This window comes from Tissierella sp. P1, from assembly GCF_002266425.1.
GTDB classification, from domain to species: Bacteria; Bacillota; Clostridia; order Tissierellales; family Tissierellaceae; genus Tissierella; species Tissierella carlieri.
Genome location: NZ_NPMN01000011.1, coordinates 1 through 111,188, shown reverse-complemented (window position 1 = coordinate 111,188; position 111,188 = coordinate 1). Strand labels below are relative to the sequence as shown.

Here is a 111,188-nt window from a genome sequence, read left to right as displayed (position 1 = left end):
CTTTATATATAAAACTAGAGATTTAGAGTTGTATGCAAGTTTTACTATTATAAAAGATATTACTATTTTCATATAAAAGTTTGCAAGAAAACTTAAAGACGGAAAAAATAAAGCAAAAGGATATAAAGCAGTTATAGTAGAAGTAATAAAAATTCTGCCTTTAGTCGTTTTGGTCCTAGTAATTATCTTTGTACTTTGTAATATAGCGTAATTTATTATGAAATTTTCGATAAATAGATACTCTGCTATTATATACAAAGGAATACCTCCTTTGATTTATTTTATTCTCTAATTAAGATTATAGGACATAAAATGTAAAATTTTTGTCACTTTATGAGCAAATAAAAAAACGTATCTCGTCAATAAGATACGTTTTTCTTGCTTTTATTATAATTCTTTTTTATCTCTTCTCCTAAGAAAAATTGGAATATCTAATTCTTCATTATCAAGAGTAGGTGCTGCCTCATTTCCCGCAGCTCTATTAGCATTAATATCATTTACTCCTGATTTTGTAGTATTTATATCTTTGGATAACATGTCAAATCCTGTAGCAATAACAGTTATTTTAATTTCATCCTTTAGGCTTTCATCTATTCCTGCACCAAATATTATATTTGCATCTTTATCTACAGATGCCCTAATTAGATCTGCAGCTTCATTAACTTCAAAAATACCTAAATCTTCCCCACCTGTAATATTCAATAATACAGATTTTGCCCCTTCTATAGAAGTTTCTAACAGAGGAGATTTTATTGCTTGCTTCGCAGCCTCTGTAGCTCTGTTATCACCTGAAGCCATGCCTATACCCATATGCGCAATACCTTTATCCTGCATTATTGTTTTAACATCTGCAAAGTCCAAATTTATAAGATTTGGAACTGCTATCAAATCTGATATCCCTTGGATACCTTCTTTAAGTACCTCGTCTGCCATCACAAATGCTTCAACCATAGTAGTCTTTTTATCTGAAACCTGAAGCAATCTATCATTTGGTATTGTAACTAAAGTATCTACTTTAGACTTTAATTCTTCTATTCCTTGCTCGGCATGTTTTAATCTTCTAGGCCCTTCAAATGTAAAGGGCTTTGTAACTACACCTACAGTAAGAATGCCTAATTCCTTAGCTATTTCTGCTACAATAGGCGCTGCTCCTGTTCCAGTCCCACCACCCATTCCTGCAGTTATAAATATCATATCAGCACCTTTAATAGCTTCCATTATATCATTTCTATTTTCTTCCGCAGCCTTTGCCCCAATATCTGGATTAGCACCAGCACCTAATCCTCTAGTCAATTTCTCTCCTAATTGAAGCTTTACCTCTGCCTTTGAAGAATATAAAGCTTGTCTATCTGTATTTAAAGCTATAAAATCAATACCTCTAACTCCATGTTCAACCATTCTATTAACTGCATTGTTTCCACCACCACCAACGCCAATAACTTTTATTTTAGCAAATTGATCTACATCAACATCAAAATCAAACATATTTTTTCCCCCTTATCTTATTGTAGATAATCCTATATTTAATATAGTTTCAATACATCAATTAATTAGATTCCTTCCTTTTGAATAGCAGAATCCTTCTAATTTGTGCAAAGTTTTCAAATAGTCGTCCTCCAAAAGTAAATATAGCTGCATAATATAGAGGAACTCCAAGTCTATCACCTAAATAAGCAAGAAACGCTGCTAAAGCTGCATTTCCAAAAAAACCTGAAATAAATATATTTATATTAAAGTTTTTTTCCAAATTAGACCTTATACCGCCAAACACCGAATCTAAACAAGCTAATATCGCTACTGATATATAAAGTGAGTAGGATGTATTATAAGTATATGGCAACACAAAGCCTATTATAGCCCCTATTAAAATTCCAATTAGTGCAAAAAACAAATTAATCACCCTCCCCTAATTTTTTGGCGTATTTAAAATTAAATGCTCTCGTAAAACCAGGAATTGTTATTGAATCCTGTATTTCTGGTTCAAAACCTATTTGATATACATTTTTTAGTATATCACCATAAGTTCCAGGTGCATTGACAGCAGCATATAGTAGCTTTGGATCACCAATAGCTTTAATAACAAAAGGAGTCGCTGAACTTCTGCCATTTATTCTAATAGTAGGACCACCACATTTTATTTCTGATGTAGCAAGTACCATTTCGCCATTGATGCTTATAGCCTCTGCTCCTGCTATTCTCAAATCATTTATTATATTTAATATGTCTACATCATGAATAACATCATCATTAATATCAAATCCTACAACCGTTTCCTCTGGATTATCATACATAGTAATAACAACTCCTGGACCCTTCAGATCCGTTCGACCAGAATGTATTTTATTGTATTTAATTTGTTCTAATAGAATATCTATTATATTATCGTCACCTTTTGCAATGTTTTCCAGCAGCTCTAATTCCTCTTCTTTCATCTTAATTAATTTATTTAATTCAGAAATTTCATTATTGATTGAGATGATTTCAGCTTTTGTTGCTTGTAATGATTTAAGAGTTACTGGAGCATACGTCTCAAGTTTCATTTTTATTTGAGTAGCTATAAAAATACCTATTATAATACTAAATAAGGTTAGGATGACTCTAGGATTATTGTTTTTCATAATAATCACCCCTATTGATTTATATTTTCTTCAACTGGACTTGAATATATAAATTCCTTGATTTTTCTATATTTGGGTATAGTAATATTAGATTCTTGGTTTACTTGAACAAGATAATCATAAGATCTTAAATGTGTAACTATTCCACCTTTAAGATTTAATGCTGATTCCAATGTCTCTGGCTTTCCAATGGCTTTAATAACAATTGGAACACTAGTAGATACTCCATTTATTTCAATATGATTTCCTGCCTTTTCTATTTCTGTAAAAGCTGTATATCTTTGATCATTAATAGATATAGCTTCAGCATCAGCTGCATTTAAAACTGATATTACTTGAAGTACTAATTCTAATTCATCTATAATACTATATCCTTCACCAAATTCAAGATCTACAGGCGGATCATTTATCTCCATTACAATTCCAGGTCCTTCTAAGTCTAAATATCCTGCAAGCATTCTATATTTCATTGTATCATTATATAGATTTTCTGCATACACATTTTTATCTACTTCACTCATTTCATATTGCTTTATTTTAGTTTCCAGTTCTTCAATTCTTTTGGCTTGGGATTCTCTTTCGTTTTGAGCCTTCTTAAGTTCCACAGCTAATTGCTGCGCCCTCTGTGTAGGTAAAACTCCTTCACCAACAGTTTTATTTATGGTTTTAAACTGGATGGATAAAATAACCCCCAAAAAAATCGATACTAATGTTAATGCAATATATTCCTTAGCTTTTTTCATTTTACCCCTCCCCTTCTTCATCAAGTACAACTATAGGATTATCTCCTCTGTCCATTAAAATCATCTTACATGGTATTTGGTCTTTCTCAATATTCTTTAATATTTCATTTAAGTAGTTCAATTTATATTTTACATTATCAAGGGTACCAAAGGCAACAGAAATACCATCAATTAGTCTTATATTAACATTGTTATTATCTACCATGTTAATTTCTTTCATTTTTGGCAATAATCCAATAGCATGTCCTTCAGATATAAACTCAATATTATCCTTAATTTCTGATTCTAAAAATATATTATCTCCTGGTTTCTTATCTTCTATTTTCACACCTAACAATAGTGGTAATTTTTCATTTTGAATATCTACAATATCTAGTATATACCCCTCAATATCAAGCAATATAAAAGAGGAAATTTCTTTTATCTGTATTATTTCTTTACGTTCTATAATATCAATAATAATTCCTTTTGGAAACTTTCTTTTTATCTTTACTTCCTTTATATATGGTAAATTCATTAAACCTCGTTTTCCCGACTTAGTGCTTACTTTAAATATATTTTCTCCAATATTTATAGATGATGCACTAATTATATTATCTTTTGGGATTTTATTATTCCCTATTACTTTTATATTATCTATAACAAAAAAATCAGAATTAAGAGCTAGTGCAAATACTAATAAAATTAAAGATATTAATAATACAAATCGAAAAAAGAACCTTCTTCTTCTCATTTTTCTTTCCACACGGGAAATCTTTTTCATTGTCTTCACCCCTAGGCCTGTCCTTCTAAATAACTAGCAGCAAAAGCTGCTAATTACTCTTGATAATATCTGCACCTAATTTTTGTAACATTAAATGAAGATCTTCATATCCTCTCTCTATGTGATGAATATTATAAACTTCTGTAGTTCCTCTTGCAACAAGTCCTGCCAAAGTTAAAGCAGCTCCCCCCCTTAAATCCTTAGCTGTTGTCTTAGCACCTGTTAGTTCCTTTACTCCACTGATAACTGCAACTCTCCCAAAGGTTTTTATATTTGCCCCCATTCTAGTAAGCTCTTCAGCATGCTTAAATCTATTCTCAAATACTGTTTCAGAGATTATACTAGTTCCATTAGCTATTGATAAAAGAGCCATCATTTGAGCTTGCATATCGGTTGGAAATCCAGGATAAGGAAGGGTTTGTAACATTTCAATGGGGTTTATTCTCCTCGGTCCTGTCACCTTCATAGAAGTACCATTACTATATATCATAACACCTGCTTCCTTCATCTTTGCTATAATTCCAATAACATGGTCTACAATAACATTATTAATTATTATATCTCCTCCAGTTATTGCTGCCGCAGTCATAATTGTTCCCGTTACAATCCTATCAGATATTATGCTATGTGTTACATCTCTGAGATCTTTTACACCTTCTATTGTAATAACAGATGTCCCTGCTCCAGAAATTCTTGCCCCAGATTTATTTAAGTAATTCTGCAAATCAATTATTTCTGGCTCTCTAGCTGCATTTCTAATTATTGTTGTACCTTCTGCCGTCACTCCAGCTAAAATTATATTTTCCGTAGCTCCTACAGAAGGATAATCTAGTTGTATATCTGCACCTTTAAGCCCCTCTGTCTTACAGTACAAATGTCCATGAGACTCTTCGATTTCTGCCCCCATATTTCTTAAAGCTTTAAGGTGTAAATCTATAGGTCTCGGACCAATTTCACAACCACCTGGATAAGAAATAATAACCTCACCAGTTCTCGCCAACATAGCACCCATAAAGATAATGGATGATCTCATTTCTCTAACTAACTCTTCCGGAACTATTATTTGATTCAGTGGCTTAGAATCAATTACCATTGTACTCCCTGTTCCATCAACAGCACAACCTAATGCTATCAGTATCTCTTTCATTATTTCAACATCTCTAAGATTAGGGATATTCGATATAATACTCTTATTTCCGCCTATAACTGTTGCTGCTAATATTGGTAACACAGCATTTTTAGCACCCGAAATTGAAATTTCACCTGTTAATCTATTCCCACCATTAATAATATACTTTTCCACCAAATCACCTCCATGTATGCTCATAATTAAGTATATATGACCATATTATGCATGGATGAAAATGGGGTTACATATTATTATTTGACAATTGTATTTATGAGTTCAACTATTCTTTCTGATGCATCAATTTTCCCAAGCTTTTTACTTTTACTTGCCATTTGTGCTAATCTTTCTTTATCTTGAATTACACTATATATAATATCATTTAATGTATTCTCTTTTATATCCTTCTCAAGAACTAATATAGAAGCCCCCTTATTTTCAAAGGCTCTAGCATTAAATTCTTGATGATTCTCAGCGGTATATGATTTTGGTATCAAAATACTTGGAACTCCCACAGCGGAAATTTCAGCCAAAGTAATAGCTCCTGAGCTAGTAACCACAAGTGTTGCAATATTAATGGCTTCAGGTATTTGATATAAATAGGGAAATACTCTAATATTCTTATTTAAATTAATATTATCCTTTTTTAATCTGTCTATGAATTCATCATAAAATCTTTTACCTGTTACATGTATTATCTGTATATCTCCCTTTCCCATAGATTCCTTTATGAAATAATACATTGCGTCATTTAAAGTTTTTTGTCCTCCACTACCTCCGAAAGATAAAACAAAAGGAATATTTTTATCTATATCTAACACTTTATATGCTTCTTCTTTATTTATTTCAAGAATTTCTTTGCGAATTGGGTTTCCAGTATTTAAAACTCTATCAGGATATTTAAAATATTTTTTTGCTTCGTCAAAAGTTACAGCAACTTTATCAACATATCTTGATAATATTTTATTTGTAATACCAGGAAAAGCATTTTGTTCATGTATTAATGCAGGTATTTTTTTCTTTTTTGCCATATATACCACTGGTCCACATACATATCCGCCAGTACCTATTACTACATTTGGTCTAAAATCTTTTATTATTTTTTTTGCGTCATTGATTCCATGAATTAATTCCTTAATAGCTATAAGTGATTCTTTGTTTATTTTTCTAGGCATTCCCTTCACTCTTATAGTTCTAAATTGAAATCCTTCCTTTGGAACTAGCTCTGATTCTAAACCTTTTTCTGTTCCAACATAAAGAATTTCTGCATTTTTATCTTTACGTTTTATTTCTTTTGCAATGGCTAAAGCAGGATAGATATGCCCTCCAGTGCCTCCACCTGTAATCAAATACTTCATAATCTTCAGCTCCTATCTAAATTTGCATGCCTTGAAATGTTCAGTAATATTCCTATGGCAGACATATAAATCATCAAGGAAGTACCTCCATAAGAAACGAAAGGTAGCGTAATTCCTGTAGTAGGTATAGACGATGTTACTACTGCTATATGAATTAAAGATTGAACTGTCACTAAAGCTGTAATTCCTGATGCTAAGAAGCATCCAAAACTATCATCTATACTAAGTGCGATACGTATTCCCCTCCAAATAATTAACATCAATATTAGAATAACAGTTAAAGTACCTAGAAAACCTAATTCTTCCCCTATAATTGAAAATATAAAATCATTGTAGGACTCAGGTATATATGAAAATTTTTGTCTGCTTTTCCCTAATCCTAAACCAAATAATCCACCTGAACCTAGAGCATATAAAGATTGTACCGCTTGCCAGCCAATATCAAGTTTATAAGCAAAAGGATCTCTAAATGCAGTTATTCTATTTCGTCTATATGCATTATCTGGTCCTGATAATACTAAAAATCCCAGACCTACTGCCCCTACGCCCATAAAAATCAAATGATATAAATTCATCCCAGCTATAAAGAACATACTCATTAAAGTACCTGCTAAGGTAATAGTAGTGCCTAAATCTTTTTGCACATATATAAAACCACAGGATATACCTATAATGATTAAAGCAGGTATTGTTCCTTGTTTTAAAGTTCTTATATGTTCCTTCTTATTTGAAAGAAAGTTTGCAAAATAGATAATAGAACCAATTTTTATAGCATCAGAAGGCATAAAAGTTGTAAATCCCAAATTAATCCATCTTCTAGCACCTTTTGCTTCTTTTCCTAGTGGTGAAAATATTAAAGCACCAGAAATCAAAGCTAGTAAGTATACCCAAAATGAATACTTCTTCCAAATTTTATAATCAATATTCATACAAATTATCATTCCCACTAGGCCTACAGATGCAGCTATTATTTGTTTCTTTAAAAAGTGATAACCATCTCCAAAGTCCTGCATAGCCTCTGGCCAGGATGAACTAAATACCATGATTATACCAATAAATACTAAAATTAAAGCTCCCATAAGCAAACTAAAATCAACAGCTTTTTTCTTTTTCACTGATTTCCCTTTTGCCATTTTAATCCTCCTTTAGACCATAAACGGCATCCTTAAAATCTTGACCTCTTTCTTCAAAGTTACTGTACATATCCCAAGATGCACAAGCAGGAGATAATAAAATATTATCCTTCCTTTGACCAAGGTCATAGGCTAATTTAACTGCTTCATGCATATTTTCTACTAAATGTATATTATTAAATCCGCAAGTTAAAGCAGTTTCTTTAATTTTTTCCTTAGTTTCTCCTAAAAGTATTAGATCTTTAACCTTTCCATTAAAAGATTTAATTAATTCATCGAATTCAGATCCCTTATCATACCCACCTGCTATTAATATTATTGGACTATTTATAGCTTCTATTGCTTTAATAGTTGAATCAGGATTTGTTCCTTTAGAATCATTATAAAAAGACATTTCATCTATAGTCTCTACATATTCTATTCTATGTTCTAATCCTTTAAACTCTGATAAAACTTTTGCTATTATTTCTACGTCTATGCCCATAGCCCATCCTACTGCAATACTTGCTAGTGCATTTTCTAATATTATTTTAAGGTCTTTGTGTGGTAGGGCTTTTATAATGGTTTCTCCATCTTTTATAACTATATAGTCACCATCAATATATACACCATTATCTAATTTATGATTTACACTAAACCAAATAATATTTGAATTAACTTCCTCTTCCATTTCTCTAAGAGTCTTATCATCATAATTTAATACTGTATAATCAGATTCATCTTGATTTTTAAATATCTTTTTCTTAGCACTAATATAATTATTTAATGAACCATGCCAATTTAAGTGGTCTGGTGTAATATTAGTTATAAGGCTTACTCTTGGTTTAAAATATATAGTATTTTCTAATTGAAAGCTACTGGCTTCTATTACAAAAACATCTTCTTTTTCTGCATTCACCATATTCCATAGAATACCAACACCGATATTCCCTGCAACATATGTATTGTAATCAGCCTTCTTAAAAATTTCACCTATTAAAGCCGTAGTAGTTGTTTTTCCATTAGTACCTGTTATGGTTATTATCCTATCTGTAGGAGAAATCCTATATGCAAGTTCAATATCTGTTGTTATTTCAATATTTCTTAGCTGAGCCTTTAGTAAAATAGGAGCTGTTGGTGGAATACCAGGACTTTTAACTATTAAATCAATATCCTCTAAAGGTATATCATTAGTATTTAAATGTTTTTCAACATATATATCTTTATATTATCAAAAAAATCCTTCAATTCCTCTTTAGTTTTAGAATCAGATACTACAATATTTGCTCCCAATCTATGAAGAGCTTTTACAGTAGACAATCCAGAGACACCAAGTCCAAGAACTAAAACCCTTTTATTTTTCAAGTACATAAAACCAGCTCACTTTCCTTAAATTAAACTTAAAATTCCAATCAAACAAAGAATTACTGTGGCAGTCCAAAACACTGCTACTACTTTAGTTTCTTTCCAGCCTTTTTGCTCATAATGGTGATGTAGCGGTGCCATCAAAAATACTCTTTTCCCAGTTAATTTAAAAGATGCTACTTGTATAATTACCGATAAAGTCTCTATAAAATAAACTCCACCTACTATTGGTATTACAAGGGGAATATTTAATAGTATGGCTATGGCTGACGACTGCCAACCTCCTAAGGCTAATGATCCAGTATCTCCCATAAATACCTTCGCCGGATGTGCATTATGTATCAAAAATCCCAGACATGCTCCTGCCAATGCAGTTGAAAATATGGAGATGCTTCCCATACCCCAATTTAATGCAATAAGTCCAAAAAAGGATAATATTATTAATGTGACACCAGATGCTAATCCATCTAAGCCATCAGTTAAGTTTACTGCATTTACAGTAGCTACTACTACAAAAGCAATAAATGGAATATAAAGAGGACCTAAATCTAAATATTGATTGTTCAAGAAAGGTACAATCAGTTTAGTGCCTAAAATAGATGTAGATGATTGATAAACTGCCAGTACAGTAGCTAACATTACTTGCCCTATTAATTTTTGATAAGCTCGAAGTCCTAATGATCTTCTTTTAACTACTTTTATGTAGTCATCAATAAATCCAATTAAACCAAAACCAAAAGTAGATATTAACAGAATATACATATCCTTATTCATCATACCTGATGTCAATACTGTAATGACTAAAGCTATAAAAATAATAATTCCACCCATAGTAGGGGTTCCAGATTTTTTTAAATGGGTTTGTGGTCCATCATCTCTAACACTTTGCCCTATTTTCAGTCTTCTTAATAATGGAATCATTATTGGACCCAGAATAAGAGTAATCAAAAAAGAAATGGAAATTGTTCTAAAAATATCTATATATTCAATCATTTATTTTCTCCTCTCAAGTATCTAATCCAAGTCTTAATTATTCTTTGAATGTAAATAATCAAGAACAATTTGTCTTTCATCACAGGGATTAAGTTTTTCCCTTAATAAGGTATAAGTTTCATGCCCCTTTCCAGCTAGCAATATTATATCTTTAGGTCTAGCATTATCTATCGCATATTTTATGGCTTCTATTCTATCAACTATTTTTATATATTTTCCATTTGCTTTTCTTGTACCAACCAAAACATCTTCAATTATCATCTCTGGGTCCTCATACCTTGGATTATCTGATGTAACTATAAATAAATCTGCATGACGTCCTACAGTTTCTCCCATTTCTGGCCTTTTAGTCTTGTCTCTATTGCCACCTGCCCCGAATACAACTATTTTTCTACCTTCTGCAAATTCATCAATGACAGTAAGTACCTTATCTAGAGCATCTGCAGTATGGGCAAAATCAATAATAACCGTATAATCAGTATTTGTAGGCACAACCTCGAATCTTCCCTTTATCTCTTCAACTGCTTCTAGCCCCTTTTTAATAATTTCTAAAGGAATTTCATATGAATATGCACAAGCTGCTGCTGCCAATGCATTATATACACTAAACTCTCCTGGTACATTCAGAAGTACATTAGTTTTACCCTTAGGAGTATTTAAAGTAAATCTGACTTTAGATAATGTAAATTCTATATCAGATGCAAAAACATCTGACTTTTCCTTTATTCCATATGTTAGTAAAGGCACCCTTTCCCCTACTATTTCAACAATCTTCTTTCCATAATCGTCATCTATATTTATTATATTAGCTTTATCTGTTTTATAGAAAAGCTTTAATTTACTATTAAAATATTTTTCCATTGTTTCATGATAATCTAAATGATCTTTAGTAAGATTAGTAAATAATCCTATTTGAAAATCCATATACTCTACTCTTTTAAGTTCTAAAGAATGAGATGAAACTTCCATAATACAAGTATCTGTTTCTATATCTGCCATTTTCTTTAATAAATCATGAATAATTAAGGCATTTGGCGTAGTATTATCAATTTTTATATTTTCATCTCCAATAACTGCTCCAATAGTTCCAATAATCCCTACTTTTTTATTGTTTTCCTCTAATATGCTTTTAATAAAATAAGTGATAGATGTCTTGCCATTAGTTCCCGTTATACCTATCATCTGCAGATTCTTCCATGGCTCTTCATGAAAGATACCAGAAAATTTTGCCAGTGCATCTATTGAATTTTCCACCTTAATTACTGTAATATCCTCATCAATAGATACTTGCTTCTCTACTACTACTCCTACAGCTCCATTTTCTATTGCCTTGTCAATGTAATCATGTCCATCTACAGTAAATCCTTTTTCTGCAATAAATAGGTTCCCTTTTTGTATTTTCCTTGAATCATTTTCAACTCCAGTTATATTTATGTCTAGTTTTCCTTTAATTAACTCAAATTCATAGTCTCTTGTAATATACTTTAGATTCATAATGCACCTACTTTCTTTTATCCTATATGAAAATATTAACTAAAAGGCAACTTCATTTAAGTTGCCTCTAATTATATTACTCTTATGTCTCACCAAATTCAACCTCTATTTTTGTATTGATAGGTATCTCTTCACCAGGTATTGGATTTTGAGTCTTGGCTTTTCCTTCTCCCTTTAGCTCATAATTTAGATTTAACTCATCAAGAATTTTAATTACATCTTCCTTATCTTTTCCAATAAGATAAGGCATTATGATTCGTTTTCCTGCTTTTTCATTTACATATAAATCTACTATTGAGCCTTTTTGAACTTCTGTATTTGGTAATGGAAATTGATCTATTACAACTGAATCAGAGGTTAAGTTTAAATATTCAGTTGTATACTTTAGTCCTTTCTCAGTGAAAATCTTTCCTGCATCACCAATCTTCATATTTCTCGCATCTGGTACTATTACCTTTTCAATAATTTGCCCTTTCTCATCTTCTGTAAAAACTGGTGTAACTTCGAGATAGTTCAAAGTCTCTTCTAACACAGTCTTAGCTATAGGTGCTGCTATAGTTCCCCCATAATATTGCCCAACAGGTTCATCTACTACAACCAATATTGCCACTTGAGGGTTATCTGCTGGAGCTACACCAACAAAAGAGCCAATATACTTACCTGGTGCATATCTACCATCAATAATCTTCTGAGCAGTACCTGTTTTTCCACCTACTCTAAATCCTGGAATATATGCCTTAGTTCCTGTACCTTCACTAACTACATTTTCTAACATTTCCATTATAGTCTTAGAAGTTGATTCTGATATAACCTTTCTTTTTATTTCTGGCTCAAATGTTTCAACAATTTTTCCTTCATCATCTATTAACTCTTTTACAAGTCTAGGCTTCATTAAATTACCACCATTAGCAATGGAAGATACTGCATTAATTAACTGTAAAGGAGTAACTGCTATACCATGACCATAGGACATTGTAGCCAAATTTACTTCCTTTATGCTATCTGTACTAGCTGGTATAATGCCTCCCTGTTCTCCATTTAAATCTATATCTGTGGTTTCACCAAATCCAAAAGCTTTTATGTATTTATATAATAATTCTTTCCCTACTTTTCTACCTAAATCAACAAAAGCTACGTTACAGGAATTGTTCATTGCCTCTATAAATGTCTGATCTCCATGAGGATTATACCATCTAGCACATCTTAATAATACACCTTTTATATCTCTAACAAACCCATTACAATAAAAGTGAGAATTCAGGTTAGCAATATTCTCTTCAATGGCAGCAGCTGCAGTGATTACCTTGAATGTAGATCCTGGTTCATAGGCATCATTGATAGCAAAATTTCTCCACATATCATACCAACGTTTTTGGAGCTCTTCCTGTGGCAATGCTTCCCATTCCTTTTTAGTTTCTTCATTTAATGGTATTCTTGGATTATTAGGATCATAATCCGGCTTAGAAGACATTGCTAAAACATCTCCTGTTTTTGGTTCCATCAATATGATAGAAACATTCTTAGCACCTGTAACTATTACAGCTTCTTCAGCTGCCTTATCTGCAAAATGTTGTATTGTCTCATCTATAGTTAAAACAACTGACAGTCCATCTGATGCTTCATATATCTTTTCACCATCAAAAGGTAATTGTCTACTTGCTGCATCTGTAGTTTTTACCCATTTTCCTGGTGTACCAGTCAAGTATTTGTCATAAGTCCTTTCAATTCCATATAATCCATTATTGTCAATATCAGTAAAACCTAATACAAAAGAAGCAAAATTTCCATATGGATAATATCTTCTATTATCATCAACTATTTCTATACCAGGTAATTTTAACTTTCTCAACTCTGCGGCTTCTTCTCTAGTTATCCACTGCTTTAGTTTTTCAGTTCCTATCTTTTTAGTAATCTTAGTATATACAACTTCCTCATCTAGGCCTAAAACTCTCGCCACTTCTTTTGCGGTTTTATGAGCATCTTTTATATCAGGCGGACTAGCCCATACTGTAGATGCTGTTATACTTACTGCTAACTTTTTGCCTTTCCTATCATAAATAACTCCACGTTTTGATTTTATAGTTATTCCTTTGGTCCACTGTTCTAATGCACCTTTCTTCAGTTCTTCACCTTTTACTATCTGTAAGTAACCTAATCTTCCAATCAAAAGTATAGAAACCATAACTACTACACCAAAAACAAATAATAATCTTTTCTTAGATGAATAACTGGGTTTTGCCAAAGCAACTACCTCCTAAAACAAGTTTGTAACCATGCTAAATACCTTTCTTATTTGCTTTCCAATACTATTTTTTTCCACATGTTCCGCTTTATTGTCATTTATTGAAACGTATACTATCTGTCCCTCAGTTGGATAATTCATGCCTAATTTTGTAACTGCATCCTCTGCAATTTTTACTGAGGATTTTATTCCTTCAAGATCAGCTACTAAATCTAATTTTACCTTCTCAAGCTCTACTTTCTGCCTTTCTAAATTAGTTATTTCTTGTCTCACTGCTGTTATATTTGCATATCGAAATAATATAGATAAAGCTATCCCTAAGATTACCATAGGTATACTCATAATTGTCAGCTTTGCAAGGCTATTATTTTTCTTCTTCTTTTTTTCTTGTATTTTCCTTGTTTTCTTTCTTGGTTTCTCTTTGACTTCTAGTGCTTCTGTAGGGTAATAACTAAGCTCTTTCGCTACTAACAATTTATTCTCCCCCTTTTCTATTTAGAACATTAAGTTTCTCAGCTATCCTAAGCTTAGCTGATCTAGACCTAGGATTTATAGTTATTTCTTCTTCGCTTGGTATTATTGGTTTTCTAGTAATAATTTCTATCTCTCTAGTTTTCTGACATACACATTTTGGTAAATGTGGTGGACAAATACAGTCAAGATATAATTCCTTAAATCCTTCTTTTACAATTCTATCTTCTAAAGAATGAAAAGTAATAATAGCTAATCTACCATTTGGATTTAAAAGGTTCACCATCTTAGGAATTGATTCTATTAAAACATCTAGCTCTCTATTTACTTCTATGCGAATAGCTTGAAATGTTTTCTTAGCTGGGTGATGTCCATCTTTCCTTACTTCCTTTGGTATTGCTTTCTTAATAGCTGACACTAGCTGAAGTGTTGTGTCAATAGATTTTTCTTTCCTTTCTTCAACAATAAACTTGGCTATCCTTCTAGCCCATCTATCTTCACCGTAATTCCAGATGATTTTTTCCAATTCTTCTTCAGAATACTTATTTACTACATCCCAAGCAGAAAAAGAACTTGTCTCATCCATTCTCATATCTAATGGTGCATCTTTATTATGGGAAAACCCTCTGCTTTCTTCATCTAACTGATGTGATGACACACCTAAGTCTAAAAGAATTCCATCTACTTTTTCAATCCCTAAATCACTTAATACTTCATATATATTTTCATAGTTATTGTGAATTAATATTACCTTGTCACTATATTCTTTAAGTACTTTACTTGCTTTTTTTAATGCATTTAAATCTTGATCTATTCCTATTAACTTTCCTGTAGTTAATCTCTTCACAATCTCAGCTGAATGACCAGCGCCTCCTAAAGTTCCATCTACATATATTCCATCTTCTTTTATATTTAATCCATCTAATACTTCATTCAATAAAACTGATATATGCTCGAATTTCATACAATCTCCCCCAGTTATATCCCTAACTCAGCCATCTTCTCTGCTATACTATCATAAGATAAATTATCATCATCATTGTAAGCATCCCATTCTTCCTTGCTCCAAATCTCTATCCTAGTAGATACACCTATAACTACAGCATCTTTATCTAATCTGGAATGTTCCCTAAGATTAGCTGGTATAAGAACTCTCCCTTGCTTATCTAAAGCACCTTCACTAGCTCCTGCAAAGAAGAACCTAATGAATGCTCTCGCATCACGGTTGGTAAGTGGTAATGTTTTAAGTTTTTCTTCTAAAACAGCCCATTCATTTTTAGGATATACAAAGAGGCAATTATCAAGTCCTTTAGTCATAACAAATTCTTCTCCTAATTCTTCTCTGAATTTAGAAGGCATTATTATTCTTCCTTTAGTATCTAAAGTATGTTGATATTCACCAATAAACATACCAATCACTCACTTACTGTATATTTCTTACCACTTTCCACCACTTTCTACCACTATATATACTATTCTACACTAAATTAAAAAATCCTTCCACCCTTTTTTGAAAAAAAACAATTTAGTACTTTAGTCATAGTTCTCTATTTTTCGACATTACAGAGTAAAATGACATAAAAAAACTGCTGGCATTTTTTACCAACAGTTAAAATTTATTCTTTATATTTTTTCTTATTCTATAAAATATATACATTGGAATAACAATTCCTATTACACTTACAAGCTGCGCAACTCTAATTGGTCCAAACATTAGGCTATCCGTTCTAAGTCCTTCTATAAAAAATCTAATAAATGAATATAAGGATAAATATAATAGAAAAACTTCTCCTTTAACTTTTTGTTTATTCTTTCCATACCATAGAAGGAACAAAAAAACTAAGAAATTCCAAATGGATTCATAAAGGAAAGTAGGATGTACCTTTACTCCATTTACCATAATTCCCCAAGGTAAATTTGTAGGACCACCATGGGCTTCTTGATTTATAAAATTTCCCCATCGCCCTATTGCCTGAGCTAGTATTAAGCTAGGAGCACATACATCTGCAATTGTCCAAAAATCTATTTTGCGAATTCTGGTAAAAATAATGGCTACAATAATAGCAGTGATTATGGCTCCATGTATTGCCAATCCCCCATTTCTAATATTTAATGCTTCTATAGGATTATACTTATACATATCCCAACTAAATACTACATAATACAATCTCGCACCTACTAAACATAAAGGAACTTCCCATATTAGGAAATCCAGTAAAGTTTCTTCATCAAGTCCAACTCTTTTAGCTTCTCGAATAGCAAGTATAGTACCTATTAGTACCCCTGTAGCAATTAAAATACCATACCATCTAATTTCAAGTCCAAAAATCTGAAATGCAATTGGATCCATAATAAAACCACCTTTCAAAATACTTCATTGGACTAGTATATCACAAATTAAGATTGATTTCTATTATCTCAAGGGATTTATTATGGACAAGACAGAATTATCTTTTGTAAAATGATTGTTAAATCTCTCAACTATATCTTTATATTCAATAGACTCCAAGATATCTAAATAATCTATTAATAAGAAATCATCGAAATACAAAGAGATAAATGTATTTGCAATAAATTCAACAGAATTCAGCCCCATTAGGAACTCTCCCATACTTTTCTTCTTTATACGATTGAAATCCTCTTCTAATAAAATTGAAGTTATTTCTTTTTCAAAGAACAACATGATTCTATTATATACCTCTTTGGGATCCTTTGATTCACCTACAATCATAGAATGTCCATAGGATTTTTTCCCTGTATAATATGCTCCAAAACTACTATCAATAAGCCCTTCTTCATACATATCATTATAAAATACAGAGCTAGATCCAAATAACATATCAAGTATAAAATTTGTAATAAAATCTTTTCTAACTCGCTTTTCTCCCTCTAGCTCATTATTTGTATCCTTAAATCCAATATAAAACAAAGGGCTAGACGTCATCATGCTTTCTTCAATAAACTTTTCTCTTACTTCTTTAGGTTCCTCTGGAAAAACTCTATTGATTTTTTCTACTTCCTTATAATCCTTTCTCTCTGATTCATCTATTACTTTGATTATCTCATCAAAGGATAGATCGCCTACGATAAATATAACCATATTGGTTGGACTATAGAATGTGTCATAGCATTTATAAAGTAGTTCCTTGTTTATATTTTGGATACTTTCCACAGTTCCAGCTATATCTATTTTTACTGGATTCTCATTATACATTGCACCTAGGCAATTAAAAAATACCCTCCAACTTGGATTATCTCTATACATATTTATTTCTTGGGCAATAATTCCCTTTTCTTTTTCTACATTTTCATCAGTAAAATATGGATGCTGTACAAACTCTACTAATAGGGCCAGATTATCATAAAAGTTTTCAGTAGATGAAAACAAATATGCTGTTTGAGTAAAATTAGTATAAGCGTTAACATTTGCTCCTAATCTGGAGAATTTATCAAAAATATTTTGTTCAGGCTCTTCAAAAAGTTTATGTTCTAAAAAATGTGCAATGCCTTCAGGCACTTCTACTGTTTCTTTTTCTCCTATTGGTGTAAATACATTATCAATGCTACCATAATCAGTGGCAAATATTGCATATTGTTTTGTATATCCTTCCTTTGGCATAAAATAAACTTTTAAGCCAGATTTCATCTTTTTATAATAAAGTTTTTCTCTTATTTTTTCGTTTTCGTATATTTTGATATCCAACTTATATACCTCCTTCTATTTTTAGGCTGTTTTAGTATCTATGTCATTTCTAAGCTTTTGAATTTTTCATGAAGTATATAGTATCAAGAACAACCTTCGACATAGCTTCTGTTATCTCTTCTCTACTAACACTATCAATATCTCTTAAGATTTCTTCCAAAGATCTACTATCTTCAGATAATATTTGACTAAAGAAATATTCCGATATAAGAAAAATACTATCTCTAATAGATTCCGTTGAAGATTTTATGGATTTTTTTGATACCTCTATATCTTCGTCAGTAAAGTTTCCATGTTTCATTTCTTCTAACTGCTCTTTTACAATATCTATTGTTTTTTCAAAATTATTAAATTCAATACCACCATCTATTAACATAATGGATTTATATTTATAAATAGTAGAAGTAATATAATAAGCTAAACTTTCCTTTTCTCTTACATTTCTAAATAATTTAGAATTTGGCCCCCCACCTAGAATATCACTTGCTACTATAAGGCCATTATATAATCTATCCTCATAGGGAATTCCCGTTCTGTAACCCAGTACTAATTTCCCTTGAGTTACATCTAAATCTTCATGCACCATATTTTTAGTTTGAACTCCTGATATAATTTGTTCCCTTGGTATAGTGATAACGCTATCTCTTTCTACTTTTTCTATATTTTTAATATACTCTATTAATTTTTCATCATATTCCCCAACATAAAATATTTCTATAGGAGATGTATTAATTACATTTTGATAATGCTTATACAATATGCCTTCGTCTATATTTTCCAAATCATCTATATTACCTAACGGAAAAATACTAAACTTTTCATTTCTGCACATTTCTTCTATACATCTATCTAGGGCATAAGATCTTTTATCATTTATTCTTCCTTCAATTTTATGTCTCAAATTTTCTTTTTCTTGTTCAACATAATCTCTTCTAAAATATCCTTTTTCCAAAGCTGGATTATAAATAATAGATTTCAAGAGATTAATTACTTCATAAATATAATCTCCATCACCTACATAATCACCATTAACAGTCTCTACAGTAAATCTAAGAACATGCTTCTCGCCTCTTTTATTAATAGCTATACTTAGGCTTGCTCCATAGGTTTCTTCTAGCTTTCTTTGTATCTTTAAGTTTGTATCATATTCAGCTGTACCTCTCTTAAGGACTAAGGGCAGTAAAGCATTTTTGGTAACCTCCTCCTTAGACAAGGGTCTTAAAAAATAATAACTAAGTAAATTAGATTTAAATTTATCTGTTCTTATTAAGTTTAGATATATCCCATTTCCAATTTTGATTCTTTCTGATTTTAGTGTCAAATTGATTCCTCCTTCTCATATATTATTTTACTATACCCAAAATTAAATTTGTTACTTATATTAATATTATGTATTTAATAAAAAAATACAAAAAACCCAATCTTTCCAATTGGGTTTCAGATTTATTATTTGTTTTTTTCAATCATTTTACTAATTTCACCAACATGTTTATCATAGGGTGAACCATTCAATAGATCACTTATAATCTGTACAATCTGAAAAAAAGTCTTTTCATCATTAGATATTAATACTTCTTTAATCCCTGCATCCTTTTCCATGACTAAGCTATTAATTAAGTCTTTAGTATCTTCTGTAAGCACTGTATCATGTGCCATGATTACAGAAACCAGCGCTGTATCGTTGAAGATAATAGTTGCTGCATCATCTATACCAAAAAGTTCAACTACATAATCCGCCAAATCTTCTGACCTATCTATTATTATCTTATCTTCGATTGATACTTCTACTGCTGTATCCTCCGGCTCCTCTATCTCAACTATTTCTTCGTCTTTAACAGCCTTACAGCCAATTTGTAAAAACAACATTAAAGCTAATATAAATAATAAATATCTTTTCAATTTATCCCTCCTCTTATTATAGTTTTTCATAATTTTCAAATTTTATAACAAGAAAAGGAAAATATTTATTTTTTTAGATTTCTTTTGCTATTTTAACACCAGAGCTAGTTCCCAATCTAGTAGCACCTGCTTCTATCATTTTCTTTGCGGACTCCAAATCTCTAACTCCTCCAGATGCCTTAACTTCTAATTTATCTCCTACTACAGATTTCATCAACCTTACATCTTCTACAGTTGCACCGCCTGTGGAGAATCCCGTTGATGTTTTCACAAAATCAGCTCCTGCTTCCATAGAAAATTCACAGGCCTTAATTTTTTCTTCATCAGTAAGAAGGCATGTCTCTATTATTACTTTTACTATTGCTTTACCTCTAGATGATTCCACCACAGCTTTTATATCATCTTTAACAGTTTTATAATCTTTTATCTTTAAAGCTCCTATATTAATTACCATATCTATTTCATCAGCACCATTGTTTATTGCATCTATAGCTTCAAAAGCTTTAACCTCTTTTGTATTGGCACCTAATGGAAATCCTACAACAGTCGCCACTTTTACATTTGAATTCTTTAAAATATCCTTACAAAATTTTACATAATAAGGATTTACACATACAGCAGCAAAATTATTTTCCATTGCTTCTTTACATAAAGTTTCAATCATATCTTTTGTGGCTTCTGGCTTCAATACAGTATGATCTATCATTCCTAATATATTTACCATTATGTCACCTCCAAAGTTATTTGACTAACTCCACCAAATCCCCATTCTTTATTCCTGATGCATTTCCTTCTTCTACATCAACATGCATTTCAAGAGCAAAATCTTCAGATACTCTAACTAATACATTATTAAATACTAAACCTCTTTCTCCACCTACTTTTATACTTACTATATCTTTATCTGCTACCCCAAATTCTTCTCCATCACTTGTGTGCATATGAATATGCCTTGCTGCTACTATGATGCCTTCTGATATTTCGACCTCACCTTTTGGACCAATAAGTTTTGCCCCTGGAGTACCTTTAATATCACCAGAATTTCTAACCATTGGTTTTACACCTAATGCAAAGGCATCTGATATTGATAACTCAAATTGAGTGTTTGATCTAACTGGTCCTAATATTCTTACGCCCTTTAATATGCCTTTCGGTCCTACAACGTCAACCTTTTCATCACAGGCATATTGCCCTGGTTGAGATAAGTCTTTCATCTTTGTCAATTGATATCCTTCTCCAAATAAAATATCTAAATCTTTCTGACTTAAATGTATATGTTTATTTGATAAAGCTATTGGTAATTGTGTTCTCATTTTTCTTCATCCTCCTATAAATTATGTATCCTAGATTTATTATAAAACTTTGTCCCAAAAAAATCAAAGACTATTCCAATATCTCCCACATGGTCTCATAGAAATTAGGATATGATATATTTACACATTGAGTATCTATAATCTTCGATTCTCCTATTATATTTAAGGCTGCTATAGATAGAGCCATTGCAATTCTATGATCATTATAAGTATTCACATTGGTCGGATTTAAAGATTTTTTCCCATTTACTATTAATCCATCTGACAACGCTTCAATGTCAGCACCCATTTTCCTCAGCTCATTAACCATAGCCTTTATCCTATCAGTTTCTTTATATTTAAGCTCTTCTGCATTTCTAATTATTGTAGTACCTTCTGCAAAGGCAGCAGCTACAACTATTATAGGAATCTCATCAATTAACCTTCCTATAATGTTTCCATCTAATTCAATTCCTTTCAATGGAGAGTAGGAAACATGTATATCTCCAATAGGCTCATTATTTATAGTTCTTATATTTTCTATCCTGAGATTTCCTCCCATGGCCTTTATTACATCAATAATCCCTGATCTCGTAGGATTAATTCCCACATCTTTAATGACAATAGAGGAATCTTTAATTATACTAGCTCCTACTATAAAAAATGATGCAGAGGAAATATCTCCAGGAACATAAATTTCCTTGCCTTTAAACTCCTCTTGCCCAAAATATTCAAGCATTCTTTCAGTATGATCTCTAGTTGTTTTTTTCTCTATAACTTTAGTCTTTCCTTTGCTGTAAATAGAAGCAAGGAGAATAGAAGACTTCACTTGAGCACTGGCAATAGGTAACTCATATTCAATTCCCTGCAATTCATCTGAAGGATAGATCCTAAGTGGGGGATATTTATTTTCTTCCCCTTTAATATTTACCCCCATTTTGGTTAAGGGAATAATAATTCTATCCATTGGTCGTTTACTTAAAGAATCATCTCCTATAAGAGTTGAAGAAAATTTTTGCCCCCCTAGTATTCCAGCTAACAACCTCATTGTAGTACCTGAATTGCCACAATCTAGAGGTTTATTAGGTTTTTCCAGGCTATATATCCCCTTGCCTTGAATTCTCACCCTATTCCTTTTTCCATCGATATCTATTTTAATACCCATTTCTCTAAAACATTCAATTGTTCTTAAAGTATCTTCAGATAATAAAACATTTTCAATAGTCGTTTCTCCTTTAGAAATGGAGCCAAGCATTACCGCCCTATGAGAAATAGATTTATCACCTGGTATTTTTATTTCACCTCTTAAAGCTTTTATTCCTTCTATCTTCAAAATCTACACCCTTTCAACTATAAAAAATTTATTTTCAACTGGTTTTATAACTCATAGGAAAATTCTCATAAATTATTCCTTTTTATAATCATTTAATATTGCTTTTATAATAAGTTCTTCTTCTACATCATAAAATATATTTACTTTACCCCTTCCTACAGGTAAAATAAAGGAAATCTTCCCATATTTATTTTTCTTATCGTTCTTCATATATTCTAAAAGAATATTTATTTCATCATTACTAAAAATTATTTGTTCCACTAAAGGACTCAATACTTTTATGATTTCATTATAATATTCTTTATCTATAAGATTTCTTTTATAGGCAATATTGCTTTCATACATCATACCAAGTATAACTGCCTCACCATGATTATATTTTGTATATCCAAAAAAAGATTCTATACTATGACCAACAGTATGTCCAAAGTTTAGGTTTTGCCTAATAGCAGCATCTAATTTATCTTTCTCTACCATAGACAATTTTATTTTTATAGATTTTTCTATAATAAATGAGAGTACCTTCATATCTCTACTATAAACCTTATTCATATTTCTCTCTATATATTTAAAAAAATTATAATCCTGGATTAAGCCATATTTAATTATTTCTCCAAGTCCACAGGTGATTTCTTTTTCTGGCAATGTATGAATAAAGGAAGTACAAATTAAAGTTATTAAAGGAAAATGGAAAGAACCTATTATATTTTTATGGCCAGAAAAATCTATTCCCGTCTTACCTCCTATACTGCTATCAACTTGAGATAATAAAGTTGTAGGAATCTGAACATATTCAATCCCTCTTTTGTATGTCGCAGCAGCAAAACCTGCTAAATCCCCTACCACTCCGCCACCTAGACAAAGAATCCTACCTTTTCTATCAATATTCCTTTGGATTAATAAACTATATATATTGGATAATTCCTCTAGGTTTTTGCTGGCTTCCCCTGAAGGAATTATATATATTTCTTCTCTCCCCTTTAATAAATTCTCTAATTCTTCTTTATATATATTATATACATTCTTATCAGTTACAAGAATAAAATTATCATCAATCAAATATTGATATAATTCTTCCCATATATTATCTACCTGTTTCCACACCATCTCATTACCTGCTTTCTAAATATTTAAGATAATTATTATAATTAATCTTAATCTCCTCTAAAAAATCTCCTCCAAATTTTTTAATTAATTCGTCTGCTAATATATATGCTACCATGGACTCGGCAACTATACTAGCAGAAGGAACTGCACATGTATCTGACCTTTCAAATTGTGCAATTGCTTTCTCTTTAGTCAGCATATCCACAGTCTCTAAAGGTCTCTTAAGAGTAGGTATTGGCTTCATAGCTACCCTTATAACTATATCTTCTCCATTTGATATACCAGCTTCTATTCCCCCCGCATTATTTGTTCTTCTCTTATACCTATTATCATCGTAGAGAATCTCATCATGAAATTTGGACCCTAAGGCTGATGCTGTAATACCCCCTAATCCAAATTCAATACCTTTTATCCCCTGTATACTTATACATGCTGCTGCCAGTCTTCCATCTAGTTTTGTATCCCAATTAGCATGACTACCTAATCCTATGGGAATATTACTGGCTATAATTTCTATAATCCCACCTAAGGTATCTCCATCTTCTTTTGCTTCTTGGATTTTATTTATCATTTTCTTCTCAGAACATTTATCAATTACTCTAATACTTGACTGATCAACTCCAGTAAGCTCTCTAATTTCCAAGCCATTGTAATAATCAATATTTGAATTTACACCACCTATATTTATAACATGACTGTAAATATTTATATTAAATTCTTCTAATAGGAGTTTACAGATACTGCCTAAGGCTACACGCATAGCTGTTTCTCTTGCCGATGCTCTCTCTAGAATATTCCTGCCACCTTTTTGATTATATTTTAATGCACCTGCTAAATCTCCATGACCTGGCCTTGGTTTGGTAACCTCTACCAACTCAATATTTGTACCTCTATTTTTAATGGATATAGTAATAGGACTTCCCGTGGTAAAATTTTTACTTACACCTGATAATATATTTACTTCATCACTCTCTATTTGCATTCTAGCTGATCTACCAAACCCCATCTGCCTCCTTTTCAAGTCTTTATTTATATAATCTATATTCAGATATAGATTAGCAGGTATTCCATCAATTATGCCTACGAGAGATTCACCATGGGATTCGCCAGCCGTTAAAAATCTTATCATTTTTTACACCTCCTTATATAAGAAAAGCTTTTAATGTCATATTAGAGAATGCTTTTATTGACCAATGCATGAGCGATTTGCCCGGAATCAAAAATTTAAGTAATCTGCTTAAAATTCATTATGGTCAAGTTCTTGATATGAAACATTAAAGTAGAACTTTCCTATTCGTTATAAAAGACTTCTACCTGTGAAGGTAGAAGTCTTTTATGTTCCAAATATTTTTGCCTATTTCATATAATTCTTCCTTAACATCTAATCTTTTATCTACAGGATCCTCATCTGTATTAGATATAAAATAGTTTCCTTTGTAATTAGCATTTATAGCCTTAAAAAAATAATCCATCACAGCTATAGATCCATTAAACTGATTATATGCAAAGGGAGCTCCGCCTGTAGCTAAAAACACACCTGTCCTCTCTTCATTTCGCTTGTACTGCTTACCTAAAGAGTATTTTAAGGACCAATATTTTTGGCATCTATCTATCATATTTTTTGTCACCCCATTTACTGAGTTAAAATAAATAGGTGCTGCTAATATTATTATATCACTATTATCAAAGCCTTCATAAATAGAACTCATATCGTCTTTACTTACACAGGCTTCTATCTTTCCGCAATAATCGCATCCAGTACAAGGATTTATTTTTTTATCAATTAAATATATTTTGTTAATTTCATAATCATTTTCTCTAATTCCATCTAATAAAAATTCTAATAAGTTATCTGTATTTTTTCCTTTCCTAGGACTACCAACTAAAGCTAATACTTTTTTCATTTAAACCTCCTAGAATGCTACAATGTTTTTAAGATATTTTATCAAGTAAGTGATAATCATACTTTGAATTGGTATATTAACTAAAGCTGTTAGAATTCTACTTGGTAGTATTGCAATAATACCTTTGTTATATAACTGAGATAGCCAGTAAGTATTTAAACCCAAAGATATTATTATATAACATGTGCTAACCATAGCAAAAACCCTTAGTATCGAGAATGGATTGCTCTTTGTATCTTTTCTTCTGAAATAGAGAACATAAAGCCCTGGTATTATACCCCATAACATAGAACTTAAAGTGAATCCAAAATGAGGTGGTCCTTGAGGATTAACCATAATACCTATTAGATCTGCAGCTGCTCCAGATATTCCTCCAACTATTGGTCCAAATAACATTCCACTCAACATTATTGGTAACTCTCCAAAGCCTATTCTCAAAGTCGGAAGCACCATAATAGATGCAAATCTTGTCAATGCAATTGACAACGCCACTAGAAAAGCTGATTGTGTTAGTATCCTTGTGTCTATTCTTTTACCATTTTTCATTTGTATCCTCCTTTCTCTTGTTAGTGACAGCAACTGTCACACTAAAGATGAGAGGATTCTTTAATGGTCCAGCGGACGCGGTAAAGAATCGCAGAATTTAATCCTTCGTTTAAGGGCAACTTCCCATCCCTTAACACTTAACGCTCTTTACCTACTCTGTCTTACTAACTACACATTATTATACATCATTATCTCTGCTAAGTAAATCTTTATTGTCCTTCTTCCTAATATACTCAGTTAAATTATAAGATCCTATAAAACTTGCCATAAGAAAAGAAATTACACCCATTATTTTATAATATGTTGGGTAAGTAGAAAAATAAGCAGTGATATAAAACACAATAAATAAAAAATATAATTTAAATATTTTATCTTTACTTAGAAAATTGAAGCTTGATTTTAACTCTGATTTTTTTTCATAATATCTATTTATAATATAGTCCTCTATATCCTCGTCAGCTGACAATACTTTTTCTTCTTCAAGTTTTATTTTATACTCATTTTTAAATTCTTCTATTTTTTTACGCCTAATTTCTAGGCTTATTTTTTTTATATATATACCCATAAACATTGCAATAACAAATGATAATATTAAAGAAATGATAAAATTATTTATTAATCTATTTAGTATTAAAACTAAAAGGATTAAAATGCCTATTCCTAAAGATATTTTATCCATAATGTCTGCCCGAGTAGTTTTACCTTTTTTTATCTGCTTAGTATAAAAATTATTTAGTACTCTCTGTTCTTCCTTATCTTTACGATTCTCTTTTAAATAACTTAAATCCTTTTTCATTTTTCTCTCTCCCTTTCTTAGTTGCAGCATATCCTATACCTTGTATTGTTGCCACAAAACCTAAAAAAGATAACCCTATACTAGTTGCTATAGAACTAAAAAATTCTTCAGGTAACATTTGTATTAGCAAATCAGTTTGAGGATCTAATAACCAAAGATCATTCGTAAAAAATATATAATGAAAATAAGTAAAGTACTTAGTGAAATCAAAGTATATCATGATCCCGAGAATACCAATAAAAATCAGATTAACAAAAAGACCTTTATAAATCCACTTTCCTACTAATTTTGTCTCTCCTATCAATACAAAATAAATTATTAGTCCAATGGATAATATAATAGCTATATATTTTAATATAAATCCATATTTAAATAAGGCTTGCACATCTCTCATATGTAGTATTTCTCGTTGATTAAAATTAGGCTCTAGGATTTCATCTCCAGCCTTTCCCCTTAAATAAATGAATATATCATTAGTTATACTTTCAAGTTCAAAATATTCTTTTCCGGTAACTTGTAGAATATCATGTGCAAAATAAGCCCTCCTATAATGTTTTATATCAAATATATGCTGCTCTGCTGCTATTAAAAGACATGATAAAGATAGAGAAATAACTAATAAAATCAGTAGTATCTTTTTCAATTCCATTCCTCCTGCATAATATGTTTTATATATAATATCATATTTTTATTACAAATAAAAAGGATTGAAGAAAATATAATCCCTCAATCCTCCTAAAATTATGACATCGCCTTTTCCAATTTATCTAAATATTTTATTGGAAAAACCCTGAGTAGCTCTTTATATTGTTCCACTGATAAGCCTTGAACAGTTGTATATATTTCAATTTTTGTATCCAAGTCTGCAGCTATAAACCTTTCTTTTATCTCTTGGAAAGTTTCATTTGTTTCCATACATTTACCTCCTTTTCATAATTCTATGCTTATATAGTTCTATACTTATTATGTTTAATACTTATTCTTTTATACGAATATCTAGTTATTCAATTGCATTTTTTATAACCCATTAGGAAAGCTTCAACTTGTCTCTGATTCTTTGAAAAGAGCTTAACCTCAATAAATTTAAAAGAAGTTACTAAATTAATGTTTTAATAAAAACTTTTTATTTTCAAGGGTAGTTGAAATCATAGACTTTTGAATACTTTAACTTTACATGGCAATAATATTTTAGTAATAATAATTTTACATAAGTAGGAGGAAAGTTCTATGCCCAATATGAAAAGGATTGGCGTCAGCACCATACGAAAAGAAGCTTGGGATAAAGTTACAGGTACTGGAAAGTACAATGGCGACACCTTAACTCCTGAAACTTTACATGGAAGAATATTAACGAGCACTCATGTCCATGCCATTATAAAATCCATCGATATTGAAGAAGCTTTAAAGTTAAAAGGTGTTCAAGCCATAATTACTGGTGATTATACACCTGTATTGGTTGGATCTATTATCAATGATAGACCACCTATTGCAAAGGATAAAGTTAGATATTTTGGTGAGCCTGTGGCAATAGTTGTAGCAAATAGCGAACAAGAAGCTGCGAAAGCTCTAAAACTTATTAAAATAGAATATGAACCACTACCTATAGTTAATTCCATATCTGATGCCTTAAAGCCAAATGCTCCTCTTGTACATGAAAATCTAGGATATTATTATTGTCCTGATACTCGAGTATATCCTGTATCTCATACAAATATAGCAGATCATGTGAAGATAAGAAAAGGCAATATGGAGGTTGCTTGGGGAGAGTCTGATATTGTTATTGAATCTGAATTTTTCCTTCCACAGTCAGACCACTTAGCTATGGAAACTAGAAATTCTAATGCTCAGATATTACCAAATGGAAATACAATTATACACACATCAACACAAGGTCCCTTTGCAGTTAAAGAAGAAATAAGTACTCAATATCAAAGCTCTGAGGGCAATGTTATAGTTCGTGTTCCATTAGTAGGAGGTGGATTTGGCGGGAAGGCTAGTGTACAAATGGAATTTCTTGCATATCTTGCCTCTTCCGCAGTTGGCGGTAGAATGGTTAGAATGGCAAGCCCTAGGGAAGAAGATATATCCACTTGGCCATCTAATATCGGAACTAAAGCTAAGCTTAAATTAGGGGCAACAAATGATGGTAAAATTAAGGCATTAGAATGTCTATACTATGTTGATTGTGGGGCATATACTGGGACTGGTCCTCGTATGGCAAAATCAATGGCCACTAACTGTTCTGGTCCATACAATATTGAAAATATTCATTGTGATTCTTATAGTATCTATACTAACCACTGTTATGTTACATCATATCGTGGCTTCGGCCATGTACAGCTTACTTTTCCCATTGAAAGAATCATTGATAAACTAGCATTAGCATTGAACATGGATCCCTTTGATATCAGAATGAAAAATGCAATAACAGAAGGAGATACCTCACCTACACAAGCCAAGATAACACTTAGCAATGTGGGAAATCTCAAAGCTTGCCTTAACAAATTAAAAGAGAGTATTAATTGGGAAGAAGGTCAATTGATAAAAACTAAAAAAAATACCATTATAGCTAAAGGTATTTCATGCTTCTGGAAATCTCCTAATTCTCCTACTAATGCTACTTCTGGTGCCGTGATTACATTGAATGCCGACGGTAGTATTAATCTAAACTTTGGGGCTACCGAAATTGGACCTGGTATGAAGACGACTTTAGCTCAAATACTTGCAGAGAAAATGAAAATGGACATAAATGATATTCACGTCTATATGGATGTAGATACTCAGATAAGCCCTAAGCATTGGAAAACTGTTGCAAGCATGACAACATTTATGGTTGGAAATGCTGTTATAAATGCCGCAGATGATTTGATAAGACAATTGAAGGAAGTAGGTGCTGCGGCTTTAAAATGCTCTCCTGATGATTTAGACATAGAGGAACAAAAAGTATATTCAAAAGATGATCCTACTAAATTCATTGGATTTAAGAATTTAGTACATGGCTACAAATATCCTAATGGTGAATCCATATATGGTCAGATGATTGGAAAAGGCAATTATATTATGAAACAGTTAACCAAATTAGATAAAGAAACTGGCATAGGTAAACCAGCTGTCTCTTGGTCTGTAGGTGCTCAAGCAGTGGAAATAGAATACAATCCTAAAAATTATTCCTATAGATTGCGAAAGGCTGCTACAGTCATAGATATAGGTAAGGCAATCAATCCTAAGGCTGCAAAGGGAGTAATCATGGGTGGCATGAGTATGGGATTAGGTTTAGCAACTAGAGAGGAGTTTGTCTACAATTCTATGGGCATATTAGAAAATACTTCCTTAAGAACTTATAAACTATTAAGATTTGGAGAAAATCCAGAATATATAGTTGATTTCGTGGAGACACCCGATACAAATGCTCCTTTCGGTATAAGAGGCATAGCAGAACATGGCATACTTGGAATGCCTTCTGCTTTTGCCAATGCACTATCCTTAGCAGCAGAAGCTGAATTTGATACTTTACCTATCTCACCAGAATCCATATGGAAGACTAAGACTGGAGGTAAATATGATACCATTTGATTTTGAATATTATAAGCCAACTACAGTTGAAGAGGCCATAGAACTATTTAATAATCTTATATCCCTTGGCAAAAAGCCATATATTATGGAGGCGGAACAGAATTTATATCTATGGCGAGGATGTTTAATAGATATGCTGATGCAGTGATAGATATTAAAGGTATTCCAGAATGTAATACATTTGAATTCAAAAACGGTAATTTAATAATTGGCTCTGCTGTAACCTTGACCAATATTGCAGAAAAGAATTATTTTCCGCTTCTTAGCTTAGCAGTTAAAAGAATAGCAGACCATACAATACAGGACAAAATTACATTAGGTGGAAATTTACTGGGCACCATTATATACAAGGAGGCTATTTTACCTCTCTTACTATCTAATAGTAGAGTAGTCATTCAAGGAAATGTATGTAAAAAGACTGTTCAAATAATGGATTTGTTCGATAAAAAACTTCAGCTTTCAGAAGATGAAATTCTAGTTGAAGTAATAATAGATGCAAGATTCCTTTCTCTGCCTTATAGTCATGTGAAAAGAACTAAAAACGAAAAAATAGATTATCCATTAATCACAATGTCCGCATTAAATGATAATGGTAAGGTTCTCGTTGCCTTTAGTGGCTTATGCGAATACCCTGTTAGATCATTGGAAATTGAACGAATCCTAAATGATACTTCAATATCTAGGGATGAAAAAATTAAAAAGTCAATTGAAAATATACCTGGTAAGATACTGAATGATATTAGTGGTTCTTCAGAATATGGAAAATTCATACTGCATGACATGCTATCTGAGTTATTTGATAAATTTAAGGAGGTAGGCTAAATGCTAGAGATACTGAATCCTACTGTTTTAACTTTAAATATAAATGGAGAGGATAGAGAGGTGCTTACGAAGCCTTCTGATACCTTACTGTATACTCTTAGAGCTAAACTAGGTCTTACAGGAACAAAGCCTGGATGTGAAAATGGAGATTGTGGAGCATGTACAGTTCTAGTAGATGATTGGCCTATAAAGTCCTGTCTAATGCTCACAGTAGAGGCTATAGGAAAAAGAGTCCTAACTATAGAGGGATTAAAGGATGCGCCAATCCAAAAAGCTTTCGTCGAAAACTTTGCTTTTCAGTGTGGCTATTGCACTTCTGGATTTTTAATGGTTTGTCATTCACTATCTAAAATCCACCCTGATGCTAATGATACAGTAATACAAGAATGGCTTCAATCAAACTTATGTAGATGTACAGGATATGCAGAAATTGAAGATGCTATAAAATCTATACTAACTGGTAGAGTTTAGTAATAAAGGAGATAAATATGAATGTTGAAGGAATAGTACTAGCAGCTGGATTATCATCAAGGTTGGTATAAATAAATTACTATTGGATATTGATGGGAAAACTGTAATAGAACAATGCATTCTTGGAATGTATGATGTATGTTCAAGGATCATAGTTATAGGTGGCCATAAAGTAGAAGATATAAAAAAAATATTATCCAAATATCCCAAGGTTGAGCTAATATATAATCTAGATTATCTAGATGGAATGTTTAGTTCAGTAAAAAAAGGAATATATAATATCAAAGGAGAAAAGTTTTTTCTAACTCCTGGTGATTATCCTATTATTAATAAAAAAACATATAAGGATATGCTAAATATAGATGAGGATATAGTCATTCCAGTCTATAATGGAAAAAGAGGTCATCCATTACTAATGAAATCTTATTTAGTCAATAAACTGCTTAGTAATAATTCCTATAAGACTTTACGAGACTTCATTTCTATTAATAAAACCGCTTTTCTTAATGTTAATGATCTTGGAATATTAATGGATATCGATACCATTGAAGATTATAATGAAATTAGTAAATTATACATGGTAGGTGATTAAAATAGATTTCATAGAAACAACATATGATTATATTTTGAAAACAGTTTTTGGTATTGCGAATCCCATAAAAAAATCAATTATGAAAACTCATTGTAAAGTTCATAAGTTTATTAATATCCATGCTTTAAATATTCTCAAAAATGACAAATACTTAGCAGAGTATAACTTCTTTAGCAGCTTTATTCTGGACATGAATCAAGGTGCTGTATGGGCAGATCAAGATTTCAAAAGCTCTAACCATTTCTACAATCCTTATAAAAAAAGAGGATTATATGGAAGAAGGTCTGCCATGGACTTAGGTATAGACTATTATCAAGAAGCCCTATCTTTATGGGCTAAGGGAGAATTTAATAAATCATTATTTTATCTAGGGGCTACTTTGCATATTATTCAAGATATGACCATCCCTCAGCACGCTAATATTCGTTTATTAGATGATCACCATCAGTATGAATCATATGTTAAACATACCTATGAATATATTAAAGAATTTCAAGTTGATAAGGGAACATATCTTCTAGATTCTATTGAAGATTACATAAGATTTAATTCAAGAGTAGCTCTTAAAATCTATAGAAGATTTAAAAAAATTCCCGATGATGAAAGTCGCTTCTATCGAATTAGTAGATGTGGTCTTCCATTAGCAGAAAGAACTACTGCTGGAGCGATGATTATATTTTATAACGATATTTTCTCAAATGAAAAATTTAAAAATTAAAAAGTAGAAATAAAAGAAGTTTAATTTACTATCTCGTTCACATGGAGATAAGAAATGTTTTAAAACTTCAAAATATTTATTAAGGTAAAAATATAAGATGCAAAATGCTAGCCATTTTGCATCTTATATTAATCTTAGTATCTGTTGTATAATAACATTAACTATCCCATATTCTACTATTGTTACTATAATACAAATAGCAATAAAAAAGCCTAATTTAAATTCTCCAAATTGATCTTTCCAATATTCTCTCCTAAATAATGATATAATATCTGGCGTAAATGAATATCTTAAAGATTCATTAAAATCATCAAGATCAGTAAAAATAAACTTAAATATAAATTTATATACAGTAAAAATATTAATTAATATTAAGGCAACTATGATAATTTCCATGATTCCACCTCTCTTTATTATCCCTCTCTAAATTATATTCTGTGTTTCATTAAAGACCCCTTCTATTTTACAGAAAATTCAAAGAAATTCTCTTCATTGCATTTATTTTCCTCTAGTATTTTCCATGTATAATATTCCTTATGTAATATTGTTAATAGAGATTATAACAGATTTTATCATTAAATAAAATTTATACTCTGCTTTTATTTTTATTCATTATTAACTCTGTTATATTAGGTCTGCTCGTAGATGTTAACTAATATTATCGAATATTTAAAACAATTATGAATAGGTTAAATTGCATAAAAGATCCCTCAAATTTAAATCTGAGGGAAATTAAAACTCAATCAATATCTATTTCTTATTTATCATATCCTTACACTTCACATAGCTTCAGAGAATAAAATATATGCCATTATTAGATAAAATGCTTATAATATAAAGCTATCCCAATTTAGATAATTCTTCTCTTAAATATGCAATTACCTCGTCTTTATTCTGTGGTTCATCATGTCCTAAAACATAGGTATCAAAATCAATTTCTTCTAATAAAGCAATCAATTTAACAAGTTTTTTCTTATCATATTTTCCATTATTATTGTAGTAATCCGCACAATCAGCATCTCCAATAAAAACTGTTTTTTCCTCAGGTACATATGCTAAAACAGAATCACTGGAATGGGTTGCTTCAATTTCCCTCAATTCACAATGGACACCACCTAAATCCAGAATAATCTGACCATGGAATTCTATATCTGCCTTAACTACTTTTATTTCATTTCTATCATAATATTCCAATCTAATGCAGCGATCACACGTTTCAATATCATCACCACTTTGCAGACGCCTTGCCATATCTTCATCTGCCCATTTCCATTTTTCTACTTCGCCCAGTTTTAAGTTTGTCAAAGAACCAGCTATCGTTTTTCCTGCTACTACATGCATTCCAAAAGTATGATCCCAGTGCCAATGTGTAATTGCAGTGTAATCTGGTAGCTTTAATCCTGCTTCTTCAATTGCACAATAAAATTTCTTAACATGCTTCTCTGAATTGCCTGCATCTACTACTAAGGAATATTTATCTCCTTTTACATATCCAAGTACGGGCCTGTCAGTTTCCTGTTCAGAAGGTAAATAGTAAATTCTATCTGATATTTTCTTTAATACCATCATTAACTCCACCTTTGCGACAATAATTCTTCATTTGATACATTATTATAGCATAAAGGCATAATTATAACCATTATAGGTGGCTATGTTACCTTGAGACGCTTAGAGAGGCTCGAAATCCCAGAAACTTGGTTGGGAGTTATGAAAATTAAAGATTAAGATTCTGAACTATAAAAGCATTTTCTAAGGCCTTTATAGCCGATTTGGTATCCATATTTTTGAATATAAAGTATCTATAGAAGCTAGGCAACACAGATTATCTTTAATTATATGAATATAGTTAAATATGTTTTCTAGTCAACTTTTCTAACTATGTAATGCTAAATCCGTATTTAAGAAACTTAAATAGACTTAAGTTACTATTTCTATAACCCTTGATGGTTCTAGGAGATAACCCTCTCATTTTACAATCATAAATAAACTCTTTTAATACATCTTCTAACAACATAAAAATACCCTCTTTATATGTTGTTATCCATATAAAAAGGGCATTTGGAATGTCGGTAATTCAATTATGGCTTTTTAAGTCGTATATCACAACCCAAAGGGTTTTCTACTGACTTTTCATAAGTTCAAGCCCTACAACCATTAAGATTACTCTTCCTCTGGCATCTCCCAGTTATGGTATACTTCTTGAACATTTGGGGTTATATTATAGTATATTTTAGCATATTTTACGATGGTTTAAGAATGGCTAAAATTACACATATAAAAGACAATATTTATTTTAATATATCTTTTCATATTTTCTTTTATTTGAATATAACTTACCCATTGTTGGCAAATCGTAGGCAATAAAAGACTCTAGATCATCCTAGAGTCTTAATTTCCTCTCTATATATTCTTTGCCATATCTTGAATGCAGTTCTGTGAAATTCATCCAGTATTCTTTCCTTTTCTTCTTCTGACATTGGCGGTGGTGCTACCACATGGACTGTGGTATTTCCAAATTTATATGTTGCATCATATTTCTTTTCCATACGATTCACCTCGATATATTTTAGTTATAATAAGAGCTTCTACATTTATATGTTTACTTTTCATAATATCCTTATAAAAAATTAAAAAATAAAATAATTTCTTCCTATATGCATGTACTAATATATATGTACCAAAAGACTCTAGATTATCCTAGAGTCTTAATTTTTCTTCTGCACTTAGATTTTTCCAAATCTCATAGCCCGCTTGGTGAAATTCGCTAAGTATTCTCTCATTTTCTTCTTCTGTCATTGGTGGTGGAGCTACTACATGAACAATCGCATCTCCCAGTTTATACGTTGCATCGTACTTTTTCTTCATTTAATTCACCTCTTTTATTAAATTAATAACCTTGCTACTTTCTGCTAAAATGTTACTTAATATTTCTTTTAGCTCTTCATTTTGTAATTTTAGTTCCTCTAACTCCCTTTCCAGCTTTTGATACATCAATGGAGATACCTTTTCCAATTTAACTCCTTCCAATTCTAAAATGTGCTGCTCTGTGAACCTTATGGAAGGAATGCCTTTGCACGGAATTAATATTCCATCTTTTCTCCAATTTGTTATAGTAGTTACATCTACTTGCCATCTTTCTGCTAAGTCTCGTTGAGTAAACAATTTAGTCACGATTGCCCCCCATTCATCTTCATCACTTAAAAATAGCATCAAGTGAAACTTCTAATGCTTTGCACATAAAGAAATATTCTTCTGCCAATAAGTTTCTTTTACCCTTAAGTACTAGATTTAAGATGTTTAATAAAATTTTTGTTATACTCATAGATAAAATTATTTGACGTTTTTTTGAAAGCAAAAGGAATAGGACCTTACTTGGTCCTTAATCTATTTATTATATTATATAATGAAGAAAAATTTAGTTATTCAATATTAATATAATTCAGAAGTCGAAAAGTTTTGTAAAATACCATATAATTCTTCTTCATTTAAATCAATTCCTTTAAAATACTCATTGTAGTTTTTGTCTATATAACCATGAACCCAAGGCTGCATCATAAATGGGAATCTAGGATTATTTAAATTCCCAGTAATTATAGAGTTGGTTGTAGGAGTAATAATAAAAAAACTTCTTAACTTAGCAACTAAACCATCATTATATGGCAAATATAATGTATTAGTTTCGCTTTTATAGAATAGATACAAAATAGCTTTTTCATTAGGATTTAAGCCTTCCAAAACCTTATCTTTATTTCTATTAAATTTGTAATTCGAGTATTTATTTTTAATTAATATAAAGATCTTACCTATAATAGAAAATACTACTATTGAAAAAAGAATGATAAATGCAAAGCCTACATAAATACCATACTTATTTAAAAATTCATCAAGATATAGCTTGCCTATTATTCCAGAAGGTAAAAATAATAACAATCCTAATCCAACTAGCACAGAGAAATATATTCTAAATGGTAAAGAAAAAACTTCTTTTAAATTTATTTTATCAAACAAATTACTTTCCTCCTTATGGAATAGATATTAGCTTTACAATTCCAGAAAACATATTTTGTATCATTTGTCCAATTTTTTGCCTTTGTACTGGATTTGAAATTATATTGATTCCAATATCAATCATTACACCAATAAATATATTTTTCCAGTCTGTTCTTCCCATTCTTTTAACTGCATCTGTCAAATAATCTAACTTTTGATTAATAATTTTAATCTCTTCATCATTTCCATTAGAAGTTTCAACTAAATAATTTCTAATATCATTGATACCTTGTTCTATTTGCATTACTTCTCTATAAGAAAACTCTTCTCTTTCATATTTATCTTCAAACTCAAGTCCATCTAATTCTGGTATTAAATCATCCATTTTGATTTTCTCTAACTCTTCCCATAAATCTGGTTGAGATATTTCTCTTTTTAGGCAACTTAACCAATTTCTGAAATAGTATAAAATCTCTTCCCATTCATCATACTCAGTTCTTTCATATAACATGTTTTCTCCTGGAGTGTAGCCAACCCTAAAAATATCATCATCCACTACTATGGCAAAATAATATTCGGTTCCCTTATATTTTAATACTTCTAATAGCAAATCTGTATTCTCATCTATCTCGTTATCCCAATCAAAATTAAAAGGATTTAGTGCCGATTCTTTAATTTCTTCTAATAGTGAATTCTTTTGACTTCTCATTAAGCTCATATTTATCCCCCTTGTTTTATATACCCATCATATCTATTATACATAATTTTCTATTTTACTGCATGATATTATATTTTTCATCCTAATTTTAATATTTCTGTAATCTAGGTACAATTAAAAACCCTAGATTTTACTCTAGGATTTTGTTGATACTCTCTTCTGATAGATTATGTTAATTTGCTATAGTGCTTATCTTCTATAATACTTTTGTCTTAATTCTTCCTGCTCTTCCTTTTTACCTATATTATTGTATTTGTAATCTGTCTTTTAACGCTTCTTGTAACAATTGTGAGAAGTTAATCTCTTCTCTCTCTGCCATCGTATTCAACCATGACGGAATCGTTAATGTTTTCTTTACAGCTTTATTATCATAGAACTTACGATATTCTAGAGTATCACAACTCACTAATGTGACAAATTCATTATTTTCAACTTTGATTTTTAATGGGTCTGATGGAGTTGGAATCTCCTTTTTATTTTCTTCCATATCATATAGAGTTAAGCATAGTACATCATTCGCCATAAATAACCCATCTTGAATATCGTCACCTTGAGTAAAACATGCCTCAAAATCAGGAAAGACTATTGAATACAATCCATTTTCCTCTTTTGAGAAAATAGCAGGATATACGTATTTAGCCATATTATTCATCTCCTTATATTTTATCTTTATATATTTGTAATAGCAAGAAGGACTCTATTCAAGTCCTGCCTGCTTTAATATTGCTTTAAGAGTGCCAGATGCTACTTCCTTTGAATTATGTCGCCCGACTGGGAATTCTTTGTTCGTCTTTTCACTGTACCAAATTTCATGATTTGCTCCATTACGAACAAAATTACAACCATTTTTCTTTAAGTATTTCTTTAATTCGCTATATTTCATCTATCGCCACCTCTTTTATATCTATAACTTATTATAGCACGTATTTATACGTATGTCAATAGATTTGTTCAATTATTTTATATCTTTTATTCTCCGTAACCATTGTAATTACTATGTTATATAAATTATTTTAATATTAATTAGTTTGCTTTATCTATCATTATTAATCTATTTGAGTATATCTATAGTGTATTGTGTATGTACTTCTGCTATACGTCTATATATGTTTAATTTAATACTGTAATTATATTGTTATGTTTGTTATACCTCATATATAACAGTATCATCGCCCCTAAATAAACCCTTTTCATGTAATATATATTCCAATACTTTCCATATATCCTATACTATACCTTATCACTTTAACCTTCTATTCCCCATCAATTACTATACTTAAAGATTAGTCATAAAATTACTGTTTTGTGACTAATAATTGATGAATTAATCAAATATATTAGCGAATTTATGCATTTTAAGCATTATATTCTATACATCACTGTTTCCAATGCTTGCACAAACCTTTTTCATGTGCATTTTACTCTCTTTTTATGCTATATCTGCCCTATTTGATATATTTTCGCCGACCCGTGGGGGGACCATTGCACCTCGGCCCGGAGAGTTACCTCTAGAAAAAATATTCCCTTCCTATAAGGCCAGAAAAGTTCAAAACATCATAGAAAAATCATAAAAAATTCATCATAAAAAACATCAAAATTCACATCATGTTACTTATAATGTTACATGAAAATATTCTATGAATATTTTATTATCATCATTTGAATCCTATATATATCATAAAACTGTAGCCAAAAGTAGTAAAATGCACAATGCTCTATTCGTGATATGCGATTGTCCAGCGTACACGTATGCGTATAAGCTAACGAATATGCAGTTTATGCTTTTTCAATACGTTTTTAATACATTTCTTATACATTTTCAGGCGATTTTGATACCATTTTGATACTATATGAGTTTCTGAACTGTGATATAATTAAAATGAATATATCTGTATATTGATAAATATTTTAAAACATCTCTTGAAAAAGGGGTGTTTTTGTTTTATCAGCTCATTACATTATATAAAAGGGCCAAAGTCGCATTGGAATAGTAGTTCTAATTGAAATTTCAACGATTTCAGAGTTTTTACACGTGGAAAATTTTTTCCATAGCTTTAAAGAGGTGATTTGCTTGGAGAATACTCAACAACCTATTAGTTATATAGTTCATGCTGAAACTGGAGAAATTGAAAAAGAATTATTTGAAGGCGATAGAATTATAAGGAAAAAGCAAATTTCATTCTCTAAACAACATGGAGCAGATCTAGAGGAAGATAAAATCTATAATTTTGGTCAAGATAAAAAGTTCTCTATGCTAAGTGAATTTGCATCTAAGCAACTAGCTAACGAAAAACTTACTGCATCAGAATATAGAATATTGTTACTTATGATTTCAAATACACACTATAAAAGTGGCTTAATAGCATTTGGAAATAACCAACCAATAAATAAAGAATGGATTTCCATAAATTTAGGATTAACCCAAAAGACCACTGACAATTCTATAAAGACATTAATAGATAGAGGAATTATAGCTCAAAACATTACTAACCATAAAACTAAGTACTTCTTCAATCCCTACATTCAATATAGAGGTAGATGGATCAATAAGACACTATATGAAATGTTTAAAAATACTAGATGGGCTAAATATGATAATAAATAAAAACATGGAGAAGTGACCGAGCTAGGCTGATGGTACTTCCCTGCTAAGGAAGATATCTCTTATGAGATACGAGAGTTCAAATCTCTCCTTCTCCGCCATTGGCATTATTTTTAATGCTGTCATTTGTATTTCCCTCCTACCCTTTTATCGGCTCATGGAGTGCCTTAGTTATGATTAGCTAAAAACTTCATATAAATTATAATAGGTGGCTAATGAAAAGTTTATACCGTCGGTGAGGATATATAATCCTAAATACCTAAGGTGCCAATAAGTGAACGTGCAGATAGTTCTACCTATACACAATACATTAAGACCAGGACTAATTCTTGGTCTTTTTTACATATCAAATCGGAGTTGATATTATGGGCAAATTAGCTTATACACATGGACCATATATAGTAATTGAAGACGATTACAAAGACGGCCATATTATTATAAATACCCTTGGGAAATATAAAAACCATGGTCATGTTAAGTACCTTGGAACCTGTAAGAATCTATTAAAAATGATGGATAGGCAGATAGTACCTGATTCAGATTATTTACGTGGTACCGTTCTAAGGATCTCTTTAGATAAAAAATACATAGAAAAAGTTAAGCATAAAATTGAAAAAGATAAATACAAGCAACAATATTTTAATCCTCAAAAGGGTGTGAGAAAATGAAACTTTCAAAAAAAGCTCAAAGGCTACTAGATTATTTAGCTGAATATGAAGAAAAAAACAATGGTGAAATGCCTACTTTAGGTGAGATTGTAAAGAATTGCATTACTACGGTAAAAACACTTTTAAGCAAAACGTGGCCTGAATTAGAAAACTTTGCAAAGTTTTGTGTAGGTGATAAAAAATGAAATGTGAAGAATGCAAATATTATTTTGAAAAACTAGATGGAAATTTTGAATGCAGATTAGCGAAATGTCTATTCAAAATCAAAGAAGAACAACGCAAAGGTCATAAATGCGAAGGTTGCCCTTGGGGTACATGGACTGGACTAAGTTATAAATGTGCTTTGCCTAGATGTATGCCTAAATTAGGTAATAATATAAGGTAACTTCACATCTGATATGCTATACTTTTATTAAGTAAATTTTATAAAGGGGTGTATCAGATGAATACAGAGGAAAAATTGGTTAAGGGTTTAAAGTTGGTAGTTGAAGCATTTGCTGAAATGATAAATGAAGACAAATTCAATAATAGACAGACTTTAATTTCTAAAAATATCCCTTCTGAAACCACTAATCAATCAGTCTTAAATAAAAATAAATATCTTCTAACGGTAAATGAAACTGCTGAAAAATATGGAGTAGGTAGAGGAAAGTTGTATGAACTTATAAGAAGTGAGCCTGATTTTCCAATAATTAAAATTGGAAATACGAACAAAATTAATGCACCTCTTTTTGAAGAGTGGTTAAATAAATCTACTGAAGAAAAAAGAGAGATTTAAATATAATTAATTCACAAGGATAGTCAAAATTGGCTGTCCTTTTTTAATACATAAAATAAAACTTAGGCGGTGATTAAATGCAGGACATTAGATGTCAAAAGTGTAACAAGAAGCTCCTCGAAGCTGACGGGGAAGGTAAAAAAATATGCCCTAAATGTAAAGAGATAACGCACTATGTATCTACTACAGAGGGTGTTTTTTATTTTAAAGAAGGAGTATTAGAAAAACAAGCACACCAAAAATAAAAAGGAGAGTGTCAAAGTGGATAGAATAATTGATTTAACAGGACAGAAATTTGGAAGATTAACAATTTTAAAAAAGAATAGGCGTAATAAGTGGGGACAGATTCTTTGGCTGTGCAAGTGTGACTGTGGGAATACTTGCGAAGTAATTTCCTCTAGCTTAAGAAATGGTGCAACAAAAAGTTGCGGGTGTTTGCAAAAGGAAAAAGCGAGAATAAATGGCAATAAAATAGGCGGAAAGAATCGTCATTATTTAGAAGGCAAGAAATTTGGCAAGCTCACAGCAATAAAAGAAGTGGGTCGTGGTAACGGAGGCAATATTATATATGAATGTGAGTGTGAGTGTGGTAACACTATCGAAATAGAGTCTCGGAATTTAAGAAATGGTGCAACAAAAAGTTGCGGATGTTTGCAAAGGGAAAAAGCGGAAATGAATATTTCCAATCTATTTGAACATAATTCAGTTAATGAGTTTAAAGAAGGAACAGGACTATGTTTCCTTAATTCAAAATTATCAAAAAGAAATACAAGCGGTGTTAAAGGTGTTTCGTGGAATAGAAATAGAAATAAGTGGGTAGCCCAAATTTATTTTAAAGGAATAAGACATTATTTAGGGAGTTTTACCGATTTAGAAGAAGCAGCACAAGTACGAAAAGAAGCCGAAGAAAAATACTTCCACCCTATGCTTGAAAAATATGATAGAGAAATTAAATAAAAGCGTCTCATGCAGACCTGTTTACCTTAATCGGTAGGCAGGTCTTTTTTTATTGTCTAAAAATGGAGTTGATAAAAATGGACAGACCAAGAAAAATTCATAATAAGCGACTTCCTAAAAACTACTATAACTATTTTGATATATGTAAAATGGAAGGAATTCCTGATACTAGAGCTAAAAATGCTGTTAGTGAAAAAAAGGTTGAAGGAATTAAATATCTGGAAGAACTGACTCCTATAGAACACTTATTTGAAGTCTTTGAAAAACCTATTAAAGGTGGAATGGTCAATCAATATGGCATACTTAGAAGGCATTATGATTATTGGAAAGAAAATGGCGAAGTTCCAAAGATTAGTCCTGGTAGGCCTAAAAAGCATACCGATGATAATCTAGTCAATGTCAACATAAGAAATTTTCCTAAGGACCTATATGAGGAATTCAAAACAATAGTAGATAATGCAAATTCTATGTCAGTTATGAAGGTAGGATACCATGATATGATAGCCGTAGCCGTGAAAGAATTTGTGGATCGTCGTCCCAATTTTAAGTAGGTGATAAATATGTCTAAAAATAAAAAGACAACTGAAGATATAGAAGTTTTAGAAGGTGAAATTGTAGAAGAAAATTTACTTCCATTCAATCCCCTTATGTCCTCCCCTACTATATCTGTAGATGATGAAAATAATATGAAGGGCAAACTTATAGAAAAAACAGAAACTCTCACAAAATTAAGCGATCAATATCTAAAAGCCGAACAACAGAAAGCAAAACTTGAGATTGAACTTAAAAAGATAACTACATCAAAAAGTATTACTGATATTATGCTTAATCTTGTAGATTTAGGGCTAAGTAAAGATGTTTTATCAGGAGTTGTAGATAACATAAAAAAACCACTTGACTTTAAACTTTTTACGGAAGCACTTAAAAATCTAAATGATATCCGTGATAAAAATGCAAATTCAATTACTAGAGATGAAAATGGCGGAAGAAAGAAAATGAAAGTATTTGCTCAATTCGAAACTCCTTCTGGAGAAAGAACTTCTGTTGGTGTTTCAATAGATAATGACGATTAGGTGATAAATATGATAAGACAATATCGATATACCGAAAAGGAACTAAATGAATTGTTGAAAAGCATTACTATCGTAGTCGATACTAGGGAAAATGCCAATGAACATATAATTAAATATTTTGATGATAAGAAGGTTCCCCATATCAGTAGAAAACTTGATTATGGGGACTATTCATGCTATCTCCCTGCTAATCCTGAACTTGGCATTATAAGAGATACTTACTTTGATTGCACTATTGAAAGAAAAGGATCTTTAGAGGAACTTAGTGGAAATTTAACAAATGATAGAACTAGGTTAGAAAGTGAATTTATAAGGGCCAAGGATAGTCGCTTTATTATGATGGTAGAAGAATCTGCTGGGTTTGAGAAAATTATTAATCATAAATATAGTACTCAATACAACGAAAAGTCCTTTACAGCCTCCCTCCTTGCCTTTGGTCATAGATACAGCATTGATATACATTTTATTGATAAAAAATATGCTGGATTATTTATCTATCATCAATTGTACTATTTTGTGAGGGAGTATTTGAGATGATTGAACTTAAATTTTGCAAAGAATTTGATTGGAACAATATTGAAATAATTGAATTGAACTCATTTGAAGAGTTCTTTTATTTTTATGTTGGAAACCATGACAAAGGGTATATCTATGATATGAAATTAATTAAGGAGGGAATGTAAATGAAAGAAGTAATTAAAGGATTATTTGTTGGAAATGAATATGATGTTCCTGAAGCATTGAACAATAACTTTGCTATTTGTCACGCATGTAAAGAGCCGTTCCATAGACAATTATTGGGCTATGCTACTAAAGGTGCTCCTAAGGACCATCCAGAATACCTATGGGCTAAACGTGGAAATAGACTTTACATGAATATAGTTGATGCTCCAAAGTCAATATTCTTTGACAAAGGCATGATTGACAAGGCATTAGATTTTATTCATGAGAAACTTAATCAAGGATTGAAAGTTCTAATCCACTGCAACGAAGGATTTAGTCGCTCCCCTTCCCTTGCCCTACTCTATCTAGTAAAGCATAGATTAATTGAAGGTGAAACTTTGGAAGATGTTGAAGCTGAATTCTTAAAGTTATATCCTGAGTATAATCCTGGTACTGGTATAAGGGGATTTGTTAAGGAAAATTGGAGTTATTATACAAAATAACCTTTTATTAAGCAAGACTACTGTATTTGTTGTATAATAATATATATTAAAATTATTTAGAAATGAGGTATTATTATGATACAACAAGGTGATATCTTTTTTGTGAATCAATACAACGATCAAAGTAAAGCTCCAGAATCTAAGAGGCCCTTTATTGTTTTATCAAATAAATTTATGAATAATTATTATAATAGGGTTTTATGTGTTCCATTAACTTCAAATTCTAGATTTAACAAATATAAGACTACTTTTGAAATTCCTGAGAATCTATCCAAATTACCTATTAAATCTTATGCATTAATCTTGGATAGTATATTCCTAGATGTTAACCTACTTACCGATAGAATAAGTACCCTACCACAAAGCATTATAGACTCTTTAGTAAATATTTGGATAAAGTATGTAATATCTTCAAATGCAACATCAATAAAATCAACAGATTATTCTTTTGAAATTAATGACTCATTGGTATATGATTGCAAATATCCAAAAGAAGAAAATATAAATTATGAATTCAAAGAAATTAGATCTGAAGATAATTATCATGATATAATAAAAAAATCCATTCTAAAATATATATGTTCATTTCTTAATTCTAAAGGTGGACGAATATTATATGGTATTACAGATAAAAGAATAATTAAAGGGATTGAATTAAGTAGTGAACAAAAAGATAATATTCGCCAACTAATATTTAGTAAAATTTATGATATTAAGCCTAAAGTTATAGCAGATGATTTTATTATAGAATTTATTCCCGTAATCAAAAATAATCAAACTCATAATAATCTTTTTGTAATTGAAATTTCTATACCCGCAGCATTTGATAAAACAATTATATACCTGTCAAATGATAATAAACTTTATGTAAGGTATGATGGCACAAGTCAAGAATTAGATATAATAGAAATGCAAACTATAGTCAAAAAACGCCTAATAGATTCATTAAATAACAAATAATTGTTATAGTACTCTTATAAGGTTTCTTTTTCTATGCGAAATTAAATTCTAAACCCGTCGAATATGACGGGTTTTATTATGGGTAGTTATACCGTAGAGGTAGCGGTGCTGACTGTAAATCAGTTGTCTTAGACTCGGGGCGTTCGACTCACCCACTTCTCACCAAATATAGGTGCCCATGTTCCAAGGTGGCGAGTTGGACTCCAAATCCGACTGTGTAGGGTTCAATTCCCTAGGTGCCTGCCAAAATTATATATTACTACTCAAGCCCATGTTCCTTACGAGGACTGGGCTATTTTTATACTTGAAAGTTGGTGATTATATGGAAATAACAGAAGAAACTATACCTTTGATTGAAAAAGTTTTAAATATGAAACTTTATCCATGGCAGAAAGAGTGGCTAATTAATAGAACTCCATTTCCTGATATATGCCCTTGCTTATTATTCTCTTATAAAGAAAGTGTCGTTAAATCTTGTATATCTCATTTTGACGGCAAAAAATGTCGTGCTAGAAACAGGAGTACTGGGAAGACAACTGTACATTGTATATACCTCGCTTTATCTGACAATAGTGAGCCGATAGATATAGGGTTTATGGAACGATACAGCGATTGGGGAGATGGTTCTCGCAGATATGCCAATGGCTTCTATAAAAGAATGTTTCTTGATATATGGCACTCTCTAAAAGATGCAGGGCTTCCAGTAAGAGATTTGAGGTCTTAACATGACTAAGGAATGGTACCTCTGCCCTCACTGTGGTAAAAAACTATGCAGGGTTGAAAAAGAAAGTAAAGCTAAAAAGATATTTATATGGTGCAAACAATGTAAAAAAGAAATAGAAATAAATATTTGAGCCTTGAGCCTACTTTGGAAGGTGATATTATGCCTAGAAAAGGTGGCTCAATTGGTCGAATTGACCGTATAAATGAAAAATATATACAGCATTCCTCTGCTGAAAGAATTGGAATATGTGAAGAATGTGGAAAGCATTTTGAAAGAGTTTGGGTTCCTTCACAAAATAGATACAATAATCAAAAGACTTGTGGCTCTTGTCGAATGGCAAAAGCCAATGGATTTAAGAAAGTCACTATCCCCTACTCTCCCCATGCTGCACAACAGAAGATTCATGATAGTGAAGCCAGATTTAAGATACTTGTCTGTGGGAACCGTTTTGGAAAAGACTTAGGATCTATTGGCGAAGGTGTAATGAGATTTATAGAAATGGAAAATGAGGAACGTTCCATTGATGTAAATCCTCCTGTACTTTGGTGGATAGTTGCTCCTAATATGAGATTAGCAAGGCAAAATTGGCGTGATTTAAAGAAGTTACTACCTAAGGAACTAGTTTATGACATCTCACTATCTAATCTAACTATAGAAACTATCAATGGTGGAATCATAGAAGTCCACTCAGCTGATGACCCTGAAACTTTAGTCGGAGTTGGTCTTGATATTGTAACTATAACCGAGGCTGCTAGAGTTAAAGAACTTGATACAGTTTGGGCTAACCTTAGACAAAGACTTGACTCACCTGGTAGAGGTCCAGGTGGCAAAGGCGGAATCGCATTAATCAACAGTACTCCTAGAGGTCGGACTTATTTCTATAAGTTATCTTTAATGGGAGATAAAGATTCTTCTCTCTACTCTCCTTCTTACGAAACATTTCATTTTTCAACATGGGATAACCCTCATATGGCAGCTAAAAGATACACTATTGTTGGCGAAGATTCAATGGGTAATCCTATCACCTTTGAAGATGAGATTAAGATGGGAATGACTAATGATAGATACAGGCAAGACTATCTAGCTGAATTCATCATGGAGATTAACTCCGTATTCCCTCACTATGACAGAGTTCTCGTTAGGCCTCCACTCGATTGTCGTTCAGATGAAGCTATGGCTGAATTTTGGTCTGAATGGGAAAAAGTTGACCCATTCGAAACATATACTATAGGCTATGACCCTGCATCTAAGGGCGATGGTAAGCCTTGTGTTATTAGAGATAGTAAAGGAAAAGTTGTTAAAATTGACCTTATGAGTAGACTTGGATGGGATGCTCAATGGGATAAATTAGCTATGTATTCAAGATTATATAATGGTGCTACTGTAAACTTTGGTCAAACTGGACTTGGTGAAACCATTGGTTCACAACTTACTAAAAGAGGAATACCTAATGTACCTATAAATGAACAAGGTAATAATAAGGCTAAATTAGTTGAAGATTTTGCAGTAGTAGTAGAACAACAATGGTGTCAAATACCTTGGAGTGCTGAAACTGAAAAGCAATTACAAGACTATGTATCTGTGGATAGAGAAGGAAGAACAACTCAATATCACAATGCTACCGACAGTGGCCATGATGATATTGTAAGTGCCTTGTATTTCTGTTTTAGTGACTTCCAGTCCCCTGCCCTACTATTACCTTGGATGGGCAAAGTTAGTGGAATCAGTAAAACAGATTAATAATTGATATATCAAGCAATCTCTAATGAGGTTGTTTTTTATATACCACACTGTCAATAACCAAGGAACTTATATAGGATTTGGTCTGCCTCCGACCGTCCTTCCTTGGTGCAGTGACTTACATATAAATTGGAGGTGGTTATATGAAAAAATGTTTTTGGATATTTAGACATAAAATCAAATATTATGAAGAATTAGGCTATAGGTGTTGTAGATGTGGCAAACCTAAAAGTCAGTGTCAATAATTTAAAAATGGAGGAGATATTATGAATGAAAAACAAGAAAAACAGTTTGAAACAAAATTTTCTACTGCTGTAATATTATTTGCCCAACAATTTCAGGACATTATGGAAAGTTGCATAGATGACTTATCTGAATCAGTAGTCGAGAAATTTAAAGCTAACCCTAACATGAGCATTGAAGAAATGACAAAAGAAATTGCAGAACATACTGTTAAAGGACTAATTAAAGAATTTGAATTGCAGGTGACACAAAATGAAGTTAAATCTTGATAAAAATCTTATTAATCTCAATGGCTCACCTTTTAATGAAAAACTAAGTGATATATTAGCTAATATTTTAGCTATGTCAACTGTTGGGAAGCCTGCCAAAATGATGACTTGGGCAGTGAATCTTACGAATGATGGAGAAATTGAGATAGATGATAATGAAGCCGATTTTATTTCCGAACTAATTGAAAATAGCCCTAACATAGCTAATATAGCTAAAGCACAAATAATTAATGAAATAGAAAAGCTTAAAAAGTGAAGGTGATATAAATGAAATTTTGGAACAATCTCTTAAAAGAAATTGGATTGATTACTAATTGGATAATAAAGACTGGTGCTGAACTTTTAGAACCTCTTAAATCCATAGATGGTAAGCTTTCTAAAGAAGAAAATTATATAGCCAATGAAAATCCAATTAAAAAAATTAATTCATCTGTTACATTTGTGTTAGGTTGCAATGAAAGTAGAACAAAACTTATAATTCAAAATATAGGGCTAGAACCTTGTTACCTTAAGTTAGATAGTAGAATCTCTAAGGAGGACTTTCATTTTGTATTAGCTCCTGATACTTCTCCTAACTATGGCAATGGTGGCAGTATTTCATTAGATAATTGGCATGGTAAAATCTATGCTATATGTGAAAAAGAAACTAAACTTTCCGTATTAGAATACTAGGGGGTTATAACCTATGAAATCGTTACTTGTTATAATATTTATACCTGTTATTTTGGTAATGGCGATAGATTTATCGTGGAAAATACAAAGAAGCAAAATTGATGAAAAAATCCGAATGGATAAACTCAAAGCTGAAAGAGATTACTTAGATATGAAACAAGCAACAAAGCTTTCATATGGCGAAAGACAAAGATTAAACTTTGCACTAGGAAAGCATTGGAAAAGGTAAGGTGATGTAAATGGGACTTTCTAATAGACAATTTGCAAGAGCAAGAGCTGAACCTCGGCATATTCCTACTGGTAGACAAACTCAAATAAATAATGGTTATACCTCTACCCTCTCCCCTTTTCGTTCAAGGACTGGTGATGTGCTTAAAACTTTAAGAAGTATTCCAGAGGAAGCTGCAGCTATAGAATATTTAAAAAGAGTTAATCCTGACATTAGTATGGCAGTGTGGAATTTTGTAAGATTAGCTAATCAAGGAAACGAGATGCACTTCTATGCTATTGATGGCAAGACTAGAAGAACTGATTTAGAAGATAGATGGAGAGATTTTGCTTCAAGGATAAACGAAATATCCAATAGTGGGCTTGATGGATTGATAGATCAATTACATCACAGCTCTTTTTTATTAGGTGCTATGGGTGTTGAAGTGAGGTTACTCCTAATAGAAAAGATATATATGACGTCTATCCTGTCAAACCGCAAACTATTGAGTGGGAACTTAAAGAAATCAAAGGTCGTAAAATATGGGTACCGTTCCAGTATGATATGCATAAGAAAATTTACCTTGATAAAGAACATGCTAACTTCTTTTGGGTACCTACTGACCCTGATATTGGCGACCCTAGAGGAACATTAACAATGACTCCTGTATTACAGGCTATAGATTTTCAAATGCAGATACTCCAAGACCTTCAAGCCGTACTCCATCATCAAGGCTATCCTAGAAATGATATTGAGATTGTCTTGGAGAGACTTATGACCTACTGCCCTCCACATATAAAAAACAATCCCAAAGAACTTCAAAATTGGCTCAATGAACAACATAATAATATTGTTAATATGATGGAAAACATTGCTCCTGATAGTGATTATATTCATTTTGATGATGTGAAAATTAATATGACTAATGGAGCTAATGGCGGAAGAAGTCTTGATGTTAGAGCAATAACTGAAATGCTTGATACTCAAACGCTATCTGGATTAAAACAGATGGCTATTTTTATGAATAGAAATCAGGGTGTGACTGAATCTTGGGGAACCGTTCAATTTAAGATATTTGTTAGTGGTATTAACTCTTGTCAAAGAGGTTCTAAGCGAATTATTGAAGAAATAGCTAGACTATGGTTAAGGGTTAATGGCGAACAGGCTATTGCTAAGTTTAAGCATGATATCGTTGATTGGGAATCCGAAGAACAAAGACTTAATGTTAATCTGATGAAACAACAATTCTATGTAATAGCTCAATTGATGGATTGGATAGATGCAGATAAAGCGGCTCAAGAAGTCATGGGAGTTGAAAAAGCTATAGGCAACAAGCCAAGTGAAAATATTAGGATTAGCTTGAGTAATGGAGGTGTTAGCGTTGATAATGACAAACATTCGAGGGAAGAAAAACCTTTATCCATTGAAGGTACCATTTGATGAACCTCCAAAGGAATTAAAAGATTGTTTTGATTGTGAAGGTTGCTTATGTGAAGAATTATGCAAGGAAGAAGGTGACTCCTTTGAAGGTAAAGATAGGAAATAAAATTTACGACTCCAATGATGAACCTATTATGATTATCCTTGATAAACAAGATATGGAATATATATCTGATATGCCTAAACACTACACAAAATATTGCTCATATCCTGAAACAGGCTATACAAAGGATGAAATAAGAGAATTTATGAAACAGAAAGAAGGTGAATAAATGAGTAATTTTGGAGTACCAACAGATGAACAGTTGACTAAAATTAATAAATTAGCTAAAAGAACCTTATCTAAAGATGAAGTTTTTGTTTTTAGTGGCAAATCTGCTGGTGATTTATTGATACCCAATAGATATACAAAATTAAGTCCTGAACTGCTACAAGTTATGATTGAAGATGCTAAAAAAGGTGTTTCATTTATGCTAAATCATAATTGGAGTAACTGGGGTGGCATTCAAGGAATTCCTTATGGAAAGGTGTTTGATGGAAGGATTATTCCTAGTAGTGCCGAAGGTGAAACTGTAGAAATGCACTTAGATAAATTCATTGTAAGAGATGATGAAATCATTGACGGTGTATCTGCTAATGCTCTCATAAAGAGGATTGAAACTGGAATACTTTCTGACACATCAATAGGGTTTAGCACTGATAGAATGACTTGTTCTATTTGCGGAATGAACTACTATAGTAGAGATTGTAACCATTACAGAGGTGGTACTTATACTATGGAAGATGGAAGTAAAAAGGTATGTACATTAACTGCCATGCCCCCTTCTATTATAATTCCTTATAATAACAATTCCCTCTTTGAAGAAAGTATTGTCTGGGATGGTGCTTATCCTGGTGCTGTAGTAACTCAATCTAAACATGGGGATATTATAGAAACTACTTCAGGTAAATTTAGTATTTTGGAAGATAAAGAAGAATTACCAGAAAACACTCCCCTACTTGGTCATTATCATAATGGGGATATTGTTACTATGGTTAAGAAATCAGAGCATAAAAAAATATTCAAGGGTGCAAAAATTCAAGATGATAATTTGGAAGGAAGTGAAAAATCAATGGATGAAAAATTATTAAATGCATTAATTGGAATTGGATTTACTAACGAAGAAGCTGAGGCTCTTAATGCTGGTGAAGTAACTACTGCCTTGAATGCAATGATTGAGAAATGGGAGAACTCAATAAAGGTAGCAGAACCTCAAGAAGGTGTATTTATGGCTCAAGACCAAGTTACTGAAAAACTAGGTACTGAACTATCCGCTGATGAAGTTTTAAAGTTGGCTAAAGAAGGTCAAGAATATCGTAAGAATTTATCAGATGAAGCTATAGCTATGGGTGTCCGTGCTATGGGTAATGATTTCACTAAGGAAACTTGGGAGAAAAGTTTTACTACTATGAGTACGAATGATATTAAAAATATCATGAAAACATGGGAACTACAAGCTAATGTGAGTATTCCTGCTGGAAGAAAAACAGATCCTGCTGCTGGGCAAGTGCAAACCAAAGACTTACCAGATGAGGCTTTTAAAGTAGGAAAATAAAAAATATAGGAGGCATTAATATGCAAGAGATTACTAAAAAAATGTTAGAAGATAGACTTTCTTGTGAAAGAAGAAATCTGCTTGATGTTGATTTCCAAATTAATCGACTTGAAAACAGTCTGTCCGAAGAAAAACAAAGAAAAAATGAGATAGTCAAAACAATTGAAGCATTAGAAAAAGATTTAAACAACAAATAGGCAAGCCACTTAAACAGTGGTTATTTTTATGCCCAAATTTAAGAAAGGAAGTGTAATTTATGAGAGGTGGAATTAGTTTTGAAGGTATAGGTTTTCAAGCTGCTACATTTAAGGCTGGTGCTGGAATTAAAGCATTAGTTAAAGAGAAAGGCAGAGATGCAGTTGTTGGTGTACCTGTTGTTGTAAGTGGTGCTGGAACAGTTGATTTAGGAACTGATAGTGACACTGTATTTGGATTTATTGATGTTTATGAAATGGACGGTCATTGCACTGTTCAATTCAGAGGATTTAGGACTGATGTTCCTATAGGTGCTATTGCTCCTACCATTGGTAAAATTGCAGCTGTAGACGGAACAGGAAAGATTAAAGATAGTTCTTCTACTGCAAAATTAAGAAATCCTATCTTTATTGAAGTTGATGAAACTGAAGAATTAGCAACTGTATTTTTAGGTTAATTTGAAAGGAGATGAATATAGTATGAAATTTACTTTAAACAATTTAAAGCCTGAAATGTATCAGGAGGCTTTTAAACAAAACATGACATTATCAATGTATCTTGAAACATTAAATCCTAGTTCTGAAACAGATCAATTAGATGCTTTTGAAAGATTGATGAAAGAAGCTGGGATATTAACTAAATCTGTTCCATCTAGAAATATGATGGCTTCAACTGTTGAAGCATTCTATAGAACCAATGAAAATAAAGTTCTATTCCCTGAGTATGTAGCAAGAACCCTTGTAAGAAGCATGACAGAATATCCTCTTTATAAACATTTAGTAGGAGTTAGGACTGGTATTGAGGGTAGTGTTTATGAAGCTTCATATCTTGATTTGAATGATGCTAAGAATAAGAAAGCATTAGAAATGAGAAGAGTTGCAGAAGGTGCTGACTTGCCAAAGGCGGTATTAAAACTTGGTGAGTCTGTAATTAAGCTTTATAAATATGGTAGAGCTGTAGGTATATCTTACGAAGCTTTAAGAAGAACTAGTCTTGAAATCTTCCAAAGACATATTAACTTAATTGGAATATATGCAGCAATGAATAAAACAAATGAAATTCTAGATGTAATCAAGAATGGTGATGGTAACAACAATGCAGCTCAAGTAATAAAATCTAGTGACATATCTACAGGTACAACTAATCTTACTAGAGATGTATTTATTGACTTCATGTTAAGCTTTGAAGATGTTGGTGGTGCTAATACTGTTATAGCTAATAAGAAAGCATTTATGCAAATTTTAGATATACTCTATCCAACAATGGAAAATGCAGGACAAATAGACCAAATGATTAAGCAAGGCTTAGGAATATCAGTCAATATGCCACAAAACTTAATATCAGACTTTACTTTATTGTATAGCCCAAGGATAGATAAGGTCAATAATGCTGAGGCTATTTATGCTTTAAATAAAGAAAACACTATTGAAGAGGTTTATGAGCTTAACTCAACAATCAAAGAATCTGATATCAACATAATTAACCAAACTAAGGAAATGACTGTTTCTGAAAATAGTGGATTTAGAAAGATCTTTAAAGAGAGTGCTAAGATACTTACTCTCAATTAATGGGGGTGATTCCCTATGGAAAATAGGATTTTAAAAGATAATTGGCAACAAAGAATTAGGGATAAGATGGGTGTTGATGATGCCTATCTTCCCGATTCTGTTATTGAACAACCAGACTGTATAGATGTAGCTGAAGCTAATATAATATCCATGATACCTGACTACTCTACCTAGACGGTGATAGCAAAACTTATCTTGAATATGCGGTTGTATTGGAATGTTGTATACTTCTCTCCCCTTCTATGGCTGCTAGATTACCCAAGAAAGAGTCTGGTCCTCATGCAAGTCATGAATTATGGATTGATTGGTCTAAAAAGAAAGCTGAATTTCAAGAGGAAAGAGATAATTATATCGGCAAGATTATAGAACTAGAATTTCCTGATGCTCTCCCCTCTTCTATTCCCCACTTTACTGTTACTTTCCCTAGCAGGAAGTGGCTAATATGAGTTATGCTGAAAAATTTCTAAACTCTAAAGGACAGGACTGTATCATTGATAGGGTCCCTCCTATTAGCACCAAAGTGTCAATTAAGCGTTCCACAAAAGCAAGTAGAGATTTAGGTATTCGTGAAAGTTACTGGGAAGGATTAATTCTTGCTGACTCTAACCTTAAAAGTGGCGAAATCATTACTATTAGAGATAATAAGTATCTAGTACAATCTACTAACTATGATCCTGCATCTATGGAATATGCTTTCTTCTCTGCTAAGTGTAATGCTACTATCCAACACAAAAGAGATGTTGAAGAAATAGACGATAGCAATAATATTATTCAAGTATGGGAAACTATCAATCCTGATGTGGCTTGTTATGGCGAGATTGTTACATCTAGAATCAGACAAGAAGAACCAGGATTATTGGATAATACAATATATATCTTTCAAGTTCCTAAAACTCTAGGAGTAATAATGCTTGATAGATTTGTTCATAGTGGAAAGAATTATGAAGTTGTCTCTATAGATAATGTCGGTCTTGAAGGTGTCGATAGAATACAATTAGCTGTAGATATAAGGACTGATTAAAAATAAAATTATGGAGGTAATTTTATGTATAAAGAATATCTAGGTGAAGGATATCATGATAAAGTTAGAAAAATGCTAAGTTTAAATGAAGAAATTCTTCCAAATAGTGTTATAGATGCAGATGCCAATATTGGTGGGATGAAAATGTTACTTGCTCCTGCTATGGATAAACTAACTGCAACAGGCAAAAAGATTGATACTGAACAGAAATATAATCAACTTCAACAAGCAGGCATTTATTATTTGGCTGGTATTTTATGTATGGCTATGAAAAGTCGCACCTCTGCCCCACCATTTAATATTCCAAAGTATAAGAAAAATTGGGATAAGAAACAAAAGGGATATATGCAGAAAGGTAATACGTTAATGCAAGAATTGATGATGGGAGGTGTTTTATAATGACTAAGCAACGTATTGATAGATTTCCACAGTATGAAACTGGAATGTTTCCTGTCAATAGTCTAAGTGAAAGACGTGTTGAGTTATTTGAATCACTATCATCTGGTGATTTGATAAATGAGGACAAAGTAATGACCAAAAGAACTGGCTCATTTGTTCAATCTAATATAGATAAAGTATTAGAAATAGCAAGAAAAATGAATCTTACCTATTCTGAATTAGAAGATTTTCTTGAATTAATAAAACTAACTGCTTTTGACTATAGGGTTAGGTGATTGATATGTCAATTAGATTTGATAGTCAAGGCTGTATTACTGCCTTTAGAAAAAGTTTAATTGATGCTATGAAGGATTTACAACAAGAATTGCTCAATGAAGCTAAACAAGGTATGCAAACTCCTGAAGGTAAAGAAAGTTTACATGATGAAGAAATAACTGATATTGCTAATGTTATCACTGCTAGTATTGCTGGTGGTGCTTGGGCTATACTCGACGAATTTGGAAGTGGTTCATTAATGGATACTTCCAACCCTGCTTTGGAAGCCTACAAGAATAGTCCTGCTTGGAACCCTGCTAGGCATGATAACAAGATTAGGACTAGACCAGATGTTGCAGGGCAAGTAGATATATTTGGTAATCCTGTTCGTGGTCGTGGCAAAGGTGGATTTGACCTTGAAGAAGCTGGAAAAGTCTCCCCCACTCCACCCTCTCATGCTCTGCAGACTGCCATGAGGTGGATGAAAAACGGTAGGTTTAAAGAAAAAATCAAAGAAACAATTAAGGATTTTCCGTTTCAAAGGTTTATCATAACTTATAATAAGTGAGGTTTGAGAAATGAACATTATTGGCAAGAAGGTAAAAATCATTGATAGTAATCACCCTCACTATAGGGAAACTGGTGTTATAGAGGATGTCACAAGAACTGCATTTGGAAGTGTTGGATGATTATTAAACTTGATGACTGCCCTTTAAAGGTAGAATCATGTTTTGTATTTAACCCAAAAGAAATCAAATTTATTTAATCCCCAACCTTGGGGATATTTTTATGCCCAAAGGTGGTGATTTTTTATGGCTTTTACTCCTGAGAAAGATTTGACGGCCATACAAAATATTATTATGGCTGATAAGGAAATTTTAAAGTTACTTGATCTAGAAGGTAAATCCAGAATAGAGATTGCTAAAAGAATTATTAAAAGAAGTCAATGGAATGATTTGGCTACTAACGAAAAAAGACTTTGTATTTTCTTTGTTCCTGATAGAAGAGCTAGGAATGAAAGTTTCATTCAGTCTGTAATTGAGATTGATGTTCATGTCCCTGCCGTTGAAGATTATAAATCTTGGAGAATACAAGAAAGAGTTGAAAAGCTTTTACACAAGAAAAGAATAAATAAAAGATATACCTATTTTGGTGGCCAGCTTGGTGAACTCCCAACCATGCAAGGCTTTTTTTGTTGTGGGAGTAGATTTGAATTTCATAGAACAATTTGAAAGGATGTGCTTATATGCAACCGATATTTTTTAACAAAGCTGGAAGCCTTTTATTAGAAAGATACAGATGTGGAAAGCCTTCTAGGGCTAAAGGTGACGCAGTATTCCATCATGGGGCAGTTGTTTCCATTACTCCAAATGTTACCACTAATACACAAGCCCTACCAGACGGAAACTCTGACTGGCCTGCTGCTCAACCTGTAACTGGTAGAGAAGGTTCTATCGCTGTTGAGTTATCTTTTATGTCCCCTGAACTTTATGCATTTTTAATGGGAACTGAGGTTGAAAAACTAACCAATACAACTATGACTATGTCTGATTATGAAGCCATCATTCCTGAAAAAGCTCCTTATGAAGTTAAATTACTTCATGAACCTGTCGCAGGAAGCGTACTGATTGTAGATTATGAAGGTACTCATTTTGAAATTATAAAACCCACAGAGGAAGTACCTGATCCACCATTAGCGAAAGGCAAAGTAACAATTAAAGATAATGTCGTCACTTTCCACGAAGATGATGCTGGAAAAGCTGCATACTTTGCTTATGACTGGTTGGCTCTAGAAGCTGTAGGCTTTAACTTCCCTAAATCTGGTACTCCTTATGCCTTTAGAGCAATTGTATCTGGTGAGGCTATGGGTGATGATGAAGCTACTGCTTATGATGCAAATATCATCATAGATAGAGCTAAAGCTGTTGGAACAATAAATCCTCCACCATTAAGCAAAACTCCTGCACCTCAAACTATCACTTTACAGGTATTAAAACCTCGTGGTGATAAGGCTGTAGACTTTAAGTTTGCTAAAAGAAATGGAGAATGCAATTAAATTTAGGTCAAGGAGGTAATTTAGATGAGTAAAGATGATAATACCCCTACTTCCCTAGAAGCTATGCTTGGGAGTGGGGTTGAGTTTGAAGCTAAAGGAAAACAGTATACTATGTTACCTATTGCATCTGCTCATATAGAAATGTTTAGAAAAGAGCAACTTTTCATGGGCGAAAATCAGATCTTCAATTTATCTGATGAAAAGTCTAAAAAGGCTATGAACAAATGGCTTGGTGGCGAAAAAGTCACTGCTAAGATTTTAGGTAAAGACATAACTATTGTGTATTTATTTGATGAAAACAACGAACCTATGTCACTTGAAAAGACTATGGCTGATGGCTGGGATGTTGTTGATTATAAGAGATATTTCAAGAAACTGTGTGACTTGTCGGGCTAACCTCGCCCTCTCCTGATGATAAAAAAGATGGGGAGGGCGACAATACCTCCCCTGATTGGGGAGAAATCTTTGGGGATTTAGTTTGCCATACAAGTATTTCTCATAGTGAAATCCCCTACTTAACGCTCCCACAAATAAATAATTATCGTAAAAGTATTGGAAGAAATATTCCAATTAAAATAGGTGTTCCAAATATATTTGGCTCCTCTACCCTATCTCATACTGTAACTAGTGAGCCAAGGGCAGACTCTCCACCTAAATTAAGTCAATTTATGTCTTTTGCAAATGCTTTTAATTAAGTATACGATAAGATTATTCTATTATATTGATATTCCTCTGCTCTTAATGTAAAATTATGGGAAAGGGGGAGATTTTATGAAGAAGATATTATCTATGATCTTAGTTTTAATTGTGTCAATGAGTTTGTTTGGTTGTAGCGATAAAAAAGAAACTATAGCATACGAATTTGATTATAAATTTAAAGAGGAATACTCAGAAATAGACAGTATGATAGCAGCAGTTTTCTTAAACTTGGTAGATGGATTAATAAAAGTACATTCCACTGTACTAGAAGCCGAAAATCAAACCATTGATAGTGAATTTAATGCATATGTAGAGAATAAAGTTGCACCCTTACGAGATGAATTCATGAACTCTCCAACAAGCTACACCGTTGAAGAAGTGAATGTATTGAAGCATATGATGGAAATAGCAATAGCATCTGGTAAATTACAAATTATTAAATCAGAATATGACCTCGATAAAACTAATGAAGAAATGGGATTAAAAAGAAAAAATACAGCAGAATATTATACTGAACAATTAGAAGATTTTAAAGATAAAATAGAAACATTATTAGAGGAAACTAATAATTTCATTAATTAGAAGTGTTATAAGACACTTCTTTTCTATTACTTAAAAATAATGCTGAAAAATTACATTAAAGCCACTCAAATTCAAATGAGTGGTTTTTTTATACCCGAAAGTTGGTGACTGCATGAATGATGATAGCTTTTTAAAAATAATAGCTAGTCTTGGATTGGACTATAATCCTGCCATAGAGTCTATTCAAGAGTTTCAAAAGAGAATTCAAGAACTTAACAAAGATTTAGATAATCAAAAGAACAAGGCAATAGAAAATGCCAAGAGTATTAAAATGAGTCAAGATGCTTTCTGGAAACAACATTTTCAAGATACAAATAAATTCCAACCTTCTGATGAAATAAAAAAACTTAGCCAACATTATAAAGAACTAGAAAAGTCTTCTATTCAAGCCATGAAAAAAGCTCATACTGAAGCTTTAAAATTGAATAAAGAATATGACAAGCAAGTATCTAGTATAAAAGAAAGCACTCTTGAACAGATGAAGGCTCAGGCTGCATTTATTCACCAAAGAGCTACTACTAAAGGGTTAAATGAAGAATATTCTAAGCAATCTGGTACCCTAAGAGAACAACTATCTGTAATTCAAGCTAGACTACAAGCTGAAGGCAAATTATCTGCCGAGGAAGTCAAGCAGACTCAACAATTAAAAGAACAGCTTGATATATTAAAAGCTCAAACAAACTCTGCTATATATGATAAACAAATAGAAAATTTCAATACCCCTAGTAAAGATTTACAGAACCATACTTCATGGCTTGCTGATGCTGCCATGTATTATACCATTAAAAAAGCTGGAGAAGAAGTTTTAACTACCATCAAAGATGTTGAAATGGGCATGGTTGAGATTTCAAGAGTTATGGATGACAGCTCCTTTGTGTTTAAAGATTATAGGGATGAATTATTTAAACTAGCTGTTAACTATGGTCAAACTTTTGAGAATGTCCAGAGCATCGCTCTAAGATGGTCTCAATCTGGATATAATGTAGCTGATTCTTTAGAATTAACTAAGACTTCCCTACTCGCTCTTAATACTGCTGAACTTAATGCAACTCAAGCTACTGAGTCTATGATTGGTATCATGGCTCAATGGCAACTTCAAGCCGAGGATATGGCTCTTGTAATGGACAAAATTAATCTAGTAGCGGATAGCAACTCAGTAACATCTCAAGACCTCGTGGATGGTCTACTCCGTTCTTCTAGTGCTGCTAAGAATATGAATATGTCTATTGAGGAAACTATTGGACTATTAACTGTTATGCGTGAGGCTTCAGGAAGAGCTGGAAGTGAAATCGGAAATGCTTTGAATTCTATAATTTCATTTATGCAAAGACCGAAGTCAATAGACACTCTCGAATCTATGGGTATTCAAATGTTTTCGGATACGGCTAAAACACAATTTAGAAATATTATGGATATTTTTAAAGATATTGCTTCACAATGGAATTCATCTGGTGAAGTATTTCAAGATGGTTTTGTTAAAGCTGCTGATGACACCGAATTATTTAGTGAAGAATTAGCCATTGCTTTAGGAATGCAAGAAAAATATAACCTTGCTAGAGAAGAATATAATGACCTTGAAAAACGTGACATTGCTCAATCTAGTGCTGGTGTTTATCGTAGAAATTATTTTATTGGTATGATTGAGAGACTTGCTAACGTTCAAGGTATTCTTAATGACATGATGGATGCAGAAGGTTACTCCATGAGAGAAAATGCTAAGACTATGGAAACCTTGGAGAAGAAAACTGAGTCTTTAAAAGCATCTGTTGAACAATTAGCTATTTCTATTGGTGATGCTGGATTAAATAATGTCCTGAAATTACTCGTTGACGGTGGCACTGGTGTATTAAATGTTATAAATAATCTAGATGATGAGTTAAAGGATTTTATACTTTCCTCATTAACTACTATAACAACTGTAAAAACCTTCCAAACAGTAATGACACGTTTGGGAGTTGAAGTTCCTAATATATCTCAAACAATTAATTTATTAAAAAACAAGATATATGAATTGGGTGACGCATTAAATGGTGGTACTGCTGGCATGATAGCTTTTGCACAGGCTAATCCCCTAATCGCTTTATCTGCTACTGTAGGAGTTGTTGTTGCTATTACTAATGCAATCAAGAAACAAAGAGAGGAACAGGAAAGAGCTATTGAGGTATTTAATCAACAGAAAGAAATCTATAGTGATCTGAAGAGTTTGTTATCCACTTACGAAGAATTAGCAAATAAAAGTTCATTGGCTACTGACGAACAAGAGAAATTAGCAACAGCAAAGCAGAAAATAATTGATTTACTTCCTCAAAGCAAAAGTGTCATTGAAAACGAAAGCATGTCTTTATCAGAACAAGTTAGTATAATAGAAAAATTAAATGAAGAAGAACTAAAAAGACTTGAATTAAAAGCTCAAAGTATTATCAGTGGTGGAGAGTATAATTATCAAAAGGATTTAGAGGAATTAGAAAGACAAAAAGATATGCTAAAAGAACTTGAGGTCTTGGCGAAAGAATTGACATTGAAAAGTTTAAAAACACCTTTGGGATCTTTTGAGTCAAAAGAGTTAGAAAGATATACAAAAGCAATAGAAAAAGCAAAAGAAACTATTTCTACTCTTACGATGAATACAGATTCATTTCAAGAAGCTAAAAAGATACTAACTGCCATTTATGAAGGAAATACAGAATCACTAATCGATAACTCCAACAAAGCTAATAAAAATAATGAAATCTTGCAAGCTAGTAAAGAAATCACAGATGCACTGGCAAAATCTTTTGAAGATGTTACCTCTAAAATCCAAAGGTATAATTCATTTTTAGCAGAATTAAATTCTAAAGAAGGTCTATCTGCTAAATCTAAGCAAGAGATAATTTCTAAGCATCAAGAACTACTCCCCTACCTAGATGATGAAAAAGAACTCCATAAGCAGTTGACAGCTATAATTCGGCAGGAGGAAAAGGTTCAGAAACAAGCTTATGCCGATATATTGATGATTAATGAAGAATTTTTCAATGCCAAGGTCAAGGGTAATAAAGAATTAGTTGATAAGTTAGGTGAATTTTATAATAAAGACTTAGAAAATGTTAAATCACTAGCACATGCTAAGGAAATAGTTGAAAGTAACTTAATTAAAAACTTATCTGGTAAATGGGCTGAATATTATAATGTGCTGACTACAAGTAATGATGAAATGGAAAAACACTTAGTCAAAGGTAGATTAGCACAAGATATGGTAAGCGGCAATATAGATGCAATAAATACACTATCTGCTGCAAAAAAATATAAAGAAATTGAAGAACGATTCAGAAATATCGCTTTAGATATTAGCTCTGTTGATTTTAAAGGCATAAACCTTGCTAACGTTAGAGATTCTAAAGATGGTAAATATGAAAATAAACAGTTACAAGAAGCATTGAAACTTTTGGAGCATAGAAAGAAAATATCAGAAGAAACTCAAGCTAGTATTAAAACTGAAATAGCAGAACTTAATAGAATTAATTTCTTATATGTCAAAACTGCTGATGAAAGAATGGATATGGCTGAACGTATCTACTCTGCTGAAAAACGATTAAGAGATAGAACCTTACAAGATTCAATTAACTGGATTAATCAAAAGAAGAACCTTAACGAACTTTCAGTTGAAGATGAGATTGCAGCTTGGGAAAGGGTTAGAAAAAATCAAAGCAATAATATCGAAGCCGTAAAACAAGCTACTCTTAATCTATATAAGTTAAGAAATCAAGTTATGACAGACTCATTTTCTAGGGAAGAAAACTCAATTAAACATTTGACTAAACTTGGTCTTTTAAGTGTTGATGAACAAATTAAAAAATATCGTGAGTTATATGAGGTTAAAGCCTCCACTCTATCTGAAGAACAATCTAGGATTGAAAATCTATTTGACCTATACAAGAAACAAATTTCTGACCAGCAGAAAACTATTAAAGAAGCTCATGATAAGAGGATTGAACAAATCGAGGAAGAAGCTAAAAAGAAGAAATCTATACATGAAGATGAAATTAAAGCTATTGAAAAAGAGTTAGAACTTCTTAGTAGACAGGAAGATGAATATGACCACGATAAAAAAATGGCTGACCTTAAAGAACAATTAGCCTACTGGCAAGTTAGAACATCTGAAGATGCTAGAAAGAAAGTTACTGAACTCTTAAAACAGATTGATGAAGCTGAACACAAAAGAGAAGTTGACCTTAAAAAGCAATCTCTTGAAGATAAGAAAAAGGTACTACAAGATGAAGTTAAATCTGTTGAGGATACTGCTAGGGAGGAACGAGAAAAACTTGATAAATCCTATAAACAAATAGAGATAGCTTTTGATGAACATAGTATTAATCTTATTGCCTTAGCTTCCACTATGTCTAAAGGTATGTTTGAGGAATTTCAGAAAAATTATCTTATACCTTTAGAAAATGCTTTAAGAGATGGAGATTATAACTCTATTGGCAGCATTGTAGATGGAATTAATGATTATGGTAATAGTCTTTCTGATTATGGCGATAGATACTCTCAAGATAAATACTCTAAGCATGATTGGGGCATGACAGATGCTGATTATTTGAGATTTCAATCTAACGGTGAAAAATGGAAAGAACTTCAAAGACAAGGATTTAGTCATTCTAATAATGCAGAGATGCAAAGGTTACAGGCTGAAAATGATAGACTTAGAATTAAGTATGGCCGTGACCCTAATCTTGGAGAATATCCTGAATTCCATACTGGAGCTAAAACCTTATCATATGGAGTTGCAATGTTTAAACCAGGAGAATTAGTATTCCCTCCTGATTTATCTACTAGACTAGAAACTCTAATTGATGTACTTTATCAAAGACCTATGAGTCAATCTTCTAGCTCATTAACTGATAATCGTAAAGAAATTAAGATTGATAAATTATTAAACATCGAAAGAAATTATATGGAAGATGATATTGATAGTGAAATTCTTGTAAGGCAACTCCAACGTTCACTTACTTCCTTATAAATTAACTACATTCAGGGGGTATGGCATGGATGAAAATTTAAGTATTTTTAATGATATGGTAGAATATTTGTCAAAAGCATTTTCAGGAACAAAACCAATATGGGGGGCTATATTCGGAATTATAGGTTATGTCCTATTCCCTGTCCCCTTTTATCGTATGTCTTTTATTGCTGTATTAGCTGCTGCCGGTTGTGATGTTTTAACTAAAATGTACTCACTATGTAAGCAATATGACGGATATAAAAATGCAGTCAAGTTGAAAAAAATATTTAGTAAAACTCTATGGAAAGGTACTGAGGTAAAAATTGTATCTTATCTTATGATATCAATTTTAACTGGACTATCTTATAGAGTTGTATATTTAGAACAGTTAGGGATATTTATCGCATCTTTTGTTTATTCTGTAATGTTTATGAGAGAATTTCAATCTAATATAGAAAATTTAATTGAAGCAGGAGCTGACTTAGATTGGCTCCTTTTATTTTCAAAGAAGAAAAATAAAGAATTAATGAAACCTTATGAGGAAGAAGAAACTCCTAAAAAAGAGGTGAATGATTATGAGCAAAGAATTTAATATAGTAAAAAAGCTCTCTCCTAATATTACTAAAGGTCGAAATGGCTGGAAACCTGATATGATAGTCTCTCATATCACAGAAGGTGGATTTAACGGAGCAGTTAGCTGGTTATGTAATCCAAACTCGGGGGTGTCTGCCCACTTTGTAGTTGCTAAAGATGGAAAAATAACTCAACTAGTAGAACTTACAGATACAGCTAAAGCAAATGGAACTTCTGTAGATTTAAAAGGTAAAAATCCAAAAATGCACTATAGTTTATCTACTCTATCTAAAGTAAAAGATAGAAAAACCAATGCTAATTATTACACTATATCAATTGAGCATGAAGGTTTTTCATCTGAAGCTAATGGAAGGTTAGAGCCTAAACAACTAGAAGCTAGTATATGGCTACACAAATATATAATCCAAGAAGTTAAACGTATCTATGGAATTGACATACCTCTAGATAGAAATCATATAGTCGGACATTATCAGATTAATCCTGTCACCAAACCGTTTTGTCCTGGTAAGAATTTTCAGTTTGACGAAATCTTGAATTCATTAAAAAATGATAAAGTTGGGGAGTTGATTAAAATGGAACTAGCTAAATGGCAAGAAGAAATGGGAATTAAATCATTAGATTCTTTAAGCAAGAAAAAAGATAATAATAGAAATCCAATTGTAAATAGCCCAGACACTTGGAAAGAAACTCTAGCGGAAAATGTTCCTCAATGGTTGTTTTGGTCTATTATAGATAGAATTTCTAAATAAGAAAGGTGGTAAATGATTATGAACGGTGATGCTGTTGTAAGTATAGGTACTGCTTTAATTACTTTTATTGGTGCTATTATAACATATATAATAGTACCATTTTTAAAATCTAAAACTACTAAAGAACAAAGAGATAACACAATATTTTGGGTTCAGATAGCTGTTAATGCAGCAGAACAAATCTACAAAGAAAAAGGTAAAGGCAAAGATAAAAAAGAATATGTATTAGAGTTCCTGAACTCCAAGGGCATTAAAGTTACTGATGAACAACTAGATGCTCTGATTGAAGCTACTGTTTATGAACTAAATAAAAATAAATAATTATAAGCCATTCTTAATTGAGTGGCTTTTTTATTTTACTAATTTTAAAGGAGTTGATTATATGCTTGAAAAAGGCTTTGGAATAGATACTATAGCTGTTGGTGCTGGACTTGGAATTGCTGAACATGCTAAATGGCAACCTAAATGGACTATTGAAAAATACGATAAAAATATGAAGCTATATGAAATAGAAGAAATCAAAGGAAACCTACTTTTAAGTGAGGGTATCACTTCCCTACTCACTCTATTGATTGGTGGCTCTGAAACTCCATTCAACAACAGTAACGCTTACATTGGTGTTGGTGATGGAACTACTGCTGCTAGTGCCAGTCAAACTGGATTATTAGGTGCTAATAAAAGCTATGCTCCTATGGATTCTACTTACCCTCAAGTTTCTAATAATATTGTAACCTTCCGCTCTACTTTTGGACCTGATGAAGGTAATCATAATTGGCGTGAGTTTACAGTTGCAAACGGACTTTCCGACTCCGCCAAGAACTTGAATCGCAAGGTCGAATCTGCACTCAGGACAAAGGCTAATCCCGACACATGGGTAATTCAATTACAAATTACTATATCGTAATGGTGGTGATATAAATGGCTAAAACAAATTGGCAAGATCCTAAAACTGGGGAAATTATCTCCCCTCATATTTCTGGACTACAGGAAGCTGTTGGAAAAATTGAAGAATCCATTGGTATGAATACTATTTCTGAAACTGATATACCTTTATCCGAAGTGTTTATATCTAATGATGATAGGTGTAGAATTTATCAAGCACCAGAAGGAAAAAGAAACTGGCTCCTCTCCCCTACCCCATCAATCAAGAAAAATGGTGTAATTATCACTGATGATTTTGAAATTGACTATGGTGGCGGTGCTATTATATTCACTACTCCTATTTTAGAATCTGATATATTAACTGCCGATGCTACTTATACTGTTAAGATTGATGGAAATCAATTATCTGAACTCGGCAATAAAATAAACCAAGCAGAACAAAAAGCCAAGGACTATACAGATGAACAAATAACCTTAGTGACCGAAACTGGAATACCAAAATTGAACGTGTATGAGTATAAATTTCATAATGTCGATATTGGTACTACGGAAATAACCATACCTCTGGAAAGTTTTGATAAGGCTACAGATATAGTCAAATTATATATAAATGCCATACCTAGAGATAGTGACTTTTACACAATAGATGAAAAAAAGATAAAGCTAAATAAGGCTTTAGAAGTAGAATCAAAGGTGACTATAGAAGTGTGGAAAAACATACCCGTAGGTGAAGATGGTAGTGTCAGCGGGAGTGTGATTTCGATAGATTCTATACCACAAAATAGAGTTCAAGGATTGACAGGTAAACTTAGTGATATTCAAGATGATGTTTCAAATGTACAGCAAAATGTGACCGACATAAATTCAAAAGTTGATTCAGTACAAAATCAAATAGGAGACATAAACGACCCTACCTTACCTGAAGAGTTAAAAGGCAAAGCTTTAACAGAGCAAACTAAATATGTTCTAGCAAATGCAGGTAAAGTCAAAAGTGTAAATTCTAAGACTGGTGAAGTACAGTTGACAGGGGATGATATACCAATTGCAAATGGAGTTCAATCAAGCATTTCTACAAATATATCAGATTTGTATAATTCTAGGATACGTAAATCAGGAGATACTCTTACAGGAATTTTAAATTTACAAGCTAACACTAGTTGGATAAATGCTACACTCATAAATGGATGGACGGGTACTATAAAGTACAGAAAGGATGCTTGTGGGGTAGTTCATGTAACGGGGAATTGCTCTCATAATACACCTGCAGGTGCTGTATTTCAGCTTCCTGTAGGTTATAGGCCTCAATATGATGTTATGGAAACAGCATTTACTCTAATCAGCGAATATATATTATGCACCGCAGAACTTTATCCAACAGGTGATTTGTATATTGGGAGGGGTCAACCTCATAAAACTATATATTTTAACTTTAGTTTTATAGCTACTTAAAGGAGGAGAATATATGATAAAAGAAGTATTTAAAATAGATGAAAATGGCTATATAATAGAAAAACATGTAGTTGAATTTGATAAGGAAGGTAATCCTCTTGAGGAATTAGAAAAGGATATAATAACTGTAACCCCTCCAAATGGCTTATATCGTGCAAAATGGACAGATATAGAATGGATTGAAGATATGAGTCAAGAAGAAATTGACGAGTTAAACAAACAACCTGAAAAAGAGCCAAGCGAAATAGAAATATTAGGACAAGAAATTACAATGCTAAAATTGTCTAATATATCTAAAGACAACATCATAGACACTTTAGGTCAAGAACTTACAAGCATAAAATTACAACTATTACAAGGAGGAATCTAGAATGGCATTTTGGAAATTAGCATTTAATATGAAATGGGTATCAGCAGAGCAATTAAGATTGGCGGTAAAAACAGAAAGTAATCCTTTTGGAGAAATAACAGAAGCACAATATAAAGAAATTACTGAATTAGATTTTTAACTAATAACACCTAGAAAGGTGTATTTTTTATGCCTTTCTAGCAAAGTTGCATAAATAATGAGAGAAGGTGATTTTATGAGTGATGGATTAATCACACGACAGGAATTGTCACAAACACTAAAAGATGAACTTGACAATAAATTGGATAATTCAATGATAGTTAATAATCTTGATGAAACTGAGATAGGAAAAGCATTAGATGCCACTCAAGGTAAAGTATTGAATGGGAAAATAAATAACTTATTCTCTAAGGGTAATCTAGGTTCCGTTGACTTTAATATGTTAACTGGTGAGGGTTACTTGGGAATAGCATTAGGCACTTCTGAAAACAACGCTCCAACTAACGGAAGCTATTATTATATTGTAAATTTAAAATATAATCGTGGTGGTGGAGATAATGATAATATAAAACAGATAGCTTGGGGTTATTCAGATAATGTCTTGTTCACTAGACATAGGTATAATAACAACTGGACATCTTGGACAGAACAAATATCATCACTAGGTGGGAATTTTACTGGAGAAGTTAATCATGGATATAATTTAGTAACAAACCCATCTTTAAAAGCATACAGAGAAAATGCAATTGTATTAGATGGTATTTCCCCTATAATAAATATACTGCAAGGCAATATGTTTATTCATACTATCACTGGCAACACAGAATATATGATACCGAGTAATCAGGATATTAGTTATGTAGATTCTTTCACGTTAACAATCATTCAAGAAAGTACTCCTAAGTCAATAGCATTTCCATCTAATGTTGTTTGGGTAAATGGGATACCAGACTTAACAAAAGCCAACACAGAGTATATAATTACTTTTATATCTTCTTCAAAAGTTGCTAATAGGTGGATAGCAATGTTTGGAGGTGGTGTGAGTGTTAGCTGATAGAGTCAGATTAGGTGTTGAAAAAAAGGGTGGAATGGTTTGTGAATTAATTGATAGAACTACCCCAACTACAGTAGTAAATCAAGCTTATACAACTAAGGGGAATGGAGGTAGAAAGTCAGTAAGATTGTCAGATGGAACATTAATAGCAAGTGCTAGAAATGCATCAACTACTTTGTATATTTATAGGAGTTTAGATAAGGGTGAAACTTTTACTTCTCCTACAAATATTAATACGAGTGGAATACCTAATGATTGGGCAATCGTAAATAATAAAGATTATATTTTTATTATTTTGGGGGTAGGTAGTAGTACAATTCAAGTAGTCACTCATAGAAGTAGAGACTTTGCGTTTATTAGGAGAGATAACATAAGTGTAACTTCTACTTCATTAGGTAATATATCAGCAACAATAAACAAGGAAGGTACTGAAATTCATGTTTGTTGGTCTGATAAAAACTCATTATATCCTAATACTACTAATATCAGATATTGTAAGGGTGTTATAGGTAGTGATGGAAAGGGTATATGGGACACTCCAACACAAGTTACTATTGCTACTAGTAATGGCTATTCTTTTGAATCCCCAAGTATAGTATTAGATAGTAATGACTATCCACTGATAATTGTAGCATATAAACAATCAAGTTATTACCAAATTAGAGCAATTGGTAAAAATCCAAACCTTCCTAGTACACATGCGGGGGTAATTAACAGTTCATGGAAATTATCTATAATCTATCCTACTTCATTTACTGACCCATACCCTCAAACAGAACCATCCGTTTGCAAGGATAACGATGGAATAATTCATGTATCTTGGCATGGAACAGATAATGTAGATACAGTGGCATTAAATACGAGATATATATACTCAATCGACGATGGGGTTACATGGATTAATTCTGTTAAGATAACCTCTGGAAATAGCTGGAATAGGGGATATCCAAGTATAACAGTTGATAAAAATAATAGAGTGTTTATTGCTATAGATTATAAAGGAGGTCAAGGGAGTTTTAGCCAGATAAGTCTATGGGATGTTAGTGAAAAAAAGTTCATAGCAGTAACTAATTATAATTCAGGTATGCCATCAACTTTAATTGACAATACGTTAGAATTTGAAAGACCCTTAATGATTTTTACGGACAATTTAAGTGGCTCAATTAAGTTCTATGGTAAGTGGTATGAATAAATAAAGAAAGGATGATGTAAATATGAGAATGGCACAAGTAATTGATGGTGAAATAGTTCAGTATGGGTTACCTACTACTGGTGAATTAAAAGATGGTAGTTCTGTAAGTGGCTATCATCTACAAGATATTGAAATTCTACTAGCTGAAGGATGGCTACCATTGGAAGATGTAATTCCAGAGCATGATGTGGAAAATCAATATATTTTAGATGATGGTTACGAGATTTTGGAAGATAAGGTAATTAAAAAATATAAAATTGAAGATAAGATCATACCAGAGCCTGAAATTATAGATGAATATGTTGACGATGAAAAAGTTGCAATGGCTGAAGCATTATTGATTTAGAAATGAGATTATCGGAATTAGAAGGAGGTAATGTATAATGTTAAAGAGATATTTAATAGTTAGTTATGGAATATTAGTCAAAGCTAAAATGTGGAATTTAGAGGAAGTTGAAGGAGAAAATAAACCTTTAGTGCCACAGGAATATCAAATTGCAGTAGCTGAATATTTAGTAGGACAAAATTAATGCCTAGAAGGCTTTTTTTATTGCCCTTCTTTTCTAATGAGGTGATAAAATGACAAGTTATAACTCAGGAAAAGTATACAACAAGAAATTACCAGATGGCGGAGCAAATTATAATTCAGGGCCTTTTGCTATTATCATACTAGACAGTGGGTATGGACTTGATAGTATTAAAGATATATTCGCCAATATTCCTATTTCAGATAATGCTATTGCCGATGAAAGCATAGCCTTAATTGCTAGTGTAGAAGTTTTAGACAAATCCATATCATCAGATGACAATATTTCTATAATTTTAGATGTAAACATATCAGACTCCGCAGTTGCAAATGATTCTTTATCATTAACTGCAAACTTGAATATTTCGGATGCTGGATTTATCACTGACTCTGACGTTAGTGTTGCTGGTGCATTCTTCGTTATCGACTCAAATAATATCTTACATCCACTAGGTGTTTTAGTTACTGGCGATAGCGATATGAACTCCTTCCTGCTACTAGAGATTACACAGACGAAATACCTGGTAGGCATGGTGAATTTGACTTTGGTACTGAATTTAAGTCTAAGATGATGGAATTACACGTTGCTACTGATGAAGGTAATTCTCCCCTTGAAAAGGCTCATTTACAAAGGCTATTTGCTAAATATCTTAATCCTACTAAAGGATATAAAACTTTGATATTTAGTGATGATGTGGAAAAAACTTATATGGTTAAGTATTCTGGTAAGATTGATATTACTAATTATGCTAGTTGGTTCCAATTTGTATTACCATTTAAAATGAGTGACCCATTTATCATTGGCTCATTCGAAAAAACTTTAACTGGTAGTGGTAATCTTGTAAATGAAGGTACTTTTGAAACTGGATTAATAGTTGAAATTTCTGGACCTGTTACGAATCCTTCCCTTACTATAGGTGGAGAAACATTAACCTATACTGGAACTATTCCTAGCGGACAAAAACTTATTATCGATACTGAAAAAGAAACTGCAAAGATCGGTTCTAATAATACTATGGCTAACTATAACGGTGTCTTTCCCCTACTATATCCTGGAAGTACTAACGTAGTATCTAATAGTAATGTAATTGTAAAATGGCATGATAAATGGATTTAAAGAAGGTGATTTTATGCAAATACCTAAAAATATACAAATAAAAGTTAATGGTAAAACTACTGCCTACCTCTCCCCTTCTGCTGATGGCTTAAAAGAGTGTTGGCAGATGCTCGACTTAATGGAGAATCTATCCTAGAGCTTATGCTCCCTGCTACTTCTGAAAAAATAAGTGAACTCACTCCTGAATGTGAAATATGGGCTGGTGGTAGAGTCTATATTCTTCGCAAAGATGAAGCTATAGATACTATTAGAGATGATAAAAATGTACTATGGACTAAGGTTATGGCAGTTGAGAAATGGTATGAACTAGATACTAGTTATGTAGAGCCTTCTATATCCAATGACCCTACTGCCCGACCTCCTGCCGACCTTGCTGTTATCATTGTTGGTGGTGGTTCTAATTTAAGTGGCAATAGATATTCTACTGGTACCGCTGCCCATGCTCTATATGCTATTCTTCAAGGCTCTGACTGGACTATGGGTACTGTTGATGTAACTGGTATTCGTGACCTTGAAGCTGAAAAAGTTAGTAGACTTGAACTTATTAAGATGATTCAAGACATTTGGGGTGGCTATCTTGTATTCGATAGTATCAATAAGATTATTCACTTAAGGGATGCTGGAAAATGGCAACCTTATAATGGATTCCAAGTTAGGTATAGAAAAAACTTAAAACATATCACTAGAACTCAATCCAATAAAATTGTAACTAAATTATATGCTTTCGGCCATGATGATTTAGATATAGCTGCAGTAAATGGTGGTAAGAAATATATTACTAACAATAGCTATACTTCTAGGGAATATGTAGGAATTTATAAGAACCAAGATATCTATAGTCAATCAGAGTTAAAAGAAAAAGCTATAGCTGAATTAGAATTAATCTGTAGGCCTAGATATTTATATAAAGTAAAGTTAGTTGATGTTCGTGTTCTTCCTGAATATGAACATGAAGATTATTCTCTAGGTGATATGGTAGATATTATAGATCCTGATATTGCACCTGATAGTCCACGGCCAAGAATTATTAGGCATAAATATAATTTGTTTCAACCTTGGCAATGTGAATTAGATATTGGCGACCCAGAAGAAAGATTAATTGAGCAATTGAAAGCTTCTTTTAATACTACTGGATTTATTGATGGAAAGTTCAATGGAAATGGGCAAATGAGTGGTAATTATTTGGAGGATATGACTGTAACTGATGCTAAGATAAAGAATTTAACTGCTGATAAAATAACAGCTGGAACCATTGATGCAAATCTAATAAATGTTATTAATCTAAATGCTAGTAATATAACTACTGGCTATTTATCTGCTGATAGGATTAAGGCTGGTAGTATCACTATAGGAAAGGTTGATAATGATTTCGTGAAGGGTCTTGACTTGATTAAAAATCCTACATTTCTGTCCTATGCAAATGAGACTAATAGGCTGGGCAATGTTATAGTTAATCAAGGTACTTTAATACAACAAAACGCTGAACAAATTTCTTTGCAGGCCGCTAGGGTGACTAGTGTTGATAACAGGGTTACGAGTGAAGCTGCTAGGCTTGATGTGAGAGCTGATAGGATTCAATCTACTGTTGAGAGGGTAGATGACGATGTTAATGGTAGATATGGTATCAAGTCCGAGATAAGGCAAATGGCAGATGAGATTACTTTGAAGGTTGGCGATGATGAGGTAATTTCTGCAATTAATATGTCAAGAGAACAGATAACTATAGATGCTGATAGGATTGATTTAAGAGGGGTTACTTCTATATATGGAGACAATAGGTCTGAAGCTACATTTGATAGATATGGAGATTTTTCTATATACCATGATAGAAATACAGTGTTTTATATCTACAATGGATTTGACTATGTTGATTTAGGAAGTCTTATAGGGGTATTCCTTAGAGTATCTGGTGCTACAAGAAGTTTTGTACCTCAAGGTACTTGGGATTTTTCCAATGCTAGAGTAATCGGATTATAATGTTTTATTATTTAAGGGAGTGATTTTATGAATAAAAAGGTATTAAATAAAGATATAACTATTCAGGATGACCTAGTAATTATCACTGAAGAAATTGAGACTAAGTTAGATAAGATTCAGCTTGAAATGAAATTAAGAGATATTCAAATGCAAAAGAATAGATTGCAAGAACAAAATTCAAGATTAGTTGGTGAGTATAATCAGTTAGTTACAGAGGAAGCTGAAATTAATAATTTAATTATACAACTTAATTCTAATGAAGGAATAAAAGAAATTTAGGGGCTATATGCCCCTTTCCTACTTAATAAGAGGTAATATATTTTCTTTAAAATAATTATACTCTATATAGCTTTTATTCTGAAAAATATGTGTTTCAATATTTCTTAATAGAATTTCCTCATCGCCATTTCTTAGGTTATTTGTATGATAAAAATAAAGTTCCTTTGTTTCAGGTATAAATCTGAAGTCGTATCCTTGGTCTATGTGCTTTTCAAAAATTTCTCTAGGTAATATATATTCTACTCCATCAACAACAAATAATTTATATCCATCTTTTTCGATATCAATCATATCCTTGACCTTCGTTTCTTTTATAGTCATAGATCTATTTGTATTTATCTGTATCTCGTTTTTCTCCCCTACCCACTCAAATCCTACTCCTATTGTATCACATATTTCCCTAAATGTTGCTGCTGGGATGTAATTGTAACCTTTGTAAATTAGCACTGGTAATTCTTTATTGGCGAATTCTTTTCCGTCTACCATAAGTTTAGTTTCAGATTTCTTTAGAATGTAATCTTGCACTACTGCACCTACTGGAATAATACCAAATATCAACGCTCCTAAAACAAAACCTATTATCAGTTGTTTATTCTTTTTAAGCACAACGTTTCCTCCTTAGATTTTTATTATTTATTCATGGCAACAAAAGATTGCTCCTTCTCTGGAAGATTTTCCAAAAGATAATTATACAGATCTGCTCCATCAAAAAATATGAAACTATTTTTTCCGTCTACGATGGCATTTATTATAGTTTTTCTTTCATCAATTGTCTTAATATTTTGTACTACTTGATTTTTCTTCATAGCTGCAGCTGTACCAAGCATTCCTTCTGCAATTACAGTCCCCCCTACTGACATATTCCCTCCTTTAGTTTCCATTTCTTGCTTCATATCTCCTTTGACGGAATAAAAGTTTATGTTATCAATAGGAACTTGATACTTCTGGATATCTTCTCCATTGATTAATAAATTTAGACTATTCTCCCCTACCCATATATTTACTGATGCTTTATTGGATATACTGCTATATCCATTTAGATATTGAAATGATGGACAATCTATTGGTAAACCATATGTTTCTAGTAGAGATTGCTTAATACTGTTTTCTTTTTCCTTCTTATGATTTTCTTCTCTTATTTTCTCTCCCGCATTTCTTCTTTCTATGTGTACACCCCAAATAGTAAATATTATGCCTATAAAAAATGCTACAGTCCAAAAGAATCCATCACCTACATTTCTTAAATGGAAAATATCTGGAATTACTGTTGCTAATGTATAAGAAACTATACCCCATAAAAATACTAACATAAACCAATGCATAAAATCCCCTCCCCTTGCCATAATTTTACCCTAACAATAATATTTTATCAATAAATTATGCCAAATATTTCCATTGGTATAGGTAAAGAAAAAACCAGTATAAAACTGGCTTTTATTTTGGCTTGTATTGGATTTTATTTAGTATATTCATACAAAATATATACAAATGGTATAAAGTTCTTATATGGTGCTATAAGTAACTATGGTGGGATAATAAATTTTTAGTAAATTTTAAATCTAATTATTAGTACTCTTAAGCAATCAATAATAGTACTAAACAAATAATAATTAAGACAATAAATCCTTTAGTAACAAATTTTTGATTCTTATTATTTTTTTCTATCTTTTCATCCAATTCTTTTAAATTATTATTTACTAAATTCTCTAAAGGCATTAAGAGTTCTTTTAGTTCTTTGCATTCAGAGATTATTGTATCTATACACATTTTAAACACTCTTAATATATTTCCAGTTGCAATATTATCCCTTTCCAAATCATCAGAATTAAATCCAATTATTATATATGTTAATTCCCTATAATAATCTAGCTTATCATTAATCCTATTTATTCTTCTATTTATATCCTCGTAGGAAATAATAAATATATTACTTTCCACTAAGAAGCTCTCTTTGTCTTTTGTTGAACTTTGTAATAATCTCAATAATTCTTCTTCGTTACCTTTAAACTCTTTATTAGTAATATTAAATTTTTCAACTAAATAATTATTTAATGGTGGTAAGTAAGATATTCTGTCATATATTATGAACTCACTAACAGTCTTAATTTCTTCTTGTTCTATTTCTTTTTGGTCTAATACATCACCAAAGAACTTACGATATTTTGCACCGTCAAGTCTACTTATTCTATTCACAGATTCATTAATTGAATTTAACACAAACACTAATTTTGTTAAATCTATTGATAAATTTTTTAATGATTCTTTTTTATCTAATAAATAAGTTAAACCTAATATAGTTAATCCTATTATCGCAGAATAGAAAAACCCTATTACTAAATCTATTGCAATTTGATTTCCCATTATATCAGAAATCCATTTATACATCTTAAATCCTCCCTTTAAAGATATATTCTACAAATGTTTTGAAAATCCTTTTTATTTTATTAAATTAACACTGCTAAATTGCTGGCTGTATTCCCTCTAGTTTTTTTAAGAAAATAATGTTTTCGTCCCCTATCTCTTCCTTCCATTTATCAAAATTAACCATGATGCCATGCAAATATTGAGTATAATAAATTATATTCTTAATATCTTTAGGCATATCTTTAAAGGTTTTGTACAGATAATTTCTCTCAAGAATGCGATTAGCTCTTTCCGATTCGCTAGTGGATTCTATATATTTTAAATCATTCAATGTTTTACAGCTATTTACCATACTATTGCCTTCTCGATTATATTCCTTTTTAAGATATTCCAATATACTTCTAAAATAATTTGGATTGTTATTGGATAACCCACACTCATCCCATCGTTGAGCAGATAAATCTAGTATATATAGGGACATAGCTTCGCATAAGGTTTCTTCAAACCATTTGATAGTGATATTTTTATCTATCTTGCCTTGTCTAATAGCATAATGCGTTAATTCATGAGATAACTGATATATGTATTGACAGTAGTAACTTGCACTTTCTACTGAAGTACATAACCTAATCGGATTTCTATTAATTATAAGCATCGGACATGATGAAATTGGTTCATTAATAAGTATACATTTTTCTGCTGCCATTACATCTTGTCCAAAGATTTCGCAGAAAAATTTGTATGTAAAAATAAATAAGCTATATGTTATATTTTCTTCATTTTGGCTTGGAGTTAAAATCATCCAATTATTATGTATTAAAGTTCTCAGATCACTACCCCCTTTCTATATTTCTCCTGACCTAATACCCAAATTATACCATACTCGTCCACGATATGTAATATAAAAAGGCTCACCTATTACTTCTAAGCGAACCTTATACTTGAAATGTGTCTATTTAACTATGATAAAATTGATGTAATATACCTGAACAACCTTCTATGAATCCCTCTAGTTGATCATATTCTCCATCTGTCCAATATTCTGTAAAATCATCAATGTCTGTATATCTTGTGCCATGCCCTGTACTTTCTAATTTTACTTTGTTGACTTCTCCGTTATGTTCAACCTCGAATTCAATTGTTCCGATATTACTGTCATGTTTAAAATTTTTAATTTTCATGCTTATTCTCCTTTCAAATTTTATCTATCACACATAAATTACATTATTCGTCTTACGCATAATATACCGTACAAGTATATCCATATCTTTTCGCCCATTTCTTATTTATTCTATGTTTTCTATGAGTCTTATTTTGACTATAAAGCAATCCTAAAATCCTCACTTTTGGCATTAACTGTTCTATCGCTTCTATTGATACCTGAGATACATCCATTGAAAAAGATATCTCTCTAGGAGTTCTAATTGGCTCAATTTCCTCTATTCTATCTGTAGTAATGTTAATATCTGCTATTTCATTTAACTCCATTTCTTCGCCTGTATTTAGGTCTTTGATGAATATCTTTCCTATATCTAATTTATCTGGTGGCATTAGTTTACCTCCTTATACAGTTCAGGTAATGGCTTCCATGCTATAACATATTTGTTGTAATCATCTGCCCCATATTTCCAGCCAAATACTTCAGATAAGAATAAGACCCTTATTTGTGGCTCATAGTCTGCAATCTTAATTGTACATAGAAATTTTCTATGGTTTGGATGCATATCATCAAATTCATTACATTCAGTGTCATTAGGCAATCTTTCGCTTACTGGTATCCATTTATCCTTTAGTTGTTTTTCAAGTATGTTTATTGCTAATTCTAAACTCCCTTTATCTACATGAAAATATTCTTTTATATATCGAAGTTCATCTATTGTCTTTTCAATATCCATTAATCATTCCCCCTTCTCTAATTGCAAATCACAATCCCACTTCTCATTAAATTCCTGAATCTTATCTTGTAACAACTTCATATAACCTTCTAATTCTTCTTTACTACCTATTCGGCTATAAGTTACTGTAGTCCTTTTTTTAGTTGTCTTATTGACTCTTTTGGCTTTATAACCTTTCTTTAATTCCTCTAGATATATTAAGATCATTATATAGTCGTATCCTTTAGCATCTTTCTCTTGAAAATCTAAATTTACTGATGCATAATTCTTTTGAAATTCAGTACATATGGCATCCATATAGATCCTCCTATAGTAGTTTTATTTGCCCCTCTACTTGCTTAACGTTCCTTTTCTTATATTGCCTTTGTTCGGTCTTATCCTTAAATTTATTACAGGTATATCCTTGTCCGTCTTTATAATAGAGATTATTATAAGGAAAAGTATCTGGTTCAAACATAGCTGTAGCTATTTCCTTTTCTATACTGCAACTATTATTACTTGGGATTCCTTCTTTATCTGATTTATATTTTGAGCATCTAAAACAATATCTTTCCATAAAAACATGATATTCTGTTCCATTAGAAAACATATAATCACCCCTAACAAATATCTTTTTTATATTGGGTATTCCCTAATAACTGCTCTGCATAGGTTTGAAGTGTTCTATTTAGTAGTCTTATATTTCCTCTATTAGCCTTCTTAATAGCTTCATTTGCTTCAACTTCTGCTTTTTTAACCTCTATCTCTTCCTGAAGGTTTTTAATTTCTAATTCTAGAAGTTTTATTGAAGTATTTATGTCTAAATCTTTCTCTTGTAGTAACTTATTTTCTTCCTCCACTTCCTCTTGTAATCTTCTTATTTCATTTTTAAGGTCATTGATAACCATTAATCGTGTCGGTTCTGGAAACGCAAAATTTATGCGATATATGGTCCTTATACAATCATTATCTACTACTAGGCATATATCATTATTTAACATAAAATCCTTAGTAGTTTTATCTCCACCTATTTGACCTCTATATATTAACTCTGAATATTGATATAGTTTATTTATTTCTTTTACTATCTTTTCATCTTCGGTTGATAAATATCTTTTAATTTCCTGCTTATCTATAATTCCTTTAATTCTCTCTACATATCTTTCTTTAGCATGATTGGTTATATCTATGTTAATCCTCGCTTTATCCAATGTCCTCACCTTCCTTAATTTGAGTTTGCTTTTAGCTTTTCCGTCATATCTAGTATTGTCTTTGCACTTTGACTAAGCCTTTGTATGTCATATGTTGATAATCCATCATTAATAGGAATCTCATCAAAATTAATATAGTTAGTTCCGAATTTTTCTTTCCATTGTTTCTGTAATTCTTCGTATCTTTCTTTATAATAACTCCTATCTAAATCATCTAATTGTCTTTCTAAATCCCATATCTTATCTGCTATCTCACGGCCTATACTTCTTAACTCCTTCTTAGCCTTATAGTCTTCTAACATCTCCGCTCTTGTTCTATATCCAAAGTATCTATCCATCTTCCAGAACATAATATGCAAGAGTATGTCTGGATTAATTGGTTGTTTTCTATAAGGAGCTTTCTTAGATGTTCTCAATTTATCGGTTTCAGGATTATAAATCATATGCCCTACTCCTACTGGCAATTCCCCATCTTTTATAATGCCTTTAGGGGTAACAAAATAAAAAATATTACAATTTTCCATATATACAGGGTGCTTTTGGTCACTAAGAAAATCTTGTCTGGATATTTTTATCTCATAGCCTATAACAGTTCTAGGTGACCATGTTTTCTTAATAGCTACTGCATCCATTATTTTACTTCCAGCTGGACCTATTTTTACTTGAGATGCAAATATATCTTCTAAGTTTTCATGTTTATCTTTTAGTGCTTTTGTAATAACACCTTCGCTTAAATTCATCTATAATCTCCCCTTTATCACTTTCTCAATCTGCTTTCTAGTCAATCCTTGTTCTTCCAAATATTTGGCTTTCTTCTCGCAATCTTTACATCCGTACACTTCCATTGGACTTGTTCTTTTAAGGTATAGGTTTTTACCTTTGCAATATGGACATTTTGGTCTGAACATCTATTCTTCACCCTCTATTTCATATATTGGTTTTCCTATAGTCAATAAATATCTTTTAAATCCAAGGAAATTAAATTTTGGAGTAAAGGTAATAGTCATAGAATAACCACTATACAGAAGTTTGAATTTCTGCATTGTTTCTGTTATTTTGACATCTCTATTCTCAGCATTTCTAATATTTTCTTTAAGAGAAATTTTAAAATCATATTTTATTAGAAACTCTTCTTTATCAGGAGTTACAAAGGATATTATCTCGTCATTTTCTAGATTTGTTATTGATTTTACCATCACTCTTCCCCCTCTGACCACTTCTTTATTTTCTCTATCTCCTTGTCCAATTCTTCATCTGTCAATTTCTCGACTCTTTCCCATTCGCTGTCCATTTCATGAACTGTTGGGTGCTTTTTACTCATCACTATATAAGACACTTTCTCATCTCTGGATTTCTTTCTTTTATAATCGCAATAATCCTTATTTGTATAACGATCTATTTCTGTTGGGTCGAATGGCTTACTACAATGAGGACAATGTGGCATTAATCCCTCAATATAGCTACCCTGTAAAGTCCTAAATACATTCATCCTAAATCTTTTAGTGTGTAGTGCATTTATCTCCTTTATATATTCATTCTTTTTCTCTATTAGCTCGTTTCGTTCTTTATTTAATCGAATTTTTTCTTCGTTGTACCATTCTATATTTTCACTTAGACCTACTAGGGCATCGAATGGATGAATATAAGCATTACATTTAGTACATTGAACTAATTTATTCGTTGTATCTATCTCATATTGCGGTGGTTTGCATTTGCATATTTTCTGTGCGTTTCTATTTATTTTCATTATTTGAAAATCAATTATTTTATTTTTCAATATAAATCACCCCTAACCTATTTCCTCTAATGGCTCTATATCCTCACATAACTCAGGTAAATTTGCCCTAACCATAGCTTCAGGCAATACTGGAGATACAGAATTTCCAACATTGTGTACTTGAGCTGTCTTTGGATAACGCTTCCCGGTATAATCATGGTCTATAATATAATCTTCTGGAAATCCTTGAGCCTTAAACAGCTCATGGGGTTGTAGCATTCTCATTCCTATATCTATTATTCTGTAATCTTCACCTTTGATAGTCACTAATCCAAATCTATCTTTAGTAGTAATAGTATGAAGTGGTTCATCCAGCCTTTGCCCTATATCAGATCCATAGTATTTCATTAAAAAAGCCGTAACTAGGTTTGATTTATCGACTGTTGTAATAGTAGCTAATGGCTCATCTATTTTATGTCCTGTCGAACTTTTAAATTGTCTTGCAATAAAAGCTGTTACTAATCCAAATCTATTCGCTGTAGGTATTGTAGCTATAGGTTCATCTAAAGTCTGCCCTCTCACTTCATTATCTGTGGTTTCTGTATAATAAGTTGTTAAATATGGAGTAACTAGGCAATGTTCAGCCTTAGTTGTAATTGTAGTTAGAGGTGTATCTAGTTCATATTGAAGGGCATCTTTAGCGAACCCAGTTTGTCCTATTCTAACTATGAAAGGACTTGGATTATCTATTACAAACTTCTGAAATCCTCTTGCTATTCTTCTAAGTGTATTCTCTGCTAGTGGCTTTTTCCTAGTGAATATACTAGGGCAAGGAATACTCCAATCAATACATTCTGCTGCTGTTCTCCAAGGTTTTAACATTCCCATTCTTGCTTCAATCTGCTCTGGGTCACCATGGGTTGGCTCTGGCCATACTATAGGCTTTCCGTCACACCTTGCAATCATGAATAATCTTTTTCTAGTAGTTGGTGCTCCATAATCACAGGCTCTAAGTTCTCTAAAGTCAACTTTATAACCTTGCTTTTCTAAGGCTTTGATGAATAATTCAAATGTATGCCCTTTTTTATCCAGGTCTGGTTCCATTACAAGATATTCTTTAGGTACAACTTCTCCTGGTTCAGCAACTCTTGTCCATTCTTTGTACTTAGGTTTATTGTGACCTAATGTAGTTTTAACGATATATCTGCCAGTCTTAGAATCTACTTTAGGTCGTAGAGGTCCCCATGTCTTAAATTCTTCTACATTCTCAAGCATGATGACCCTTGGTTTAACCATCTTAGCCCATTTTACTACCACCCATGCAAGCCCTCTCACATTCTTGTCGACTGGCTTTCCACCTTTCGCTTTTGAAAAATGACGACAGTCTGGCGATGCCACATCAAGCAACTGGCTTTCCCTGCGTTGCTTCTAAAGGGTCAACTTCCCATATATCCTCAATGTAATGCTTAGTGTTAGGGTGATTGGTCTTGTGCATCTCTATTGCCACTTCATCGTGATTTATTGCTATATCTACACTTCTGCCAGTGGCTAATTCAATACCTGTACTGGCTCCACCGCCTCCTGCAAACGAATCTACTATTAATTCTCTCAATTTTTATCAACTCCATTAAAGTAATTTCAATTGCTCTTGTCCGTCTTTAACTTCACTTATAATTCCATCTTCATAGACTTTATAAGGAACGTCTATATATTCCAGTACCTCGCCCATGCCTAAATCTTTAATGCAATATTTGTACAATTGTGGGTGAGTTTCTGCCATCTTTTGAAATCTGTTAGGTAAATCCTCTAGATGAACTCCGAAGGCACAAAACATGCATCCTGTTCTTTGCACTCCTGTAGTTCTATAGATGCCATTTTCATTTACCACTTCTCCATATACACTTGCTATATTTAGGTTGTTTTCAACAACATATCTTAATATATCTTGCTTAGTCCAAAATCCTAAAGGCTGGCTTTTAGGTGCATTGGCTTCATATACGTTACATCCAGTTTTACTATATTGTCTTTGTCTTTGAAATCCTTCGTCTTGAGTAATACCGATAAATGGGTATCTTCCAGTTTCTCTATGATATTTCTTAAATGGATTTTTCTTCATCACATCACAACATTTTTCTGATGTTATCAAATGGAGCATCTAAAAGGATCTTCCAACACTCTGATAGCTTTCCTAACTTCCCTCGATCATCTCCATACAGTAAATAATTTCTATATTTATCTGATAAATTTCCATGTCTTAGTTTTCTTACCTTTGCAGCTGTTTCTTTCGATACTACTGGATATCCATATTCTTTTATTACCTGTCTAAATGATTTATTTGGTCTTATAACTTCTATATTTTTAAATGATTTTACATGTTCAACTAATTCAGGGTATTCAAGCCCAGTATTTGAAAATACCGCTGGAACGTTACCTCCTAAAATTGACCTTACCATGTGTAATAATACTGTACTGTCTAATCCACCACTAAAACTTATATAAACTTTTCCTTCCCAATAGTTGTACCAATCCTCAATTCTTTGTTCTGAAAGTTTTAGTTTCAATTCATAAGGAAGGTGTTTTCTTTGACTAAAAGCCCAATCTTTGAGTTTTAAATCTATATCTTGTATATACAAATTTCTTCACACTCCCTACTTCAAAAATGTTATACTCTAACTGTGTGTGCTTGTGGAGAAGTCGCCTCGGTCGCCAAACTTTAGTGACTTCCCCTTGCACATGCCCATTACTGTTTTTCTAATACATCAAATATTGATACTTGATTACTTTCTTGAACTGCCATTATGATATTTTTATAGGAATCTTCAAAATATTTTTCTTTTAATTCAATTCCTATTCCTTTTCTTCCCATCTTGACGGCCATATATATTTCACTACCAATTCCTAAAAATGGACTGAATACTATATCTCCTGGATTGGTCCATAGGTCAATCGCTCTTTCTATTACATCTAGTTGTAAAGGACATATATGTTTCTCATCTTTATCTTCTTTGGCCTGCTGTACATTTAATACATTAGTCCTCTGAATGTCCATCCATACTGGACTTGCATATCTTTGCCATATAGGAAGTGGAAAATCTTCTTTCGTATGCTCTACTGGCTCAATTAAATCTTCTTCATCTTCCTCTGCCCATTTTCTAAATATTACTAAGTAGTCAGCTAATCCTTGTCGGCTAAAACTTGCATCTTTCCTTACTTGTTTATAAAGTAGACCATGGGCTTTAGTCTTTTGCATTTCTAATACTGGGTCTGTCCAAATACAAACTTCACTATGATATTGCCAGTTAGACCTTTCAAAGTGTTCAATTATTTTTCCTCTAAAATCTGTTAATCCTGCTCGGCCATCCCTACCTTTATACTTCACTAGCTGTTTACAATGTACAGCACACAATCTACCTGGTTTTGTTATTCTATAAAGTTCAGGAATAAGGAAGTCGAATTGTTCAAAGAATTCATCTATATCCTTGCAATTTCCCATATCTGCTAGATCATCACTGTAGATATAAAGATTAGCAAATGGAGGACTAAATATCGGGAAATGCACTGAGTTATCTGGTATTTCTTTGATTATCCTTACACAATCGCCATTGTATATTGAGAAATTCTCTCCTTGGTATTGTTTTGTCACTCTATCACTCTCCTACTGCCCATTTAGGCAATTCTATATTTATATCATCTAGGTTCAATTGAAATTTTGTACCTTTAATACTATGGCCTTGGATTTCTTTGATGCTATTGAACATATTTTCATTCATTTCATTGTGAAGTTCTTTTTTTCTGTTAATAACATTTAAGATATTCATTTCAGTACTTCCGATTACTATATTGCTGTATACTTCTTCCTTTTGACCAAATCTGTGAAATCTCTTTAATGCTTGATAGTAGTCTTCATAGCTATAGCTAAGTCCACAGTGAGTAGTGTTTGAACAATTTTGAAGGTTTAAACCATAACCAAATATAGTAGGTTTACTTATTAGGATTTGAATATCTCCATCTATAAATCCCATTATGGATTCTTCTTTTTTCTCTACCTTGTCACTTCCCCTAACCTCTATGGCCTGAGGAATATATTTTCTTAATAAGTCTGCCTCATAGTTAGTGTCACACCATACTACATGTTGTTTATCTGGTTTCATTGCCACTATCTCGGCCGTCCTTATTGCTCTCTTTTCAGCTGTAAATCTTTTCTCTTTATGATAGGCCGTTGCATTAGTTTTAATTTCCCTTATGAACCCATCTTCTAGAGTTTTATCTAATAGACTTATATCTACTATCTCTGTATGTTCATGTAGTTTTGGAAGTATATAACCTTCATCACTATAAGGACCTATATCTGATGGCTTACTAATACTAACTGCCCAAGTCGATACCCACTCCCAAAACGGTTTTATTGCATGTTTCTTTAGTCTGTATGTTCCCATGTTCTGAGTGTCATTTATAAACCACATTGCTAAAGCTTCACTACTACTCATTATCCCTAAGAATTCAGCTTGGTTTAATATCTCCATATGGTCATTGGGTGCTGGTGTAGCTGTACAACTTAACCTATAAGGTGTCTTTTCAAATGCTTGTACTAACATTCTCTTTGTTTTTCCCATAAAAGACTTTAAGATACTGCTTTCATCTAAGACAACCCCCACGAATTTATCTAGGTCAAAGTGATCTAACATTTCATAGTTGGTAATATTGATTCCTCGTTTCACATCTTTCTGTTTCCTCGCTATATGTGTTTCTATACCGAACTTTTCACCTTCTCTTTGAGTTTGTCTACTTACGGCCAATGGTGCCACTATGAGTACATCTTTATTTGTATGCCTATGGACATTATCTGCCCAATCTAACTGCATTATGGTTTTCCCAAGTCCACATTCGGCGAACAATGCACTTCTTCCTTTTCTTAAATTCCATGATGTTATTTCAGCTTGCCAATCAAAAGAGTGCTTATTTAGCTTTTCTGGACTAACTTTTATTCCTGCTGTTTCTTCTATCTTTTTCTTTCTTAGTAGAAAATCTATATAATCCATTTTCGCCCCCTTAATATTGTCTTTATCTAGTCATCTTTTCCATCTATTCTACCTCAACCCTTTCAAATTCGATTACCCATACCCAAGGATTAGCTTCCCATCCGTAACTATTAAGGTCTTGTTTATTTATTGTAGAATTCCATAAATCTATAAATTTGTTTGCTGGGATACTCTCTCCTTTAATCCACATACCTTCTTTAATCAAATCTGTTAAAGTCATTTCTTTTAATCTCTCTACTCTTATATCAGTAACTTTTAAAAATATCCTTGCTGTTTCTTTTGTTAACCAATAAGGAGGTAACCACCTTTTAATTAATTCCCATTTAGATAATCTTTCGTATTCTTCATCTGATACACTAAATTCTACAAGTGAGTTATCAGCTTTAAATAGCATTTTGACCTTCTTTCCAATGTTCTTCATTGATTGAATCATTCCTGTTTCTCTAACATAGAGAATATCTCCAATCTTGTAAGGTGGATTAGATAGTGTCCACATGTTTCCTTGGTCATTATCTACTACCCTTGGAATACCAATCTCGGATGCTGTTAACTTACCTTCTCTTGAAGGTTGTGGCTTGATTACTCTCCTAGTAGTTGTTTTTCTATTATCAAGAATTGCCTGTGTCATAGGTGTATTAAAAAGTATAGGTTTGGCTATCTTTAGCAACTCAATTCTATTCATCACTTTATCACCTCGTTTCCCTCTAAAGGTATATACGTTGCCATATATCCAAATCCTTTAATTTCAATTGCTTTGTGTGTCTGCAATAAAAATGCTAAATGCAACATCTTATCTTCTTCTAACTCATGATAGTCCAATACTTCTTTTATATTTGAATCTTTTGTCACTATCATTTAACCCACCCCATCTTTCATATATTTCCTGCAATATCTACCATGTTGAATATCTGAAGGTATTCTTTTGTATTGATGGCATATAGTTGAAAGTCCTAGTTTTCGATACTTACATGTATTACACATTGGTTTTCTCCTAAATTTATTAGGAAATAGATTGAGGAAATCATACATGTTGTCCATCTACTCCACCTCCACCAGCTTCATTACTTGCAAGTACGACTCTACTGTGATTTTAGATATGCTCTGTACCTTATAAATTCCATTTCTTCTTTGAAACTGTGCTTGTTGCTTACTAAGAAAATATTTCTCTACCTTTAGTTCTTCCAGTACCTCAGCCCATGTTTTATTGTCTAAGTAGAAAAGTTTTAAAATCTTTTGTTGCATCTGAGATAATCTTCTAAATGCAATATTTAACTTATCATCTATTAAATCTATACAGAATTTTTCTTCTAACAAGCTGTTCTTAATGCTTTTCATATCTTTATCCCACATATTTTCAATATTTACTGCTGTATCTCCTGTTGTATCTGATATTTTGCCCGATGGAGGTATATCACTTATTACCTTATTGCCTATGACTTTGGTATAAATATAACTATTTGCACTTCCTATTTTATTGGTATATTCATATAGGCTTAATTCTCTGTCTAGACTTTCCTTTATGCCTTGGATAGTCGGCCACACTTTTATTAAGTTCTCTGTTTGAATATAGCTAATGTATTCTACTGCCATTGAGTCACCCCTTTGTATTACTTTCGCTACTCTGTCCTATGAATTGATTTTTCTTTTTCAAAACCTTTTGGATATCTTTTTCTCAATTTATCTATATTGTGAATTGCTACTTCTTCTATAGTAATTCCTAACCCAACACAAGCTTCAGCTATATACCAAAGTACATCTCCTAATTCATCTATCAGCTTTTCTTTATCCAATTCATGTCCTTGAAAATAAAACTTCTTTAAAACATCTATGCACTCTCCAGCTTCTCCATTTAAGCCCATTAAACCGTTTTCAATTTTATCTGATTTGCATTTTGTATCACTCGTTCTTTGTGCTAAGCTTTGATATTCGTTAAAATTCACTTATTATTCCCCTTTCCTTTCTCTCTATATAAACATGCCTTTCATCTATCACAATTTTCCCTTTTCCTAAGTGTTTTTTTGTTATATTGATTTTTTCCTTGAAAGTCCTAAATGGTATATATTCAACTACTGTTAATTCTTCAAATAGTTCTTCCAGCTCCAATTCTCTCCCCTCCTTTGATTTCCTTGGAAATTACAATAGTTTTACATTTCTCTACTAGGTACATCAAATTTCTATCTATTAAGCTACTTGTTGACTCTGTATTGTCAAATTTAAGTCTTTGAATCCTAATACCTTCATTGCCTTTAAAATATCCTCTAATTGAGCTGTAGCATCTTCTACTGTTAACTTAAATGTCATTGTCATGAAACCATCTTGTTGTTTTAATTCAGGTTGACTTATTACTTCTTCTGGAATGTCTAATCTATGTTCTACTGGTGCAGGCGAATCCGCAGTTTTTTCTACTAGGTTTTCTTTCTGGCTTTCCTTGGCAACCCTATAATATTCTATATAGTTACGAGCTGTTGTATAGGATACTCCTGTTTGCTTGCTTATTTGGTTTGCATTTAATTCAGTTTCCTCTGATAATTTCTTTGCTAAGTTATAATTTGGAGTTTTTACTGGTTCAATTGATTCATGTTCATTTTTTCTATATTCCTTAATATATTTTTTGGCTGTTCCATAGGATACACCTGTTTGCTTTTGAATTTGAGTTGGAGTAAGGTCCGTTTCTTTTGCCAACTTTACTGCTTCTGCAATAGCATCTTTAACAATGATAATGTTGTTCTTCTCAGCCACTTTATTTCCCCCTTTTAATCTATTTTGTAATTTCATTAAAATCCTGCTTACATGGACTTGGCTAATACCTAGGATTTGTCCTATTTCTACTTGAGTTTTTTCCTGCAATCTAAGCTCTACTATTTTTCTAGAACGTTCATCTAATTTATTTAAGAATAATTCGATTTCTAAATTTGAGTCGAAGTCTACCTCAGTGCCTAATGTATCTGCCAGTATAGTTGGACTTCCTTCATCTTCATATACTTCTCTATCTAGTGAGTCTATAGACTTGCATCTGTAATAATCTAATGCATTCTTAACTCTCTGTATTGGCATCTCTAATATTTCTGCTATTATTTCTGGATTCTCATTTACAAGGTCAACTTCTGATATTGCATAATAATCTATTTTAGATTGCCTTGTAAATCTGACCGTATCTAAATTGTCTCTAAAATATCTCTTGATTTCTCCCTCTATCATGGTACTGCATAAGTTGAAAATTGCACCTCATAAGATGGGTCAAATCTGTCATATGCTTTTATCAGACCTATAGCTCCAATGTTTGTTAAATCTTCTCTGTCTATGAATGGATTATCTGTTATTCTATAGGCAAGTTTGTTTACCACCATTCCTACCAATCCCATATTTTGCTGTATGAAAGTATCTCTATCCACTCCCTTCATGACTTCCTCCTTATTTAGCTATATATTGTTTTCTTTTGCCCATTTCTCGTATGCTTCTTGAAATTTATCTGGTGTAAAGGTACTAGATAACCCTGTCTTGCAGTCTGTTATGATAACTTCACAATCTTTAGTTATTGCAAAACCCATTTCTAAGGCTCCTAAGTTCGTAAAGAACATTTCTAAAAAAAATGATATTCTTCCTGAAGCTTCTTTCTTTTTTTCAACTTCACTCACACTCTAACCCCCCTTCATTCTTTTGGTAGCATGGTATAAATAATCTCCGAACGCTCTATCAACCTCTAGGAATGCTTTTTTCTCTTTTAGCTTTTCTTTATAACAAAGGTACTTGTCGCAATCACTGTGACAACCTATTTCTCTATCTGGGCAATCGTAACAAGGTTTATTCATTGACTCACTTCCTTAATCTTGTATTCCTTTATTTTAAAATTCACTTTTGAGAAGCTTTCACGGTATCCCGATTTGGTTTGAAATATGATGTGGTTGTCCGTTTCTTCAATAAATTTCCCTACAAAACAACTATCTAACTTCTCATTTCCAGAACGTGGAACAAATACCTCATACTGTTTTCCTGCTATAAGACCGCTATACTTTTTTATTTCTTCTACTGTTAGTGCATCCTTCGGAGTTACTAATTTCATTTCTCTTGGCATCGGGTCTATTTTGTGCTTAGAATTAATGTCTTCTTGTTTTTTTAGTTGATCTAGTCTAACTACTATCTTTGCTATAGTACAATTTAATTCTTCTGCTAATTCTTTATGAGTAAGAACATCCTTGAATTTAAAGAGATATTCATCCTCATTCTCTGAATATTTGTAGTTGCAGAATCCAAGCTTTTCTTGACTCTTTAAATCAAATATTCTATTTCTAATTGCTGAATAAGTTCCACCAAGATACTCCGCCATTTTCTCTACAGACAGATATCCATAGGTCCCTATAATGAAATTTTCTTGAAACTCTAATACTTCAGCTGTGATGTTAGACTTTTGCAACATTCTTTTTCTTCTAACAATTGCTTGTATGCTTCTTTCTAGCTTTTTAGCAATTACTTTATTTGACTCATTTGATTTCAAAATGTATTTATCTTCTTCAAAGGTCCAATCTTTATATTTCACCCCTATAGTCAAATTTCACACCTCTCACTAAAATGGAATATCATCCGAGTCCGTTGGATGGAAACCTTCTATTCCACTAAAATCAAAGGAAGAATCATTATTGCTTTGAGATTTATTTGAATCTCCCCATTCTAAAAACTCCACATTTGTAGCTACTACTTCCGTTGTATATACTCTAACTCCATCTTTTTCATATGAACCTGTTTGAATCCTTCCTTGGATGCCTACCAATCTACCCTTTACTAAGAAATTAGCTGCTGATTCTGCTGTCTTTCCCCATACAGTGATATTGATAAAGTCTGCTGTAGGTTGACCTTTTGACTCCATTTCTTCCTTCTTGGCCTTTGATAAATCTCTATTTACTGCAAGTCCAAACTTTGCAACTGCTGTACCATTACCTGGTAAATATCTTAGTTCTGGATCTCTTGTTAATCTTCCTATAAGCACCACATTATTCATTTACAACACTCTCCTCTACAAGTTCATCTCCACAGAATGGACAATAATCAGTCATAAGGTACTCTGTTTTTTTAACCTTAACTTCTTTTCCTTTCTTACTCAATTTAGTGCCTTCTATATTAATTGGTATTAAAAATCTAACTTTACCGTCTTTGAGTCCTATCATTTTATTTTCAAAATTTGCATATTGAATTTTTATATCTTTGTAGTTTTCATTTTTTAATGATAATTCCTCTTTAAATCTCTTTTCTGTGGTTAATATACAATTACACATTCTCAACACTCCCCTTTTTCTTTATAATTTCATCTATTTTGGTATTGTATTGCTTGTTAAAGGTGTTTCTGTCCTTTGATAAATCCAAAATTCCATGTAACATAACAAATTCTTCACCGTTTAACTTGGAATCCCTTATACTTTCTATCAGTAAGTCTAATCTTTCTTCATAAATCATTGATTATCCCTCCTATTTAACTATTTTTAAATGTTTAGGTCTTGGCTTTGACACTTTAGTTGTAGTACCTGTTTCCTTATCTAGTAGGAATTGATTTCCCTTACTGTCTGTATGCATTACATATGTCTTAATTCCATTTTCTGTTGCCCATTCTTCCAACAACGAAGAGTAACCCTCTAATTTCCTCAAATCACTTGCACAAATCATACTTTCAACGCAAAACATTAAAATATCACGATTATAATATTTCCATAGAAAATCTAATATCTTATCACCTGTACCTATAGGCACGTTAGAATCTAGCGTATTAATATAATTAATGGTATAAAAGTAATCTTTCATTTCCCATTTATAACCGTCATATTCCTTGGCTATAGGGAATATATTCATGAACTCTTTTGGAGTTAAAAGCCCTATGCAATCTTGTATTATATTTATAGTCTGAAATCTGTGAGTTACTTCTTCTCTGGTTATATATTCTAATCTTGGTCTTGTAATAATTGCTTTTACTCCATAAAAGATTGTTTTTTTGATATGCTCCGATACTTTATTTTCTTCCTCCAATACTGCTAACAATGATTTAAAGTATGCCCTCATGTAAATCTCATGTTTGTTTTGTTTAGTTATATTAGTCATCATTCATTCCTCCAATTTCCTCTGCCACCATTACTGCTGTTTCCCAAAATGCCTGTAATAAATCTTCATTTAAGACTTCTATATCAGGTTCAAATTGCATCATACTTTTAAATAGCTTTACACTCCATTCATAAATTCCTTTATCAGATGATGTTCTAATGGTCTTTGTCATCTTTTCATATGGAATAAAATTATTTACTCCAATATGTTTATATTTAATTTGAATAAATTCTATTAGCTGATCTATCCTAAATAAGGGAATCTCTATATATTCACCTTCATCAGGCGATTTACTGAACAGCATTAGATTATCTGCATCATAATCGTAATACCAATAATCTCCTTCTCCTCTGAACTCTTCATCTACTCTTGCTACTGTAAATTCCTTATCTTCATCTACAGAATAAATTAAGTCACCTTCTTCGATTTCCCACCAATCAATAAATACTTTCTGAACTTCCTTAGGTAATTCTAAAAACTGCTCTGCTGTAATGTAATTCATCCAATTCCTCCTTTCTTAATCCATGCACTCACAAGGTATATTAAAATCATCATCTAAGAATGTTAATTGATTTTTATTGGCTTGAACCTCATCCCACAAATCCTTTAAGGTGCAATCTTTAAAAACTGTATGTCCTATTTTTTCTTCCATTTCTACAGCTTTTTTAAAATCATCAGGGTAATACTTAGCTACTTGCTTAAAATGTCCCTTACCACCCTTGAAACAAGGTATACAGTTATTATGCTTTAGGTACTTGTATGCTCTTGGCAACTCTATCTTCCATTCTTCTTTGATAATTCTTTTTATTTCCTTGTCATCAATTCTTTTCTCAAATATTAGATATTTGCTTTTAATTTCTTCTTTTTCAAATCTTATTGATTGTTTCTGGACTCTTCTCCACTCGTCAGCCCCATATCCAAAATGAACTGTAAAATCAATTCCTCGGTTTTTCAATCTATTCCAAAACTTTCTACTCTGTTTTATTTTTAAATCCGTTGTACAAAATGGTATATGAAAACTTGGTAAACAGTTGTTATCTTCTATTAGTTGCCATAGGCTTCGACCATCTTCTTCAACTGTGATTGGTAATCCTAGACATTCAGCTACTTCTGCTCTAAATCTATCTGCATCTGGATCTTCTGCATAAGTTGGTGTGTGAAGGAAGATAGTATTTTCTTTACCATATTTCTCTACAACCAACTTAGCTAAATAACTACTACTTGCTCCACCACTAAACATTACTATTTGTTTCAACCTTTCCACCTACTTGAAATTTATTTCATCTTCAAGTAGGAACTTGCAAAGCCTTCCCATGCTCGTACTGGCTAAATACTCACGCTACAATATGCAAGTTTTATACTTCGTTTCTACAGCAAACACGCCTTTTAATAAGTCGCCAACTTAATTGATTATGATGATACTAATCTCAGGCTCGTAACCTGCTCTAGCAGGATTTTCGGAAAAGGTTTTCAGTTGAAAATATTACTTTTGCAAATTCTACTTCACCATCTTCATTTTGGTACTCTCTCCAAACCATAAATAGTGGCAACTGATATTTGCTCTTAAATCCAAACCTTATTTTAGTTTTCAAATAATCCCTCCTATTCTCTCAACATCTCATGCTTTTTCTTTGTAGCCAATCCACCCCTAAGATATCTCTCTTCCCAGTTTGTAGCTAAGACTTCTTTTACATTTTCATACAAAGAGTGATTTATATCCTTGAGCCTAATTACTAAATCCTTATGAACGGTTGTCTTAGACACTCCCATATGCTTAGCTGTTTCCCTTATAGTCGAATTATTTTCTATAAGATAATTTGCCGTATCAATTGCTCTTTGCTCGATATAATCTTCATTCCTACTTCCCACAAAGTCACCTCCTAATCCTTCAACAATCTCTCTAATACTTCTTTCTGTTTCTTCCTAGCCGATATAACCCTTCTTGATGGTCCTTCTATTTGAATTGGCGTACACATTTCTATCAATCTGTCATAAGTTCTTGGGACTCCATCATCATAAGTTAATTTATCTTTTAGCTGTAATAAAGTTAAATTTGTAGTTACTATCATCGGTTTTCCGTTTCTAATTCTAGTATCTATGACTGAATAAAGTATCTGTTTCTCTTTTCCTCCATGACTCTCATGCTCTGACCCTAAATCGTCTATTATGAGTAAATCTGCATTGTTAAAAGTATTTATTATCTCATATTCTCCTTCAGTTCCATATTTCCTATAGCTGTCATAAATCTTTCCAATCAGACCAATAGAACTTATAGCAATCACTGGAGTTAAATTCTTCATAAGTTCATTCGCTATACAAAATGATGTATGAGATTTACCAGTACCAGGAGTCCCCCAAAACATTAAACCGATTCCCTCTTTTTTCATATCTGGCCATTGTTTACAGTAGTTAAGTGCAATCTTGTATAAATTAGAGTTCTGCTTGTCTATGTCATAAGTTTCAAAGGTGCAATCAAAGAATTTACTGTTCATTAGGGAATATTTTCTTAATTTATCTAATTTCTTTTGCATTTCTTTTTTAGCTTCATCTTCTTTTCTTTTTTTATATTCTGATTGCTGGCATTTGCATGAGATTGGCACTATCTTCTTTTCGCCTAATATATTTACTTCCATAACCAGCTTTTCTCCACATTTACGGCAAGTCATTAAGTTTAATTCCGATTCCTTCGTATTGGTCATGTTCTTGATTGCTTGGCTTATTTGCTCCACTTGAGTCACCTCCATCTGTTTTATCATCATATTTTCCTTCTAATATCTTCACAAAATTAGTCGGTTTCATTATCCATTCAAAGTCTGCCTTTCCTCCAGTATTCCAACCCTTTCTTAGAAAGCTACTATTTTGCACTTTATTAAATACAGTTCTAAAAACTTCTACATTACAACCATTTTCCCTATAACGTGCATTCATATTGCCTTTGCGGTTATTAGTTATCTGTTTTACTGGATTGAATGAAATACATATAGCATTATAAAGTTCAGCTATTTCTTTATGTGGTGCTATTGAAGGTTTTTCTATAGTAGTATCTTTATCTATTTCTATATCTATATCTTCTTCTCTATCTTCTTCTCTATCTTCTTCTATATCTAGGGAGCTAACATTAGCTTTACTGTTAGGTACATTGTTAGATTTACTGTTAACTTTACATTCTTCACCACTAGCTAACATCCTTTGCCTTTCTCTATACTCCCTCATATAATGTTTCATATATTCTTTTCTTTCCTCTAGCTGGTCTAAGGTCTGATGTTTACTCCAATTTGGAATAGTTATTGTATCGTTAATTATTTCTACCATTTCAAAATCTTCAAATGTCCTTAATGCTAATCTAACTGTATTTATTGGCCTTCTAAATATTGTCGATAACATTTCATCCGTGTAAGGTATCCTGTCATTGAATAATAGAACTCCACCGTTGTTGATTTTACCTGCCAATGTTAGTAATTTAAACCAAATGACTATAATTGAATCTGCTTCAGGCAATTGCTCTATAAACAATATTTTTTCATCATCAAATATATCTGTGACAATTTTTATCCATTTAACTTCTGCCATTAATTATCGCCCCATTCTAGTATCTTGACTTCTGTATCTTTGACACCGAATTGCATGGCCTGATTATAAGTTTCGTGAAATAAATCTATCCTGATATTTTTATTGTCATTTCTTAAAGCTGCACCAGTGTCACCAACTTCTACAACTCCCCAATTCGGTATTTCTAATTTAGTACCATATGGAAGCTTCCTTGGGTCTGCTGCCACTATTCCTCGACTTACTCTTTTACCTATAGATGTTCTAGTGGGGTCACCTTCAGCTTGTTGGCCGTCACGATTATCCAAAGGAGAATAAGCTGTCAGTTTTGCTCTAATTGTCCTTAGTTGCTCGTTTTCTTTTTCTAAATCATTTACTTGCAGAATTAACATTTCCTTTTCTTGCTTATTTCTAATTAGGATATCCTCAAGAAATTCCTTTCGATTCTGCAACTTTAACCTTTCATCCTCTAGTTGTCCTATTTCTACTTTTAAAGTTTCGATTTCTGCCTTTGTTTCATTAATCACTGCCTTTAATGCTCCTATAGCTACTAAGAAAACTAAAAAATATAAAATAGTTATTTTAGTATCTTTATTAATTGTCCTCACCCCTTTAGCTAAAACTTGGCTCTGGCTCTGGTTCAACTTCCACTTCGTTATTTTCCCATGCTATAGGCATAAATATTGTTTCGCCTTTTAACTTATCTTTACAGTAAACAAATACTCCTTTGCCTAAGTCTCCAAATAATCCATATACTTTCCAATCACATGTTTTGCCTTTAGCCATCTCTAACCCACTATTACATTCATATGGACTTGAAGAAATCCCACCACATGAAGGGCATCTAAACCCTCGCTTACCTATAGACTTCAACATATCCTCAACCGTCTCAAACACCTTCGTCTTATCACTTTTTATAGAAGGTTGATTGCATTCTTGATAATAATTGATTGTGGAATAATTTCTATCTTCTTCCCAAGATTTCAGAATTTCTTCTTGCGAAATTCCTAATGCTTTTGAATACTCCTCTAATTTATTTCTTAAATACTTTTCAAGATTTTCTGCCCTTTCTTCTCCTGTTCTGCCACTCCATGACTCTCTTGCTTGCTGTTTTAAATTTTGTATAATTTGTTCCACGATAATTCCCCCTATTTTTTATTTTTAAAATGCAGTTCCACATAACCTGCAATAGTCATAATCTGGACTTGGACATCTTTCGTTGGTATACTTTGTATCTATAAATTCCTTTGGATGAGTACATTTATTATGCTTGAATATTAAAAATCTTAGATGCCATTGTTCTCTTTTATATTTACATTTAGGGCAAATGTAAGACGTATACCCATAAACCCTGTTTTCTTCTGTAAATACAGTCCTATGCTTGTAATAAACTTCACCCTTGAAGATAGTTCTGTTGCAAAATTCACATTTTAGCCCTAATCTTCTTTTGGCAATTAATCTTTTCATTTAATCACCCCTTAAAGGACACCAACTTGGAGCCTTCTTTTATTTCGACAGCGATTCTTTTACCCTGCTTTCTCCAGCAGTTCCATTTACACGCCACATAGCATCTTCTCTTGTTTTATAAACTGTGCACGCCCAAGTAATACATCTCCCTTTCTTGGACTTTGTCGCCATACATCTTGCCTCTGCATTGGTGAGTTCATCAATAATGATTTTGCAGTTAATACAATGTTCACATCTTTTCACATACAACCCTCCTAATATGGATATAAATTTAATTCCACTTCCAACCCTCTAGTTGCCACTTTAGGTGTAATGCCTGTTACTTCCCTAATTTCTCTCATCATCTGTTCAGAATCGCTATTTCTATCTGATAAATGCAAGAGTACAATTTCACGACATTGACTTAAATCATTAGTTTTTAGAAATTCCTTTACATTTTCAAGGCTGAAATGGCTCTGTAGTAACCTTGGTTTCATAGCTTGGTCGATATATCCATTCTCTATGTTTTCATCTAACGTTTCTTTGATATAGTTGCATTCAACCATGATATACTTTAAATCCTTGAATTTATATTTACTGTAATAACTATCTGTGATGAATAATAAGTTCTCACCAGTTGGTCTATTTCTTATTAAGAAACCTAGTGGTTCTTTTGCATCATGCTGAACTTCAAATGGTAATATGGTCATATCTCCCATAAGTAATCTATCTTTATCTTTTATGGGTTTAAGCCTATAATGTTTTATCCCTAATGCTTCTATAGTTCCTTGACTAGTCCATACATCAATTCCAGCGTTCATTACATCTTCAATAGCTCTTGAGTGATCTTTATGCTCGTGACTAACCAAACAACCTATCACCCTTGATATATCATAGTTCAAACCTAGTAATATCTCTTTCCAAGAGATACCACATTCTAATATGAGGGTCCCTGCTAAAGTTTCTAAGATATAGCAATTACCTTTACTTCCACTTGCTAAAACTTTTAATTTCATTTAATCACTCCTAAACCATAGATTTTGGTGGCATTGGAATATTCTCATTTTGAGGTTTCCATAGATGCAACGTGTGAGGATGGTTGTTTACATAATCACTCTTAGGTGGATGATACTGTATTACACATTCATCTTCACTAAAGAAAATATCCTTGATGTAACACATTTCATCCCAAGTAGGAGTCCTATTTGAATAACTTGCCGATACATGGTCCCAATCTCCACCACAACTAAATATCACTGCTACTGGCTTTTTAGTTCCTGGAAGATATGCAAAGGCATACCCTCCATCTAGACCTATCTGTTGAATAATTAATCTTTCATTTTGCTTAATTTCTTCGATACTTTTCATTAGTATCCTGGTCCTTCCATTTCAATTTGTTCTTCCTCTACTTCCACAACCTCTGGTTCTTCCTCGACAACTTCACCATCTACGATTTCTCCTGTATCTCCATCAAAATCTAGGTATTCAGTATTTGCGTTTTCTTCAATTTCAGCCTGTACCATACTTTCTGTAGCTTGATTTTCTAACTGTTTTAATCTCAGATAATCATCATCTATCTTTTGGCTATCTATGGTAATATCGTTGTAAGCTGCTCTATAGATGGTCTTATAACACATTTGTTCATACCAACCTTCAATCTTTTCCTTTCCGACTACTTGCCCATTTTTCCAAACATCTTTTTCTCCACCCCAAAACTCTGCACTTGCATATTTAGGTTTTCTTTTCAATATGTCATCAATAGTCATGATTACTAATTTATTTTTAGATGGATTATCATTGTATAAGTGGTAGTAAAATCCTCCTATAATTTCCCCTCTATTAAATGCATTGGTAATTTCAAGCTCATAATCTTCAATTTTATTTGTTCTACTTTTCTTAACTGGCTTAAAATGGTCATTTGAATATACAAGTTCAACTATTACTGCATCTGGTACATCTAATCCGTACTTTTGAGCCTTTAATTCAATTCCTCTATATCCTTCGATAAAAACAATGTCATATTTATTAGTTGAATTATTCTTAAAAGGCATAGCATGAATATGATTTTTTTGGGCTGGGTCTAGTCCAATTCTTGCATAGCTTACTAAATTTCTAGCTAATAAATTCATATCTACATTTTGCCAAACTACTGGTAATGGATCTTTATTAGTTTTCTTTCTTTGTCTATTTATTTCTGCTGTCTTTAAAGCTGCATCTATAGCTATAAAATAATTCTGTGCTAATCTTTGTTGGAAGTCGGTAAGAGCTACTGCCCCTACCCCGCTTTGAAACTCTTGTACCATTGCATTTGTAAATCTTTGACTTAAAGATAAATCTATATCTTGAACTGCTACTTGATTATTTGACATTTAGCATTCCTCCTTAATTAAAATTACTTGTAGCACACTTGCATAATTATAGGTATCACTATCTATAAACCCACAAGATGTTGAAGATACTTTCCAACCCTCTTTTAAATAAGCATTTACTATATTTTCAAATTCTGATTCATCAGAAAGATTTATTACTTTAATTTCCACCTACTCCACCTCACTTACTTTAGTTAATATCCCTTGTACTATAAAATCTCCTATATCCTTCTTGGAACCACCCCATGGAGAACCTCCATCATCTATAAATACATAGTCCGTGTCAGTTATTTCATTTAAAGTTACATAGAAGTTGCCTACAGAATAAAATCTGTCGCCTATTTTAAGTTCTGGCATTATTCTCCTATCTCCACCCTTAAGCTACTATTCCTATCATTCCATTCACGTCTAGCTACATCTAAGTGGTATATTGGGTCTTCTGTTGCCGATACTTCTGGATATTTCTCTATTTGCTTTTCAATCAACATATTTCTAATTGACTTATCCAACTCATTCCATGTTGGTGGCTTAATTAGATTAATTATCTGGCTATCAATTTCCATGATTTCACTCACTGACTCCCTATTGTCTATGAATATTGGAGCCTGAACACCGTAAAATTTGGATAAGGCTGAAATTATATCTAAACCTGCATTTATCTGCCCTGCTAGGTTTCCATCTTCAAATTTAACGTAAGATCCGTTAGTATTCACTAGAGCAACACAAGTTTCCTTGACCCCTTCATTAGTAATGTTTTCTTCAAACAACTTAAATCTTACGTGTTTGAATTGGCTATTTATGCTATCTTCAAGTAGATTTACCTTCGCTACTGTAAATCTTTCAAGCAAGAATTTATGACCTTCCAATTCAGCTATAAGAGCCGATACTCTCTTTTCCTCTGTCTTTAATTCCTCTATTCTAGCTTTTTTCTTCTCGGTTTCTGTTTTACTGTTTAAGACCTTATTGCAATCATCTATTTGAGCTTGTATTTCTGATTTTCTTTGAAGTAATTCAACTGACTTATCCTCTACAGGTTTATCTAATTCAGTTTGCAACTGTTCGATTTTACTGAATATTTCATTGTATTCTTTATTTTGAGTGTAATCTGGTTCAACTACTGGTTTGGATAACTCTACTTCTAATTCAGCTATTGATTTTGATATTTCTTCTAGTTTTAATAATTTTTCTTCTAATTCTTTTTCAAGAGATAACTTATTTTGCTTATTTAACTCATTTCTTTTAGCAGTATTTAAACCATCTTCTTTATTTTTGTTTAGCTGAGCTATTACATTATCAAGTTCAGCCTTTTTATTTTTCTTGAAGTTCTCATACATTTCGTCTATCTTTGCATCTTTTGAATCCTGTGGCAAAGCTTGATTACAAGTAGGACAATTAAAATCATCTTCAGATGGCTCTACAAATTCCCAATTCATAATTTCTTTTCTCTTGCTATCTAAAGAACTCCATTCAGCCCTTAATTTACTCAATTGTTCTTCTCCAAGTTCAATAGCTGACCTATCGCCTATACTATTTTTTAGAAATTGAATATTGCTTTCTAGAAGGTATTTACCATTTTCTAACTCTAGTTTTTTATTTACCAGTTCCTGCCTATCTGCTCCCGACTCTAACTTAATTTTTTCTTTGACCTTCTCTAGTTGGCCTTTTAATGAATATAACTCTTGATGTTTCTTATTGAGTCCATTGGCTTTATTAGTAGCATTGGTCATTAGAAATTCAATCGTTGCTAATTGGTCCTTATATCCTTTTAATTCAACTTCTATTGCCGAATAGTCAATTTCTTCCTGAGGAAGTGATAGTGTTAATTCATCAATTCTTGGTGGCAAATCGTCTCTTTCTTTTTTAAGGCCTTTGAGTTTATCTGCTAAGACTAATTTATAATCATCTATGGACCTACCGTTTAATATTTCAGTTAATCTTGCTAAACTTTCATCTGAAGCTATTATCTGTTCATCCGTCGCATCTCCTGATATTTCTAAAAGAATCTTTCTTCTTTCTTCCCACTTCAATTTGGTGTTAAAAAATAGTGGGTTGGTAATCATCTTGAATATATTTTCATTGATTAAATCATCCACTTTTGTCTTATACTCTGTTGCTTTTACTGGTACTTCATTAAACCAATATGAAGTTTTATGTCCATCAAATACTCTTTCTGTTGTACCTTGCCTTTTAACCCATTTTTCCTCTTGCATTTTCTTTATTTTTAATGGTTTTCCATCTATTAATAGTTCTGCTTCTACTTCGGTCTGTAGGTGATGAATGTCCTGCCATCTTCTGATTGGGGCTTTACTGTAAAGTTTGTACTATCGTTACTATCTTTATTGAATAAGAGCCAAAGGAAAGCATCCATTAGAGTAGTTTTTCCTTTTCCATTATCTGCAAATACTGAAACATTCTTTCCGTTTGCTACTAGCTTAAAATCCTTAATTCCTTTGAAATTCTTTAGGTGTAGCCAATTTAGTTTAATGTTCATATCTCAATCCCCCTTGACTGTAATTCATTAGTCCATAATTTTTTCATTTCTTCCGAGCAGTGTTCCATTGCATCTTTCCAAGTTGGCCATCTACCATGCTCATTATAAAATTTATATTGGTAGAATAAACTCTGCTGATTATGTGGAAATTCAGGTTCATGCTTTGTTGCACATTCTGGACAAGTTCCTTCAGCTGCTGGCATTAAATCAAAACCACCTAAATTTTTACCTTTGATAATTTCCAATTACTTCTCCCCCTTAATCCATTTGATAATAAATTAAAACATTCCACCCTGCTTCCCTCATAACCTTTGTCATAGCTTCAACTGCTCTTGTGTTTGAGTTGCCTTGTCCACCAGGACCTGATATAAAATATCTAGGACCTAACCAATCCCTTCTACCTCTTGTATAAAGTCCTGCTTTCTTAACTGCTTCAATGACTTTCTTTTCGTTTGCTCTAGGTAATTTTATTGTCATAGTATCTAAATTTGCAGTTCCACCATCTTCACCTTCTGCTGCTTTCTCTGCTGCTAATCTGGCTTGAATTAAATCTTCTGTAAGTTTCTTATAATCGGTATCCACTAAAACTCACCTGCCTTTGGTGGTTTGTAGTCTTTCATAATCTTGTTTATCTTTTGTAAAGCTTCTTCAAATGATTTGAAGTCTAGATTAAGTGCAGTTATGACTGTAGAATCTTCTCCGATTACCTTATCTAGCCCATATGCCATGGCATCCAACATATCTCTAGGTAATCCTTTCTTAGGACTTTCTTGCCTTGGATAAGCTGTATTTACTAAATCCTTTAATAAATCTGCTACGAAGTGCATTTGTGTAGCTTTTTCATTTCTATTTGGACAATAGGGTATTCCTTTATCCATTGTCTTGAACAAATTTGCTGTCAATTCAACTAGGCTTGCTATATTAACTGGATTTATTTGATAATTTTTCAATGTAATTCCCCCTTAAAATGGTAAGTCATCGGTTTTTATTAGGTTTATGACTTCCTTAGTTTTCTCGTCATACTCATATTCAGCTGTTTCTCGGACTTCTACATATTTATTGCCATACATGGTATCTACCTCTACAATGTCACCTTTTTTAAACTTGACATTGTTTAGCTTCTCTGGAACTCTCCATGTGTAGAATTTTGAACTACCAAAATGTACGCAATGGACATATTTAGCCATCTTTTTCTTAACGATGTAAGTAATTAGGTGTGAATCCAAAGAGTCGTTAAAGCTTCTCATAAATTGCGAAAAATCATATGCAGCTGATAAAATATCTATGCTTTCATTTAAAATAATTTTAGTTATGAATTTTTCATCAATACAATTAGGTCGCCATGCGATAGGGGTGGGAGTGTTTAATCCTATGAGGCAATTTTTCATAATTAGATACCAGCCTTTAAAATCTTCGCTCTGGCATTCAAAATACAATACATCACCAAATTGAAGTTCTCTCTTCCTTAATTCTTCTATAGTCATTGTTTTCATTTACTTAATTCCTCCTATTTGATATAATTTAATTGAGTATTTTCTTATTGGCTCTTTTGGGATTGCCGTCCCTGAGAGCTTTTTTCTTTTAAAACTCTTTTCAGACCTTCTGAAATTACATCTGCCATTTTCATAACTACGGATAATCGAGTATTCTGTAATACCATAAATTCCATCATTCCACCAATATTCACAATTCCAGTAATTGCTATGTCTCCTAAATGGGGTAGATCTTTCCCTACTCCTGCACCTGGTCTTAATGCACCTTGCTTTACATTTATAAATCCGACTCTTTCCTCTTTACCTAGTGCTGCATCTACAGCTATTACAAGAGTATTTTCATCTAAGGAAGAAACGAATTCCTTTAAATTTTGTGCATGAAGTGGTTTATCCAAGTTACCTACAATCCTAATTCCTTCTAATTCTCCAAGTTTGTAACCTACTAAAGGACCTAAGCTATCTCCAGTACTTCTATCTGTGCCTATACATGCAATACAGATTTCATCATAAGTTTTATTTATTTGTTCTAATTGTGTCTTAAATGATTGATAGAACTTTTCTTTGCAATCTTGAGAGTTAATAGTAATCAATTTTTCACCTCCTACCTTATCCAAAACTCAGTTTTAGAAAGATAAAATTTTACTTCTATATCTTCATCATTAGTTCCATGAATGATATGATCATCTGTAGTTTTTTCTATCTTAGAAACATAAAGATTGATATGGTCGAGAATTATATCATCAGTTACTACATAGAAATCATATATTTCTCCTACTTCTATGCTATCTACTAGATAATTCAGCATAAACTCCAATTCTACCTCTGTTAGCACATTCTCATATCTAGTTATCAAATTCTCTCTATTCTGAACTAAGTTAATTGATTGAATTTTAGTTTCCATATTTAATTCATCTCCTAGACTTCTTAATAAAGGGTTTGACTATTTAAATGACATCTATTATTTCTAAAAACTGGACCACAACATTTCTTATACTTCTTTCCACTGCCACAAGGGCAAGATTCATTTCTACCTATTTTTCTTTTATCGTATTTTAGAGTGCATTGAACAGGCCAACTGCCACGATGTTCTTTGTATTTATCTTCATTCATGTTTATTTCACCCCCTCAATTTCTAACTTCTCTAAATCTTCATCCCTCCAAAGGATTCCACCGTTGTCCATAGCTTTCTTTTGTAAACCCATATTAAATAAAATCACATCATATCGGTATCCAGAGTCACCAAAGATACCTATTATAATCCCATCTGTCCCTATGAAGTCTTTCATTTCTTCTTCGTCTAGTTCTTCTCTGTTGAAGTCTAGAATTTTAATGAAGTCCCATTTTTCTAGATTTGACATTGCTCTCCCCCATTTTAAATGTTTTATTGCTTACATAAGCTATATCTTTAACTTGTCCCACAAATTCTGGAAACAAAGCTATTAAAATCGGTATACAGATTGTCCCATTTATGCCTAGAAAAACTATTTTGGCTATTAGGTTGCATATTATATTCAACATTTTGATTTTTCCTCCTCGTTTGCCAATTCCTTTATATTGTAAGGGTCCGTGTAGTCGTATCCTTGAGCTTCTTTTAAAAATCTTTCTACTTCCGATTTTCTTACTTTAATTCTTCCTAGTTTTAATGCTTCTAAGTGACCCGCTTTTATTAAGCTGTAGACATAATTAGTATTAGTTTTTATTACAACAGCAACCTCCTCTACTGTGTATAAAGTATTTTCTAATAACTCTAATCTTGGTTTCATTTATCTTCACCTCGCTTTATAAAAATTTAACTGCCATTTCCTTAACTATTGCTGTATAGATTTCAATTAGCTTACCATCATCAGCTATAACATCAAGATAATTAAGGTTATTGATTTTAGTTTGCGTCCAACAGTTATCGAAGGCTCTACCTCTTAAATTGTTAAGTCTAATTTTAAGATTACATTTCGCTCTTTCCTCTAAAGCTTTATAAATCTCATCTTTAGGATTTTGATAATCATTTAACTTCTTACATATTTTATTAACTATTGAATTGGTTTCTTTTCTCCAATTTTCACTTGGTCTAATTTCTATTACTTCTCTCATTGCCTGGATTTCTTCTTTGGTCTCAATTACAGTAGCTTCTATTTCTTTTTGTTTTAACTCCATATTTATTAATAACTGTAGTTGTGGGCTTAGATTTGATAAAGTACCTTTCATATTTAATTGACTTTCCATTTCATGAAATCTATTAATATATATTGCTGTAAACAGAGTGCCTTTTTGTCCAGTAAGCTTATGGGCTATAAACTCACAACCTTTTTTAGTGCAATTATAGTTAGGTCTTTCTTCTCCTTTTGCATCTATATATGTGCTTTCGATGAAGAAGTCTAACGAATCCAAATTTGGATTGGTTGAAATATATTCGATATATATCTTTATATCTCTTAATAAATGTGCATGATTCTTTTCCACCATTTCTGCTACTTCTCTGCTATCTAAAACTAATTCTTTCTTTATTAAACTGTTCATCTTTGTCCCCCCTTTAATTTTGTTTTTCTAAATTAATTTTGAGATTCGTTTATTTCAAATACATTTTCTACTTTTCGACTATGCAGTTTTTTCTATAGTTGGCAATATGCCATTCTCTTTTAATAAGTCGTATAAAAACAATCTTCCTTTTTGCGTCCATTTAGTATTCATCTTCACATCTGCTCTTCCATCACTTCTAACTATGTCAATTGTTTCTGAATGAGTATATCCTTTTCCATGATGTTCTTTATATAAAAGCCATTGGTCACTTTGTTTGTATTGTACCTTTAATTGATACAACAACTTATTCATTTCAGTTCCGCTCATCCCATAGTCCTTAGCTATTTGCGTTATTGTAACAAGCCCTTTATTCTTTAGAATCTTATCTGTGTAATCAGCTTTAGGTTTTAGCTCTCCAATTATTTGTTGTTGTTTTTGATTAGCTAATTGTAACTGTTGCTTTTCTTCTCTTTCTGTCTTTAATTCCATAAGAAGTTTAATCCCAAAATCTGGGTCACTTAGTATCTGGTCCATAACTCCATCTGTTAGATATGCCCCATGTTTTCTTATAGATGGTAGAACTTCATCAAATACCCAAGTTTCAAATTTTTCTGCTGATGGTAGCTCTGATTTAGTTATTAGCCTATAAATATCACCTTCTGGAATAACGTTTGTTTCTTGTATCCCACCTTTCGAAGGTATTCCCATTTTGGTAACCCCTTTGCAATGTTGTATAATTGCCTTACTAGGATTGCTATATCCTAATGCTCTAGCTATATCAATTCCTACAAAATATGGTTTACCTTCAATTAAGACTGTTCTTATTTCTCCAAATTCTTCATTTTTAAATATTTGCAAATCATTCATTCGCTTTCCTCCTTTGCTATAACTGTTGCACTTCATGCGACATGATAATTAAAAAAAATTTCCATTGCCTCTACTTTTGTTAACTTTAACTCCCTGAAAATTAAATTAGCTTCTTTTATTGTGAAAGTTTCACCATCGCTGTTTAGTTTTCTATAAAGTGTACTTCTATCCAAACCTATCTTTTTAGCTAGTTCAGAGATGTTAAGTCCATTTTCTACTATTTTCCCCTTCAATTTATTGACATTTACCACTCTTTACACCTCCTATTTCTTTGTTGCATTTTACGCGACTTTAATTAAAGTATATCATCTTGTTCTCTAAAGTCAATATTATTTTCGCATATTTTTATAATTATTTAACTTTTTACCGTTTTTATGTTGCATATTTGCGAATATAAGGTATAATGAAATTAGATTTGATATTTTGTGGGAGGATGATAAGAGTGAGCATCGGAAAAAGAATTAAAGAACTAAGAAAAGGATTAGGTCTATCGGTAGATGATATAGCAGATAAATTAGGTAAAAATAGGGCAACAATATACAGATATGAAAGTGACGAAATTGAAAATTTACCTATTACTGTAATAGAGCCTTTAGCAGAAATTTTAAATACAACTCCAGCTTATTTAATGGGATGGGATGATCTTGAAAAAACATTGTCCAAAAGTGAGCAAGAAACTAAATTTATTAATGCACTTAAACTTATAGATTGCGATATTGAATATAATTCTTGGCTCATACCTCCAAAAGATTTCGAGTTACCTGAAAAAGAATACTATACCATTACCTATGGTGATGTATCTTTTAATATATCAATAAGTGAATATAACGAGCTTATAAAAGATATAAAATCATATTTGCGTTTTAAAATTCTCAATCTTAATGAAAAGAGGAAAGAAGAAACACCTGACCACTTGCTTCTTAATGCAGCACATGAAATTGAAGGAGCCTCTGAAGAAGATAAAGCTCATGACGATGCTATAATGGATGATGACGATTTTTAATAGGTTGACAGGGGGACGGAGCAAATGACTTATGAAGAATTATTAATAGAAACAGAAATGCACGGATTAATTGTAAAAGAGAAACCTCTCAAAGCTTATAAAGGAAGGATTAAAGGAAATAGGATTGCTATAAAAAAGGACCTTAACAATGCAGATAAGAAATGTGCATTAGTTGAAGAACTAGGGCACTATCATGCAAATATTGGTGACGTGTTAGACCAATCAGATGTTAGAAATCGGAAACAAGAGAGACAAGCTAGAGCATGGGGATATAGAAAATTAGTAGGTATTATTGATTTAATTAACGCTTACAAAGCTGGCGTTAGAAATAGATTCGAACTAGCCGAATATCTAGATGTTACTGAGGAATATATAGAAGAAGTTTTAAAGTATTATAGTCAAAAATATGGACAGTTTTATGTAATCGATAACTATGCTGTCTATTTTGATCCTTTGGCTGTAATGGAAGTGTGGGAATAAAGGAATGATATTCAGAGCCTAACTCGGCTCTTTTATATAAATTCAAAAAAGAACATAAGTTTAAGAAAGGAGTATAAAAATGACTGTATCAGCAAGAAAAAGAGGAAAGAAATGGTACTATAGCTTTGAAACTGCATCTATAGATGGTAAACGCAAGAGGATAGAAAGAGTTGGTGGAGATACTAAAGCAGAGGCTCTTAGGGTTGGAAGAATTGCACTAACTGAATATGAAAATGCAGGACAATTTTTTGAACCTAAAAATATATCCGTATCCGATTATATGGATTATTGGATGAAGGAATATGTAGAAACAAACTTAAAACATACTACTTATAAGTTAAGAAATATTATAATAAAAAATCATATTAAACCAGATCTAGGCAAGTATAAACTCAACTCTTTGACTCCAACAGTTTTACAATCTTTTATTAATGATAAAGTCAAAGAAAATTATAGCTTAAAATATATAAAAAATATGAAAGCCATATTATCTAGCTCGCTAAAGTATGCCGTTCATCCTTGTCAATTTATAAAAAATAACCCTATGGAGTATGTGACAATGCCATCATTGAAGAAAAACGATGATAAAAAAACAGTTACATTAGATGAATATCAAAAAATATTAGAAAGATTTAAAGGAACTATACACTATATACCTATTCAAATTGCATTTCATACAGGCTTGAGAGTAGGAGAGGTGTGTGCTTTGAAGTGGGAAAATATAGATTTGGACAATAAAACACTTACTGTAGAAAAGAATGTCACTAGAAAAGGCAATAAATTTATCCTATCTACTACTAAAAATCAATCCTCTGTAAGGACAATAAGAATTGGCGATACTTTAGTTAATTTATTAAAAAAACACAAAATAGAACAAAGTAAAAATAAATTAAAGTATGGCATCTATTATTATAAGTTCTTCATTGATGAAGAAGGATTCATTTACAAAGATTATCATAGCTATAATCTTGATAAAAAGGATAAAAAAGAGATACATTTTGTATGTACCTCAGAAAATGGAACTGCTTTTACCCCTTTTCACGCTAATCATACCAGAGATATCGTCACTAACGATATAAATATACCATTTAATTTTCATATGTTGCGTCACACTCATGCTACTATGTTAATTGAAAATGGTGCTGATATGAAATCTGTTCAAGAAAGATTAGGGCATTCCAGTATAACTACTACTATGGATATCTATTCCCACTTAACAGAAGGCATGGAGGATAAGACAGTTCAAATATTAGAGTCCTATGTAAAAAAATTGCCAACGAGTTAAGAAGACTAGGTATATGAGAAAGGAGATTAATTATGTGGAAACCAATTGAAAACTATGAGGACTATTTCATTAACACAGAAGGTCAAGTGAAAAATACAAAATATGATCGAATTTTAAAACCAGATTTTGTGCGGGGCTATGCTCGATATAGGTTATGTAAAAATGGTAAGGTTAAAGGGTTTTTTGCTCATAGATTAGTAGCTCAGACCTTTATTCCAAATCCTAAAAAGCTACCTCAAGTCAATCATATAGATGGTATTAAGACAAATAATAGCGTAAGCAATTTAGAATGGGTTACCCCTAAAGAGAATGTTAACCATGCAGTGAAAAACAATTTAATAGAGCAAGTACCAGTCATGGCTGTTAGTACCTGCGGCAATGAAGTTTTGAAGTTTGCTAGCATTCGTGAAGCTGGTCGTATTATGGATATTGGCAATCAATTAATATGCAGATGCCTGCATGGGAATCAATTTACTACTGGTGGTTATTATTGGCATTACCTACTCCATGCCAACGAGTCATTTCCTTCGTTGGCAAAGCGTAAGCAAATTGAGTTAATTATTAAAAACGAATAAAATCCAAAGCTCTATAACCATTGAAATTAAGCTGTTTTACTCCTCTGGCATCTCCCAGTTATGATACA

Annotated in this window: 169 protein-coding genes, 3 tRNA genes and 1 riboswitch (1 of these 173 running past the window's edge); of the genes, 66 read left to right on the top strand and 106 right to left on the bottom strand. The window is 32.1% G+C overall.

Translation table 11 applies throughout. The features are described from left to right. From CIW83_RS10015 to CIW83_RS22845, 31 genes are all read right to left on the bottom strand, one after another. Positions 1-258 carry the 5' portion of a sigma-E processing peptidase SpoIIGA gene (locus CIW83_RS10015; RefSeq protein WP_158220085.1) on the bottom strand. It extends 666 nt beyond the left edge of the window, so the window shows 258 of its 924 coding nt (coding positions 1-258); it begins with the start codon at positions 256-258; the stop codon falls past the left edge of the window. A gap of 129 nt (positions 259-387) precedes the next feature. Next, the gene (gene ftsZ, locus CIW83_RS10010; RefSeq protein WP_094900763.1) at positions 388-1,485 is read right to left on the bottom strand and encodes a cell division protein FtsZ; all 1,098 of its coding nucleotides are present in this window, start codon (positions 1,483-1,485) and stop codon (positions 388-390) included. 61 nt (positions 1,486-1,546) lie between these two features. Further along, positions 1,547-1,900 carry a small basic family protein gene (locus CIW83_RS10005; protein WP_369819387.1) on the bottom strand — a complete coding sequence of 118 codons (354 nt, stop codon included), beginning with the start codon at positions 1,898-1,900 and terminating at the stop codon, positions 1,547-1,549. Beyond that, positions 1,893-2,618, bottom strand: coding sequence for a DUF881 domain-containing protein (locus tag CIW83_RS10000; RefSeq protein ID WP_094900759.1), 726 nt, complete (start codon positions 2,616-2,618; stop codon positions 1,893-1,895). The genes CIW83_RS10005 and CIW83_RS10000 overlap by 8 nt, the downstream gene beginning before the upstream one ends. A gap of 11 nt (positions 2,619-2,629) precedes the next feature. Further along, positions 2,630-3,361 (bottom strand): DUF881 domain-containing protein, encoded by a 732-nt coding sequence (locus CIW83_RS09995; protein WP_094900757.1) that lies wholly within the window; start codon positions 3,359-3,361, stop codon positions 2,630-2,632. A gap of 1 nt (position 3,362) precedes the next feature. Beyond that, positions 3,363-4,124: a cell division protein FtsQ/DivIB gene (locus tag CIW83_RS09990; RefSeq protein WP_094900755.1), complete on the bottom strand. Its 762-nt coding sequence runs from the start codon at positions 4,122-4,124 to the stop codon at positions 3,363-3,365. A gap of 49 nt (positions 4,125-4,173) precedes the next feature. Then, positions 4,174-5,427: a UDP-N-acetylglucosamine 1-carboxyvinyltransferase gene (gene murA / locus CIW83_RS09985; RefSeq protein ID WP_235601285.1), complete on the bottom strand. Its 1,254-nt coding sequence runs from the start codon at positions 5,425-5,427 to the stop codon at positions 4,174-4,176. 77 nt (positions 5,428-5,504) lie between these two features. Beyond that, positions 5,505-6,608 (bottom strand): undecaprenyldiphospho-muramoylpentapeptide beta-N-acetylglucosaminyltransferase, encoded by a 1,104-nt coding sequence (gene murG / locus CIW83_RS09980; RefSeq protein ID WP_094900751.1) that lies wholly within the window; start codon positions 6,606-6,608, stop codon positions 5,505-5,507. 5 nt (positions 6,609-6,613) lie between these two features. Next, positions 6,614-7,741 carry a putative lipid II flippase FtsW gene (gene ftsW, locus CIW83_RS09975; RefSeq protein WP_094900749.1) on the bottom strand — a complete coding sequence of 376 codons (1,128 nt, stop codon included), beginning with the start codon at positions 7,739-7,741 and terminating at the stop codon, positions 6,614-6,616. Between the two features lies 1 nt (position 7,742). Beyond that, on the bottom strand, positions 7,743-8,864 hold the full coding sequence (gene murD, locus CIW83_RS09970; RefSeq protein ID WP_235601287.1) for a UDP-N-acetylmuramoyl-L-alanine--D-glutamate ligase: 1,122 nt from the start codon (positions 8,862-8,864) through the stop codon (positions 7,743-7,745). A gap of 53 nt (positions 8,865-8,917) precedes the next feature. Further along, positions 8,918-9,091, bottom strand: coding sequence for a hypothetical protein (locus CIW83_RS23685; RefSeq protein ID WP_235601284.1), 174 nt, complete (start codon positions 9,089-9,091; stop codon positions 8,918-8,920). A gap of 18 nt (positions 9,092-9,109) precedes the next feature. After that, the gene (gene mraY, locus CIW83_RS09965; RefSeq protein ID WP_094900747.1) at positions 9,110-10,078 is read right to left on the bottom strand and encodes a phospho-N-acetylmuramoyl-pentapeptide-transferase; all 969 of its coding nucleotides are present in this window, start codon (positions 10,076-10,078) and stop codon (positions 9,110-9,112) included. 33 nt (positions 10,079-10,111) lie between these two features. Next, positions 10,112-11,572, bottom strand: a complete 1,461-nt coding sequence (locus CIW83_RS09960) for a UDP-N-acetylmuramoyl-L-alanyl-D-glutamate--2,6-diaminopimelate ligase (RefSeq protein WP_094900745.1) — start codon at positions 11,570-11,572, stop codon at positions 10,112-10,114. Positions 11,573-11,654: 82 nt separating this feature from the next. Further along, the gene (locus CIW83_RS09955; protein ID WP_094900743.1) at positions 11,655-13,814 is read right to left on the bottom strand and encodes a PASTA domain-containing penicillin-binding protein; all 2,160 of its coding nucleotides are present in this window, start codon (positions 13,812-13,814) and stop codon (positions 11,655-11,657) included. A 12-nt stretch (positions 13,815-13,826) separates the two neighbouring features. Beyond that, a complete protein-coding gene (locus CIW83_RS09950) occupies positions 13,827-14,288 on the bottom strand; it encodes a hypothetical protein (protein WP_094900741.1) in 462 nt (153 codons plus the stop codon). A gap of 1 nt (position 14,289) precedes the next feature. Further along, positions 14,290-15,249 carry a 16S rRNA (cytosine(1402)-N(4))-methyltransferase RsmH gene (gene rsmH, locus CIW83_RS09945; protein ID WP_094900739.1) on the bottom strand — a complete coding sequence of 320 codons (960 nt, stop codon included), beginning with the start codon at positions 15,247-15,249 and terminating at the stop codon, positions 14,290-14,292. 14 nt (positions 15,250-15,263) lie between these two features. After that, entirely contained in the window at positions 15,264-15,695 is a 432-nt protein-coding gene (mraZ, locus tag CIW83_RS09940) for a division/cell wall cluster transcriptional repressor MraZ (RefSeq protein ID WP_094900815.1), read from the bottom strand. A 199-nt stretch (positions 15,696-15,894) separates the two neighbouring features. Further along, complete coding sequence (lgt, locus tag CIW83_RS09935) at positions 15,895-16,635, bottom strand: prolipoprotein diacylglyceryl transferase (protein ID WP_094900737.1); 741 nt, start codon at positions 16,633-16,635, stop codon at positions 15,895-15,897. A 63-nt stretch (positions 16,636-16,698) separates the two neighbouring features. Continuing rightward, on the bottom strand, positions 16,699-17,988 hold the full coding sequence (gene yfmH / locus CIW83_RS09930; protein ID WP_201259779.1) for an EF-P 5-aminopentanol modification-associated protein YfmH: 1,290 nt from the start codon (positions 17,986-17,988) through the stop codon (positions 16,699-16,701). Between the two features lie 49 nt (positions 17,989-18,037). Then, a complete protein-coding gene (gene yfmF / locus CIW83_RS09925) occupies positions 18,038-19,309 on the bottom strand; it encodes an EF-P 5-aminopentanol modification-associated protein YfmF (protein ID WP_094900735.1) in 1,272 nt (423 codons plus the stop codon). A gap of 125 nt (positions 19,310-19,434) precedes the next feature. Further along, positions 19,435-19,887 carry a YhcN/YlaJ family sporulation lipoprotein gene (locus CIW83_RS09920; RefSeq protein WP_158220084.1) on the bottom strand — a complete coding sequence of 151 codons (453 nt, stop codon included), beginning with the start codon at positions 19,885-19,887 and terminating at the stop codon, positions 19,435-19,437. Positions 19,888-19,960: 73 nt separating this feature from the next. Beyond that, positions 19,961-20,611: a deoxyribose-phosphate aldolase gene (gene deoC / locus CIW83_RS09915; RefSeq protein ID WP_094900731.1), complete on the bottom strand. Its 651-nt coding sequence runs from the start codon at positions 20,609-20,611 to the stop codon at positions 19,961-19,963. 16 nt (positions 20,612-20,627) lie between these two features. Further along, positions 20,628-21,200: a phosphate propanoyltransferase gene (gene pduL, locus CIW83_RS09910; RefSeq protein ID WP_094900729.1), complete on the bottom strand. Its 573-nt coding sequence runs from the start codon at positions 21,198-21,200 to the stop codon at positions 20,628-20,630. Between the two features lie 70 nt (positions 21,201-21,270). Further along, positions 21,271-22,512, bottom strand: coding sequence for a 3-phosphoshikimate 1-carboxyvinyltransferase (aroA, locus tag CIW83_RS09905; protein ID WP_094900727.1), 1,242 nt, complete (start codon positions 22,510-22,512; stop codon positions 21,271-21,273). Between the two features lie 72 nt (positions 22,513-22,584). Then, complete coding sequence (aroB, locus tag CIW83_RS09900; protein WP_094900725.1) at positions 22,585-23,619, bottom strand: 3-dehydroquinate synthase; 1,035 nt, start codon at positions 23,617-23,619, stop codon at positions 22,585-22,587. Between the two features lie 4 nt (positions 23,620-23,623). Next, entirely contained in the window at positions 23,624-24,748 is a 1,125-nt protein-coding gene (gene aroC / locus CIW83_RS09895; protein WP_235601283.1) for a chorismate synthase, read from the bottom strand. Positions 24,749-24,929: 181 nt separating this feature from the next. Further along, positions 24,930-25,523 carry a flavodoxin family protein gene (locus CIW83_RS09890; RefSeq protein ID WP_094900722.1) on the bottom strand — a complete coding sequence of 198 codons (594 nt, stop codon included), beginning with the start codon at positions 25,521-25,523 and terminating at the stop codon, positions 24,930-24,932. A 9-nt stretch (positions 25,524-25,532) separates the two neighbouring features. Next, entirely contained in the window at positions 25,533-26,069 is a 537-nt protein-coding gene (locus CIW83_RS09885) for a folate family ECF transporter S component (RefSeq protein WP_094900720.1), read from the bottom strand. Between the two features lie 67 nt (positions 26,070-26,136). Continuing rightward, a riboswitch (THF riboswitch) is annotated at positions 26,137-26,230 on the bottom strand. Between the two features lie 17 nt (positions 26,231-26,247). Beyond that, positions 26,248-26,865, bottom strand: a complete 618-nt coding sequence (locus CIW83_RS09880; protein WP_094900718.1) for a hypothetical protein — start codon at positions 26,863-26,865, stop codon at positions 26,248-26,250. Further along, a complete protein-coding gene (locus CIW83_RS09875; RefSeq protein ID WP_158220083.1) occupies positions 26,828-27,508 on the bottom strand; it encodes a TIGR01906 family membrane protein in 681 nt (226 codons plus the stop codon). The genes CIW83_RS09880 and CIW83_RS09875 overlap by 38 nt, the downstream gene beginning before the upstream one ends. A gap of 98 nt (positions 27,509-27,606) precedes the next feature. Further along, complete coding sequence (locus CIW83_RS22845; protein ID WP_094900714.1) at positions 27,607-27,780, bottom strand: hypothetical protein; 174 nt, start codon at positions 27,778-27,780, stop codon at positions 27,607-27,609. 312 nt (positions 27,781-28,092) lie between these two features. Here CIW83_RS22845 and CIW83_RS09865 point away from each other — a divergent pair, with 312 nt between their 5' ends. From CIW83_RS09865 to CIW83_RS09845, 6 genes are read left to right on the top strand one after another with little or no spacing between them, the layout of a single operon-like run. Then, positions 28,093-30,438, top strand: a complete 2,346-nt coding sequence (locus tag CIW83_RS09865) for a xanthine dehydrogenase family protein molybdopterin-binding subunit (RefSeq protein WP_094900712.1) — start codon at positions 28,093-28,095, stop codon at positions 30,436-30,438. Continuing rightward, complete coding sequence (locus tag CIW83_RS22840; RefSeq protein WP_201259778.1) at positions 30,425-30,586, top strand: hypothetical protein; 162 nt, start codon at positions 30,425-30,427, stop codon at positions 30,584-30,586. The genes CIW83_RS09865 and CIW83_RS22840 overlap by 14 nt, the downstream gene beginning before the upstream one ends. Then, complete coding sequence (locus tag CIW83_RS09860) at positions 30,550-31,260, top strand: FAD binding domain-containing protein (RefSeq protein WP_201259777.1); 711 nt, start codon at positions 30,550-30,552, stop codon at positions 31,258-31,260. Before CIW83_RS22840 ends, CIW83_RS09860 begins: the two co-directional genes overlap by 37 nt. Continuing rightward, positions 31,261-31,731: a (2Fe-2S)-binding protein gene (locus CIW83_RS09855; protein WP_094900710.1), complete on the top strand. Its 471-nt coding sequence runs from the start codon at positions 31,261-31,263 to the stop codon at positions 31,729-31,731. A gap of 49 nt (positions 31,732-31,780) precedes the next feature. Further along, positions 31,781-32,323 carry an NTP transferase domain-containing protein gene (locus CIW83_RS09850; protein WP_369819388.1) on the top strand — a complete coding sequence of 181 codons (543 nt, stop codon included), beginning with the start codon at positions 31,781-31,783 and terminating at the stop codon, positions 32,321-32,323. After that, positions 32,316-33,041, top strand: a complete 726-nt coding sequence (locus tag CIW83_RS09845) for a zinc dependent phospholipase C family protein (protein WP_235601282.1) — start codon at positions 32,316-32,318, stop codon at positions 33,039-33,041. The genes CIW83_RS09850 and CIW83_RS09845 overlap by 8 nt, the downstream gene beginning before the upstream one ends. A gap of 123 nt (positions 33,042-33,164) precedes the next feature. Here CIW83_RS09845 and CIW83_RS09840 read toward each other — a convergent pair whose 3' ends face one another. From CIW83_RS09840 to CIW83_RS09805, 10 genes are all read right to left on the bottom strand, one after another. Continuing rightward, positions 33,165-33,437, bottom strand: a complete 273-nt coding sequence (locus CIW83_RS09840; protein WP_094900708.1) for a hypothetical protein — start codon at positions 33,435-33,437, stop codon at positions 33,165-33,167. 444 nt (positions 33,438-33,881) lie between these two features. Continuing rightward, the gene (locus CIW83_RS09835) at positions 33,882-34,607 is read right to left on the bottom strand and encodes an MBL fold metallo-hydrolase (protein WP_094900706.1); all 726 of its coding nucleotides are present in this window, start codon (positions 34,605-34,607) and stop codon (positions 33,882-33,884) included. Between the two features lie 310 nt (positions 34,608-34,917). Beyond that, complete coding sequence (locus tag CIW83_RS09830; RefSeq protein ID WP_201259775.1) at positions 34,918-35,055, bottom strand: hypothetical protein; 138 nt, start codon at positions 35,053-35,055, stop codon at positions 34,918-34,920. Between the two features lie 361 nt (positions 35,056-35,416). Continuing rightward, positions 35,417-35,587: a hypothetical protein gene (locus CIW83_RS22835; RefSeq protein ID WP_201259774.1), complete on the bottom strand. Its 171-nt coding sequence runs from the start codon at positions 35,585-35,587 to the stop codon at positions 35,417-35,419. A gap of 151 nt (positions 35,588-35,738) precedes the next feature. After that, entirely contained in the window at positions 35,739-35,906 is a 168-nt protein-coding gene (locus tag CIW83_RS22830) for a hypothetical protein (protein WP_201259773.1), read from the bottom strand. Continuing rightward, positions 35,907-36,212 carry a helix-turn-helix domain-containing protein gene (locus CIW83_RS09825; protein WP_201259772.1) on the bottom strand — a complete coding sequence of 102 codons (306 nt, stop codon included), beginning with the start codon at positions 36,210-36,212 and terminating at the stop codon, positions 35,907-35,909. 258 nt (positions 36,213-36,470) lie between these two features. After that, complete coding sequence (locus CIW83_RS09820) at positions 36,471-37,049, bottom strand: super-infection exclusion protein B (RefSeq protein ID WP_094900704.1); 579 nt, start codon at positions 37,047-37,049, stop codon at positions 36,471-36,473. Positions 37,050-37,062: 13 nt separating this feature from the next. Further along, positions 37,063-37,749, bottom strand: coding sequence for a hypothetical protein (locus CIW83_RS09815; protein ID WP_094900702.1), 687 nt, complete (start codon positions 37,747-37,749; stop codon positions 37,063-37,065). A 244-nt stretch (positions 37,750-37,993) separates the two neighbouring features. Next, a complete protein-coding gene (locus tag CIW83_RS09810; protein WP_094900700.1) occupies positions 37,994-38,392 on the bottom strand; it encodes a type II toxin-antitoxin system HicB family antitoxin in 399 nt (132 codons plus the stop codon). A gap of 54 nt (positions 38,393-38,446) precedes the next feature. Beyond that, the gene (locus CIW83_RS09805) at positions 38,447-38,632 is read right to left on the bottom strand and encodes a type II toxin-antitoxin system HicA family toxin (protein WP_094900698.1); all 186 of its coding nucleotides are present in this window, start codon (positions 38,630-38,632) and stop codon (positions 38,447-38,449) included. Between the two features lie 1,188 nt (positions 38,633-39,820). Between CIW83_RS09805 and CIW83_RS09800 the strand changes: the two genes are divergently transcribed. From CIW83_RS09800 to CIW83_RS09555, 56 genes are all read left to right on the top strand, one after another. After that, positions 39,821-40,354, top strand: a complete 534-nt coding sequence (locus tag CIW83_RS09800) for a hypothetical protein (protein ID WP_094900696.1) — start codon at positions 39,821-39,823, stop codon at positions 40,352-40,354. A gap of 6 nt (positions 40,355-40,360) precedes the next feature. Continuing rightward, a tRNA-Ser gene (locus CIW83_RS09795) sits at positions 40,361-40,452 on the top strand. Positions 40,453-40,716: 264 nt separating this feature from the next. Then, the gene (locus tag CIW83_RS09790) at positions 40,717-41,019 is read left to right on the top strand and encodes a hypothetical protein (RefSeq protein ID WP_094900694.1); all 303 of its coding nucleotides are present in this window, start codon (positions 40,717-40,719) and stop codon (positions 41,017-41,019) included. After that, positions 41,016-41,204, top strand: a complete 189-nt coding sequence (locus tag CIW83_RS09785; protein WP_094900692.1) for a hypothetical protein — start codon at positions 41,016-41,018, stop codon at positions 41,202-41,204. Before CIW83_RS09790 ends, CIW83_RS09785 begins: the two co-directional genes overlap by 4 nt. Then, entirely contained in the window at positions 41,201-41,404 is a 204-nt protein-coding gene (locus CIW83_RS09780) for a hypothetical protein (RefSeq protein WP_094900690.1), read from the top strand. Before CIW83_RS09785 ends, CIW83_RS09780 begins: the two co-directional genes overlap by 4 nt. A gap of 57 nt (positions 41,405-41,461) precedes the next feature. Next, positions 41,462-41,797 carry a helix-turn-helix domain-containing protein gene (locus CIW83_RS09775; RefSeq protein WP_094900688.1) on the top strand — a complete coding sequence of 112 codons (336 nt, stop codon included), beginning with the start codon at positions 41,462-41,464 and terminating at the stop codon, positions 41,795-41,797. A gap of 77 nt (positions 41,798-41,874) precedes the next feature. Further along, positions 41,875-42,042 (top strand): hypothetical protein, encoded by a 168-nt coding sequence (locus tag CIW83_RS22240; protein ID WP_158220082.1) that lies wholly within the window; start codon positions 41,875-41,877, stop codon positions 42,040-42,042. 16 nt (positions 42,043-42,058) lie between these two features. Further along, positions 42,059-42,754: an AP2 domain-containing protein gene (locus CIW83_RS09770; protein ID WP_094900686.1), complete on the top strand. Its 696-nt coding sequence runs from the start codon at positions 42,059-42,061 to the stop codon at positions 42,752-42,754. Positions 42,755-42,831: 77 nt separating this feature from the next. Beyond that, positions 42,832-43,305 (top strand): hypothetical protein, encoded by a 474-nt coding sequence (locus CIW83_RS09765; RefSeq protein ID WP_094900684.1) that lies wholly within the window; start codon positions 42,832-42,834, stop codon positions 43,303-43,305. Between the two features lie 9 nt (positions 43,306-43,314). After that, on the top strand, positions 43,315-43,827 hold the full coding sequence (locus CIW83_RS09760) for a hypothetical protein (RefSeq protein ID WP_094900682.1): 513 nt from the start codon (positions 43,315-43,317) through the stop codon (positions 43,825-43,827). A 9-nt stretch (positions 43,828-43,836) separates the two neighbouring features. After that, complete coding sequence (locus CIW83_RS09755; protein ID WP_094900680.1) at positions 43,837-44,364, top strand: ERCC4 domain-containing protein; 528 nt, start codon at positions 43,837-43,839, stop codon at positions 44,362-44,364. After that, the gene (locus tag CIW83_RS22235) at positions 44,361-44,510 is read left to right on the top strand and encodes a hypothetical protein (RefSeq protein WP_158220081.1); all 150 of its coding nucleotides are present in this window, start codon (positions 44,361-44,363) and stop codon (positions 44,508-44,510) included. The genes CIW83_RS09755 and CIW83_RS22235 overlap by 4 nt, the downstream gene beginning before the upstream one ends. Then, positions 44,511-44,993 carry a dual specificity protein phosphatase gene (locus tag CIW83_RS09750; RefSeq protein WP_094900678.1) on the top strand — a complete coding sequence of 161 codons (483 nt, stop codon included), beginning with the start codon at positions 44,511-44,513 and terminating at the stop codon, positions 44,991-44,993. Positions 44,994-45,068: 75 nt separating this feature from the next. Further along, entirely contained in the window at positions 45,069-45,953 is an 885-nt protein-coding gene (locus CIW83_RS09745; protein ID WP_094900676.1) for an RNA-binding domain-containing protein, read from the top strand. A gap of 80 nt (positions 45,954-46,033) precedes the next feature. Then, positions 46,034-46,118: transfer RNA gene (locus tag CIW83_RS09740), tRNA-Tyr, on the top strand. A 5-nt stretch (positions 46,119-46,123) separates the two neighbouring features. Continuing rightward, a tRNA-OTHER gene (locus CIW83_RS09735) sits at positions 46,124-46,199 on the top strand. Between the two features lie 76 nt (positions 46,200-46,275). Beyond that, on the top strand, positions 46,276-46,677 hold the full coding sequence (locus tag CIW83_RS09730; protein WP_094900674.1) for a hypothetical protein: 402 nt from the start codon (positions 46,276-46,278) through the stop codon (positions 46,675-46,677). Between the two features lies 1 nt (position 46,678). Continuing rightward, positions 46,679-46,807, top strand: coding sequence for a hypothetical protein (locus tag CIW83_RS24330; protein ID WP_255374352.1), 129 nt, complete (start codon positions 46,679-46,681; stop codon positions 46,805-46,807). A 29-nt stretch (positions 46,808-46,836) separates the two neighbouring features. Beyond that, positions 46,837-48,417, top strand: a complete 1,581-nt coding sequence (locus tag CIW83_RS09725; protein ID WP_094900672.1) for a hypothetical protein — start codon at positions 46,837-46,839, stop codon at positions 48,415-48,417. 266 nt (positions 48,418-48,683) lie between these two features. After that, positions 48,684-48,929 (top strand): hypothetical protein, encoded by a 246-nt coding sequence (locus CIW83_RS09720; protein WP_094900670.1) that lies wholly within the window; start codon positions 48,684-48,686, stop codon positions 48,927-48,929. Further along, positions 48,913-49,185, top strand: coding sequence for a hypothetical protein (locus tag CIW83_RS09715; RefSeq protein WP_094900668.1), 273 nt, complete (start codon positions 48,913-48,915; stop codon positions 49,183-49,185). Before CIW83_RS09720 ends, CIW83_RS09715 begins: the two co-directional genes overlap by 17 nt. 11 nt (positions 49,186-49,196) lie before the next feature. Then, positions 49,197-49,601 carry a hypothetical protein gene (locus tag CIW83_RS09710; RefSeq protein ID WP_094900666.1) on the top strand — a complete coding sequence of 135 codons (405 nt, stop codon included), beginning with the start codon at positions 49,197-49,199 and terminating at the stop codon, positions 49,599-49,601. Positions 49,602-49,614: 13 nt separating this feature from the next. Further along, positions 49,615-49,830, top strand: coding sequence for a hypothetical protein (locus tag CIW83_RS09705; RefSeq protein WP_094900664.1), 216 nt, complete (start codon positions 49,615-49,617; stop codon positions 49,828-49,830). A gap of 10 nt (positions 49,831-49,840) precedes the next feature. Next, the gene (locus CIW83_RS09700; RefSeq protein ID WP_094900662.1) at positions 49,841-50,464 is read left to right on the top strand and encodes a hypothetical protein; all 624 of its coding nucleotides are present in this window, start codon (positions 49,841-49,843) and stop codon (positions 50,462-50,464) included. Positions 50,465-50,466: 2 nt separating this feature from the next. After that, on the top strand, positions 50,467-51,249 hold the full coding sequence (locus tag CIW83_RS09695) for a hypothetical protein (RefSeq protein WP_094900660.1): 783 nt from the start codon (positions 50,467-50,469) through the stop codon (positions 51,247-51,249). A gap of 50 nt (positions 51,250-51,299) precedes the next feature. Continuing rightward, entirely contained in the window at positions 51,300-51,521 is a 222-nt protein-coding gene (locus CIW83_RS09690) for a hypothetical protein (RefSeq protein WP_158220080.1), read from the top strand. Then, the gene (locus CIW83_RS09685; RefSeq protein WP_094900656.1) at positions 51,522-52,844 is read left to right on the top strand and encodes a hypothetical protein; all 1,323 of its coding nucleotides are present in this window, start codon (positions 51,522-51,524) and stop codon (positions 52,842-52,844) included. A gap of 20 nt (positions 52,845-52,864) precedes the next feature. Beyond that, a complete protein-coding gene (locus CIW83_RS22230; RefSeq protein ID WP_158220079.1) occupies positions 52,865-53,041 on the top strand; it encodes a hypothetical protein in 177 nt (58 codons plus the stop codon). 59 nt (positions 53,042-53,100) lie between these two features. Then, entirely contained in the window at positions 53,101-53,496 is a 396-nt protein-coding gene (locus CIW83_RS09680; protein WP_094900654.1) for a hypothetical protein, read from the top strand. Between the two features lie 22 nt (positions 53,497-53,518). After that, complete coding sequence (locus CIW83_RS09675; protein ID WP_094900652.1) at positions 53,519-54,607, top strand: hypothetical protein; 1,089 nt, start codon at positions 53,519-53,521, stop codon at positions 54,605-54,607. Between the two features lie 15 nt (positions 54,608-54,622). Next, entirely contained in the window at positions 54,623-54,781 is a 159-nt protein-coding gene (locus CIW83_RS22225) for a hypothetical protein (RefSeq protein ID WP_158220078.1), read from the top strand. Between the two features lie 38 nt (positions 54,782-54,819). After that, positions 54,820-55,053: a hypothetical protein gene (locus CIW83_RS09670; RefSeq protein ID WP_143598545.1), complete on the top strand. Its 234-nt coding sequence runs from the start codon at positions 54,820-54,822 to the stop codon at positions 55,051-55,053. After that, entirely contained in the window at positions 55,050-55,628 is a 579-nt protein-coding gene (locus CIW83_RS09665; protein WP_094900648.1) for a hypothetical protein, read from the top strand. Before CIW83_RS09670 ends, CIW83_RS09665 begins: the two co-directional genes overlap by 4 nt. 24 nt (positions 55,629-55,652) lie before the next feature. Continuing rightward, positions 55,653-56,027, top strand: coding sequence for a hypothetical protein (locus tag CIW83_RS09660; RefSeq protein WP_094900646.1), 375 nt, complete (start codon positions 55,653-55,655; stop codon positions 56,025-56,027). Further along, complete coding sequence (locus CIW83_RS09655; RefSeq protein WP_094900644.1) at positions 56,027-56,302, top strand: hypothetical protein; 276 nt, start codon at positions 56,027-56,029, stop codon at positions 56,300-56,302. The genes CIW83_RS09660 and CIW83_RS09655 overlap by 1 nt, the downstream gene beginning before the upstream one ends. 5 nt (positions 56,303-56,307) lie before the next feature. Further along, a complete protein-coding gene (locus CIW83_RS09650) occupies positions 56,308-56,850 on the top strand; it encodes a hypothetical protein (RefSeq protein ID WP_094900642.1) in 543 nt (180 codons plus the stop codon). Positions 56,851-57,094: 244 nt separating this feature from the next. After that, entirely contained in the window at positions 57,095-57,514 is a 420-nt protein-coding gene (locus tag CIW83_RS09645; RefSeq protein ID WP_094900640.1) for a hypothetical protein, read from the top strand. Positions 57,515-57,528: 14 nt separating this feature from the next. Next, positions 57,529-58,338 (top strand): hypothetical protein, encoded by an 810-nt coding sequence (locus CIW83_RS09640; protein WP_094900638.1) that lies wholly within the window; start codon positions 57,529-57,531, stop codon positions 58,336-58,338. Between the two features lie 24 nt (positions 58,339-58,362). Next, positions 58,363-58,734: a hypothetical protein gene (locus CIW83_RS09635; RefSeq protein WP_094900636.1), complete on the top strand. Its 372-nt coding sequence runs from the start codon at positions 58,363-58,365 to the stop codon at positions 58,732-58,734. A gap of 375 nt (positions 58,735-59,109) precedes the next feature. After that, entirely contained in the window at positions 59,110-59,619 is a 510-nt protein-coding gene (locus CIW83_RS09630) for a hypothetical protein (RefSeq protein WP_094900634.1), read from the top strand. Between the two features lie 112 nt (positions 59,620-59,731). Beyond that, positions 59,732-64,615 carry a phage tail tape measure protein gene (locus tag CIW83_RS09625; RefSeq protein ID WP_094900632.1) on the top strand — a complete coding sequence of 1,628 codons (4,884 nt, stop codon included), beginning with the start codon at positions 59,732-59,734 and terminating at the stop codon, positions 64,613-64,615. A 25-nt stretch (positions 64,616-64,640) separates the two neighbouring features. Then, positions 64,641-65,189: a hypothetical protein gene (locus CIW83_RS09620; RefSeq protein ID WP_094900630.1), complete on the top strand. Its 549-nt coding sequence runs from the start codon at positions 64,641-64,643 to the stop codon at positions 65,187-65,189. Beyond that, positions 65,173-65,940, top strand: coding sequence for an N-acetylmuramoyl-L-alanine amidase (locus CIW83_RS09615; RefSeq protein ID WP_158220077.1), 768 nt, complete (start codon positions 65,173-65,175; stop codon positions 65,938-65,940). The genes CIW83_RS09620 and CIW83_RS09615 overlap by 17 nt, the downstream gene beginning before the upstream one ends. Positions 65,941-65,958: 18 nt before the next feature. After that, the gene (locus CIW83_RS09610) at positions 65,959-66,261 is read left to right on the top strand and encodes a phage holin (protein ID WP_094900626.1); all 303 of its coding nucleotides are present in this window, start codon (positions 65,959-65,961) and stop codon (positions 66,259-66,261) included. Between the two features lie 61 nt (positions 66,262-66,322). Next, positions 66,323-66,844, top strand: coding sequence for a hypothetical protein (locus CIW83_RS09605; protein WP_094900624.1), 522 nt, complete (start codon positions 66,323-66,325; stop codon positions 66,842-66,844). Positions 66,845-66,858: 14 nt separating this feature from the next. Then, positions 66,859-68,271 carry a hypothetical protein gene (locus CIW83_RS09600; RefSeq protein WP_094900622.1) on the top strand — a complete coding sequence of 471 codons (1,413 nt, stop codon included), beginning with the start codon at positions 66,859-66,861 and terminating at the stop codon, positions 68,269-68,271. Between the two features lie 13 nt (positions 68,272-68,284). Further along, the gene (locus tag CIW83_RS09595; RefSeq protein ID WP_094900620.1) at positions 68,285-68,641 is read left to right on the top strand and encodes an XkdW family protein; all 357 of its coding nucleotides are present in this window, start codon (positions 68,285-68,287) and stop codon (positions 68,639-68,641) included. A 1-nt stretch (position 68,642) separates the two neighbouring features. Continuing rightward, complete coding sequence (locus CIW83_RS09590) at positions 68,643-68,780, top strand: XkdX family protein (RefSeq protein ID WP_094900618.1); 138 nt, start codon at positions 68,643-68,645, stop codon at positions 68,778-68,780. A 75-nt stretch (positions 68,781-68,855) separates the two neighbouring features. Further along, positions 68,856-69,674 (top strand): pyocin knob domain-containing protein, encoded by an 819-nt coding sequence (locus tag CIW83_RS09585; RefSeq protein WP_094900616.1) that lies wholly within the window; start codon positions 68,856-68,858, stop codon positions 69,672-69,674. Then, entirely contained in the window at positions 69,664-70,866 is a 1,203-nt protein-coding gene (locus tag CIW83_RS09580) for a sialidase family protein (protein ID WP_094900614.1), read from the top strand. The genes CIW83_RS09585 and CIW83_RS09580 overlap by 11 nt, the downstream gene beginning before the upstream one ends. 22 nt (positions 70,867-70,888) lie before the next feature. Beyond that, the gene (locus CIW83_RS09575) at positions 70,889-71,212 is read left to right on the top strand and encodes a hypothetical protein (RefSeq protein ID WP_094900613.1); all 324 of its coding nucleotides are present in this window, start codon (positions 70,889-70,891) and stop codon (positions 71,210-71,212) included. Between the two features lie 37 nt (positions 71,213-71,249). Next, positions 71,250-71,396 carry a CD1375 family protein gene (locus CIW83_RS22825; RefSeq protein ID WP_201259771.1) on the top strand — a complete coding sequence of 49 codons (147 nt, stop codon included), beginning with the start codon at positions 71,250-71,252 and terminating at the stop codon, positions 71,394-71,396. Positions 71,397-71,445: 49 nt separating this feature from the next. Next, positions 71,446-71,964 carry a hypothetical protein gene (locus CIW83_RS09570; protein ID WP_094900612.1) on the top strand — a complete coding sequence of 173 codons (519 nt, stop codon included), beginning with the start codon at positions 71,446-71,448 and terminating at the stop codon, positions 71,962-71,964. Then, a complete protein-coding gene (locus tag CIW83_RS09565) occupies positions 71,910-72,509 on the top strand; it encodes a distal tail protein Dit (protein ID WP_094900611.1) in 600 nt (199 codons plus the stop codon). Before CIW83_RS09570 ends, CIW83_RS09565 begins: the two co-directional genes overlap by 55 nt. A gap of 99 nt (positions 72,510-72,608) precedes the next feature. Beyond that, entirely contained in the window at positions 72,609-74,486 is a 1,878-nt protein-coding gene (locus CIW83_RS09560; protein WP_143598544.1) for a phage tail protein, read from the top strand. Positions 74,487-74,513: 27 nt separating this feature from the next. After that, the gene (locus tag CIW83_RS09555) at positions 74,514-74,765 is read left to right on the top strand and encodes a hypothetical protein (RefSeq protein ID WP_094900609.1); all 252 of its coding nucleotides are present in this window, start codon (positions 74,514-74,516) and stop codon (positions 74,763-74,765) included. Between the two features lie 18 nt (positions 74,766-74,783). On the opposite strand, the gene CIW83_RS09550 is transcribed toward CIW83_RS09555, so the two are convergent. The 65 genes from CIW83_RS09550 to CIW83_RS09270 form a co-directional block, all read right to left on the bottom strand. After that, the gene (locus CIW83_RS09550; protein ID WP_094900608.1) at positions 74,784-75,371 is read right to left on the bottom strand and encodes a hypothetical protein; all 588 of its coding nucleotides are present in this window, start codon (positions 75,369-75,371) and stop codon (positions 74,784-74,786) included. 23 nt (positions 75,372-75,394) lie between these two features. Continuing rightward, complete coding sequence (locus CIW83_RS09545; protein WP_094900607.1) at positions 75,395-76,087, bottom strand: hypothetical protein; 693 nt, start codon at positions 76,085-76,087, stop codon at positions 75,395-75,397. A gap of 253 nt (positions 76,088-76,340) precedes the next feature. Then, on the bottom strand, positions 76,341-77,150 hold the full coding sequence (locus CIW83_RS09540; protein ID WP_094900606.1) for a hypothetical protein: 810 nt from the start codon (positions 77,148-77,150) through the stop codon (positions 76,341-76,343). Positions 77,151-77,223: 73 nt separating this feature from the next. Continuing rightward, positions 77,224-77,835 (bottom strand): hypothetical protein, encoded by a 612-nt coding sequence (locus CIW83_RS09535; protein ID WP_143598543.1) that lies wholly within the window; start codon positions 77,833-77,835, stop codon positions 77,224-77,226. A gap of 250 nt (positions 77,836-78,085) precedes the next feature. Beyond that, positions 78,086-78,310, bottom strand: coding sequence for a hypothetical protein (locus CIW83_RS09530; RefSeq protein WP_094900604.1), 225 nt, complete (start codon positions 78,308-78,310; stop codon positions 78,086-78,088). A gap of 52 nt (positions 78,311-78,362) precedes the next feature. After that, entirely contained in the window at positions 78,363-78,680 is a 318-nt protein-coding gene (locus CIW83_RS09525; RefSeq protein ID WP_094900603.1) for a hypothetical protein, read from the bottom strand. Then, entirely contained in the window at positions 78,680-79,024 is a 345-nt protein-coding gene (locus CIW83_RS09520) for a hypothetical protein (protein WP_094900602.1), read from the bottom strand. The genes CIW83_RS09525 and CIW83_RS09520 overlap by 1 nt, the downstream gene beginning before the upstream one ends. Positions 79,025-79,027: 3 nt before the next feature. Next, the gene (locus CIW83_RS09515; RefSeq protein WP_094900601.1) at positions 79,028-79,321 is read right to left on the bottom strand and encodes a hypothetical protein; all 294 of its coding nucleotides are present in this window, start codon (positions 79,319-79,321) and stop codon (positions 79,028-79,030) included. Between the two features lie 10 nt (positions 79,322-79,331). After that, complete coding sequence (locus CIW83_RS09510; RefSeq protein WP_094900600.1) at positions 79,332-79,613, bottom strand: hypothetical protein; 282 nt, start codon at positions 79,611-79,613, stop codon at positions 79,332-79,334. A gap of 10 nt (positions 79,614-79,623) precedes the next feature. Further along, the gene (locus CIW83_RS09505; RefSeq protein ID WP_094900599.1) at positions 79,624-80,214 is read right to left on the bottom strand and encodes a hypothetical protein; all 591 of its coding nucleotides are present in this window, start codon (positions 80,212-80,214) and stop codon (positions 79,624-79,626) included. A 14-nt stretch (positions 80,215-80,228) separates the two neighbouring features. Then, complete coding sequence (locus CIW83_RS09500; RefSeq protein WP_094900598.1) at positions 80,229-80,954, bottom strand: hypothetical protein; 726 nt, start codon at positions 80,952-80,954, stop codon at positions 80,229-80,231. Continuing rightward, positions 80,955-81,122 carry a hypothetical protein gene (locus CIW83_RS22220; protein ID WP_158220076.1) on the bottom strand — a complete coding sequence of 56 codons (168 nt, stop codon included), beginning with the start codon at positions 81,120-81,122 and terminating at the stop codon, positions 80,955-80,957. Further along, a complete protein-coding gene (locus tag CIW83_RS09495) occupies positions 81,123-81,410 on the bottom strand; it encodes a hypothetical protein (RefSeq protein WP_094900597.1) in 288 nt (95 codons plus the stop codon). Further along, positions 81,410-81,991, bottom strand: coding sequence for a hypothetical protein (locus tag CIW83_RS09490; RefSeq protein WP_094900596.1), 582 nt, complete (start codon positions 81,989-81,991; stop codon positions 81,410-81,412). The genes CIW83_RS09495 and CIW83_RS09490 overlap by 1 nt, the downstream gene beginning before the upstream one ends. Before the next feature lie 12 nt (positions 81,992-82,003). Further along, positions 82,004-83,329 carry a DNA cytosine methyltransferase gene (locus tag CIW83_RS09485; protein WP_235601286.1) on the bottom strand — a complete coding sequence of 442 codons (1,326 nt, stop codon included), beginning with the start codon at positions 83,327-83,329 and terminating at the stop codon, positions 82,004-82,006. Position 83,330: 1 nt separating this feature from the next. After that, a complete protein-coding gene (locus CIW83_RS22820) occupies positions 83,331-83,543 on the bottom strand; it encodes a DNA cytosine methyltransferase (RefSeq protein ID WP_201259769.1) in 213 nt (70 codons plus the stop codon). A gap of 15 nt (positions 83,544-83,558) precedes the next feature. Continuing rightward, a complete protein-coding gene (locus CIW83_RS24325; RefSeq protein WP_201259768.1) occupies positions 83,559-84,086 on the bottom strand; it encodes a phosphoadenosine phosphosulfate reductase family protein in 528 nt (175 codons plus the stop codon). Then, positions 84,052-84,564 (bottom strand): phosphoadenosine phosphosulfate reductase family protein, encoded by a 513-nt coding sequence (locus CIW83_RS24320; protein ID WP_201259767.1) that lies wholly within the window; start codon positions 84,562-84,564, stop codon positions 84,052-84,054. Before CIW83_RS24320 ends, CIW83_RS24325 begins: the two co-directional genes overlap by 35 nt. Positions 84,565-84,671: 107 nt before the next feature. Further along, the gene (locus CIW83_RS09475) at positions 84,672-85,574 is read right to left on the bottom strand and encodes a DNA methyltransferase (protein WP_094900595.1); all 903 of its coding nucleotides are present in this window, start codon (positions 85,572-85,574) and stop codon (positions 84,672-84,674) included. Between the two features lie 4 nt (positions 85,575-85,578). Continuing rightward, entirely contained in the window at positions 85,579-86,970 is a 1,392-nt protein-coding gene (locus CIW83_RS09470; RefSeq protein ID WP_094900594.1) for a DEAD/DEAH box helicase, read from the bottom strand. A gap of 43 nt (positions 86,971-87,013) precedes the next feature. Continuing rightward, complete coding sequence (locus CIW83_RS09465; RefSeq protein ID WP_201259766.1) at positions 87,014-87,652, bottom strand: hypothetical protein; 639 nt, start codon at positions 87,650-87,652, stop codon at positions 87,014-87,016. After that, the gene (locus CIW83_RS22215) at positions 87,652-87,825 is read right to left on the bottom strand and encodes a hypothetical protein (RefSeq protein WP_158220075.1); all 174 of its coding nucleotides are present in this window, start codon (positions 87,823-87,825) and stop codon (positions 87,652-87,654) included. Before CIW83_RS22215 ends, CIW83_RS09465 begins: the two co-directional genes overlap by 1 nt. Next, complete coding sequence (locus CIW83_RS09460; protein ID WP_094900593.1) at positions 87,826-88,008, bottom strand: hypothetical protein; 183 nt, start codon at positions 88,006-88,008, stop codon at positions 87,826-87,828. Further along, on the bottom strand, positions 88,009-88,560 hold the full coding sequence (locus CIW83_RS09455) for a hypothetical protein (protein WP_094900592.1): 552 nt from the start codon (positions 88,558-88,560) through the stop codon (positions 88,009-88,011). A 26-nt stretch (positions 88,561-88,586) separates the two neighbouring features. Continuing rightward, complete coding sequence (locus tag CIW83_RS09450; RefSeq protein WP_094900591.1) at positions 88,587-88,910, bottom strand: nucleoside triphosphate pyrophosphohydrolase family protein; 324 nt, start codon at positions 88,908-88,910, stop codon at positions 88,587-88,589. Next, positions 88,900-89,073: a hypothetical protein gene (locus CIW83_RS22210; protein ID WP_158220074.1), complete on the bottom strand. Its 174-nt coding sequence runs from the start codon at positions 89,071-89,073 to the stop codon at positions 88,900-88,902. Before CIW83_RS22210 ends, CIW83_RS09450 begins: the two co-directional genes overlap by 11 nt. A gap of 78 nt (positions 89,074-89,151) precedes the next feature. Beyond that, entirely contained in the window at positions 89,152-90,168 is a 1,017-nt protein-coding gene (locus CIW83_RS09445; protein WP_094900590.1) for a sigma factor-like helix-turn-helix DNA-binding protein, read from the bottom strand. After that, positions 90,165-90,371, bottom strand: a complete 207-nt coding sequence (locus CIW83_RS09440; protein WP_094900589.1) for a sigma-70 family RNA polymerase sigma factor — start codon at positions 90,369-90,371, stop codon at positions 90,165-90,167. The genes CIW83_RS09445 and CIW83_RS09440 overlap by 4 nt, the downstream gene beginning before the upstream one ends. An 18-nt stretch (positions 90,372-90,389) precedes the next feature. Further along, on the bottom strand, positions 90,390-90,605 hold the full coding sequence (locus CIW83_RS09435) for a hypothetical protein (protein WP_094900588.1): 216 nt from the start codon (positions 90,603-90,605) through the stop codon (positions 90,390-90,392). Positions 90,606-90,608: 3 nt separating this feature from the next. Further along, positions 90,609-90,779 carry a hypothetical protein gene (locus tag CIW83_RS22205; RefSeq protein ID WP_158220073.1) on the bottom strand — a complete coding sequence of 57 codons (171 nt, stop codon included), beginning with the start codon at positions 90,777-90,779 and terminating at the stop codon, positions 90,609-90,611. Continuing rightward, positions 90,776-91,516 carry a hypothetical protein gene (locus CIW83_RS09430; RefSeq protein WP_094900587.1) on the bottom strand — a complete coding sequence of 247 codons (741 nt, stop codon included), beginning with the start codon at positions 91,514-91,516 and terminating at the stop codon, positions 90,776-90,778. The genes CIW83_RS22205 and CIW83_RS09430 overlap by 4 nt, the downstream gene beginning before the upstream one ends. 15 nt (positions 91,517-91,531) lie before the next feature. After that, positions 91,532-91,963, bottom strand: a complete 432-nt coding sequence (locus CIW83_RS09425) for a single-stranded DNA-binding protein (protein ID WP_094900586.1) — start codon at positions 91,961-91,963, stop codon at positions 91,532-91,534. Beyond that, the gene (locus CIW83_RS09420) at positions 91,956-92,237 is read right to left on the bottom strand and encodes a hypothetical protein (protein WP_094900585.1); all 282 of its coding nucleotides are present in this window, start codon (positions 92,235-92,237) and stop codon (positions 91,956-91,958) included. The genes CIW83_RS09425 and CIW83_RS09420 overlap by 8 nt, the downstream gene beginning before the upstream one ends. Further along, positions 92,230-92,415, bottom strand: a complete 186-nt coding sequence (locus CIW83_RS09415) for a hypothetical protein (RefSeq protein WP_094900584.1) — start codon at positions 92,413-92,415, stop codon at positions 92,230-92,232. Before CIW83_RS09415 ends, CIW83_RS09420 begins: the two co-directional genes overlap by 8 nt. A gap of 12 nt (positions 92,416-92,427) precedes the next feature. Next, a complete protein-coding gene (locus tag CIW83_RS09410; protein WP_094900583.1) occupies positions 92,428-93,051 on the bottom strand; it encodes a hypothetical protein in 624 nt (207 codons plus the stop codon). Then, positions 93,044-93,553: a hypothetical protein gene (locus CIW83_RS09405; RefSeq protein ID WP_094900582.1), complete on the bottom strand. Its 510-nt coding sequence runs from the start codon at positions 93,551-93,553 to the stop codon at positions 93,044-93,046. Before CIW83_RS09405 ends, CIW83_RS09410 begins: the two co-directional genes overlap by 8 nt. Before the next feature lie 15 nt (positions 93,554-93,568). After that, positions 93,569-94,306 (bottom strand): hypothetical protein, encoded by a 738-nt coding sequence (locus CIW83_RS09400; RefSeq protein ID WP_094900581.1) that lies wholly within the window; start codon positions 94,304-94,306, stop codon positions 93,569-93,571. Between the two features lie 190 nt (positions 94,307-94,496). Beyond that, positions 94,497-94,643 carry a hypothetical protein gene (locus CIW83_RS22200; protein WP_158220072.1) on the bottom strand — a complete coding sequence of 49 codons (147 nt, stop codon included), beginning with the start codon at positions 94,641-94,643 and terminating at the stop codon, positions 94,497-94,499. A gap of 10 nt (positions 94,644-94,653) precedes the next feature. Next, positions 94,654-94,920: a sporulation transcriptional regulator SpoIIID gene (locus CIW83_RS09395; protein ID WP_094900580.1), complete on the bottom strand. Its 267-nt coding sequence runs from the start codon at positions 94,918-94,920 to the stop codon at positions 94,654-94,656. Between the two features lie 11 nt (positions 94,921-94,931). Then, entirely contained in the window at positions 94,932-95,780 is an 849-nt protein-coding gene (locus CIW83_RS09390) for an ATP-binding protein (protein ID WP_201259765.1), read from the bottom strand. Continuing rightward, entirely contained in the window at positions 95,704-96,621 is a 918-nt protein-coding gene (locus tag CIW83_RS09385; protein ID WP_094900578.1) for a phage replisome organizer N-terminal domain-containing protein, read from the bottom strand. The genes CIW83_RS09390 and CIW83_RS09385 overlap by 77 nt, the downstream gene beginning before the upstream one ends. After that, a complete protein-coding gene (locus CIW83_RS09380) occupies positions 96,621-97,241 on the bottom strand; it encodes a 3D domain-containing protein (protein WP_094900577.1) in 621 nt (206 codons plus the stop codon). Before CIW83_RS09380 ends, CIW83_RS09385 begins: the two co-directional genes overlap by 1 nt. Next, a complete protein-coding gene (locus CIW83_RS09375; protein ID WP_094900576.1) occupies positions 97,210-97,734 on the bottom strand; it encodes a hypothetical protein in 525 nt (174 codons plus the stop codon). The genes CIW83_RS09380 and CIW83_RS09375 overlap by 32 nt, the downstream gene beginning before the upstream one ends. 24 nt (positions 97,735-97,758) lie before the next feature. Next, positions 97,759-98,064: a hypothetical protein gene (locus CIW83_RS09370; RefSeq protein ID WP_094900575.1), complete on the bottom strand. Its 306-nt coding sequence runs from the start codon at positions 98,062-98,064 to the stop codon at positions 97,759-97,761. Between the two features lie 39 nt (positions 98,065-98,103). Next, on the bottom strand, positions 98,104-98,307 hold the full coding sequence (locus tag CIW83_RS09365) for a hypothetical protein (RefSeq protein ID WP_094900574.1): 204 nt from the start codon (positions 98,305-98,307) through the stop codon (positions 98,104-98,106). An 11-nt stretch (positions 98,308-98,318) separates the two neighbouring features. Further along, the gene (locus CIW83_RS09360) at positions 98,319-99,059 is read right to left on the bottom strand and encodes an MBL fold metallo-hydrolase (protein WP_094900573.1); all 741 of its coding nucleotides are present in this window, start codon (positions 99,057-99,059) and stop codon (positions 98,319-98,321) included. A 10-nt stretch (positions 99,060-99,069) separates the two neighbouring features. Then, a complete protein-coding gene (locus CIW83_RS09355) occupies positions 99,070-99,411 on the bottom strand; it encodes a hypothetical protein (protein WP_094900572.1) in 342 nt (113 codons plus the stop codon). Continuing rightward, entirely contained in the window at positions 99,411-100,412 is a 1,002-nt protein-coding gene (locus CIW83_RS09350; protein ID WP_094900571.1) for a recombinase RecT, read from the bottom strand. The genes CIW83_RS09355 and CIW83_RS09350 overlap by 1 nt, the downstream gene beginning before the upstream one ends. After that, a complete protein-coding gene (locus tag CIW83_RS22195) occupies positions 100,413-100,583 on the bottom strand; it encodes a hypothetical protein (RefSeq protein ID WP_158220071.1) in 171 nt (56 codons plus the stop codon). It abuts the gene before it with no gap. Next, positions 100,584-100,769 (bottom strand): hypothetical protein, encoded by a 186-nt coding sequence (locus CIW83_RS09345; protein ID WP_094900570.1) that lies wholly within the window; start codon positions 100,767-100,769, stop codon positions 100,584-100,586. After that, positions 100,769-102,622 (bottom strand): hypothetical protein, encoded by a 1,854-nt coding sequence (locus tag CIW83_RS09340; RefSeq protein WP_094900569.1) that lies wholly within the window; start codon positions 102,620-102,622, stop codon positions 100,769-100,771. The genes CIW83_RS09345 and CIW83_RS09340 overlap by 1 nt, the downstream gene beginning before the upstream one ends. 44 nt (positions 102,623-102,666) lie before the next feature. Beyond that, positions 102,667-102,903 (bottom strand): ATP-binding protein, encoded by a 237-nt coding sequence (locus CIW83_RS09335; protein WP_094900568.1) that lies wholly within the window; start codon positions 102,901-102,903, stop codon positions 102,667-102,669. After that, entirely contained in the window at positions 102,900-103,148 is a 249-nt protein-coding gene (locus CIW83_RS09330; RefSeq protein ID WP_201259764.1) for a hypothetical protein, read from the bottom strand. The genes CIW83_RS09335 and CIW83_RS09330 overlap by 4 nt, the downstream gene beginning before the upstream one ends. 13 nt (positions 103,149-103,161) lie before the next feature. Then, on the bottom strand, positions 103,162-103,485 hold the full coding sequence (locus CIW83_RS09325) for a hypothetical protein (RefSeq protein WP_094900567.1): 324 nt from the start codon (positions 103,483-103,485) through the stop codon (positions 103,162-103,164). Then, positions 103,485-103,853, bottom strand: coding sequence for a hypothetical protein (locus tag CIW83_RS09320; RefSeq protein WP_094900566.1), 369 nt, complete (start codon positions 103,851-103,853; stop codon positions 103,485-103,487). Before CIW83_RS09320 ends, CIW83_RS09325 begins: the two co-directional genes overlap by 1 nt. Positions 103,854-103,865: 12 nt before the next feature. Then, the gene (locus CIW83_RS09315) at positions 103,866-104,396 is read right to left on the bottom strand and encodes a DUF5839 family protein (protein WP_094900565.1); all 531 of its coding nucleotides are present in this window, start codon (positions 104,394-104,396) and stop codon (positions 103,866-103,868) included. A 44-nt stretch (positions 104,397-104,440) separates the two neighbouring features. After that, the gene (gene yyaC, locus CIW83_RS09310; protein WP_158220070.1) at positions 104,441-104,986 is read right to left on the bottom strand and encodes a spore protease YyaC; all 546 of its coding nucleotides are present in this window, start codon (positions 104,984-104,986) and stop codon (positions 104,441-104,443) included. A gap of 11 nt (positions 104,987-104,997) precedes the next feature. After that, positions 104,998-105,297, bottom strand: a complete 300-nt coding sequence (locus CIW83_RS09305) for a hypothetical protein (protein WP_094900563.1) — start codon at positions 105,295-105,297, stop codon at positions 104,998-105,000. A gap of 23 nt (positions 105,298-105,320) precedes the next feature. After that, positions 105,321-105,506 carry an SEC-C metal-binding domain-containing protein gene (locus CIW83_RS09300; protein WP_094900562.1) on the bottom strand — a complete coding sequence of 62 codons (186 nt, stop codon included), beginning with the start codon at positions 105,504-105,506 and terminating at the stop codon, positions 105,321-105,323. A gap of 2 nt (positions 105,507-105,508) precedes the next feature. Continuing rightward, the gene (locus tag CIW83_RS09295) at positions 105,509-105,754 is read right to left on the bottom strand and encodes a hypothetical protein (protein ID WP_094900561.1); all 246 of its coding nucleotides are present in this window, start codon (positions 105,752-105,754) and stop codon (positions 105,509-105,511) included. Next, a complete protein-coding gene (locus tag CIW83_RS09290; RefSeq protein WP_094900560.1) occupies positions 105,723-105,914 on the bottom strand; it encodes a hypothetical protein in 192 nt (63 codons plus the stop codon). Before CIW83_RS09290 ends, CIW83_RS09295 begins: the two co-directional genes overlap by 32 nt. Further along, a complete protein-coding gene (locus CIW83_RS09285; RefSeq protein ID WP_094900559.1) occupies positions 105,908-106,159 on the bottom strand; it encodes a helix-turn-helix domain-containing protein in 252 nt (83 codons plus the stop codon). Before CIW83_RS09285 ends, CIW83_RS09290 begins: the two co-directional genes overlap by 7 nt. A gap of 16 nt (positions 106,160-106,175) precedes the next feature. After that, positions 106,176-106,910: a Rha family transcriptional regulator gene (locus tag CIW83_RS09280; RefSeq protein WP_094900558.1), complete on the bottom strand. Its 735-nt coding sequence runs from the start codon at positions 106,908-106,910 to the stop codon at positions 106,176-106,178. Positions 106,911-106,988: 78 nt separating this feature from the next. After that, a complete protein-coding gene (locus CIW83_RS09275; protein WP_094900557.1) occupies positions 106,989-107,777 on the bottom strand; it encodes a phage antirepressor in 789 nt (262 codons plus the stop codon). Between the two features lie 32 nt (positions 107,778-107,809). Further along, positions 107,810-108,028 (bottom strand): helix-turn-helix domain-containing protein, encoded by a 219-nt coding sequence (locus CIW83_RS09270; protein WP_094900556.1) that lies wholly within the window; start codon positions 108,026-108,028, stop codon positions 107,810-107,812. 191 nt (positions 108,029-108,219) lie between these two features. Between CIW83_RS09270 and CIW83_RS09265 the strand changes: the two genes are divergently transcribed. The 4 genes from CIW83_RS09265 to CIW83_RS09250 all read left to right on the top strand — a co-directional run bounded on the left by CIW83_RS09265 (position 108,220) and on the right by CIW83_RS09250 (position 111,120). Further along, positions 108,220-108,780: a helix-turn-helix domain-containing protein gene (locus CIW83_RS09265; RefSeq protein WP_094900555.1), complete on the top strand. Its 561-nt coding sequence runs from the start codon at positions 108,220-108,222 to the stop codon at positions 108,778-108,780. A gap of 24 nt (positions 108,781-108,804) precedes the next feature. Then, a complete protein-coding gene (locus CIW83_RS09260) occupies positions 108,805-109,260 on the top strand; it encodes an ImmA/IrrE family metallo-endopeptidase (protein ID WP_094900554.1) in 456 nt (151 codons plus the stop codon). 79 nt (positions 109,261-109,339) lie between these two features. Then, a complete protein-coding gene (locus CIW83_RS09255; protein ID WP_094900553.1) occupies positions 109,340-110,545 on the top strand; it encodes a site-specific integrase in 1,206 nt (401 codons plus the stop codon). Positions 110,546-110,577: 32 nt separating this feature from the next. Further along, entirely contained in the window at positions 110,578-111,120 is a 543-nt protein-coding gene (locus CIW83_RS09250) for an HNH endonuclease (protein WP_094900552.1), read from the top strand. Positions 111,121-111,188 lie beyond the last annotated feature (68 nt).

Coding starts and splice junctions, on each gene's coding strand:
- ftsZ (WP_094900763.1), bottom strand. CDS start 1,485: ATGTTTGATTTTGATGTTGATGTAGATCAATTTGCTAAAATAAAAGTT.
- CIW83_RS10000 (WP_094900759.1), bottom strand. CDS start 2,618: ATGAAAAACAATAATCCTAGAGTCATCCTAACCTTATTTAGTATTATA.
- CIW83_RS09995 (WP_094900757.1), bottom strand. CDS start 3,361: ATGAAAAAAGCTAAGGAATATATTGCATTAACATTAGTATCGATTTTT.
- CIW83_RS09990 (WP_094900755.1), bottom strand. CDS start 4,124: ATGAAAAAGATTTCCCGTGTGGAAAGAAAAATGAGAAGAAGAAGGTTC.
- murG (WP_094900751.1), bottom strand. CDS start 6,608: ATGAAGTATTTGATTACAGGTGGAGGCACTGGAGGGCATATCTATCCT.
- ftsW (WP_094900749.1), bottom strand. CDS start 7,741: ATGGCAAAAGGGAAATCAGTGAAAAAGAAAAAAGCTGTTGATTTTAGT.
- CIW83_RS23685 (WP_235601284.1), bottom strand. CDS start 9,091: ATGTACTTGAAAAATAAAAGGGTTTTAGTTCTTGGACTTGGTGTCTCT.
- mraY (WP_094900747.1), bottom strand. CDS start 10,078: ATGATTGAATATATAGATATTTTTAGAACAATTTCCATTTCTTTTTTG.
- CIW83_RS09960 (WP_094900745.1), bottom strand. CDS start 11,572: ATGAATCTAAAGTATATTACAAGAGACTATGAATTTGAGTTAATTAAA.
- rsmH (WP_094900739.1), bottom strand. CDS start 15,249: ATGAAATTCGAGCATATATCAGTTTTATTGAATGAAGTATTAGATGGA.
- mraZ (WP_094900815.1), bottom strand. CDS start 15,695: ATGTTTATTGGTGAATATCAACATACTTTAGATACTAAAGGAAGAATA.
- lgt (WP_094900737.1), bottom strand. CDS start 16,635: ATGGATCCAATTGCATTTCAGATTTTTGGACTTGAAATTAGATGGTAT.
- deoC (WP_094900731.1), bottom strand. CDS start 20,611: ATGGTAAATATATTAGGAATGATAGATCATACTGTATTGAAGCCAGAA.
- pduL (WP_094900729.1), bottom strand. CDS start 21,200: ATGAGAACACAATTACCAATAGCTTTATCAAATAAACATATACATTTA.
- aroB (WP_094900725.1), bottom strand. CDS start 23,619: ATGGTGTGGAAACAGGTAGATAATATATGGGAAGAATTATATCAATAT.
- aroC (WP_235601283.1), bottom strand. CDS start 24,748: ATGATAAGATTTTTAACGGCTGGCGAATCCCATGGTGAATCTCTCGTA.
- CIW83_RS09890 (WP_094900722.1), bottom strand. CDS start 25,523: ATGAAAAAAGTATTAGCTTTAGTTGGTAGTCCTAGGAAAGGAAAAAAT.
- CIW83_RS09885 (WP_094900720.1), bottom strand. CDS start 26,069: ATGAAAAATGGTAAAAGAATAGACACAAGGATACTAACACAATCAGCT.
- CIW83_RS09880 (WP_094900718.1), bottom strand. CDS start 26,865: ATGAAAAAGGATTTAAGTTATTTAAAAGAGAATCGTAAAGATAAGGAA.
- CIW83_RS22845 (WP_094900714.1), bottom strand. CDS start 27,780: ATGGAAACAAATGAAACTTTCCAAGAGATAAAAGAAAGGTTTATAGCT.
- CIW83_RS09865 (WP_094900712.1), top strand. CDS start 28,093: ATGCCCAATATGAAAAGGATTGGCGTCAGCACCATACGAAAAGAAGCT.
- CIW83_RS22840 (WP_201259778.1), top strand. CDS start 30,425: ATGATACCATTTGATTTTGAATATTATAAGCCAACTACAGTTGAAGAG.
- CIW83_RS09860 (WP_201259777.1), top strand. CDS start 30,550: ATGGCGAGGATGTTTAATAGATATGCTGATGCAGTGATAGATATTAAA.
- CIW83_RS09855 (WP_094900710.1), top strand. CDS start 31,261: ATGCTAGAGATACTGAATCCTACTGTTTTAACTTTAAATATAAATGGA.
- CIW83_RS09840 (WP_094900708.1), bottom strand. CDS start 33,437: ATGGAAATTATCATAGTTGCCTTAATATTAATTAATATTTTTACTGTA.
- CIW83_RS09835 (WP_094900706.1), bottom strand. CDS start 34,607: ATGGTATTAAAGAAAATATCAGATAGAATTTACTATTTACCTTCTGAA.
- CIW83_RS09830 (WP_201259775.1), bottom strand. CDS start 35,055: ATGTTGTTAGAAGATGTATTAAAAGAGTTTATTTATGATTGTAAAATG.
- CIW83_RS22835 (WP_201259774.1), bottom strand. CDS start 35,587: ATGGAAAAGAAATATGATGCAACATATAAATTTGGAAATACCACAGTC.
- CIW83_RS22830 (WP_201259773.1), bottom strand. CDS start 35,906: ATGAAGAAAAAGTACGATGCAACGTATAAACTGGGAGATGCGATTGTT.
- CIW83_RS09815 (WP_094900702.1), bottom strand. CDS start 37,749: ATGAGCTTAATGAGAAGTCAAAAGAATTCACTATTAGAAGAAATTAAA.
- CIW83_RS09810 (WP_094900700.1), bottom strand. CDS start 38,392: ATGGCTAAATACGTATATCCTGCTATTTTCTCAAAAGAGGAAAATGGA.
- CIW83_RS09805 (WP_094900698.1), bottom strand. CDS start 38,632: ATGAAATATAGCGAATTAAAGAAATACTTAAAGAAAAATGGTTGTAAT.
- CIW83_RS09790 (WP_094900694.1), top strand. CDS start 40,717: ATGGGCAAATTAGCTTATACACATGGACCATATATAGTAATTGAAGAC.
- CIW83_RS09785 (WP_094900692.1), top strand. CDS start 41,016: ATGAAACTTTCAAAAAAAGCTCAAAGGCTACTAGATTATTTAGCTGAA.
- CIW83_RS09780 (WP_094900690.1), top strand. CDS start 41,201: ATGAAATGTGAAGAATGCAAATATTATTTTGAAAAACTAGATGGAAAT.
- CIW83_RS09775 (WP_094900688.1), top strand. CDS start 41,462: ATGAATACAGAGGAAAAATTGGTTAAGGGTTTAAAGTTGGTAGTTGAA.
- CIW83_RS22240 (WP_158220082.1), top strand. CDS start 41,875: ATGCAGGACATTAGATGTCAAAAGTGTAACAAGAAGCTCCTCGAAGCT.
- CIW83_RS09765 (WP_094900684.1), top strand. CDS start 42,832: ATGGACAGACCAAGAAAAATTCATAATAAGCGACTTCCTAAAAACTAC.
- CIW83_RS09760 (WP_094900682.1), top strand. CDS start 43,315: ATGTCTAAAAATAAAAAGACAACTGAAGATATAGAAGTTTTAGAAGGT.
- CIW83_RS09755 (WP_094900680.1), top strand. CDS start 43,837: ATGATAAGACAATATCGATATACCGAAAAGGAACTAAATGAATTGTTG.
- CIW83_RS22235 (WP_158220081.1), top strand. CDS start 44,361: ATGATTGAACTTAAATTTTGCAAAGAATTTGATTGGAACAATATTGAA.
- CIW83_RS09750 (WP_094900678.1), top strand. CDS start 44,511: ATGAAAGAAGTAATTAAAGGATTATTTGTTGGAAATGAATATGATGTT.
- CIW83_RS09745 (WP_094900676.1), top strand. CDS start 45,069: ATGATACAACAAGGTGATATCTTTTTTGTGAATCAATACAACGATCAA.
- CIW83_RS09730 (WP_094900674.1), top strand. CDS start 46,276: ATGGAAATAACAGAAGAAACTATACCTTTGATTGAAAAAGTTTTAAAT.
- CIW83_RS24330 (WP_255374352.1), top strand. CDS start 46,679: ATGACTAAGGAATGGTACCTCTGCCCTCACTGTGGTAAAAAACTATGC.
- CIW83_RS09725 (WP_094900672.1), top strand. CDS start 46,837: ATGCCTAGAAAAGGTGGCTCAATTGGTCGAATTGACCGTATAAATGAA.
- CIW83_RS09720 (WP_094900670.1), top strand. CDS start 48,684: ATGAATGAAAAACAAGAAAAACAGTTTGAAACAAAATTTTCTACTGCT.
- CIW83_RS09715 (WP_094900668.1), top strand. CDS start 48,913: ATGAAGTTAAATCTTGATAAAAATCTTATTAATCTCAATGGCTCACCT.
- CIW83_RS09710 (WP_094900666.1), top strand. CDS start 49,197: ATGAAATTTTGGAACAATCTCTTAAAAGAAATTGGATTGATTACTAAT.
- CIW83_RS09705 (WP_094900664.1), top strand. CDS start 49,615: ATGAAATCGTTACTTGTTATAATATTTATACCTGTTATTTTGGTAATG.
- CIW83_RS09700 (WP_094900662.1), top strand. CDS start 49,841: ATGGGACTTTCTAATAGACAATTTGCAAGAGCAAGAGCTGAACCTCGG.
- CIW83_RS09695 (WP_094900660.1), top strand. CDS start 50,467: ATGACTCCTGTATTACAGGCTATAGATTTTCAAATGCAGATACTCCAA.
- CIW83_RS09685 (WP_094900656.1), top strand. CDS start 51,522: ATGAGTAATTTTGGAGTACCAACAGATGAACAGTTGACTAAAATTAAT.
- CIW83_RS22230 (WP_158220079.1), top strand. CDS start 52,865: ATGCAAGAGATTACTAAAAAAATGTTAGAAGATAGACTTTCTTGTGAA.
- CIW83_RS09680 (WP_094900654.1), top strand. CDS start 53,101: ATGAGAGGTGGAATTAGTTTTGAAGGTATAGGTTTTCAAGCTGCTACA.
- CIW83_RS09675 (WP_094900652.1), top strand. CDS start 53,519: ATGAAATTTACTTTAAACAATTTAAAGCCTGAAATGTATCAGGAGGCT.
- CIW83_RS22225 (WP_158220078.1), top strand. CDS start 54,623: ATGGAAAATAGGATTTTAAAAGATAATTGGCAACAAAGAATTAGGGAT.
- CIW83_RS09665 (WP_094900648.1), top strand. CDS start 55,050: ATGAGTTATGCTGAAAAATTTCTAAACTCTAAAGGACAGGACTGTATC.
- CIW83_RS09660 (WP_094900646.1), top strand. CDS start 55,653: ATGTATAAAGAATATCTAGGTGAAGGATATCATGATAAAGTTAGAAAA.
- CIW83_RS09655 (WP_094900644.1), top strand. CDS start 56,027: ATGACTAAGCAACGTATTGATAGATTTCCACAGTATGAAACTGGAATG.
- CIW83_RS09650 (WP_094900642.1), top strand. CDS start 56,308: ATGTCAATTAGATTTGATAGTCAAGGCTGTATTACTGCCTTTAGAAAA.
- CIW83_RS09645 (WP_094900640.1), top strand. CDS start 57,095: ATGGCTTTTACTCCTGAGAAAGATTTGACGGCCATACAAAATATTATT.
- CIW83_RS09640 (WP_094900638.1), top strand. CDS start 57,529: ATGCAACCGATATTTTTTAACAAAGCTGGAAGCCTTTTATTAGAAAGA.
- CIW83_RS09635 (WP_094900636.1), top strand. CDS start 58,363: ATGAGTAAAGATGATAATACCCCTACTTCCCTAGAAGCTATGCTTGGG.
- CIW83_RS09630 (WP_094900634.1), top strand. CDS start 59,110: ATGAAGAAGATATTATCTATGATCTTAGTTTTAATTGTGTCAATGAGT.
- CIW83_RS09625 (WP_094900632.1), top strand. CDS start 59,732: ATGAATGATGATAGCTTTTTAAAAATAATAGCTAGTCTTGGATTGGAC.
- CIW83_RS09620 (WP_094900630.1), top strand. CDS start 64,641: ATGGATGAAAATTTAAGTATTTTTAATGATATGGTAGAATATTTGTCA.
- CIW83_RS09615 (WP_158220077.1), top strand. CDS start 65,173: ATGAGCAAAGAATTTAATATAGTAAAAAAGCTCTCTCCTAATATTACT.
- CIW83_RS09610 (WP_094900626.1), top strand. CDS start 65,959: ATGAACGGTGATGCTGTTGTAAGTATAGGTACTGCTTTAATTACTTTT.
- CIW83_RS09605 (WP_094900624.1), top strand. CDS start 66,323: ATGCTTGAAAAAGGCTTTGGAATAGATACTATAGCTGTTGGTGCTGGA.
- CIW83_RS09600 (WP_094900622.1), top strand. CDS start 66,859: ATGGCTAAAACAAATTGGCAAGATCCTAAAACTGGGGAAATTATCTCC.
- CIW83_RS09595 (WP_094900620.1), top strand. CDS start 68,285: ATGATAAAAGAAGTATTTAAAATAGATGAAAATGGCTATATAATAGAA.
- CIW83_RS09590 (WP_094900618.1), top strand. CDS start 68,643: ATGGCATTTTGGAAATTAGCATTTAATATGAAATGGGTATCAGCAGAG.
- CIW83_RS09585 (WP_094900616.1), top strand. CDS start 68,856: ATGAGTGATGGATTAATCACACGACAGGAATTGTCACAAACACTAAAA.
- CIW83_RS09575 (WP_094900613.1), top strand. CDS start 70,889: ATGAGAATGGCACAAGTAATTGATGGTGAAATAGTTCAGTATGGGTTA.
- CIW83_RS22825 (WP_201259771.1), top strand. CDS start 71,250: ATGTTAAAGAGATATTTAATAGTTAGTTATGGAATATTAGTCAAAGCT.
- CIW83_RS09570 (WP_094900612.1), top strand. CDS start 71,446: ATGACAAGTTATAACTCAGGAAAAGTATACAACAAGAAATTACCAGAT.
- CIW83_RS09555 (WP_094900609.1), top strand. CDS start 74,514: ATGAATAAAAAGGTATTAAATAAAGATATAACTATTCAGGATGACCTA.
- CIW83_RS09545 (WP_094900607.1), bottom strand. CDS start 76,087: ATGCATTGGTTTATGTTAGTATTTTTATGGGGTATAGTTTCTTATACA.
- CIW83_RS09540 (WP_094900606.1), bottom strand. CDS start 77,150: ATGTATAAATGGATTTCTGATATAATGGGAAATCAAATTGCAATAGAT.
- CIW83_RS09535 (WP_143598543.1), bottom strand. CDS start 77,835: ATGGCAGCAGAAAAATGTATACTTATTAATGAACCAATTTCATCATGT.
- CIW83_RS09530 (WP_094900604.1), bottom strand. CDS start 78,310: ATGAAAATTAAAAATTTTAAACATGACAGTAATATCGGAACAATTGAA.
- CIW83_RS09525 (WP_094900603.1), bottom strand. CDS start 78,680: ATGCCACCAGATAAATTAGATATAGGAAAGATATTCATCAAAGACCTA.
- CIW83_RS09520 (WP_094900602.1), bottom strand. CDS start 79,024: ATGGATATTGAAAAGACAATAGATGAACTTCGATATATAAAAGAATAT.
- CIW83_RS09515 (WP_094900601.1), bottom strand. CDS start 79,321: ATGGATGCCATATGTACTGAATTTCAAAAGAATTATGCATCAGTAAAT.
- CIW83_RS09510 (WP_094900600.1), bottom strand. CDS start 79,613: ATGTTTTCTAATGGAACAGAATATCATGTTTTTATGGAAAGATATTGT.
- CIW83_RS09500 (WP_094900598.1), bottom strand. CDS start 80,954: ATGAATTTAAGCGAAGGTGTTATTACAAAAGCACTAAAAGATAAACAT.
- CIW83_RS22220 (WP_158220076.1), bottom strand. CDS start 81,122: ATGTTCAGACCAAAATGTCCATATTGCAAAGGTAAAAACCTATACCTT.
- CIW83_RS09495 (WP_094900597.1), bottom strand. CDS start 81,410: ATGGTAAAATCAATAACAAATCTAGAAAATGACGAGATAATATCCTTT.
- CIW83_RS24325 (WP_201259768.1), bottom strand. CDS start 84,086: ATGCTCCATTTGATAACATCAGAAAAATGTTGTGATGTGATGAAGAAA.
- CIW83_RS09470 (WP_094900594.1), bottom strand. CDS start 86,970: ATGGATTATATAGATTTTCTACTAAGAAAGAAAAAGATAGAAGAAACA.
- CIW83_RS09465 (WP_201259766.1), bottom strand. CDS start 87,652: ATGAATAGAATTGAGTTGCTAAAGATAGCCAAACCTATACTTTTTAAT.
- CIW83_RS22215 (WP_158220075.1), bottom strand. CDS start 87,825: ATGATAGTGACAAAAGATTCAAATATAAAAGAAGTATTGGACTATCAT.
- CIW83_RS09460 (WP_094900593.1), bottom strand. CDS start 88,008: ATGGACAACATGTATGATTTCCTCAATCTATTTCCTAATAAATTTAGG.
- CIW83_RS09455 (WP_094900592.1), bottom strand. CDS start 88,560: ATGGCAGTAGAATACATTAGCTATATTCAAACAGAGAACTTAATAAAA.
- CIW83_RS09445 (WP_094900590.1), bottom strand. CDS start 90,168: ATGATAGAGGGAGAAATCAAGAGATATTTTAGAGACAATTTAGATACG.
- CIW83_RS09440 (WP_094900589.1), bottom strand. CDS start 90,371: ATGAAGGGAGTGGATAGAGATACTTTCATACAGCAAAATATGGGATTG.
- CIW83_RS22205 (WP_158220073.1), bottom strand. CDS start 90,779: ATGAATAAACCTTGTTACGATTGCCCAGATAGAGAAATAGGTTGTCAC.
- CIW83_RS09425 (WP_094900586.1), bottom strand. CDS start 91,963: ATGAATAATGTGGTGCTTATAGGAAGATTAACAAGAGATCCAGAACTA.
- CIW83_RS09420 (WP_094900585.1), bottom strand. CDS start 92,237: ATGTGTAATTGTATATTAACCACAGAAAAGAGATTTAAAGAGGAATTA.
- CIW83_RS09415 (WP_094900584.1), bottom strand. CDS start 92,415: ATGATTTATGAAGAAAGATTAGACTTACTGATAGAAAGTATAAGGGAT.
- CIW83_RS09410 (WP_094900583.1), bottom strand. CDS start 93,051: ATGACTAATATAACTAAACAAAACAAACATGAGATTTACATGAGGGCA.
- CIW83_RS09405 (WP_094900582.1), bottom strand. CDS start 93,553: ATGAATTACATTACAGCAGAGCAGTTTTTAGAATTACCTAAGGAAGTT.
- CIW83_RS09385 (WP_094900578.1), bottom strand. CDS start 96,621: ATGGCAGAAGTTAAATGGATAAAAATTGTCACAGATATATTTGATGAT.
- CIW83_RS09370 (WP_094900575.1), bottom strand. CDS start 98,064: ATGAAAAGATTAATTGCCAAAAGAAGATTAGGGCTAAAATGTGAATTT.
- CIW83_RS09360 (WP_094900573.1), bottom strand. CDS start 99,059: ATGAAATTAAAAGTTTTAGCAAGTGGAAGTAAAGGTAATTGCTATATC.
- CIW83_RS09355 (WP_094900572.1), bottom strand. CDS start 99,411: ATGAAAAGTATCGAAGAAATTAAGCAAAATGAAAGATTAATTATTCAA.
- CIW83_RS09350 (WP_094900571.1), bottom strand. CDS start 100,412: ATGTCAAATAATCAAGTAGCAGTTCAAGATATAGATTTATCTTTAAGT.
- CIW83_RS09345 (WP_094900570.1), bottom strand. CDS start 100,769: ATGCCAGAACTTAAAATAGGCGACAGATTTTATTCTGTAGGCAACTTC.
- CIW83_RS09340 (WP_094900569.1), bottom strand. CDS start 102,622: ATGCAAGAGGAAAAATGGGTTAAAAGGCAAGGTACAACAGAAAGAGTA.
- CIW83_RS09335 (WP_094900568.1), bottom strand. CDS start 102,903: ATGAACATTAAACTAAATTGGCTACACCTAAAGAATTTCAAAGGAATT.
- CIW83_RS09315 (WP_094900565.1), bottom strand. CDS start 104,396: ATGAAAACAATGACTATAGAAGAATTAAGGAAGAGAGAACTTCAATTT.
- CIW83_RS09305 (WP_094900563.1), bottom strand. CDS start 105,297: ATGGAAACTAAAATTCAATCAATTAACTTAGTTCAGAATAGAGAGAAT.
- CIW83_RS09300 (WP_094900562.1), bottom strand. CDS start 105,506: ATGAATGAAGATAAATACAAAGAACATCGTGGCAGTTGGCCTGTTCAA.
- CIW83_RS09295 (WP_094900561.1), bottom strand. CDS start 105,754: ATGTCAAATCTAGAAAAATGGGACTTCATTAAAATTCTAGACTTCAAC.
- CIW83_RS09290 (WP_094900560.1), bottom strand. CDS start 105,914: ATGTTGAATATAATATGCAACCTAATAGCCAAAATAGTTTTTCTAGGC.
- CIW83_RS09285 (WP_094900559.1), bottom strand. CDS start 106,159: ATGAAACCAAGATTAGAGTTATTAGAAAATACTTTATACACAGTAGAG.
- CIW83_RS09280 (WP_094900558.1), bottom strand. CDS start 106,910: ATGAACAGTTTAATAAAGAAAGAATTAGTTTTAGATAGCAGAGAAGTA.
- CIW83_RS09275 (WP_094900557.1), bottom strand. CDS start 107,777: ATGAATGATTTGCAAATATTTAAAAATGAAGAATTTGGAGAAATAAGA.
- CIW83_RS09260 (WP_094900554.1), top strand. CDS start 108,805: ATGACTTATGAAGAATTATTAATAGAAACAGAAATGCACGGATTAATT.
- CIW83_RS09255 (WP_094900553.1), top strand. CDS start 109,340: ATGACTGTATCAGCAAGAAAAAGAGGAAAGAAATGGTACTATAGCTTT.
- CIW83_RS09250 (WP_094900552.1), top strand. CDS start 110,578: ATGTGGAAACCAATTGAAAACTATGAGGACTATTTCATTAACACAGAA.